General features: G+C 63.8%; 110 protein-coding genes, 1 tRNA gene, 1 pseudogene and 1 riboswitch (2 of these 113 running past the window's edge). Of the genes and pseudogenes, 57 read left to right on the top strand and 55 right to left on the bottom strand.

The genetic code is table 11. The features are described 5' to 3' along the window. From E4K09_RS23215 to thiB, 4 genes are all read right to left on the bottom strand, one after another. Positions 1–846, bottom strand: the 5' portion of a protein-coding gene (locus E4K09_RS23215) for a glucosamine kinase nucleotide-binding domain-containing protein (protein ID WP_134500057.1). It extends 36 nt beyond the left edge of the window; 846 of the gene's 882 nt are visible here — the first part of the coding sequence; its start codon is at positions 844–846; its stop codon lies off the left edge, out of view. Positions 847–997: 151 nt separating this feature from the next. Then, on the bottom strand, positions 998–1,699 hold the full coding sequence (locus tag E4K09_RS23210; RefSeq protein ID WP_134500056.1) for a thiamine ABC transporter ATP-binding protein: 702 nt from the start codon (positions 1,697–1,699) through the stop codon (positions 998–1,000). Further along, positions 1,686–3,260: an ABC transporter permease subunit gene (locus E4K09_RS23205; protein WP_134500055.1), complete on the bottom strand. Its 1,575-nt coding sequence runs from the start codon at positions 3,258–3,260 to the stop codon at positions 1,686–1,688. The genes E4K09_RS23210 and E4K09_RS23205 overlap by 14 nt, the downstream gene beginning before the upstream one ends. Before the next feature lie 10 nt (positions 3,261–3,270). Beyond that, positions 3,271–4,275, bottom strand: a complete 1,005-nt coding sequence (thiB, locus tag E4K09_RS23200; RefSeq protein WP_134500054.1) for a thiamine ABC transporter substrate binding subunit — start codon at positions 4,273–4,275, stop codon at positions 3,271–3,273. Positions 4,276–4,343: 68 nt separating this feature from the next. Further along, positions 4,344–4,450, bottom strand: a riboswitch (TPP riboswitch). A gap of 128 nt (positions 4,451–4,578) precedes the next feature. On the opposite strand from thiB, the gene solA reads away from it, so the two are divergent. Then, a complete protein-coding gene (gene solA / locus E4K09_RS23195; RefSeq protein ID WP_134500053.1) occupies positions 4,579–5,757 on the top strand; it encodes an N-methyl-L-tryptophan oxidase in 1,179 nt (392 codons plus the stop codon). 95 nt (positions 5,758–5,852) lie between these two features. Here the strand turns inward: solA and E4K09_RS23190 are convergent, their stop codons facing one another. Beyond that, positions 5,853–8,201, bottom strand: a complete 2,349-nt coding sequence (locus E4K09_RS23190) for a Tex family protein (RefSeq protein WP_134500052.1) — start codon at positions 8,199–8,201, stop codon at positions 5,853–5,855. A 192-nt stretch (positions 8,202–8,393) separates the two neighbouring features. On the opposite strand from E4K09_RS23190, the gene E4K09_RS23185 reads away from it, so the two are divergent. From E4K09_RS23185 to E4K09_RS29380, 3 genes are all read left to right on the top strand, one after another. Next, positions 8,394–9,698 (top strand): Hsp70 family protein, encoded by a 1,305-nt coding sequence (locus E4K09_RS23185; protein WP_134500051.1) that lies wholly within the window; start codon positions 8,394–8,396, stop codon positions 9,696–9,698. A gap of 100 nt (positions 9,699–9,798) precedes the next feature. After that, positions 9,799–12,585 (top strand): phosphoenolpyruvate carboxylase, encoded by a 2,787-nt coding sequence (ppc, locus tag E4K09_RS23180; RefSeq protein ID WP_134500050.1) that lies wholly within the window; start codon positions 9,799–9,801, stop codon positions 12,583–12,585. A gap of 108 nt (positions 12,586–12,693) precedes the next feature. Beyond that, positions 12,694–12,867 (top strand): hypothetical protein, encoded by a 174-nt coding sequence (locus E4K09_RS29380; protein ID WP_166802463.1) that lies wholly within the window; start codon positions 12,694–12,696, stop codon positions 12,865–12,867. Between the two features lie 122 nt (positions 12,868–12,989). On the opposite strand, the gene E4K09_RS23175 is transcribed toward E4K09_RS29380, so the two are convergent. Next, positions 12,990–13,925: a DUF817 domain-containing protein gene (locus E4K09_RS23175; RefSeq protein WP_134500049.1), complete on the bottom strand. Its 936-nt coding sequence runs from the start codon at positions 13,923–13,925 to the stop codon at positions 12,990–12,992. Positions 13,926–14,041: 116 nt separating this feature from the next. Between E4K09_RS23175 and E4K09_RS23170 the strand changes: the two genes are divergently transcribed. Next, the gene (locus E4K09_RS23170; RefSeq protein WP_134500048.1) at positions 14,042–14,956 is read left to right on the top strand and encodes a dihydrodipicolinate synthase family protein; all 915 of its coding nucleotides are present in this window, start codon (positions 14,042–14,044) and stop codon (positions 14,954–14,956) included. A 17-nt stretch (positions 14,957–14,973) separates the two neighbouring features. Further along, positions 14,974–15,753: an SDR family oxidoreductase gene (locus E4K09_RS23165; protein WP_134500047.1), complete on the top strand. Its 780-nt coding sequence runs from the start codon at positions 14,974–14,976 to the stop codon at positions 15,751–15,753. 86 nt (positions 15,754–15,839) lie between these two features. On the opposite strand, the gene E4K09_RS23160 is transcribed toward E4K09_RS23165, so the two are convergent. Both E4K09_RS23160 and E4K09_RS23155 read right to left on the bottom strand, forming a co-directional pair. Then, positions 15,840–16,607: an LOG family protein gene (locus E4K09_RS23160; RefSeq protein ID WP_134500046.1), complete on the bottom strand. Its 768-nt coding sequence runs from the start codon at positions 16,605–16,607 to the stop codon at positions 15,840–15,842. A gap of 52 nt (positions 16,608–16,659) precedes the next feature. Continuing rightward, complete coding sequence (locus E4K09_RS23155) at positions 16,660–16,878, bottom strand: hypothetical protein (protein ID WP_134500045.1); 219 nt, start codon at positions 16,876–16,878, stop codon at positions 16,660–16,662. Between the two features lie 207 nt (positions 16,879–17,085). Here E4K09_RS23155 and E4K09_RS23150 point away from each other — a divergent pair, with 207 nt between their 5' ends. Both E4K09_RS23150 and E4K09_RS23145 read left to right on the top strand, forming a co-directional pair. Then, positions 17,086–18,258: a fumarylacetoacetate hydrolase family protein gene (locus E4K09_RS23150; protein WP_166802470.1), complete on the top strand. Its 1,173-nt coding sequence runs from the start codon at positions 17,086–17,088 to the stop codon at positions 18,256–18,258. Between the two features lie 347 nt (positions 18,259–18,605). Further along, on the top strand, positions 18,606–19,388 hold the full coding sequence (locus E4K09_RS23145) for a CYTH domain-containing protein (protein WP_166802462.1): 783 nt from the start codon (positions 18,606–18,608) through the stop codon (positions 19,386–19,388). Between the two features lie 40 nt (positions 19,389–19,428). Here the strand turns inward: E4K09_RS23145 and E4K09_RS23140 are convergent, their stop codons facing one another. The 3 genes from E4K09_RS23140 to E4K09_RS23130 all read right to left on the bottom strand — a co-directional run bounded on the left by E4K09_RS23140 (position 19,429) and on the right by E4K09_RS23130 (position 21,270). Then, the gene (locus E4K09_RS23140) at positions 19,429–20,271 is read right to left on the bottom strand and encodes a lytic transglycosylase domain-containing protein (RefSeq protein ID WP_134500042.1); all 843 of its coding nucleotides are present in this window, start codon (positions 20,269–20,271) and stop codon (positions 19,429–19,431) included. Positions 20,272–20,444: 173 nt separating this feature from the next. Continuing rightward, positions 20,445–20,912 (bottom strand): hypothetical protein, encoded by a 468-nt coding sequence (locus tag E4K09_RS23135; protein ID WP_134500041.1) that lies wholly within the window; start codon positions 20,910–20,912, stop codon positions 20,445–20,447. 4 nt (positions 20,913–20,916) lie between these two features. Next, entirely contained in the window at positions 20,917–21,270 is a 354-nt protein-coding gene (locus E4K09_RS23130; protein ID WP_134500040.1) for a DUF6152 family protein, read from the bottom strand. 149 nt (positions 21,271–21,419) lie between these two features. Here E4K09_RS23130 and E4K09_RS23125 point away from each other — a divergent pair, with 149 nt between their 5' ends. Both E4K09_RS23125 and E4K09_RS23120 read left to right on the top strand, forming a co-directional pair. After that, positions 21,420–21,773 (top strand): HlyU family transcriptional regulator, encoded by a 354-nt coding sequence (locus E4K09_RS23125; protein WP_244610647.1) that lies wholly within the window; start codon positions 21,420–21,422, stop codon positions 21,771–21,773. A 155-nt stretch (positions 21,774–21,928) separates the two neighbouring features. After that, a complete protein-coding gene (locus E4K09_RS23120; protein ID WP_134500039.1) occupies positions 21,929–23,665 on the top strand; it encodes a catalase in 1,737 nt (578 codons plus the stop codon). A 42-nt stretch (positions 23,666–23,707) separates the two neighbouring features. Here E4K09_RS23120 and E4K09_RS23115 read toward each other — a convergent pair whose 3' ends face one another. From E4K09_RS23115 to E4K09_RS23105, 3 genes are read right to left on the bottom strand one after another with little or no spacing between them, the layout of a single operon-like run. Continuing rightward, on the bottom strand, positions 23,708–24,571 hold the full coding sequence (locus E4K09_RS23115; protein WP_134500038.1) for a YihY/virulence factor BrkB family protein: 864 nt from the start codon (positions 24,569–24,571) through the stop codon (positions 23,708–23,710). 54 nt (positions 24,572–24,625) lie between these two features. Beyond that, positions 24,626–26,419, bottom strand: a complete 1,794-nt coding sequence (locus tag E4K09_RS23110) for a hypothetical protein (RefSeq protein WP_134500037.1) — start codon at positions 26,417–26,419, stop codon at positions 24,626–24,628. A gap of 25 nt (positions 26,420–26,444) precedes the next feature. Continuing rightward, positions 26,445–27,509 carry an NAD(P)-dependent alcohol dehydrogenase gene (locus E4K09_RS23105; protein ID WP_134500036.1) on the bottom strand — a complete coding sequence of 355 codons (1,065 nt, stop codon included), beginning with the start codon at positions 27,507–27,509 and terminating at the stop codon, positions 26,445–26,447. 547 nt (positions 27,510–28,056) lie between these two features. On the opposite strand from E4K09_RS23105, the gene E4K09_RS23100 reads away from it, so the two are divergent. From E4K09_RS23100 to E4K09_RS23070, 7 genes are all read left to right on the top strand, one after another. Then, the gene (locus tag E4K09_RS23100) at positions 28,057–30,003 is read left to right on the top strand and encodes a PrkA family serine protein kinase (protein ID WP_134500035.1); all 1,947 of its coding nucleotides are present in this window, start codon (positions 28,057–28,059) and stop codon (positions 30,001–30,003) included. Between the two features lie 29 nt (positions 30,004–30,032). Next, entirely contained in the window at positions 30,033–31,331 is a 1,299-nt protein-coding gene (locus E4K09_RS23095) for a YeaH/YhbH family protein (protein WP_134500034.1), read from the top strand. Further along, positions 31,328–32,872: a SpoVR family protein gene (locus E4K09_RS23090; protein ID WP_134500033.1), complete on the top strand. Its 1,545-nt coding sequence runs from the start codon at positions 31,328–31,330 to the stop codon at positions 32,870–32,872. Before E4K09_RS23095 ends, E4K09_RS23090 begins: the two co-directional genes overlap by 4 nt. Before the next feature lie 97 nt (positions 32,873–32,969). Next, on the top strand, positions 32,970–33,431 hold the full coding sequence (locus tag E4K09_RS23085) for a hypothetical protein (RefSeq protein WP_134500032.1): 462 nt from the start codon (positions 32,970–32,972) through the stop codon (positions 33,429–33,431). Positions 33,432–33,481: 50 nt separating this feature from the next. After that, on the top strand, positions 33,482–33,799 hold the full coding sequence (locus E4K09_RS23080) for a hypothetical protein (RefSeq protein ID WP_244610646.1): 318 nt from the start codon (positions 33,482–33,484) through the stop codon (positions 33,797–33,799). Positions 33,800–33,949: 150 nt separating this feature from the next. After that, a complete protein-coding gene (locus E4K09_RS23075) occupies positions 33,950–34,906 on the top strand; it encodes an MDR/zinc-dependent alcohol dehydrogenase-like family protein (protein ID WP_134500137.1) in 957 nt (318 codons plus the stop codon). Beyond that, positions 34,903–35,931: a Gfo/Idh/MocA family protein gene (locus E4K09_RS23070; protein WP_134500031.1), complete on the top strand. Its 1,029-nt coding sequence runs from the start codon at positions 34,903–34,905 to the stop codon at positions 35,929–35,931. The genes E4K09_RS23075 and E4K09_RS23070 overlap by 4 nt, the downstream gene beginning before the upstream one ends. 103 nt (positions 35,932–36,034) lie before the next feature. Here E4K09_RS23070 and E4K09_RS23065 read toward each other — a convergent pair whose 3' ends face one another. Genes E4K09_RS23065 through E4K09_RS23040 form a run of 6 tightly spaced genes read right to left on the bottom strand, consistent with a single transcriptional unit; the run spans position 36,035 to position 41,368 of the window. Continuing rightward, entirely contained in the window at positions 36,035–36,967 is a 933-nt protein-coding gene (locus tag E4K09_RS23065) for a glycoside hydrolase 5 family protein (RefSeq protein ID WP_134500030.1), read from the bottom strand. Then, positions 36,964–37,737, bottom strand: a complete 774-nt coding sequence (locus E4K09_RS23060; protein ID WP_134500029.1) for a TIGR04290 family methyltransferase — start codon at positions 37,735–37,737, stop codon at positions 36,964–36,966. The genes E4K09_RS23065 and E4K09_RS23060 overlap by 4 nt, the downstream gene beginning before the upstream one ends. Before the next feature lie 7 nt (positions 37,738–37,744). Continuing rightward, a complete protein-coding gene (locus E4K09_RS23055; RefSeq protein ID WP_134500028.1) occupies positions 37,745–38,557 on the bottom strand; it encodes a nucleotidyltransferase family protein in 813 nt (270 codons plus the stop codon). A 3-nt stretch (positions 38,558–38,560) separates the two neighbouring features. Further along, positions 38,561–39,670: a CgeB family protein gene (locus E4K09_RS23050; RefSeq protein WP_134500027.1), complete on the bottom strand. Its 1,110-nt coding sequence runs from the start codon at positions 39,668–39,670 to the stop codon at positions 38,561–38,563. Continuing rightward, a complete protein-coding gene (locus E4K09_RS23045; protein WP_134500026.1) occupies positions 39,667–40,266 on the bottom strand; it encodes a histidine phosphatase family protein in 600 nt (199 codons plus the stop codon). The genes E4K09_RS23050 and E4K09_RS23045 overlap by 4 nt, the downstream gene beginning before the upstream one ends. Positions 40,267–40,279: 13 nt before the next feature. Further along, the gene (locus E4K09_RS23040; RefSeq protein WP_134500025.1) at positions 40,280–41,368 is read right to left on the bottom strand and encodes an inositol-3-phosphate synthase; all 1,089 of its coding nucleotides are present in this window, start codon (positions 41,366–41,368) and stop codon (positions 40,280–40,282) included. 422 nt (positions 41,369–41,790) lie between these two features. On the opposite strand from E4K09_RS23040, the gene E4K09_RS23035 reads away from it, so the two are divergent. The 7 genes from E4K09_RS23035 to E4K09_RS23005 all read left to right on the top strand — a co-directional run bounded on the left by E4K09_RS23035 (position 41,791) and on the right by E4K09_RS23005 (position 49,681). After that, entirely contained in the window at positions 41,791–42,903 is a 1,113-nt protein-coding gene (locus tag E4K09_RS23035) for an NAD-dependent epimerase/dehydratase family protein (protein ID WP_134500024.1), read from the top strand. Next, the gene (locus E4K09_RS23030; RefSeq protein WP_134500023.1) at positions 42,900–44,018 is read left to right on the top strand and encodes an NAD-dependent epimerase/dehydratase family protein; all 1,119 of its coding nucleotides are present in this window, start codon (positions 42,900–42,902) and stop codon (positions 44,016–44,018) included. Before E4K09_RS23035 ends, E4K09_RS23030 begins: the two co-directional genes overlap by 4 nt. 69 nt (positions 44,019–44,087) lie before the next feature. After that, a complete protein-coding gene (locus E4K09_RS23025) occupies positions 44,088–45,224 on the top strand; it encodes a glycosyltransferase family 4 protein (RefSeq protein WP_204985775.1) in 1,137 nt (378 codons plus the stop codon). After that, positions 45,221–46,333, top strand: coding sequence for a CgeB family protein (locus E4K09_RS23020; protein WP_134500022.1), 1,113 nt, complete (start codon positions 45,221–45,223; stop codon positions 46,331–46,333). Before E4K09_RS23025 ends, E4K09_RS23020 begins: the two co-directional genes overlap by 4 nt. Then, positions 46,330–47,424, top strand: a complete 1,095-nt coding sequence (locus E4K09_RS23015) for a CgeB family protein (RefSeq protein ID WP_134500021.1) — start codon at positions 46,330–46,332, stop codon at positions 47,422–47,424. Before E4K09_RS23020 ends, E4K09_RS23015 begins: the two co-directional genes overlap by 4 nt. After that, a complete protein-coding gene (locus tag E4K09_RS23010; protein ID WP_204985774.1) occupies positions 47,421–48,530 on the top strand; it encodes a CgeB family protein in 1,110 nt (369 codons plus the stop codon). Before E4K09_RS23015 ends, E4K09_RS23010 begins: the two co-directional genes overlap by 4 nt. A gap of 116 nt (positions 48,531–48,646) precedes the next feature. Continuing rightward, positions 48,647–49,681 carry a UDP-glucuronic acid decarboxylase family protein gene (locus E4K09_RS23005; protein ID WP_134500020.1) on the top strand — a complete coding sequence of 345 codons (1,035 nt, stop codon included), beginning with the start codon at positions 48,647–48,649 and terminating at the stop codon, positions 49,679–49,681. A gap of 71 nt (positions 49,682–49,752) precedes the next feature. Here E4K09_RS23005 and E4K09_RS23000 read toward each other — a convergent pair whose 3' ends face one another. Next, positions 49,753–50,931, bottom strand: a complete 1,179-nt coding sequence (locus E4K09_RS23000) for a YihY/virulence factor BrkB family protein (protein WP_134500019.1) — start codon at positions 50,929–50,931, stop codon at positions 49,753–49,755. Positions 50,932–51,119: 188 nt separating this feature from the next. On the opposite strand from E4K09_RS23000, the gene E4K09_RS22995 reads away from it, so the two are divergent. Beyond that, positions 51,120–52,286, top strand: coding sequence for a glycosyltransferase family 87 protein (locus E4K09_RS22995; protein WP_134500018.1), 1,167 nt, complete (start codon positions 51,120–51,122; stop codon positions 52,284–52,286). An 8-nt stretch (positions 52,287–52,294) separates the two neighbouring features. Here E4K09_RS22995 and E4K09_RS22990 read toward each other — a convergent pair whose 3' ends face one another. From E4K09_RS22990 to E4K09_RS22960, 7 genes are read right to left on the bottom strand one after another with little or no spacing between them, the layout of a single operon-like run. After that, positions 52,295–53,926 (bottom strand): hypothetical protein, encoded by a 1,632-nt coding sequence (locus E4K09_RS22990; protein ID WP_134500017.1) that lies wholly within the window; start codon positions 53,924–53,926, stop codon positions 52,295–52,297. Next, positions 53,923–55,548 carry a hypothetical protein gene (locus tag E4K09_RS22985; protein ID WP_134500016.1) on the bottom strand — a complete coding sequence of 542 codons (1,626 nt, stop codon included), beginning with the start codon at positions 55,546–55,548 and terminating at the stop codon, positions 53,923–53,925. The genes E4K09_RS22990 and E4K09_RS22985 overlap by 4 nt, the downstream gene beginning before the upstream one ends. Beyond that, complete coding sequence (locus E4K09_RS22980; protein ID WP_134500015.1) at positions 55,545–57,161, bottom strand: hypothetical protein; 1,617 nt, start codon at positions 57,159–57,161, stop codon at positions 55,545–55,547. The genes E4K09_RS22985 and E4K09_RS22980 overlap by 4 nt, the downstream gene beginning before the upstream one ends. Positions 57,162–57,179: 18 nt before the next feature. Further along, positions 57,180–57,923 (bottom strand): SDR family oxidoreductase, encoded by a 744-nt coding sequence (locus tag E4K09_RS22975; protein ID WP_134500014.1) that lies wholly within the window; start codon positions 57,921–57,923, stop codon positions 57,180–57,182. Beyond that, entirely contained in the window at positions 57,923–59,257 is a 1,335-nt protein-coding gene (locus E4K09_RS22970; protein WP_134500013.1) for an FAD-binding oxidoreductase, read from the bottom strand. The genes E4K09_RS22975 and E4K09_RS22970 overlap by 1 nt, the downstream gene beginning before the upstream one ends. After that, a complete protein-coding gene (locus E4K09_RS22965) occupies positions 59,254–59,694 on the bottom strand; it encodes a GtrA family protein (RefSeq protein ID WP_342211369.1) in 441 nt (146 codons plus the stop codon). Before E4K09_RS22965 ends, E4K09_RS22970 begins: the two co-directional genes overlap by 4 nt. 20 nt (positions 59,695–59,714) lie before the next feature. Continuing rightward, positions 59,715–61,265, bottom strand: a complete 1,551-nt coding sequence (locus tag E4K09_RS22960) for a UbiA family prenyltransferase (protein ID WP_425293874.1) — start codon at positions 61,263–61,265, stop codon at positions 59,715–59,717. Positions 61,266–61,984: 719 nt separating this feature from the next. Between E4K09_RS22960 and E4K09_RS22955 the strand changes: the two genes are divergently transcribed. The 6 genes from E4K09_RS22955 (at position 61,985) to E4K09_RS22930 (ending at position 67,596) form a co-directional block, all read left to right on the top strand. Next, positions 61,985–63,064, top strand: a complete 1,080-nt coding sequence (locus tag E4K09_RS22955; RefSeq protein ID WP_134500012.1) for an ABC transporter ATP-binding protein — start codon at positions 61,985–61,987, stop codon at positions 63,062–63,064. Between the two features lie 65 nt (positions 63,065–63,129). Continuing rightward, positions 63,130–64,269 (top strand): ABC transporter substrate-binding protein, encoded by a 1,140-nt coding sequence (locus E4K09_RS22950; protein ID WP_134500011.1) that lies wholly within the window; start codon positions 63,130–63,132, stop codon positions 64,267–64,269. Between the two features lie 106 nt (positions 64,270–64,375). Further along, positions 64,376–65,200: an ABC transporter permease gene (locus E4K09_RS22945; RefSeq protein ID WP_134500132.1), complete on the top strand. Its 825-nt coding sequence runs from the start codon at positions 64,376–64,378 to the stop codon at positions 65,198–65,200. Next, positions 65,197–66,009, top strand: coding sequence for an ABC transporter permease (locus tag E4K09_RS22940; RefSeq protein WP_134500010.1), 813 nt, complete (start codon positions 65,197–65,199; stop codon positions 66,007–66,009). The genes E4K09_RS22945 and E4K09_RS22940 overlap by 4 nt, the downstream gene beginning before the upstream one ends. A gap of 7 nt (positions 66,010–66,016) precedes the next feature. Then, positions 66,017–67,060 (top strand): LacI family DNA-binding transcriptional regulator, encoded by a 1,044-nt coding sequence (locus tag E4K09_RS22935; protein WP_134500009.1) that lies wholly within the window; start codon positions 66,017–66,019, stop codon positions 67,058–67,060. 11 nt (positions 67,061–67,071) lie between these two features. Continuing rightward, the gene (locus tag E4K09_RS22930) at positions 67,072–67,596 is read left to right on the top strand and encodes a 2'-5' RNA ligase family protein (RefSeq protein ID WP_134500008.1); all 525 of its coding nucleotides are present in this window, start codon (positions 67,072–67,074) and stop codon (positions 67,594–67,596) included. Positions 67,597–67,625: 29 nt separating this feature from the next. Here the strand turns inward: E4K09_RS22930 and E4K09_RS22925 are convergent, their stop codons facing one another. From E4K09_RS22925 to dctP, 5 genes are all read right to left on the bottom strand, one after another. Further along, positions 67,626–68,501: a shikimate dehydrogenase gene (locus E4K09_RS22925; RefSeq protein WP_134500007.1), complete on the bottom strand. Its 876-nt coding sequence runs from the start codon at positions 68,499–68,501 to the stop codon at positions 67,626–67,628. Further along, positions 68,498–68,956 (bottom strand): type II 3-dehydroquinate dehydratase, encoded by a 459-nt coding sequence (locus E4K09_RS22920; RefSeq protein WP_134500131.1) that lies wholly within the window; start codon positions 68,954–68,956, stop codon positions 68,498–68,500. The genes E4K09_RS22925 and E4K09_RS22920 overlap by 4 nt, the downstream gene beginning before the upstream one ends. 27 nt (positions 68,957–68,983) lie before the next feature. After that, positions 68,984–70,285 carry a TRAP transporter large permease gene (locus tag E4K09_RS22915; RefSeq protein WP_134500006.1) on the bottom strand — a complete coding sequence of 434 codons (1,302 nt, stop codon included), beginning with the start codon at positions 70,283–70,285 and terminating at the stop codon, positions 68,984–68,986. Further along, positions 70,282–70,800, bottom strand: coding sequence for a TRAP transporter small permease (locus tag E4K09_RS22910; protein ID WP_134500005.1), 519 nt, complete (start codon positions 70,798–70,800; stop codon positions 70,282–70,284). The genes E4K09_RS22915 and E4K09_RS22910 overlap by 4 nt, the downstream gene beginning before the upstream one ends. Before the next feature lie 106 nt (positions 70,801–70,906). After that, positions 70,907–71,899, bottom strand: coding sequence for a TRAP transporter substrate-binding protein DctP (gene dctP / locus E4K09_RS22905; RefSeq protein WP_134500004.1), 993 nt, complete (start codon positions 71,897–71,899; stop codon positions 70,907–70,909). A gap of 182 nt (positions 71,900–72,081) precedes the next feature. On the opposite strand from dctP, the gene E4K09_RS22900 reads away from it, so the two are divergent. From E4K09_RS22900 to E4K09_RS22875, 6 genes are all read left to right on the top strand, one after another. Further along, a complete protein-coding gene (locus E4K09_RS22900) occupies positions 72,082–72,750 on the top strand; it encodes a GntR family transcriptional regulator (protein ID WP_134500003.1) in 669 nt (222 codons plus the stop codon). Continuing rightward, positions 72,747–73,424 (top strand): GntR family transcriptional regulator, encoded by a 678-nt coding sequence (locus E4K09_RS22895; protein ID WP_134500002.1) that lies wholly within the window; start codon positions 72,747–72,749, stop codon positions 73,422–73,424. Before E4K09_RS22900 ends, E4K09_RS22895 begins: the two co-directional genes overlap by 4 nt. Before the next feature lie 65 nt (positions 73,425–73,489). Further along, entirely contained in the window at positions 73,490–75,376 is a 1,887-nt protein-coding gene (locus E4K09_RS22890; protein ID WP_134500001.1) for a bifunctional sugar phosphate isomerase/epimerase/4-hydroxyphenylpyruvate dioxygenase family protein, read from the top strand. A gap of 194 nt (positions 75,377–75,570) precedes the next feature. Next, complete coding sequence (locus tag E4K09_RS22885; RefSeq protein ID WP_166802461.1) at positions 75,571–76,140, top strand: PadR family transcriptional regulator; 570 nt, start codon at positions 75,571–75,573, stop codon at positions 76,138–76,140. 10 nt (positions 76,141–76,150) lie between these two features. After that, complete coding sequence (locus tag E4K09_RS22880) at positions 76,151–77,263, top strand: efflux RND transporter periplasmic adaptor subunit (protein ID WP_166802460.1); 1,113 nt, start codon at positions 76,151–76,153, stop codon at positions 77,261–77,263. 1 nt (position 77,264) lies between these two features. Then, positions 77,265–80,399: an efflux RND transporter permease subunit gene (locus E4K09_RS22875; RefSeq protein ID WP_134499998.1), complete on the top strand. Its 3,135-nt coding sequence runs from the start codon at positions 77,265–77,267 to the stop codon at positions 80,397–80,399. Between the two features lie 108 nt (positions 80,400–80,507). Here E4K09_RS22875 and pepT read toward each other — a convergent pair whose 3' ends face one another. Further along, entirely contained in the window at positions 80,508–81,743 is a 1,236-nt protein-coding gene (gene pepT / locus E4K09_RS22870; RefSeq protein ID WP_134499997.1) for a peptidase T, read from the bottom strand. Between the two features lie 162 nt (positions 81,744–81,905). Between pepT and E4K09_RS22865 the strand changes: the two genes are divergently transcribed. The 5 genes from E4K09_RS22865 (at position 81,906) to E4K09_RS22845 (ending at position 86,720) form a co-directional block, all read left to right on the top strand. Beyond that, complete coding sequence (locus E4K09_RS22865; RefSeq protein ID WP_134499996.1) at positions 81,906–82,493, top strand: IMPACT family protein; 588 nt, start codon at positions 81,906–81,908, stop codon at positions 82,491–82,493. Positions 82,494–82,805: 312 nt separating this feature from the next. After that, positions 82,806–85,190 carry a bifunctional diguanylate cyclase/phosphodiesterase gene (locus tag E4K09_RS22860; protein ID WP_134499995.1) on the top strand — a complete coding sequence of 795 codons (2,385 nt, stop codon included), beginning with the start codon at positions 82,806–82,808 and terminating at the stop codon, positions 85,188–85,190. Between the two features lie 231 nt (positions 85,191–85,421). After that, complete coding sequence (locus E4K09_RS22855) at positions 85,422–85,859, top strand: hypothetical protein (RefSeq protein ID WP_134499994.1); 438 nt, start codon at positions 85,422–85,424, stop codon at positions 85,857–85,859. Positions 85,860–85,875: 16 nt separating this feature from the next. Continuing rightward, entirely contained in the window at positions 85,876–86,154 is a 279-nt protein-coding gene (locus E4K09_RS22850; RefSeq protein WP_244610645.1) for a DUF6894 family protein, read from the top strand. 182 nt (positions 86,155–86,336) lie between these two features. Then, complete coding sequence (locus E4K09_RS22845) at positions 86,337–86,720, top strand: helix-turn-helix domain-containing protein (RefSeq protein WP_134499993.1); 384 nt, start codon at positions 86,337–86,339, stop codon at positions 86,718–86,720. A 37-nt stretch (positions 86,721–86,757) separates the two neighbouring features. Here E4K09_RS22845 and E4K09_RS22840 read toward each other — a convergent pair whose 3' ends face one another. From E4K09_RS22840 to E4K09_RS22800, 9 genes are all read right to left on the bottom strand, one after another. Further along, entirely contained in the window at positions 86,758–87,552 is a 795-nt protein-coding gene (locus E4K09_RS22840) for a putative hydro-lyase (RefSeq protein ID WP_134499992.1), read from the bottom strand. Positions 87,553–87,580: 28 nt separating this feature from the next. Beyond that, positions 87,581–88,936, bottom strand: a complete 1,356-nt coding sequence (locus E4K09_RS22835) for an amidase (protein ID WP_134499991.1) — start codon at positions 88,934–88,936, stop codon at positions 87,581–87,583. 40 nt (positions 88,937–88,976) lie between these two features. After that, positions 88,977–89,660 (bottom strand): DUF2848 domain-containing protein, encoded by a 684-nt coding sequence (locus tag E4K09_RS22830; protein ID WP_134499990.1) that lies wholly within the window; start codon positions 89,658–89,660, stop codon positions 88,977–88,979. A 43-nt stretch (positions 89,661–89,703) separates the two neighbouring features. Next, positions 89,704–90,987, bottom strand: coding sequence for a TRAP transporter large permease (locus E4K09_RS22825; RefSeq protein ID WP_134499989.1), 1,284 nt, complete (start codon positions 90,985–90,987; stop codon positions 89,704–89,706). Positions 90,988–90,993: 6 nt separating this feature from the next. Beyond that, the gene (locus E4K09_RS22820) at positions 90,994–91,548 is read right to left on the bottom strand and encodes a TRAP transporter small permease subunit (RefSeq protein ID WP_244610644.1); all 555 of its coding nucleotides are present in this window, start codon (positions 91,546–91,548) and stop codon (positions 90,994–90,996) included. Positions 91,549–91,726: 178 nt separating this feature from the next. Beyond that, on the bottom strand, positions 91,727–92,776 hold the full coding sequence (locus E4K09_RS22815) for a TRAP transporter substrate-binding protein (RefSeq protein WP_134499987.1): 1,050 nt from the start codon (positions 92,774–92,776) through the stop codon (positions 91,727–91,729). Positions 92,777–93,007: 231 nt separating this feature from the next. Further along, the gene (locus tag E4K09_RS22810) at positions 93,008–93,922 is read right to left on the bottom strand and encodes a LysR family transcriptional regulator (RefSeq protein ID WP_134499986.1); all 915 of its coding nucleotides are present in this window, start codon (positions 93,920–93,922) and stop codon (positions 93,008–93,010) included. A 94-nt stretch (positions 93,923–94,016) separates the two neighbouring features. Continuing rightward, on the bottom strand, positions 94,017–94,820 hold the full coding sequence (locus E4K09_RS22805; RefSeq protein ID WP_134499985.1) for a hypothetical protein: 804 nt from the start codon (positions 94,818–94,820) through the stop codon (positions 94,017–94,019). A 155-nt stretch (positions 94,821–94,975) separates the two neighbouring features. Next, complete coding sequence (locus tag E4K09_RS22800; protein WP_134499984.1) at positions 94,976–95,431, bottom strand: hypothetical protein; 456 nt, start codon at positions 95,429–95,431, stop codon at positions 94,976–94,978. A gap of 199 nt (positions 95,432–95,630) precedes the next feature. On the opposite strand from E4K09_RS22800, the gene E4K09_RS22795 reads away from it, so the two are divergent. After that, positions 95,631–95,873 carry a BrnA antitoxin family protein gene (locus E4K09_RS22795; RefSeq protein WP_134499983.1) on the top strand — a complete coding sequence of 81 codons (243 nt, stop codon included), beginning with the start codon at positions 95,631–95,633 and terminating at the stop codon, positions 95,871–95,873. An 88-nt stretch (positions 95,874–95,961) separates the two neighbouring features. Next, complete coding sequence (locus E4K09_RS22790; RefSeq protein ID WP_134499982.1) at positions 95,962–96,363, top strand: MAPEG family protein; 402 nt, start codon at positions 95,962–95,964, stop codon at positions 96,361–96,363. 78 nt (positions 96,364–96,441) lie between these two features. Here the strand turns inward: E4K09_RS22790 and E4K09_RS22785 are convergent, their stop codons facing one another. After that, a complete protein-coding gene (locus E4K09_RS22785) occupies positions 96,442–96,732 on the bottom strand; it encodes a hypothetical protein (protein WP_134499981.1) in 291 nt (96 codons plus the stop codon). Positions 96,733–96,985: 253 nt separating this feature from the next. Here E4K09_RS22785 and E4K09_RS30890 point away from each other — a divergent pair, with 253 nt between their 5' ends. From E4K09_RS30890 to E4K09_RS22775, 3 genes are read left to right on the top strand one after another with little or no spacing between them, the layout of a single operon-like run. Further along, positions 96,986–97,324 carry a Crp/Fnr family transcriptional regulator gene (locus tag E4K09_RS30890; protein ID WP_342211368.1) on the top strand — a complete coding sequence of 113 codons (339 nt, stop codon included), beginning with the start codon at positions 96,986–96,988 and terminating at the stop codon, positions 97,322–97,324. Further along, positions 97,325–97,633 (top strand): helix-turn-helix domain-containing protein, encoded by a 309-nt coding sequence (locus tag E4K09_RS30885; protein WP_342211370.1) that lies wholly within the window; start codon positions 97,325–97,327, stop codon positions 97,631–97,633. Continuing rightward, complete coding sequence (locus E4K09_RS22775; RefSeq protein ID WP_134499980.1) at positions 97,630–97,884, top strand: hypothetical protein; 255 nt, start codon at positions 97,630–97,632, stop codon at positions 97,882–97,884. The genes E4K09_RS30885 and E4K09_RS22775 overlap by 4 nt, the downstream gene beginning before the upstream one ends. Positions 97,885–97,993: 109 nt before the next feature. On the opposite strand, the gene E4K09_RS30880 is transcribed toward E4K09_RS22775, so the two are convergent. The 3 genes from E4K09_RS30880 to E4K09_RS29375 all read right to left on the bottom strand — a co-directional run bounded on the left by E4K09_RS30880 (position 97,994) and on the right by E4K09_RS29375 (position 99,156). After that, positions 97,994–98,353, bottom strand: coding sequence for a Crp/Fnr family transcriptional regulator (locus E4K09_RS30880; protein ID WP_342211367.1), 360 nt, complete (start codon positions 98,351–98,353; stop codon positions 97,994–97,996). A 42-nt stretch (positions 98,354–98,395) separates the two neighbouring features. After that, positions 98,396–98,734, bottom strand: a complete 339-nt coding sequence (locus E4K09_RS30875; protein ID WP_342211366.1) for a Crp/Fnr family transcriptional regulator — start codon at positions 98,732–98,734, stop codon at positions 98,396–98,398. Positions 98,735–99,009: 275 nt separating this feature from the next. Continuing rightward, a complete protein-coding gene (locus tag E4K09_RS29375) occupies positions 99,010–99,156 on the bottom strand; it encodes a hypothetical protein (protein ID WP_166802459.1) in 147 nt (48 codons plus the stop codon). Between the two features lie 398 nt (positions 99,157–99,554). Here E4K09_RS29375 and E4K09_RS22765 point away from each other — a divergent pair, with 398 nt between their 5' ends. Further along, entirely contained in the window at positions 99,555–99,851 is a 297-nt protein-coding gene (locus E4K09_RS22765; protein ID WP_134499979.1) for a response regulator, read from the top strand. A gap of 72 nt (positions 99,852–99,923) precedes the next feature. Here E4K09_RS22765 and E4K09_RS22760 read toward each other — a convergent pair whose 3' ends face one another. From E4K09_RS22760 to E4K09_RS30780, 5 genes are all read right to left on the bottom strand, one after another. Continuing rightward, positions 99,924–100,163: a hypothetical protein gene (locus tag E4K09_RS22760; protein ID WP_134499978.1), complete on the bottom strand. Its 240-nt coding sequence runs from the start codon at positions 100,161–100,163 to the stop codon at positions 99,924–99,926. A 60-nt stretch (positions 100,164–100,223) separates the two neighbouring features. Then, positions 100,224–100,442 carry a hypothetical protein gene (locus E4K09_RS22755; protein WP_134499977.1) on the bottom strand — a complete coding sequence of 73 codons (219 nt, stop codon included), beginning with the start codon at positions 100,440–100,442 and terminating at the stop codon, positions 100,224–100,226. A gap of 103 nt (positions 100,443–100,545) precedes the next feature. Next, positions 100,546–100,983, bottom strand: a complete 438-nt coding sequence (locus E4K09_RS22750; RefSeq protein WP_134499976.1) for a hypothetical protein — start codon at positions 100,981–100,983, stop codon at positions 100,546–100,548. A 124-nt stretch (positions 100,984–101,107) separates the two neighbouring features. Next, a complete protein-coding gene (locus tag E4K09_RS22745; RefSeq protein WP_134499975.1) occupies positions 101,108–101,347 on the bottom strand; it encodes a hypothetical protein in 240 nt (79 codons plus the stop codon). Between the two features lie 233 nt (positions 101,348–101,580). Next, positions 101,581–101,709 (bottom strand): hypothetical protein, encoded by a 129-nt coding sequence (locus E4K09_RS30780; protein WP_280177488.1) that lies wholly within the window; start codon positions 101,707–101,709, stop codon positions 101,581–101,583. On the opposite strand from E4K09_RS30780, the gene E4K09_RS29370 reads away from it, so the two are divergent. Beyond that, complete coding sequence (locus E4K09_RS29370; protein ID WP_166802458.1) at positions 101,708–101,878, top strand: hypothetical protein; 171 nt, start codon at positions 101,708–101,710, stop codon at positions 101,876–101,878. The two genes, E4K09_RS30780 and E4K09_RS29370, sit on opposite strands and share 2 nt — an antisense overlap. 39 nt (positions 101,879–101,917) lie before the next feature. Here the strand turns inward: E4K09_RS29370 and E4K09_RS22740 are convergent, their stop codons facing one another. Continuing rightward, positions 101,918–102,235 (bottom strand): DUF1330 domain-containing protein, encoded by a 318-nt coding sequence (locus tag E4K09_RS22740; RefSeq protein ID WP_134499974.1) that lies wholly within the window; start codon positions 102,233–102,235, stop codon positions 101,918–101,920. A 213-nt stretch (positions 102,236–102,448) separates the two neighbouring features. On the opposite strand from E4K09_RS22740, the gene E4K09_RS22735 reads away from it, so the two are divergent. The 8 genes and pseudogenes from E4K09_RS22735 (at position 102,449) to E4K09_RS29365 (ending at position 112,352) form a co-directional block, all read left to right on the top strand. After that, positions 102,449–103,012, top strand: coding sequence for a DUF2478 domain-containing protein (locus tag E4K09_RS22735; RefSeq protein WP_134499973.1), 564 nt, complete (start codon positions 102,449–102,451; stop codon positions 103,010–103,012). 195 nt (positions 103,013–103,207) lie between these two features. Next, the gene (gene fdnG, locus E4K09_RS22730) at positions 103,208–106,291 is read left to right on the top strand and encodes a formate dehydrogenase-N subunit alpha (protein WP_204985773.1); all 3,084 of its coding nucleotides are present in this window, start codon (positions 103,208–103,210) and stop codon (positions 106,289–106,291) included. 11 nt (positions 106,292–106,302) lie between these two features. Next, the gene (gene fdxH, locus E4K09_RS22725; RefSeq protein WP_134499972.1) at positions 106,303–107,253 is read left to right on the top strand and encodes a formate dehydrogenase subunit beta; all 951 of its coding nucleotides are present in this window, start codon (positions 106,303–106,305) and stop codon (positions 107,251–107,253) included. After that, entirely contained in the window at positions 107,253–107,948 is a 696-nt protein-coding gene (locus E4K09_RS22720; RefSeq protein WP_134499971.1) for a formate dehydrogenase subunit gamma, read from the top strand. The genes fdxH and E4K09_RS22720 overlap by 1 nt, the downstream gene beginning before the upstream one ends. 41 nt (positions 107,949–107,989) lie before the next feature. Beyond that, on the top strand, positions 107,990–108,907 hold the full coding sequence (gene fdhE / locus E4K09_RS22715; RefSeq protein WP_134499970.1) for a formate dehydrogenase accessory protein FdhE: 918 nt from the start codon (positions 107,990–107,992) through the stop codon (positions 108,905–108,907). Between the two features lie 2 nt (positions 108,908–108,909). Further along, positions 108,910–110,310, top strand: a complete 1,401-nt coding sequence (gene selA, locus E4K09_RS22710) for an L-seryl-tRNA(Sec) selenium transferase (RefSeq protein ID WP_134499969.1) — start codon at positions 108,910–108,912, stop codon at positions 110,308–110,310. Beyond that, positions 110,310–112,145 (top strand): annotated as a pseudogene (gene selB / locus E4K09_RS22705) (selenocysteine-specific translation elongation factor); the annotation flags it as partial. The gene selA and the pseudogene selB, both read left to right, overlap by 1 nt. A gap of 111 nt (positions 112,146–112,256) precedes the next feature. After that, positions 112,257–112,352, top strand: a tRNA-Sec gene (locus tag E4K09_RS29365). Positions 112,353–112,406: 54 nt separating this feature from the next. Here the strand turns inward: E4K09_RS29365 and E4K09_RS22700 are convergent. Beyond that, the gene (locus E4K09_RS22700; protein WP_134499967.1) at positions 112,407–112,736 is read right to left on the bottom strand and encodes a hypothetical protein; all 330 of its coding nucleotides are present in this window, start codon (positions 112,734–112,736) and stop codon (positions 112,407–112,409) included. Between the two features lie 68 nt (positions 112,737–112,804). Further along, positions 112,805–113,183: the final stretch of a selenide, water dikinase SelD gene (selD, locus tag E4K09_RS22695; protein ID WP_134499966.1), read on the bottom strand. 668 nt of this gene lie beyond the right edge of the window; 379 of the gene's 1,047 nt are visible here — the last part of the coding sequence; the start codon falls outside the window, past its right edge; the stop codon is at positions 112,805–112,807.

Genomic DNA, 113,183 nt, shown 5'->3' with positions numbered 1-113,183 from the left:
AAGAATGGCTCCGTCCAGGGCATCCGCTGCCGGCGGCACGATGGTCTGCTGAATCGGCGGCGGCATCCATGGGAGCAGGGGCTCCGCGAGGCCGCCGAACAGGCACAGATTCGGCGCGCCCAGTTCCAGGAGACGCATGGCGATGCGTGTCGCCCCGGCGGCGGCATCCTCGACCAGCGCGATGCCGAGCGGATCGCGCCGGTTGGCATAGTCGAGCACGAGCGGCGCATATCGGGCATAATCGCTGGGGCGCGCAGCGCCGACCCAGTCGATCAGCTTTTCCAGATCATGGCTGAACTCGGCGAGGAGGGCCTCCGAGAGCGGCGTGGAGGGAATCCGCCCGTCGTGCGCCCAGACGCAGCGTCGCAGAAGCTCCCGCCCCATGGCGGCGCCGCTGCCTTCGTCGGAAATTTCGAAGCCCCAGCCGCCGACATAGCGGCATTGCCCGCCAACCCCGCCATAGCCGCAGGACCCCGTGCCCAGGATGAGGATGGCACCGTCGCCGCCGTTGAAGGCGCCGAGCCACGCCGTGTGCGCATCCGTGTCGATGGCAAAGGACGCGAAGGGGTGCGGGCGGGACAGGAGCCGCTCGACGGCGCTCGCCTGCCCCGCGCCGGCGGCTCCCATGCCCGCATGCACGGCTCCAAGATCGCTGTCCGAGAGCCCGGCTTGGCTCAGGGCCTCGCGGCAGGCCGTCAGAATGGAGTTCCAGACCAGATCGGGGTCGAGGCGAATGTTCGAAGGGCCGCCGGAGCCCTCCCCGAGCAATGCTCCATCCGCATCGCGCAGCCGCGCCCGACATTTCGTGCCGCCGCCGTCGATGCCGAGGAAAAAGGACTTGCGCATAAGGAAGGGGAGCTCTCGAGAGGGCCGAAGATCAGGCCGGCATGATGCCACTTAATGTCCAGTTCTGGAAGAGGCACGGCAATGCCGTGCCCGGACCTTTCAGGCCTGGAACCCTTGATGAATGCTCGAAGCGGCAGGCGGTTCAAGGGAATCAGCCATCCGAGACGGCAGCGGCGATCCTGGACGCGAGGGTGCCTCCCAGGATGGCCGAGGGGCTATCCGATGCCAGGACCCTGCCGTCGGCCACGAACACCATCTGGTCGGCCAGAGAGGCCACATCTTCGGGTGTATGGATCGTCATGAGGATCGTGACAGGACGTCGGCGGCGCAGATCGCCGACGAGCTGGACCATATCGCGCCGAAGGCCTGGGTCGAGACTGCTGAAGGGCTCGTCGAGGAGGATCATCGGACGACCCGAGACAAGGGCGCGTGCCAGCGCCACCCGCTGGCGCTGGCCGCCGGACATCTCGCCGGGCTTGCGCCCTCCGAAGCCCTTCAGGCCGACCGCCTCCAGCATCTCGTCGATGAGCCGGATCTCATCCTCGGACATGCGCAGCGATGGGCGAATCCCCAAGGCGACATTCTGCGCCGCGCTCAGGTGCGGAAAGAGGTTGTGATCCTGAAAGACGATGGCCACGGGGCGCTTGGCCGGTTCGAGGGGCAGGAGATCGACCCCGTCGAAAGTGAGCCGTCCGCTCTCAGGGATCTCGAACCCGGCGATCATGTGCAGCAAGGTGGTCTTTCCGCCGCCCGACGGCCCGATGATGGCGCAGAGGGCGCCCGTTTGCACCGTCATGGAGTAATCGGCCGTGAAATCCGGCCATGTGAGACGGCAGTCTTCAATCACCAGCATGAGACAAACGGCCCGACATGTGAGCGAGGGTAAAGGCGACGAGCACGATGAAGAGACCGATCGCCGCGGCTTCATCGAGCCTGTATGACCCCAGGCGCTCGAAGAGGAGATAGGGAAGGGTGACGAGATCCTGCCCGCCGAAGAGGGCGATGATCCCGAAATCGCCGAACGAGAGCGCCATGGCCAAGGCGAAGGCAGCGCCGAGCGGGCGCCTGATCAGGGGCCAATCCATGATCATGAGCTTGTTCGCGCCGATGACGCCCAACGACGCGGCAACGCGGCCGTAGCGCTCCTCTGCCGTCAGGAGACGGGGGGCGAGGGAGCGATAGGCGAAAGGCATGGCGGCCAGACCGTTGATCAGCGGCAGAAGGATGATGCCTGCGGCTGAAGGATCGACAAAGCGCCGCAGGATGAGGAACAGGCCGGCCGTCAACGCGAAGGGCGGCACGGCCAGCAGGGTATTGGGGAGGAAATCGTAGAAGGCTGCGACGCGCGGCGAACGCAGGGTGACGCGCCACCGGCGCGCGGCGGACGCAAGAGCAAGGGCGAGAAGGCAGGCGATCATGGCCGCGATGACGGCGATCGTCATGCTCGTCGCGAAGGCCCGCAGGAGGTCCGCATCGACGACATCGGGAATATCGTTCAATCCGCTCAGCAGGCTGAACGCCAAGGGCGCGATGAAAAGCGCAGCCGCCGTGAGAATGACGGCATCCAGGAGTTGCAGGGCACCGCTTCGCGCATCGGGACGCCGGATCAGGCCTCGGACCGTGTGTGCGGTCGGAGGCCGCGTGAAGGCCCAGTTGAGAACGCCCGTCAGCGTCAGGCAGATGGCGAGCTGGATGAGCGAAAGCCAGGCCGCGCGCCCGAAGTCGAGATCGATCTTGAGGGCTTCGTAGATGGCGACTTCGAGGGTGGAGCGGCTCGGTCCCCCGCCGAGCGCCAGCACGATGGCGAAGCTCTTGAAGCAGAGCAGGAACACGAGTCCCGCGAGGCCCGGCAGTTCCGCGCGCAATACGGGCCAATCGAGATGGCGGAAAACATGCGCGGGCGAAAATCCGAAGGCCGAGGCGAGCCGCCAGTGCTCGGCCGGCACGAGGCTCAAGGCATCGAGAAGAATGCGCGCCACGAAGGGTCCGTTGAGGAACACATGCGCGATCAGGATTCCGGGATAGCCGAAGATGCTGAAACTGTTGTTCCAGCCGAGAAGGGCGGCAATCTCGGCGGCCCATCCGCTCCGCCCATAGACGGCGAAGACGGCGAAGACCGCCACGATGGTGGGGATGACCATCGTGGTGCCCAGAAGCGCCAGAACCATGCCGCGTCCCGGGAAACGGCGGCGCGCCAGGGCCAGCGCCAGCGCAAGTCCGAGAGCCAGCGACAGGAGAGTGGAAAGAGCGGCCTGAACGATCGAGAAGGCCAGCACGCGCCAGAGATAGGGACCGATGGAGAGAAGCGTCGGCCTCTCTCCGCCGATTGCCGCGAGTGCGACGAAGCCGCCCGCAACCAGGGCCAGGAGGGCAAAGGCCACCAGGCTTCCGGGATGCGGCAGCTTTCCCCTCATGACGACACGCTCAACGCGCCGTGGCGTTGAGCCAGACGTCCGTGAAGGCGCGGCGGTTCTGCTGCACGTCCTCGGGCGTGAAGAGCAGCGCTTTCTGAGGCTGCGCCAGATCCTTGAAGGCTGTGGGCAGTCCGGCAGCCGGTGCCTTGGCCGGCATCATCCAGTTGCCTTCCGGCATGGCCGACTGGAAGGGCTCGCTGAGCACGAAGGCCATGAACTTCCTTGCGAGCTCAGGCTGCTTCGTCGTGCGCGTCATGCCGGCGATCTCGACGTGAAGGTAGTGCCCTTCCTGGAAGATGGCGGCCTTGTAGTTGTTCTTCTTTTCAACGGCGATGTGGTACGCGGGCGACGTGGTGTAGGACATCACCATGTCGGCTTCGCCTTTCAGGAACAGGCCATAGGCTTCCGACCAACCCTTGGTGAAGGTGACGATCCGTGGTTTCATCTGGGCCCATGCCTCGCCCGCCTTGTCGCCGTAGACCTTCTGCATCCAGAGCAGGAGGCCGAGACCCGGCGCGCTCGTGCGGGGATCCTGCAGCACCACCTTCGGACCGTTGGGGCTCTCGACGAGTTCTTTCAGGCTCTTCGGCGGATTGGGCAGCTTGTCGGCGTCGTACACAAAGGCGTAGTAACCCCAGTCGAAAGGCACGAAGGTGTCGTCGCTCCACGCGATCGGCAGCGACAGGTCCTTCACCTCCACGCCATGGCGCGCGAAGACGTTGAGCGCCCTGGCTTCCGCCGCGAGGTTCACGTCGAGCCCCAGGACCACGTCGGCCTTCGTGTCCGCTCCCTCGAGGCGCAGGCGCCCGACGAGGCTCCCGGCGTCCTCGGCGGTCACCCAGCTCAGTTCGCAGCCGCAGGTTGCCTCGAAGCGCTCCTTGACGGTCTTTCCAGGACCGTATTTTCCGGCGAACGAGCCGTAGGTGTAGACCGTGAGAGTGGGTTTGCCCTGCGCGACGGCGGCATTCGCCGCCAGGCAGAGAGAGGCAAGGGTGAGAAGAAGTCGGCGTAACATCAAGATTGCTCCCATGCATGATGCAAGCCGGGTTGGCGGCACAACTCGCACGGGGCGCAGCGTGATCTGCGATGTCGCATGCTCATTCCCTCCGCCGGCATGACCCGGATCAGGTTCGACGGGTCGGCGGCCCTTCCGCCTCTCAGCCTTGTACGAGGCTCCCCGTGAGACGAAAGCGGTTCTAGGGCAGATCGCCGGTCAGCACAAGACAAGGCCTGAGGACCTATTCCTGTGTCCCTCGCGTCAGCCTTGCGACGGAGGATCGATTCTGGTTGGAATGGGACAAACAGGGACCTTCCTCAAATGAGCTTTCCTCACTCGTGCGATGTCGTCGTTATCGGTCTTGGCGCCATGGGCTCCGCTGCGCTCTACCAGCTGGCGAAGCGAGGCGTGAAGGCTGTTGGAATCGACCGGTTCTCTCCACCTCACGACCGGGGCTCGACCCATGGCGAGACGCGGATCACCCGCCAGGCCATCGGCGAGGGCGAGGTCTATGTGCCGCTGGCCCTGCGCTCCCACGAGATCTGGAAGGAGCTGGAGGCCGCGACCGGGGAGCGGCTGCTGGTGCAGAACGGGTGTCTTGTCGTGGACTCGGCGATCCCCGCATCCGGCGGCGTCATCCGCACGGCCTTTCTCGAGCGCACGCGCAGGGCCGCCATGGCCTACAAGATCCCCCATGAGATGCTGGATGCGGACGAGATCCGCCGGCGCTACCCGCAATTCACGCCGGGGGAGAACGAGATCGGCTATTTCGAGCCGGGCGGCGGCTATCTCAACCCGGAGCGCTGCGTCGCCGTTCAGCTTGAGCGCGCCCGCGCCATGGGCGCCGTGACGCAGCTCGGCACGCGTGTGATCTCCGTGTCACCGGATGGTGACGGCGTGCGGATCGTCACCGATCAGGGGGAGCTTTCGGCCGGGCAGGCGATCGTCTCCGCCGGATCCTGGGCTCCGTCGCTTCTGGGGGCGCCATTCGGGCAGCTCCTGTCTCCCACCCGCCAGGTGATGCACTGGTTCCAGGTCGATCCGGATCATGCCCGGCACTGGTCGACGAGCCCCGTCTTCATCTGGTGCCATGGAGCCAATCCCAGTGATTTCTTCTATGGCTTCCCGTCCTTGAGCGGCAGCGACGCCGTGAAGACGGCCGGGGAGCAATATGACGCCTCCGTTCATCCCGACGAGGTCGAGCGCGCCGTCACGCCGGACGAATCCGCCGCCATGCGCGAGGCGCATCTCGCCGGGCGGGTAAGGGGGCTTCGCCCCCATGCCGCGCGCGCGGTGACCTGTCTTTATACCGTTACGCCGGATTCCCATTTCCTGATCGACCGGCATCCGGAGAGCGACCGCATTCTCGTCGTGTCGCCGTGCTCCGGGCACGGCTTCAAACATTCTGCAGCCATCGGCGAGGTGGCGGCGCAATGCATGGTCGATGGGGCCAGCGAGATCGACATATCCGCCTTCGCCCTGTCGCGGTTCTCGCGCTGACGCCATCATTCATCGCGGTTCATAGGAAAGGCCCGCGCAGGCTTCATACCTGCGCGGGCCCGCCCGGAAACGGCCATCTCGGCCGGCATGCGCCATCAGCGGCGGGCGTTCTTGTCCTTGCCCGGGGGCGAAGCCATTCCCGCACGCCGCAAGGCATCCGCCAAGGCGCCTCCGGATGCAGCCGGAGCGGACGCTTTCTTGTCGTTCTGGGCGCGATGCTTCTGGACGGCGCCGCGATTGTCGTCGGAGCGGCCGGATGAACGCTTCTCGGCCGGATCGCTCATGCGCATGCTGAGAGAGATGCGCTTGCGGGGAATATCCACCTCGAGCACCTTCACCTTCACGATGTCGCCTGGCTTCACCACGTCGCGCGGGTCCTTCACGAAGGTGTCCGACAGCGCGGAGATGTGAACGAGGCCGTCCTGGTGCACGCCGACATCGACGAAGGCGCCGAAGGCCGCCACGTTCGTCACGACCCCTTCGAGCATCATGCCCGGCTTGAGGTCGCTGATCTTCTCGACGCCGTCCATGAAGGTTGCCGTCTTGAACTCAGGACGGGGATCGCGGCCCGGCTTTTCCAGCTCGCTCAAGATGTCCTTCACGGTGGGGACGCCGAATTTCTCGTCCGTGAAGCTCTCGGGCTTCAGTTTCCTCAACGCCCCGCCGTTGCCGATCAGGACCTTGATGTCGCTCTTGGTGGCCTCGAGAATGCGGCGCACGACCGGATAGGCCTCAGGGTGCACGCCGGAGGCGTCCAGCGGGTCGTCCCCGTTCGGGATGCGGAGGAAGCCCGCAGCCTGTTCGAAGGTTTTCGGACCAAGGCCCGAGACCTGCGTGAGCGCCTTGCGCGTCTTGAAGGGGCCCTTGGCGTTGCGGTGCTCGACGATGTTCTTCGCCACCCATTCGCCGAGGCCCGACACACGGGCCAGAAGCGGCGCGGAGGCGGTGTTGAGGTCGACGCCCACCGCGTTCACGCAATCCTCCACCACGGCATCGAGCGAGCGCGAGAGCTTGTACTCGGCGAGATCGTGCTGATACTGGCCGACGCCGATGGATTTGGGATCGATCTTCACCAGTTCCGCCAGCGGATCCTGCAGGCGCCGCGCGATGGACACGGCGCCGCGCAGGGACACGTCGAGGTCAGGCAGCTCCTGGCTCGCATAGGCCGAGGCCGAATACACGGAGGCGCCCGCTTCCGAGACCATGATCTTCGTAAGCTTCAGATCCGGATGCTTCGACACGAGTTCGCCTGCGAGCTTGTCGGTCTCGCGCGAGGCCGTGCCGTTGCCGATGGCGATGAGCTCCACCCTGTGCACGCGGCACAGGCGCGCGAGGGTGGCGAGGGATTCGTCCCATTGGCGCTTCGGCTCGTGCGGATAGATCGTGTCGGTCGCCACCACCTTGCCGGTGGCATCCACCACCGCCACCTTGACGCCGGTGCGATAACCGGGATCCAGACCGAGGGTCGGGCGCGTGCCCGCAGGCGCGGCGAGGAGAAGATCGCGCAGGTTTCCGGCGAACACCTTCACGGCCTCGTCCTCGGCGATCTGCCAGAGCTTCATCTTCATGTCGAGTTCGATGGAGAAGCGCAGCTTCGTGCGCCATGCCCAGCGGACGGTTTCCAGAAGCCACCTGTCGCCGGGGCGGCCCTGATCGGCGATCCCGAAGGCGAGGGCGGTGCGGCCTTCGTAACGGCTCACATAGCCGGGCTCCGCTGCGTCCTTGTCTTCTTCCATCCGCAGATCGAGGATCTCCTCCTTCTCGCCGCGGAAGAGCGCGAGAATGCGGTGGGACGGGAGCTTGGGCAGAGGCTCGGCGAAATCGAAGTAGTCGGCGAACTTCGCGCCGTCCGTCTGCTTGCCGTCGCGCACCTTCGAGGTGAGGCTTCCGCGCTCCCAATAGATCTCGCGCAGCGCAGCCAGGAGTTCCGCGTTCTCCGCGAAGCGCTCGACGAGAATGGAGCGTGCACCTTCGAGGGCCGCGTCTGGGGTTGCCACCGCCTTGTCTGGATCCACGAAACCGGCGGCCGCTTCCTTGGGATCGCGCTGCGGCTCGGCGAGGATGAGGTCGGCCAGCGGCTCGAGGCCCGCTTCCTTGGCGATCTGGGCCTTTGTGCGCCGCTTGGGCTTGTAGGGAAGATAGAGGTCTTCGAGGCGGGCCTTGGTATCCGCATTGCTGATCTGAAGAGCCAGCTCGTCCGTGAGCTTGCCCTGTTCGCGGATGCTGTCGAGGATCGTCTTGCGGCGGTCCTCCATCTCGCGAAGATAGCGAAGGCGCTCTTCCAGGGTGCGCAGCTGCGCGTCGTCGAGGGTGCCGGTGACTTCCTTGCGGTAGCGCGCGATGAAGGGCACGGTTGCGCCGCCGTCGAGCAGATCGATGGCCGCCTTGACCTGCCATTCCTGGACGTTCAGTTCGCTGGCGATGCGCTGGCCGATGGATAGCATGGACCTCTCCGAATTCAGGTAAGGTGCGGCTTCTACGGGGTGCGGGCCCCTGGGGTCAACGGCCTATCCCCAGCCCCGGGGTCGCAGTGTCCCATGGGAAAGCGTGGGCCGGATTCCTCGAAAAACCGCTTGGCTCCAAGGGTTCAGCCGTATAGACCGTCCGGCCCTTCCACTGAAATCTGCCAGGTTCCCATGTCCCTCTCCCACGACCTGTCCATCGGCATCGACTTCGGGACCAGCAACACCGTGGTGGCCGTTGCCGATTCGCGCGGGAACGTGGAGGCGTTGACCTTCGATCACGGTGGGGAAAGCCTCAAGGTCTTTGTGACGGCGCTCTGCTTCTGGGACGAGCGCCACGGAAACGGTCTGCGGACCCAGGTCGAGGGCGGCCCCTGGGCCATCGAGCAGTTTCTCGAGGGGCTCGACCCGCACCGCTTCATCCAGTCGTTCAAGACCTTTGCGGCCAGCGCGACATTCCAGGAAACGCGGATCTTCCGGGACCGCTACCGCTTCGAGGATCTTCTGAGCGCCTTCCTGCGCACGCTCGTGCGCCACGGCGGAGCGCAGCTGGACTGGGGCGCCCGCCATGTGGTGATCGGCCGGCCGGTGCAGTTCGCCGGCTACAACCCGAACGACGACCTCGCCATGCAGCGCTACCGCGCCGCCTTCGGCAAGCTCGGCGCCGACCATGCGCGCTATGTCTATGAGCCTGTCGGCGCCGCCTTCTTCTATGCGCGCCAGCTCAATCGCGACTCCACCGTGCTGGTGGCGGATTTCGGCGGCGGCACCAGTGACTTTTCCGTCATGCGGTTCTCGCGCGCGAGTGGCGATCTGCGGGCGGAGCCGCTGGGGCATTCGGGAATCGGCATCGCGGGCGACGCCTTCGATTATCGCATCGTGGATCACGTCGTCTCGCCCCGGCTCGGCAAGGGCGGGTTCTACCGCTCCATGGGCAAGACGCTGTCGATCCCCAATCACTACTACGCCAACTTCGCGCGCTGGAACCAGCTCGCCATGATGAAGAGCAGCGGCGATCTCAAGGAGCTGCGCGAATTGGCCAAGGCGGCGCTCGAGCCCGAGCCGCTCGAAAAGTTCATCGACATCATCGAGTACGATCTGGGCTTCGCGCTCTACCGCGCCGTGTCCGCCGCGAAAGTGGCCTTGTCGAGCGAGGAGGAGACGGAGTTCCGGTTCAAGGCCGAGAGTCTCGACATCAAGGCGCGCATCTCGCGCGCCGATTTCGAGAGCTGGATCGCCGACGACGTGAGACGGATCGCGGAAACGGTCGACGAGGCTCTCTCGAAAGCCGGAATCCCGGCGTCGGAGATCGACAAGGTCTTCCTGACCGGCGGCACGTCCTTCGTGCCGGCCATCCGCCGCCTGTTCGTGGAGCGCTTCGGAGAGGAGCGGCTGACCTCGGCCGACCAGTTCGAGTCCATCGCCTACGGTCTGGCGCTGATCGGCCAGACCGACGATCCCGGCCGGTGGGCGGTATGAAGCGGCGCCGTGGCCGCAACATAAGATTGCGCTTGCGGCCTGACGGGAGAGGGAGTTTATTTTGCGGTGCAGCATGAAGGCTTGAACCGGGAGCCGACCCTTGTCCCTCATCAATCCCGACGTCACTCCTGAAAAGGATTTTCCCCTCCGCGACGATATCCGGCTCCTGGGTCGGCTTCTCGGCGATACCATTCGCGAACAGGAGGGCGAGGCGGTTTTCGAGATCGTGGAGCGCATCCGCCAAACGTCGATCCGCTTCCATCGGGACGAGGACGAGGCGGCGCGCAGGGAGCTGGAGACGATTCTCGACAGCCTGTCCCGGGGACGCACCAACCAGATCATCCGCGCCTACAGCTATTTCTCTCACCTGGCGAACATCGCGGAAGACCAGCATCACGTGCGCCGCTCCCGGGCCCATGCCATGGCGGGTGCTCATGCGATGGCGGCTCCGGAGCCGCGCGAGGGCACGCTCGCCCGCGCCTTGAAGCTCGCCCGGGAAGCCGGTGTCGGTCAGGAGGCTCTCCAGGCCTTTTTCGCCTCGGCCCTGGTCTGTCCGGTGCTGACGGCGCATCCGACCGAAGTTCGCCGCAAGAGCACCATCGACCGGGAGATGGAAATCTCTCAGGTGTTGGCGCAGCGCGATCGCTATGCACTGACCCCGGAGGAGGAGGCCGCCTCGGAGGAGGCTATCCGGCGCGCCATCCTCACCCTGTGGCAGACGAGCATCCTGCGCCGCAATCGCCTGAAGGTGATCGACGAGGTCGTGAACGGATTGTCGTACTACGATTATACCTTCTTCAGGGAGCTGCCGCGCGTCTATGCGTTGCTGGAGGATCAGCTCGCCGAGATGGATCCCGTCTGGCAGACCATAGAGATCCCATCCTTCCTGCGCATGGGGAGCTGGATCGGCGGAGACCGCGATGGCAACCCCTTCGTGACCGCGGACGCGCTCAGGCAGGCGCTCCTCCTGCAGAGCAAGCATGCCCTCGGCTTCTATCTCGAGGAGCTGCATTGCCTCGGGGCCGAGCTGTCGCTGGACGAGCGATACGTGAATGCGTCCGAGCAGCTTCACGAGCTGGCCAAGGCTTCGCCCGACCCGTCGCCGCACAGGAAGGGCGAGCCCTATCGCCGGGCGATCACGGGCATGTATGCGCGACTGGCCGCAACGGCCGCCAGCTTCGGCCACGAGGATGTGGCGCGCCATGCCGTGGGCGATGCACCGCCTTATGAGAGCGTCGAGGAGTTTGGCGGCGATCTGTCGGTCCTGCACCGTTCCCTGGTGTCCAATGGATCGGGCGCTCTCGCGCGCGGACGCCTGCGTCGCCTGCGCCGCGCGGTCGACGTGTTCGGCTTCCATCTCGCAAGCCTCGACTTGCGCCAGAACTCCGATGTTCACCAGCGGGTTGTCGGAGAGCTGTTGGAGAAGGCCATTCCGGGCACGGCCTACGAGACGCTTCCGGAAGAGCAGCGTGTCGCTCTTCTGTTGGAAGAGCTCAGGACACCTCGGCTTTTGACCTCGCCCTACCTGGATTACTCGCCGGAGACCGCATCCGAACTTGCCATCGCGCACGAGGCCGCCCGGGCGCATCGGCGCTATGGGCGGGCGGCGGTTCCGAATTATGTGATCTCGAAGGCGAGCGATCCGTCCGATATCCTGGAGGTTGCGCTTCTTCTGAAGGAAGCGGGCCTCCTGCGCCCGCGTGAAGGGGAGATGGCGGTCAACATCATCCCGCTCTTCGAGACGATCGCGGACCTGCGCAATTGCGGCCGCGTCATGGACGATCTCTTCGGGCTGCCCGACTACATGCGCCTCCTGCGCAGCAGGGGGCAGGCGCAGGAGGTCATGCTCGGTTATTCCGACAGCAACAAGGACGGTGGGTTCCTGACGTCGGGTTGGGAGCTCTACAAGGCCGAGATCGAACTCATCGAGGTGTTCAAGCGTCACGGCGTTGCGCTTCGTCTCTTCCATGGCCGCGGTGGTTCCGTCGGTCGCGGCGGCGGGCCGAGCTATCAGGCCATTCTCGCGCAGCCGGGCGGCGCGGTGCAGGGCGCCATCCGCATCACCGAGCAGGGCGAGGTGATCGCCGGCAAATACTCGAACCCTGATCTCGGACGGCGCAATCTCGAAATCCTGGCCGCCGCCACCCTGGAGGCGTCCCTGTTGCATTCGGGGCAATCCGCGCCGCGGGACGAGTATCTCGAGGCCATGGAGGAGCTTTCGGAGAGCGCCTACAACGCCTACCGTGCCCTCGTCTACGAGACCGAGGGTTTCGAGCGCTATTTCTGGGAATCCACCGTGATCGGCGAGATCGCCAATCTCAACATCGGCAGCCGTCCGGCCTCGCGCACGAACTCGCGGCGCATCGAGGACCTGCGTGCCATCCCCTGGGTGTTCGGCTGGGCGCAGTGCCGCCTCATGCTGCCCGGCTGGTATGGCTTCGGATCCGCCGTCAACGCCTTCCTGGACAAGCATCCGGAAACGGGGCTCGGATTGCTGCGGGAGATGTATCGCGAATGGCCGTTCTTCCGGGCGCTGCTGTCGAACATGGACATGGTGCTGGCCAAGAGCAACATCGCCATCGCGTCGCGCTATTCCATGCTGGTGGAGGATGAGGCCCTGCGGCAAGCCATCTTCCCCCGGCTCCGACGCGAGTGGGAGTCCTCCATCGAGACATTGCTTGCCATCATGGAGCAGCAATCCCTTCTCGACAAAAATCCGCTTCTCGCGCGTTCCATCCGCAACCGCTTTCCCTATCTCGATCCGCTGAACCATCTGCAGATCGAACTCCTGAAGCGCCACCGTTCCGGAGACGCGGACGAGCAGGTGGTGCAGGGCATTCACCTCTCCATCAACGGCATCGCTGCGGGCCTGCGCAACAGCGGCTGACCGGCGCACCCGGGAACCCTCCCGCCGTGCTCGGGTTGAAACAATGGAGCGCCGCCAGCTTTCGGAGAGGACGGTGGCGGCCGAGAGATTTCAATTGAGGAGAGCACCATGTCCCGTGGCGACAAGTCGGCCTATACCGATAAGCAGAAGCGCAAGGCCGAGCACATCGAGGAATCGTACGAAAGCCGTGGCTTATCGGAAAAGGAAGCCGAGCGGCGTGCCTGGGCGACGGTCAACAAGCAGGACGGCGGCGGAAAGAAGAGCGGCTCCGGGCGGCACTGACAGGGTCGGCTGCCTGCCGCCTCGCCGTGTCCTAACGGCATTGTCGCCCCAGGGTGCGACGAAGACGATAGCGCTCATATGAAAGACAGCGTTAAGCGCAGATACGCTGCTTGGGAGCTGTTTTAGGCCTGTGCCGGAGCCGGTATGACGGCAGAGGGAGCCTTCTTCTCCTGAACGTACGGTTCCGGCCGGTTCAGCGCTGCGATCATCACGTATGAGATGATCATCAGCAGGAACCAGGCGCCAAGCTTGGTGAGCGGCACCATCGACCATTCCTTCATCTGATGCGGATAGAGCCACGCGCCCGTGACCGTGCCGATATTCTCGGCAAACCAGATGAAGAGCGAAACCAGCAGGAAGCCGAGCAGAAGCGGCATCCGGCGATGCTGGCGCCAGACCTTGAAGTAGACCACCGTGCGGCCGAAGAGCAGAGCCGTGAGGGCGAACAGCACGAGCCGGACATCCGTGATGTAGTGGTGCGTGAAGAAGTTGATGTAGATCCCCACCGACAGGAGGATCGTGGTCCAGACCGGCGGGTGATGGGTGAAGCGGAAATCGAAGAGGCGCCACACGCGAGCAAGGTAACTGCCCACGGCCGCATACATGAAGCCTGCAAAGAGCGGTGCCGCGCCGATCCTTAGCAGGCTCGCCTCGGGATAGGCCCAGGAGCCGACGGAGGTCTTGAAGATCTCCATGGCGGTGCCGACGGCATGAAAGAGCAGGATGACCTTGGCCTCTTCCAGGGTTTCCAGGCGGGTTGCGATCAAGGACGCCTGGATCAGGATGGCTGCGATGAACAGGAAATCGTAGCGCTCGAGCGGTGAACCTGCCGGATACCAGAGCTTCGTGGCGATCAGCAGGGCCACCATGAGACCGCCGAACAGGCACGCCCATCCTTGCTTGATGCCGAAGCGCAGGAACTCGTAGAGCCCGGCCATCCAGGGGCCTTTGCTCTCGAACGATCGAGCGAGCCTGTCCTCCGCGGCGATGAACCGGGCAGTGAACGGCCAGAGCTTGGCGGAGCTGGGTCGGAGGCTGGCTGGCTTTTGAAACAACATTTCTTTCCTGTGCCATGGACCAGGATCATTGCCAAGCCTAGGGCCCGTATTGCCCCTGGAGAAGCCCCCCAAGGGCGTGTAAGGAGGGAGCCCGTTGTTCTGCCAGGGAGGAAGCCTTGCTCACGAGTTCTGCCGCCGGGGTTTATGTCATCTGCCCCACCCCCTTCGAAAGCGACGGGCGGCTCGATATGGCCTCCACCGACAGGATGGTCGAGGCCTATCTCAAGGCTGGCGCGACGGGCCTGACGATCCTCGGCATCATGGGCGAGGCGCCGAAGCTTACGGCCGATGAGTCGCAGGCCTTCGTCCGCCAAGTCATGAAGGCCGCGTCAGGCCGCGTTCCGGTGATCGTGGGCGTCTCGGCCGCGGGCTTCGCCGCCATGTCGGCTTTGTCCGCAAAGGCGATGGATGCGGGCGCGGCCGGCGTCATGATCGCGCCGCCTTCGACGCTCAGGACCGATGATCAGATCGTGTCCTATTATGCCGATGCGGTGGAGGCGATCGGCGCGGATGTGCCTTTCGTGATCCAGGATTACCCGCTGACCACCAATGTGGTGATGACGCCCAAGGTGATCATGCGCATCATCGAGCAGAATCCTTCCTGCGTCATGCTCAAGCACGAGGACTGGCCGGGCCTCGACAAGATCACGACCCTGCGGCGCGCGAGCGATGCAGGGCAGGTACGCCGCGTTTCCATCCTCTGCGGCAACGGCGGTCTCTTCCTCCCCTTCGAGGTGGAGCGCGGGGCCGACGGCGCGATGACGGGTTATGCCTACCCCGAGATGCTGGTGGGTGTCGTCAATCTCATCAAAGAGGGCAAGCGCAAGGAGGCGCACGATCTCTTCGACCGCCATCTGCCGCTGGTGCGCTACGAAACCCAGCCCGGTGTCGGGCTCGCCGTCCGCAAATACGTGCTCAAGAAGCGTGGGATCATCGCTCACGATACGCTTCGCAAGCCCGGGCCGAAGCTGAGCCCGGAGACCATCTCAGAAATCGACTGGCTGATGCAGCGCATCGAGCGCCCGGAATAAACAAGGAGTCCAAGGGCATGAAGACAGGATTGGAAGGAAAGCGCGCGCTGGTGCTCGGCGCCAGCAAGGGGCTGGGCTTCGGCATCGCCCAGGGCTTGGCGGAGGAGGGCGCGTGCGTCGCCATCGCAAGCCGCACCATGGAGGGTTCCAAGGCGGCCGCCGAGAGGATCGGCCGGAACGTGCTGCCCCTCGTCTGCGATACGGGCAAGGCGGATCAGGTCGACGCCCTCGCCAAGGACGTGACGGACGCCTTCGGGGGCGTCGACATCCTCGTGCTCAACAGCGGCGGCCCGCCTCCCGGAAAGGCGCAGGGCGTATCGTCCGATCAGTGGCGGCAATCGTTCGACGCCATGTTCGTCAATCTGGTACGCATCGCGGATCATCTGCTGCCCGGCATGATCGAGCGCAGGTTCGGCCGCATCATCTCGGTGATCTCGTCCGGCGTCATTCAGCCGATCCCGAATCTCGCGATCTCGAATGCCATCCGCCCCGCGCTGGTCGGCTGGGGCAAGACGCTGTCGAGCGAGGTGGCCTCCTCCGGGGTGACCGTCAACGCCATTGCGCCGGGACGCATTGCGACGGATCGCCTGAAGCAGCTCGATGCGGCGAATGCCGAGCGGACAGGCCGGTCCGTCGAAGACGTGGCCGCCGCCGCTCGGGCCGGGATTCCTGCGGGCCGCTATGGAGAAATCGAGGAGTTCGCTGCCGCCGCCGTGTTCCTGGCGAGCGAGAAGGCTTCCTTCATGACAGGATCGATCCTGCGCGTGGATGGCGGGCAGATCTCGTCCGTGACCTGATCCCACTTAGGGAGAGGCGGGCCCGTGCCTCTCCCGCGGGCCGCCAGGGATAAACGTCCGGCGGTGCCGGTCTGCCTGACCAAGGCCTACTCGGACGTGGGGACGATGAGGCCATTTTCCACCAGCGTGGTCCATGTCTCTTCGGCGCTTTCCGCGAACTGAACCAGCTTTCGATCGTCGGCGCTCACCATGCCGTGATCGAGCAGGGCGTCGAACTTGATGACGGATTGCCAATAGGCCTTGTCGAACAGAACGATCGGCAGAGGCGGCGCCTTGCCGGTTTGGCGGAGGGTCAGGATTTCGAAGAGTTCGTCCAGGGTGCCGAAGCCGCCCGGGAACACGACGAGCGCATTGGCGCGCATCGCCAGGTGCATTTTGCGCATGGCGAAGTAGTGGAAGCGAAAGGTGAGGTCGGGCGTCGAATAGGGATTGGGCTCCTGCTCGTGCGGCAGGGTGATGTTGAAGCCGATGGATGGAGCCCCGACATCGGATGCGCCGCGATTGGCCGCTTCCATGATGCCGGGGCCGCCGCCCGTCGCGATCACGTTGTCACGCACGCCGCCGTTCGCCGTCAAGGCGCCGCCCCGCTTCGAGGCGATGGCTCCGAAGGCGCGGGCCTCTCCGTACCAGTAAGGATGCCGTCCCGGCCCATTCTCTCGCACACGGGCACTCCCGAACACCACGATGGTGGAGCGCACGCCCCAGATGCGCAGGCTCTCCTCGGCTTTCGCATATTCGAGCTGGAACCGGACGCCCCGCATGGAATCCCCCAACAGGAAATCCTGATCGAGGGCTGCCATCCGATAGGAGGCAGAGGCGAGATGGGCCGCGTTGGAGGGCCTTCCGTTATCCATGGGCAGGAGCTCCTGTGTCATGGTCCGCAGAAAGCACATCTCTGTGCTGCGGTTAAGAGCCCAGAGGTCCGGTGGGGATTTCCTGAGGGCTGGACGGAGGAATGCCGACAGGCTCGCCCGGGCTGGGCGCTTCGCTGGGCGTTCCGGGCGGAACGCCCAAGGGCTCGCCGGGGCTCGGAATGCCGGCAGGCCCCGGATCCGGATGGACAGGCTGAGGGGCAGGATTGGGCACGTCGGGCTGCGGCGGCGTCGGATTTGGCGTGTCTGACATGGCCGACCTTCCTTTCAAGATTGGGCAATGCTCCGGTTCGCAACGGAGGATAAAAGGCGTTTGTTCCGGCCGCGTCTTTCACAAGACGTGAGTCGATCCGGCATTGCGTTTTTGTCCCTGGGCTCTACCGTCCCGTTCGCTATATTCACCGCTAGGAAGAGCGAGAAAGCTCTTCGAGGAATCAAGGAGCGCCCGCCTGTGAACCGTCTGTCTTCATTGAATGCCGCGGAGATCCTTCCCATCGACGGCTATCGGGGAGCCCTCGCGGGGCGAGTCTGGCGCCCGGGCATCGGACCCTGTGTAGTGGCCGTGCGGGAGGAGGGGGTGTTCGACATCTCCGGGACCTTCGCGACGATGAGCGAATTGTCCGCGACGGAGAACCCCGCACAGGCGCTGAAGGCGGCACAGGGCGAGAAGATTGCTTCGCTCGACGAGCTCCTGGCCAACACGCCTTCCGGGCGCGATGCCTCGAAGCCTTGGCTGCTGGCTCCGATCGACCTTCAGGTGATCAAGGCGGCCGGCGTCACTTTCGCCGTCTCCATGCTGGAGCGCGTCATCGAGGAGCGGGCGCGGGGCGATGCGAGCGCCGCGGCCGCCATCCGCGCGGAGGTTCTGCGTCTCGTGGGGGATGATCTCAGCCGCCTCAAACCGGGCTCGCCGGAGGCGATGACCCTGAAGGACGTGCTCGTCGCCCAGGGAGCATGGAGCCAGTATCTTGAAGTGGGCATCGGACCCGATGCGGAGGTCTTCACAAAGGCGCCGACGCTTTCGGCTGTAGGCGCTTTCATGGATGCGGGTCTGCACCCCAAATCCACTTGGAACAATCCGGAGCCTGAGGTGGTGATCGTCGTCACGGCCGATGGCAGAATCGTCGGGGCGAGCTTGGGCAACGATGTAAACCTTCGCGATTTCGAGGGCCGATCCGCGTTGCTCTTGTCGAAGGCGAAGGACAACAATGCCTCCTGTGCGATAGGACCGTTCGTACGCTTCTTCGATGAGAGCTTCTCTCTGGACGACGTGCGCAGCACGACGGTGACGTTGACCGTGGAGGGCGAGGATGGCTTCAGGCTCGAAGGCTCGTCGTCCATCATGAAGATCAGCCGCGATCCCGAGGACCTCGTTGCGCAGACGCTCGGGCCTCATCATCAGTATCCCGATGGCTTCGTGCTGTTTCTTGGAACAATGTTCGCGCCGACACAGGATCGTGACCAACCGGGAATGGGATTCACGCACAAGGCAGGCGATATCGTTACGATCGCGGCGCCACAGTTTGGGAGGCTCGTGAACCGGATGAGGCCGAGTTCAGAATGTGAGCCGTGGACATTCGGCCTCGTCGCTTTGATGCGAAATCTCGCAGCGCGTGGTCTGCTGCGGTCTTGATGTTCTTCCTGCGGGTGCGCACGCACGTGAGTATCGTGTGCACCCCATGGATATGTATCCGCGAAATGTTCTGAAATACCTTTACGGTGGGTGTTAACCCCGTTCGCAATTCCTTAGAACCTTCTGATGTATTCCATTGAAGTTTGATTCCCGAGCGCCAACATAAGCGAACACAGGATGTTGTCGGTCTGAAAAGATCCGCTTGTCATCACGCCGGAATGTTTCCGTCTTGCAAGGTATGCCTGCCCGGCATGCATGATATGAACGGAACCTCATTCTGTTGAATGTTGATCAGGCGCGTTCTAAACGCAGACAGAGACCTCGCGCATTGTATCAGAGAGCTTAAAATGGTTGCTTACAGACGTTATCTCATTGCCTCGTCTCTTGCGCGCCTGATCAGGAAAGAGAGAGGCGGCAACCGGGTCACGGAAGGTCATTTCCCGAACCAAGCCGACCGGAGCTCTTTCGTGATCGTAGATGGAGACAAGGGAAGTCTCGTTCTCGTTCACACGGGAGCGAACGGTCCTGTCGAGGAGCGTACGGATGTGCCGCGGGCACATGCGGAGGCCCTTCTCGATGTAACGCCGGGAAAGATCGATTACCTGCTGACGCATCTGACCGTCGGTACGCGTGACGTTCAGATCGCTCGCTTCGTGACGCCGGGACCGCTCGACATGATCTCCGTCTCGTTCGAGAGCGAGGAAGAGGCCCGCGACTTCCGCCCGCTCTCCTGGTTCGGGCCCGACATCACGTCAGATGCCGCTTACCAGAATCGCTCGATCGCCCTCAACGGCCCGCCGCAAGTGCCGGAGGTTCCGCTGACGAACGCATCGCTCAACAGCCTGCTCGACACGCTGGAGAACCGCTACAGCGGTGGACGTGCCTATCCCCAGCAGCCGCCGCAGACCAGGCTCCCGGCTGAGGTCGAACCCGTCCAAGCCCCTGCATCCCCCGCTGGGCCGGCCGACAGAGCGGCGCCCGCCGCGCAAGGCAGGCCCCAGGCGCAACCGGTGCCCCAGCCCTCGACCGACGTGGAGATTGCCGAGGATGAGAGCGACGATCTCAATCTCAGCATCGAGGACAACGTTATCCGCGAGCTGGCACGGTCCCTGCGGCCTCAGAGGCGATAAGAGTTTCAGAAAAAGCCCGGATCGAGAGATCCGGGCTTTTTCAACTTGGCAGAACTACGCAGCTGCCGCCTAGGGACCGGATCTTCTGGCAGAGCTCCTCTCCGCTCTTGCGGGACTCGGCAGGGATGCGGACGCGATAGAACGCTCTTGTTCCGCGATAACGCAGCCTCGTTCCGATGATCATCGGCCGCATATCCTTCAGTACGGATGCATAGGTCGTGCTGGCACGCCTATATGAAGATAGAGCCCGCGCTTTCGAAAAGTTGCCGGCCAACTGAACGCCCCAAGGGGCGAGCGGAGCCTCGATCTCGTCGCCACGTCCGGGCTGACGCAGGACCGCGACGATCTGCAGGCAACCTTCCGGCTGCCTCTCTTCCGGCTCCTGCGCACGGGATTTCTTCAGATCCTCCGCCCATTCCTCTGCCGACCGCCCCGTGATGGAGGCCACATAGTTTCTCGTCTCGGCGGGCAGCTCGCCCCGTCCTTCCAGCCACGAGGAGACCCGTGCGGGCCCGCCGTTATAGGCCGCTGCCGCCAAGCCGAGATTGCCGAAGCGCTTCGAAAGCTCGGCGATCAGCTCCGCGGCTGCGGGGATTGCCTGCTCCGGGTCGAACGGGTCGGCCAGTCCGCGCTCCCTCGCGGTGCCGGGCATGAATTGCGCGACGCCTTGAGCCCCGGCCGGGCTCACGACGCTCGTGCGGAATGAGCTTTCCTGCCAGATCAGCCGGGTCAGGAAGCCGCGTGGAAGGTCCTGGCGTTGCGCCGCTCCCTCGATGAGACGGCACAACGCCTGCTCGACGGTTTCCCCCGCATTCGACGTGGCGGCCCAACCCGTCTCGCAGACAGCGAGAACTCCACAGAGTGGCAACAGCCAGACACGCATGTCACATCCCGTAAGAACAAGTCTTGCCGTAAGAACAAGTCTTGCAGCTTGAGAAGAGTCGAAGCCTAGAGCATCGGACCCAAAAGTGGATTCTACCTTTGGGATCTCATCCGATTCTCCACCTTTAGAGGAGAGCATCGTCCGGCGCCCTCCGGGTCCGCACGAACGATGCTTTAGAGATAGGCGATCATTCTTCCGGCCAAGAGGGTGGCGATCCACGCGATCAAGGAAGTGAGAGCATAAAAGCGTGCGTCCGGCGGCAACACGCCTGTGCGCAGCGCAGCGCCGAAGCGGAAATGGAAGAGGGCGACGTTGGCGAGTCCGACGGCGATGAATGCCAGCTTCGCATAGAAGGCCGGATTGGTGCCGAGGGCCCGCGCCTCGACGGCCAGAAGAAGAATGCCCGAGGGAACTTGCAGCGCGAGCCCCGAGGCCGCAAGCGGGATGGCATAACGGCCTACCTGCTGCGCATTCTTTCCGTGCTCCGCCAGGACCTTGAGATCGAAGACCGCGATGCCCCCCACGACAAAGGCGGCTCCGAGGACGTGAAGCAGGTTAGCGGCCGTATAGAGCCATGCCGAATGGCGACCGGCATGGCCCAGCCAGGATGTCTCCAACGCGGCCAGTATCTCGAGATACATGACGCTAGCGCAGTTCGAACGTCTTGCCGCCGACGACAATTCTCTCTGCTCGCATTTCGCCCTCGACCCGGGTCGAGGGATAGCCTTCGAGGGTGACCCGAGTACCGGGCTTGATCATGTCGGGGTCCAGCCCGCGGGCGTTCATGCGGAAGGGGGGCGCCAGAACCGCCTCCCAGTTCTCGTTCCCATGCCTGACGGCGACGGTCACATGCGGGTTCTGCCAATTGGCCTGTTGAACTGCGCTCGTGATGGAAATCGGTCTGGCTGCGTCGTAGCTGCCCCAGCCATGGTGGGCGAGGGCGAAGCCGCCGGTCAACAGGCCGCCGGTCAACGATAAGACGAACAGAGGACGCTTCATGGTGGAATCCCTGTGCTCTGTCGGGCCCGAACGAGCCCTCCTCCTGCACAAGCGTTCCCGTGAAGAGCGGCGCCGTCAAGACGCGACGCCGGAATTCCGGCTCGGATCAGTGACTTGTGATCGAATGCAACAGGGTTGACCCTTTGAGCATGTCCGGGGATATGCTGGCTCCAGCGAATCACAACTCTGTTTCCGGTGGTGTCATGGCTTCCTTCTTGAAAGATCTTTGGGCGCGTTTTTCGGGGGCGGGTGAACGGGACAGGGCCAGCGAGGTCGTTGCTGACGCGGTCGAGTACAAGGGGTTTCGCATCCGGCCCGCGCCTTATGCATCGAAGGGGCAGTATCAGACCGCCGGAGTGATCGAGAAAGACTCCGAAGCGGGCGTGAAGGAGCATCGTTTCGTGCGCGCCGAGACGCATGCAAGCAAGGATGACGCGGTGGCCTTCGCCATCGTCAAGGGCAAGCAGATCATCGACGAGCAGGGCGAACGCATTTTCACCTGACGGAGATTGTTGCAATTGCTTCCGGTCTATTCCCTTTCGTGAGGCCTGCATCAGGTAATCCCTTTCGCCGCATCTGAACAACGCCGCGAACCTCGTGGTGTCGTCGAGTGTTGGCTCGGAGCCGGCCAATCGCCGCATCAGGAAGGGAGCACCAGATGGCTAAAAGCCCCAAAGAACCCACACCCGGCAAATCCTCGGCATCGGAGGCATCCGACCAGGTTCTCACGAACCGGCAGGGTCATCCCATCACCAACAACCAATCGCAGCGTACGGTCGGCTCACGTGGTCCGGCGACGTTGGAAAATTACCAGTTCCTCGAGAAGATCACGCATTTCGACCGCGAGCGGATTCCGGAGCGTGTGGTCCATGCCCGGGGCTTCGTATGCTACGGAGAGTTCGAAGCCACCGGCAAGATCGGCGATGAGCCTGCGTCCAAATACACTCGCGCCAAGCTGTTTCAGGAGGCCGGCAAGAAGACGCCGCTCGCGATCCGCTTCTCGACCGTGATCGGCGGCCGCGATTCCTCCGAGGTGGCGCGCGATCCGCGCGGCTTTGCCGTGAAGTTCTACACGGAGGACGGCAACTGGGACCTGGTGGGCAACAACTTGGCCGTTTTCTTCATCCGCGATGCGATCAAGTTCCCGGATGTCATTCATTCCCTCAAGCCCGATCCCGTCACATTCCGCCAGGAGCCGAACCGGATCTTCGACTTCATGAGTCAGACGCCGGAATCCATGCACATGCTGACGCACCTGTTCAGTCCGCGCGGCATTCCGGCGAGCTATCGGCACATGGAGGGCTTCGGCGTCAACACTTACAAGATGGTCAACGCGCAGGGCGACACGGTGCTGGTGAAGTACCATTTCCATCCGCGTTGCGGCCTGGCGAGCCTGACCGCCGAAGAGGCTGCCAAGGTTCAGGGGCAGGATCTCGGCTCCGCTTCCAAGGATCTCTACGAGGCCATCGAGCGTGGCGAGTATCCGCAATGGGACGTCTATGTGCAGATCATGGAAGATCATGATCACCCGGAGCTGGATTGGGATCCGCTGGACGATACCAAGATCTGGCCGGAAAAGGATTTTCCGCTCCGACACGTCGGCGTGATGACGCTCAACCGCAACGTCCAGGATCACTTCAACGAGAACGAGCAGATCGCCATGGGGACGGGTGTCCTGGTGGACGGTCTCGACTTCTCGGACGACAAGATGCTGGTCGGGCGCACCTTCTCCTACTCGGACACCCAGCGCTACCGCGTCGGCACCAATTATCTCCAGCTGCCTGTCAACCAAGCCAAGAACGCCAAGGTTGCCACGAACCTGAATGGCGGCCAGATGTCGTTCGGTCGTGATCTCGCACCGGGCCAGAACCCGCATGTGAACTTCGAGCCTTCGATTCACAACGGCCTGCACGAGTCGCCGCGCGAGGAGCCGAACAATCCTCCCGAGATCCGCGGACGCCTGACCCGCAGCGTGATCGAGCGCCGCAATGACTATATTCATGCACGCGGGCGCTACTGCACCATGATGGATTGGGAGCGCGACGACCTGGTGCTCAACATGGGCACGCTGCTCGGCCAGTGCGAGCGGGACGTGCAGGAGCGGATGGTGTGGCACCTGCTGCTGGTGCATGACGATTACGGGACCCGTGTCGGGCAGATGATCGGCATCACGGCCGACGACGTTCGCCACCTTCCGCCGTTGCCGAAGCAGGTGCTGACCGACGAGGACAAGCGCCGGCTCCAGAACCTCGGCAACAACGGCGACAAGATCGACCCGACCGTCTGGGGTCAGTGGACGAGCTCCGTCAAGAACTACAAGGCCTCCGCCGAGGAGGTCCTGGGCGGCATGCGCAATGTGCCGACCGAGCCGGCGACCCGTCAGGCGGCGGAGTAGGGAACGTTCGACGGAAACGAGCCGGATCGGACCGGCTCGTTTTCAGGCGTGATGTCTGCCCTCGGCGCTTTGGCTTCCGTGCCTTTCCGCATACACCTTCGTGAATTCGGCGCCGAACAGCAGGATGAGCGACGAGTAGTAGATCCAGAGCAGAATCGTGATGATGGAGGCCGCTGCCCCATAGCTCGAGGCGATATTGCTCTTGCCGAGATAGTACCCGATCAGGAACTTGCCGAATGTGAACAGCAGAGCCGTGACCAGAGACCCGGTCCATACGTCGCCCCAGGTGATGTCCACGTTCGGCAGCAATTTGAAGATCATGGCGAAGAGCAGGACGGCGATCACGAAGGCGACGAGGCTGTTGAGAAAGCGCAGGATCATCGTCGCGCCGGAGAAGCTGGGCTCGATATAGACGCTGACCGCGGACAGTCCGGCGTCGATGATCAAAGAGACGAGGAGGAGAAAGCCGATCCCAAGGACGAGGGTGAGGCTGATGAGCCGGGTCTGCAGGAAATTGATTAGGCCGGAGCCTTCCGGCATCTTCGCCTTCCAGATGATGTTCAAATTGTCCTGCAACTCGATGACGGCACCCGTGACCAGCAGCAGGAAGGTGACGATGCCGACGGCTGAGCCGATAATGCCTGATCCCACGTTGCTGGCGCTGGCGATCATCGCCTCCAGGGTGGAGGCCTCGTTCTGTCCGATCATCCCGCCGAGCTCGGACACGATGGCGCCCTGCGCGGCCTCCCGGCCAAAGGCCAGTCCCGCCACGGCGATGGCCGCGAGCAGCATCGGCGCCAGGGAAAAGACCGTGAAGAAAGCAATCGAAGCCCCAAGGCTCATGGCGCGGTCGTTCCACCATCCCTCGAACGCCGCCTTGAGAAGTCGCCCTGTTTCGGAAAGCATGCCTGCGCCGTCTACTGCCGCTAAGGCGGGGATGTGAGCCGTCTGCCTTGGCCGTTAACTGGCAGGATCCTTGTCTTGTTCCTCGTCGAAGCCGAGTCGATGCGGATGGTCGAGATAGCTCTGCAGCAGGGCACCATAGTTATGAGCGGCAAGGCGCAGCCGATCTTCCTCTTCGGTCCCCTTGAGGGCATCCGCCGCCATGTCATGGGCGCCAAGCTGGAAGGCGAGATAGCAGGGGAGCATGAACGAGAGGAGAGCAAGGGAAACTGGGCGGGCGCTCTCTTCCTGAACGACTGCGCAGAGGTCTCTGGTCCGCCGATCCGACAGGCCGAACTCGACGGCCGCTCCGGCAATGTCCCACGTGATGTCCTGGCAGCCGACCAGATCATGCGCGGCGCAATGATCGAGCGCGTCGGTTTTGATCATCTTACCATCGACCAGGATCCATTCCCGGGCCTGCATGCGGTTGTCGGTCAGAACCCGGTTCACGGTGCCGGAAAGGGTGGTCGCATTCTGCAGGAGGGGAGCCAGAGCGGCGCGGGCCGGCTCTCCCAAGGCTTGCTTGACGTTATGGAGGGCCATGTCGCGAAGCCCGATCAGCGATGCTCCCTGACGCGACCGGGCCGGCAAATGCCGCGCCCGGAAACCGAGATAGGCTCCAATGCGTCTCACGAGCCGATCCCGGGCGATCGGGTGCCGGTCGAGGGAATGCGCTTGCTCGTGCCAGCGCTCGACAAGGAAGCCGTGGCAACGGCCCGCGACTTCGGGTGTGAAGCCCGCTTCATACAATCGCCGGGCCAGCGCATGCTTCTCCAGGCCGATGTCGCCGAGTCCGGCAAACTTGACGAGCCAGATTCCACCCTCGGTGCGTGCCAGAAACTTCCGGCGCTCCTGCTGGATATTCGCGGCAGGCCAAGTCGAACGGTTCCGGTACCGCAGTTCACGCCACGCCCCGCCGGAGATGTCCCGGAAACTCCCCTTCAAAGGACCGACAAGCCCCTCTACCCAGCGTCTGAGATGCGGGTGATCTTCATGGCAGAGCAGCTGGTCCATGCCGACCACATGGCGCGGCGCGCCGTCCCAGCGTTCGCGATGTTCGGGCCTCGCCTGCGGGCCCAGCGGTCCCGCGTGGCTCGGGAAGAAATGGATACGCTGCCGGGAGACCCCGGCCGCCTCAAGCCAGTCCGCAACCGCGCCGAACGAGCTGCCGGACAGGCCGGGGCCCTCATCCACGACGGCGAAGGCTGCGTCCGGATCCTGCGTCAGCATCGCGGTGACCTCGGAGTCGACGTCGACCTCCCGCCGGAAAGGATGGCCGACCGGACGCAGGGTCAAGGCGGCGCGGGCGCCCAGGGCCGCGGCGACGAGGGCGCTCAGGCCCGCGCCGATGCTGCGAATGCCGATGACCTGCGTATTCGTGCCGAGGCCGGAGCGTACGGCTGCCTCCACATAGCTTTCCGGGTACAGGGCGTAGAACGCGTAACCCTCCGCCTGTTTGGTCCGTATCGTCAGGCTGGAATCGAAGCTCAGCAGTTCGTCCCTGAAGACTTCCGGCAGGGCGGCCTGCGAAAAGCCGCTCTGCCAGGATTGCACGATGCCGTGCGCCAGAAGGGACAGGCACTCGATGCCCTTGGCGTGGACGGCTGAAAGGGTGTCGAGCCCACGTGCCTCGAAGTCGGCATCGATGACGGCCTGGACCAGCTCGCTCGTGCCGATGAAGGCGGCGACCAGGGCCGCATGCCGCTCGCCGCCGGGCGGCAAGGCGCTCATCCTGTCGAGATGGGCCAGGATCGAGTCCTGCTTGTCGCGCACCGTCTCGATGCATTCCACATCGCCAAAGACCAACATCGGATGCCGTCCGGGCGCCGGTCGATCAAGCCGCCGCTTCCTGCTTCAGCGAGGCCATGTCGATCACGAAGCGGTATTTGACATCGCTCTTGAGCATGCGCTCATAGGCCTGGTTGATGGACTGGATCGGGATCATCTCGATCTCCGACGTGATCCCGTGCTGGGCGCAGAAGTCGAGCATCTCCTGCGTCTCGGCGATGCCGCCGATCAGCGACCCGGCCAGTTGGCGGCGCTTCATGATGAGGTTGAACACCGTCGTCGCGGGATGCGGCTCGGCAGGTGCGCCAACCAGCACCATCGCGCCGTCGCGGGCGAGAAGCACAAGGTAGGAATCGAGGTCGTGCGGCGCCGCGACCGTATCGAGGATGAAATTGAAGCTGTTGCGGTGGGCCGCCATCGCCTCCTTGTCCCGAGAGACCACGACTTCATGCGCGCCCAAGGCCAGCGCGTCGTCGCGCTTGTTGGGCGAGGTGGTGAAGAGCACCACGTGCGCCCCCATGGCGCGGGCGAGCTTGACGGCCATATGGCCCAACCCTCCGAGCCCGACGATGCCGACCTTTTGGCCCGCTTGAACCCGCCAGCGGCGCAGGGGGGAATAGGTGGTGATCCCGGCGCAGAGCAGAGGGGCCGCCGCCGCAGGATCGAGGCCGTCAGGAATGCGGAGGACGAAGCCCTCGTCAACGACGATCACATCGGAGTATCCGCCATAAGTGTTGGCTCCGGTGCCCTGCTCAGGGCCGTTATAGGTTCCCGTGAAACCGGCCTCACAATACTGCTCCAGGCCCTCGCGGCAGCTGCTGCAGGTGCGGCAGGAATCCACCATGCATCCGACACCGACAAGATCGCCTTCCTTGAACTTGCGAACGCCACTTCCGACCCGGGTGACACGACCAACGATTTCGTGACCGGGAAGGCTGGGATAGAGCGTGCCTCCCCACTCGGCACGAACGGTATGGAGGTCCGAGTGGCAGACGCCGCAATAGAGAATGTCGATCTGAACATCGCGCTCCCGCGGTTCCCGGCGTTCGAAGCTGAACGGAGCAAGCGGTGTTGTGGCGTCCTGAGCGGCGTAGCCGAAAGCTTTGAGCACGGGAATCTCCGTTTTTGGGATGAGCCTGAGAGAGGCGGCAGCGGGGGCAGGTCACAGCCTTCTGCTGCACCAAACGATAGGTTAGGCGGCGGTGACGTCAATGAGCCTAGGTCCCATTCCAGCCTGCTCCTGTGCCGAGACTGCGCTGGATCCCGTTGACAGTGACACTATAACATGAAAAATCGGGTGTGTGCTTCTAGTATTCGCCGGCTTGCGATCTACCTCCATAAGAAGAGGGTCTTTCCAGGCCGAGCGGATACAGCTGCTTTAGATCCGGCGGCAAAGCGGCACATCAGAATTCGGTGTTTGATAAAAACTTTAACTTGCCGTGCCAGCATCAATCCGCGAGGCTAGGTGGGAAAGACGGCTCGCTATCATCACGGGCGCTCCTTCGCAGATCCGAGCGCCGTGATCATATCGCGGAAGCTGCCAGCAAAGAGGGGAAGCTGCCATAGGCACGTTCTGACGCATCATCGCACCGCCGGTCTGGGCAACCTTAGCGGTGCAGAATCGTTATCTCTGAGAGGGATCTGAATTCGGTGGCGCCATGCATCACTCCGACGACCTGTTCTCGAGTTTCCTGAAGTCCTACGAAAACCGCCGCGAGGCGGACATGTCCCTTGCGGAGTACCTGAACGGGTGCCGCGACAACCCCATGATGTATGCCAGCGCTCCGGAGCGAATTCTGGCGGCCATCGGCGAGCCCGAACTCGTCGACACGTCCAAGGACGCGCGCCTCGGCCGCATCTTCATGAACCGGACCATTCGCGTTTATCCGGCCTTCTCCGAGTTCTACGGCATGGAAGAGACGATCGAGATGATCGTGAGCTTCTTCCGTCACGCCGCTCAGGGGCTGGAGGAGCGCAAGCAGATCCTTTACCTCCTTGGCCCCGTCGGCGGCGGCAAATCCTCTCTCGCCGAGCGCCTCAAGGCGCTGATGGAGGTGCATCCGATCTACGTTCTCAAGGCCGGCGACGAGATCAGCCCCGTCTTCGAGAGCCCGTTGGCTCTGTTCGATCCGGAGCAGATGGGGCCGGGGCTGGAAGAGCGGTACGGCATTCCGAGGCGGCGCCTGACCAACCTGCTGAGCCCTTGGGCCATCAAGCGGCTCGACGAGTTTCGCGGGGACATCTCCAAATTCCGGGTGGTGAAGATCAACCCGTCGCGGCTACGCCAGATCGCAATCGCAAAGACGGAGCCGGGCGACGAGAACAATCAGGATATCTCCTCCCTCGTCGGCAAGGTCGATATCCGCAAGCTCGAGACTCTCTCCCAGGCGGATCCGGATGCGTACAGCTATTCGGGCGGTCTCAACCGCGCTAATCAGGGCATCCTCGAATTTGTCGAGATGTTCAAGGCGCCGATCAAGATGCTCCACCCCCTCCTGACAGCGACTCAGGAAGGGAACTATGTCGGGACGGAAAATATCGGCTCCATTCCGTTCACGGGCATCATCCTGGCGCATTCCAACGAAGCGGAGTGGCAGAGCTTCAAGTCCAACAAGAACAACGAGGCGTTCATCGATCGCATTTATGTGATCAAGGTGCCGTACTGCCTGCGGGTCACCGAGGAGCAGAAGATCTATGAAAAATTGATCCGGAGCTCCGAGCTGGCGGAGGCCCCGTGTGCTCCTGCCACGCTGCAAATGCTCGCCCGATTTTCGGTTCTGTCGCGGCTGCGGCCTCACGAGAACTCGAACTTCTATTCCAAGATGCGGGTCTATGACGGCGAGAGCTTGCGCGAGGTCGACCCGCGCGCGCGCAGCCTTCAGGAGTACAAGGATGCGGCCGGCGTCGACGAGGGCATGGACGGGATCTCCACCCGCTTCGCCTTCAAAGTTCTGGCGGCGACCTTCAACCACGATACCATCGAGGTGGCGGCCGATCCGGTCCATCTCATGTACGTTCTCGAGCAATCGCTCCGTCGCGAGCAGCTGCCGCAGGATGTGGAAAGGCGCTATCTCGAATTCATCAAAGGCGAGCTCGCCCCGCGCTATGCCGACTTCATCGGCCACGAGATTCAGAAGGCCTACCTGGAATCCTACCATGATTACGGCCAGAATCTCTTCGACCGCTATGTTGCCTATGCGGATGCCTGGATCGAGGATCAGGACTTCAAGGATCCGGATACCGGCCAGCTTCTCAACCGTGAACTCCTGAACCAGGAGCTCACCAAGATCGAAAAGCCGGCAGGAATCGCCAACCCGAAGGATTTCCGCAACGAGGTGGTGAAGTTCTCGCTGCGGGCGCGGGCTGGCAACAACGGGCGCAATCCTTCCTGGACGAGCTACGAAAAGATCCGTGACGTCATCGAGCGGCGCATGTTCTCGCAGGTCGAGGAGCTTCTGCCGGTCATCAGCTTCGGATCGAAGAAGGACAGCGAAACCGAGAAGAAGCACGGCGAGTTCGTGCAGCGCATGATGGAGCGTGGCTATACCGAGCGGCAGGTGAGACGCTTGGTGGAATGGTACATGCGTGTGAAGCAGGCGGGCTGACAGAAAGCGGAGGCAGAGCAGGCGTTCCTATGTACATCATCGACAGACGCCTCAATCCCGGCGGCAAGAGTCTTGCCAATCGCCAACGCTTTCTCCGTCGCGCCAAGGCGCAAATCCAGCGAGCCGTGCGCCAGACGGCCGGCGACCGCGACATCACCGATCTGGAAAGAGGCGGAGAGGTCTCGATTCCGGCCGATGGGGTGCGCGAGCCCAGTTTCCGGCGCTCGGGCGAGGGCGGCATCAACGACCACATCCTCCCGGGCAACAAGCGCTTTGTGGAAGGCGATACCATCGATCGTCCTCCGGGCGGAGGCGGTGGGGGCTCCTCCGCCGGCAACAGTGGGGAGGGAGAGGACGACTTTCGCTTCGCCTTGAGCCGCGAGGAGTTCCTGGACCTCTTCCTCGAGGATCTGGAGCTTCCCGATCTCGCCAAGCGTCGTCTGGCAACCGTCGAGGTTCAAGGCATGCGGCGTGCGGGCTATTCCGTGACCGGGTCACCCGTCAACCTCGCGCTGCTGCGCTCCATGCGTAACGCTCTTTCCCGGCGCATCGCCATGCGGCGGCCGAAACCGAGCGAGATTGCCAAGCTCAAGGAGGAGATTGCGCTCCTCGAACAGGAGGGGGAGAGCGAGAGGATTCTGGAGCTGCGCCAGGAGTTGGAGAAACTGAACCTGCGGGCGCGGCGCTTTCCTTACATCGATCCGGTCGATCTCCGATATCGCCGGTTCGAGCCGGTCTCGCGGCCTGTGGCCCAGGCCGTCATGTTCTGCCTCATGGACGTGTCCGGTTCCATGACCGAGCACATGAAGGATCTGGCCAAGCGGTTCTACATGCTGCTCTACATCTTCCTGACCCGGCGCTACAAACATGTGGAGATCGTCTTCATCCGGCACACCCATGAAGCGAAGGAGGTGGACGAGGACACGTTCTTTCACAGTCCCGAGACAGGCGGCACCGTCGTCTCTTCAGCCTTGCGCGAGATGCAGCGGATCGTGACCGAACGCTATCCGCCGGAGAACTGGAACATCTACGCCGCCCAGGCTTCGGACGGCGACAACTCGCCCAACGACGGCGCAACCAGTGCCGCCCTGCTGAGGGATGTGATTCTGCCCGCCTGCCAGTACTATGCCTATCTTGAGGTCGGAAGCGACCATGACCGCATGCAGGCTGGCTTCATCAATCACAAGACGGCCCTGTGGCAAACCTACGAGTCGCTCCAGGACGACGGCCTGAATATCGCCATGCGCAAGGTCAACCACCGCCGCGAGATCTATCCTGTCTTCCGCGAGCTGTTCCGGCGTCGCGATGCCGAGGCACGGGCGCCATGAGCCTGATCGAGAAAGACACTCTGCTGTTCCATGGCGCCGATTGGGATTTCGGTGCCATCCAGCGCGTCTACGACGCCATCCAACAGATCGCGATCGATGAGCTGGGGCTCGATGTTTATCCCAATCAGATCGAAGTGATCACGGCCGAACAGATGCTCGATGCCTATGCGTCGATCGGCATGCCGCTGTTCTACAAGCACTGGTCCTTCGGCAAGCGTTTCGCGACGCATGAGGCAGGGTACCGGCAGGGACTCATGGGCTTGGCCTATGAGATCGTCATCAACTCGAACCCGTGCATCTCCTATATCATGGAGGAGAACACGGCGACGATGCAGACCCTGGTGATCGCTCATGCTGCCTTCGGGCACAACCATTTCTTCAAGAATAATTACCTCTTCAAGGAATGGACGGACGCGGACGGCATCCTCGACTACCTGCAATTCGCCAAGAGCTACATCGCCCGGTGTGAGGAGCGCCACGGACAGAACGCGGTGGAGAAGGTGCTCGATGCTGCCCATGCGCTCATGTCGCACGGGGTTCACCGGTATCCGCGCAAGAAGCGTCCGGATCTGCGCTCGGAGGAGCGCCGTGAGCGGGAGCGGCAGATCCACCGGGAGCAGACCTTCAACGACTTGTGGCGCACAGTTCCTTCGAAGGGCGGCGCCCCGAAGGTTGCCCTAAGCGACGAGCGCCGGCGTGCGCTCTTGGAGCTGCCTCAGGAGAATATCCTGTACTTCCTGGAAAAATCAGCGCCCCGCCTCCAGCCTTGGCAGCGCGAAATCCTGCGCATCGTCCGTCAGATCGCGCAGTACTTTTATCCGCAGCGTCAGACGAAGGTCATGAACGAGGGGTGCGCCACCTATTGCCACTACCGCATCATGACCCGGCTCCACGAAACGGGGCAAATCAGCGACGGCGCCTTCTTCGAGTTCCTGCAATCACATACCAACGTCACCCGCCAACCGGAATACGACGATCCTCATTACGGCGGCATCAACCCTTACGCTCTGGGATTTGGGATGATGCAGGACATCGAGCGCATCTGCACGCGCCCGACCGCCGAGGATCGTGATTGGTTCCCGGACATCGCAGGCTGCGACGATGCTATGGGGGTGCTTCGCAATGTGTGGGCGAACTACCGGGACGAGAGCTTCATCTCGCAATACTTAAGTCCGCACCTGATGCGGCAATGGCGTTTGTTCCACCTTGTGGACGACCCCGATCATCCGGAGCTCGTCATCGAAGCCATTCACGACGAGCGCGGCTACCGTCGCCTGCGCCGCTCGCTGTCGCGCCAATACGATGTCGGGTGGACCGATCCCGACATCCAGGTCGTGGATGTGGACCTCGCCGGCGATCGGCGCCTCATCCTTCATCACCACGTTCTCAATCGCACCCTTCTGCACAAGGACGATGCGCAGCGCGTTCTGCAGATGATCGCCAATCTCTGGGGCTATGACGTCGTTCTCAAGGAGGTAGAGGCCGCGACCGGAGCTATCTTCCAGGAGCATGTCGCTCATCCTCATGAGACGCTCTTTTGATCGCCATTGACGTAAAAAAGCCTATGACTCATTTCAAGCTCTCTTCTCCAGGGCTAGGCCTTGGCTTCAGGGCCGGCTCCCATTGCGGAGAATACCGATGGAACACAAGCCTGTAGAGACACTGCGTGGCGTTGCTGAGGTACATGAGTTCAAGCAAGGTTTCCTGTCCCGGCGCGAGCGCCTTGAGCGCTGGGCGGAACTCCTGGAGCGCCAGCCGAAGCGGCGGCTGCGCTCGCTCGGCGAGATCGAGTTCACGCCTGAAGAGAAAAGGCCTGAGCTGAGATCCGACGAATCTCCCATCACGGTTGCTTTCGAAGACCCCATTCTCCGCGCGGACGGCCTGAAGGGCGACAGATTGGGCGACGCCATGGAGTATTTCGATCTCTCCGAACGCTCGGCCCATCGGCTCCTTTGCTCCTGCATGAATGGCTGGAGCATGGAGGCAAGCGTCACAGCCCGCAAGGTGCGCCGCCTGGCCAATCCCGATCATCGTCTGGCATTGTTCACGTCGGCCGGCATCCTGGCCACGGTTCCGGCGGTGCTCTACCTTTTCAGTTGACGATCCGAGACTGCATCGAGCCCTCGCGCGCTAAAGGCTGCGAGGGTTCGGTGCCCCTTGACGTGTGGAAGAACCTGGTGCCGGAGCCAAAACGAAAGATCGGACTGCCGTGGTACAATCGCGAGGATTACCCGGACATCCGCAGCATGATGGCCGACCGCCATAACCTCGCCCCGACCTATGAGCAATGGCTTGCGGCCGCAGAAAACAACGAGAACGTCGGGAAGCAGGCGGGTCTCGACATCGAGCGGATCCTGATCGAGCCTTCCCGGTTCGCCCGCTGGTGCGACGCCGAGGGATTGGCGCCCGACAGCGCGGCACGCATGCGCTATGTCGCGCACGTGCAGGAGACAACAGCCAAGCCTTGAAGTCTCTCACCCTGTCCCTAATTGCTCGGGAACAGAGGTGGAGATGAAGACTTGTTGAACGATAAGCTATTGGACAACGACGCATTTGCCGCTTCCGCGGAAGCTGGCACGGACGCCGCAGGCGGTCTGTCGAGCGAGCCGGCAGCCAGGATGCGAGCAGCCGTTCTCACCGGTCCGGGGCAGATCGAAATCAAGGAGATCGGGCTTCCTGCGCCTGGCGCGAGGCAGGTGCGTCTTCGTCTCGAAGGATGCGGCGTGTGCGCGTCCAATCTGACGCCCTGGGCCGGGCCGGACTGGATGCAGTTCCCTACAGAGCCAGGCTCCCTCGGGCATGAGGCCTGGGGTGTCGTGGACGCCGTCGGCGAAGGCGTGGAAGGACTGGTGGTCGGCGACCGGGTCGCGGCTCTCACATACAAGTCCTATGCGGAATACGACATTGCCGACGTGGATTCCGTGGCTCGCCTGCCCGACGCTCTTGCGGGGCAGCCGTTTCCCGGCGAGCCTCTCGGCTGTGCCATGAACATCTTTCGCCGCAGCGATATTCAGGCCGGGCAGACGATCGCCGTCATCGGGATCGGCTTTCTGGGCGCGATCCTCACCAAGCTCGCAACCGATGCCGGAGCACGGGTGATCGCCATCTCACGGCGCCCCTTCTCACTCGACCTCGCCCGGCGGATGGGCGCTGCCGAAGTGATCCCGATGGAGGATCACCACGCCATCATCGAGACGGTGAAGGATCTGACGGGCGGCATCTTCTGCGATCGCGTGATCGAGGCCGTCGGGAAGCAATGGCCTCTCGATCTTGCCGGCGAGCTCACCCGCGAGCGTGGCAAGCTGATCGTCGCCGGTTATCATCAGGACGGACCGCGGCAGGTCAATATGTGGCTCTGGAATTGGCGCGGGATCGACGTGATCAATGCTCACGAGCGTGATCCCAAGCTCTATATGCAGGGCATCCGCGAGGCCATCGATGCCATCGCGTTAGGGCGGCTCGATCCGCGTTCGCTCTATACCCATACCTACCCGCTGGACCGTCTCGACGAAGCGCTCGACGCCACCCGTGATCGGCCGGACGGCTTCCTCAAGGCTCTGGTGACGTTCCAATGACACGGCAGGCTCTGATCAAGACGTCCACGAAGACCGTTCCGGCTCGCCCGCGCCTCGGATTTCTTGGCGTGGGCTGGATCGGCCGGCACCGCATGCGGGCGATCCTCGGAACGGAGGCGGTCGACGTGGCGGCCATTGCCGACCCGTCGCCGGAGATGGCCGCGGAGGCAGGAAAGCTCGCGCCAGGGGCGACGCTCGTGTCGACCCTGGACGACATCCTGGATCTTGGCGTGGATGGCGTGGTGATCGCTACGCCCAGCGCGATGCATGCGGAGCAATCGATCCATGCCCTCGAACGCGGCACCGCCGTATTCTGCCAGAAGCCTCTTGGACGCAACGTCGCGGAGGTGAAGGCCGTCGTGGACGCGGCCCGGCGGGCCGACCGGCTGCTGTGCGTCGACCTTTCCTATCGGTTCACGCAAGGCATGCGCCGCATCCGCGAGATCGTGGCTTCCGGTGAACTGGGCCACATCTATGCGGTCGACCTCGTGTTCCACAACGCTTATGGACCGGACAAGCCCTGGTTCTACGATCCCGTGCTTTCGGGCGGTGGATGCGTCATGGACCTCGGCGTTCACCTGGTCGATCTCGCCTTGTGGGTGCTCGACAATCCCGGAATCGGTTCGGTTTCCGGAAAGCTCTTCGCGGCCGGCAAGCCGCTCCAGGACAGCGCTGCTCAGGTGGAGGATTACGCGGTCGCGACCGTGGAGCTCGACACCGGCGCGGTCGTTCAGCTCGCCTGTTCGTGGAAACTTCAGGCGGGCTGCGACGCCGTCATCTCTGCGACCTTCTACGGAACGCAAGGTGGCGTATCGCTGCGCAATGTGAGCGGCTCGTTCTATGATTTCACGGCCGAGCAGTATCGGGGCACGTCACGGGAAACGCTCACCACGCCACCCGACGAATGGGGCGGGCGCGCCGCCGCCGATTGGGCGTCCCGTCTGGCGGCCGGAGAGCGGTTCGATCCCGCCGCCGACGAACTCGTGACGGTCGCCCGCGTGCTGGATCGCATCTACGGCAGGTGACCCAGGATCGAGGAGGTCCTCACGAACAAAGGCGGCTGATTGTTCAGCCGCCTTTTCCTTGGCCCGCATTCCCGTTGCGATTGGCCTCAGAGATGAAGAATCGTCACAGGATCTCCAGCACCTTCTTCTCGTTCGGGCTTGCGCTGTCATGGGGCGCATAGCGGCGAATCATGCTGGCGCAGAATTCGGCGAATTCCTCGTTCACCTGCGGTGGGCTGGTGTGGTGCGGGGCAATCCCGCGATGTTCCGGCGTGAAGCAGAAGGTGACCGTGACGTCGAAATCCGCGAGCGCTTCCATCTGGCGGTCGAACCAATCGAGTGCGTTGGGGCGGAAGCTGTCCGCCCAGGAAAGACCTGTGCGCAGATACTTCACGCCGAGACGCTTCATCCAGGCAACCGCATCGTCGAGGCGGTGGTCCTCGAAGTGGAACCACTGGCAAAGACCCATCTCGGCGGCGTATTTCTCATATTCCTTGAGGGCGGGTTTCGGCGTTCCGTCCTCCCGCAAAAGGCCCATGTAGAAGTGCCTGTAGTAGGACGAGCCTTCCGCTTCCCGGTGGCGGGTGGTGGCTTCCCACGCTCGGGGCAGATCGTAGAGACTGTACCAATGGATCTTCGGAACGTGCCCGATGAGCAGTTCCGCCGTGCGGTTCAGGCCCCAGGCCTGCACCTCCTCCGCGCCGAAGGTCGAGATGCCCACCTCCGTAACCCAGATCGGCTTGTCGGTGACCGCACGGATCTCGTCGACCTTCGCAGGCCACTCATGGATCTGCCACAGGTTCCAGTCGAGCGGGAAACCATGGACCGCGACCACGTCGATGTGGTCGAGCACGCCGCGTTCCTTCAGGTTTCGGATGAAGCCGGGGTCGATGGGCGAGATGCCTCCGAGAACCCGCGGCAAAGTGGGATTGACCTCTTTGATGGCCCGCCCGGCGGCGATCGCCATTTCCGAGAAGAGCCGCCAATCCGGATCGATTTCCGGGTCCCAATGGGATTTGTTGTTGGGCTCGTTCCAGATCATTGCAGCTTCAATCATGCGGTTCTCCCCTGGGCCGGATAGACCGCTCCCGCGCCAGGCGGGGCGTCGACACGGCGGCAAATGTAGACTTCGGATTCCGGATGCTCGACGATCTCGAAGCCGGCGCTGCGGAGCATGGCTTCCACGCAGGCCGCATTCGGCGCCCACCAATTTGTCGGATCATCCGCGTAGCGATGCTCGATGAAGTGCATCTTCGGGTAGCGCGGATCATCGAAATGATCGGTCTGCCAGAAGGTATAGTTCTCCTCGACCGGCATCGTCTCGCTCGAGCCGCGCTGCATGGATTGGAACACCAGCATGTCCTTGGCTACATGCTGGTGGATCAGGTCGAGAGCGAGGAGCGGGTGACGCAGATGATAAAGAACGCCCATGAAGATCACGACGTCGAACGTCTCGCCGAGCTGGCCGAGGTCGTAGACGGAGAGCTTGCGAAACTCGATGTCGTAACCCATCACCTCGGCCGCGAAGCGGGCCTGTGCGAGATAGGCATCGTCGAAATCGACCCCGAGCACGCGTTCAGCGCCGCGCTTCTTCATCTCGATCGAGTAGAAGCCGCCATTGCAGCCGATGTCGAGCACGCTCTTGCCGGTGAGATCCTGCGGGATCGCAGCGGAGAAACTCTTCCACTTGATGGCCGGGTAATTTCCGAGGAAGTGATCGGGGGCCGTCCACACGCCCTCCCTGATTTCCATGTTGTGGAACCAGGGTCCGAGAGCTTCGGCCTTTCTTCTGATTTCGTCGGGAGACATAGGGTCCATGGCATTCATCGGAAAGTTACTCCCTGCTCAAGTCGTGGAGCCCGCGGGGCAGGCGCCCTGCGGGCCAGCCAAGGGCGACGCGTGCGCCGGTGATCGTGTCGTGCTCGGCGGCTTCGCTCAGGAGGCCGATGGCCGATCGATAGCCGTGAAGCGTTCCAACGTCGACATAGGCCTCTCCGGCCTTGACGCCGACAGCCTGGCCGCCTTGCGCCAGATAGGCATTGACGAGAGTGCCGAAGTATTCGTCCTGGCGATCCCGCGAGAGCCAGAGCTGCCGCAAGGCTTCCAGGATGTGTCCGGGCATCTTGAAGGCGCCCCAGATCCACTGCGATGAGGCATCCTCCCGCTTCACCTGGATTTCCTGGACCTGCATGGCTTCGTCGAGAACGACAGCGTCGAAGACCTGCGGATTGTCGACGGGAAAGAGAAGGAACGAAAGCTGGCCTTCGGGAAGCTCCGCCAAAGCCTTCTCGGGGAACCACACCGTGTCCGGCAGTCCGACGATCACGCTTTCGTCGGATGGGATGAGCGGAGCCGCCTGGAAGATCGCGTCGCACAATCCACGGGCCTGTGGCTGAACGACATAGGCTATGGAGGCGCTGCCATAGCTTGCTCCATAATATTCCATGATGTCCGACTTGCCCGGGGAGATGACGAAGCAGATCTTGTCCGCGCCCCCATGGATCATGCGCTCCACGAGGTATTCGCTCACCGCGCATGGCCGCTCGACACCGTTGTCGAGGCGACTTCCGACAGGCAGGAGTTCCTTTGAGAAAGCCAATGGCTGGATGCGGCTGCCGAGCCCGGCTGCGGGTATGATTCCCCACATGGTTCACGCCTCCATCATGATGCTGGAATGCCCCGGCCGACATGGTGTTGAACTCGCGCCTGCAAGGAGGGATTCGAGCTCTCTCGCGCGATGCTCGGATGTGTGCTCGGCCAGTGTTCGTTCCCGGCTGGCCCGGGCGATGCGGTTCAATTCGGCATCGGACAGGTCGAGCGCCGCGACGGCATCCTCGGTCGTTCTTGCAATGAGAATTTCGCTGCCAGGATCGAAGAAACTGTCGAGACCCTCCCAATCGTCCGACAGGATGGGCACGCCGCACGCCGATGCCTCGAAGAGGCGCCCAGACGGGCACCAGCCCATGTCCGCCATGGCCTGGCGCGTCACGTTGAGGGTGAGCCGCGAGGACGAGAAGAAGGCCGGGTGCTCTGGCGGCGGCAGATGCCGAACAAAATGGATGTTCGACTGCCATGGGAAGTCGTCCGGGTATTGCGCGCCTCCGATCAGGAAGCGCCGCTTGGGACGAAGCCCGGACGGATCGATGAAGAGCCGCTGGAGAGTGGCCTGCCGATCGGCGGCGTAAGTCCCGAGGTATGAGAGATCGGAGGCGTAATGCGCCACAGGCGCCACAGGGTGGTGAACTTGCGGATCGACATGCCCGTAAAGTGGCACCACGCGTTGCGCGCCAAGTTCCGATTGAAGCCTTGTGAGGGCACCGCCACCCGTGTAGCTGAGAACGAGATCGAACTCCTGCAGCCCGCGCTGACCGATATAGCTGAGCGCCTCCCTGGCCTGGAGCTTCGACAGGGTGACGGGAGTATCGAGATCGTAGAACGTGCGAACGATCCCCGATGTGTCGAGCACCAGGTCCGTCGCCTGCAATCCGTCCGGGCAATAGGATGTCACCATGGCCGCATCGGCGTCGGCCAGCTCCGCCTTCGCGCGCGCTGCGATGGAATCCCAGGTTTCGTACAGGACGAGGTCCCCGTTTGGAATTTCGAAGACATCCCTGTTGGCGGCGTAATAGGGAGCGTCCTTTTCGAAGAAGACGACCCTGTGCCCGTGACGGGCGAGAGCGCGGCACAGGCCGCGCCAGAGGGTGGCATGGCCATTGCCCCAGGACGACGAGATGGTGAGACCGAATACGACCAGCTTCATGCGGCGATCACCTCGTTGATCCGAAGAACCTTGGAGCCCCAATCGCCGACCACGAGCGTGCTGATGGAAGCGGGTGAAATTTCAAGCCGTCCATAGGAATCGATCGGCATGCCGAGGTGATAGAGCAGGGCAGCCTTGATCACGTCGCTGTGGCTGACCAGAATGACGGAGCCTTCGGCATGGAGGCTTCGCAGCCGCTCCATGCCGTGGATGATGCGTGCCTGCGCCTCCAGCATTGTCTCGCCGCCGGGCGGACGGCTGGTGCTGCGGCTGCTGTTCCAGGCGCGCCACCGCTCATCGTCGGACAGCATGTCGAAGGTTTTCCCCGACCATGCGCCGAAATCGATCTCGATGATGTCGTCGGAGGGTTCGGCGACCCTGCCGAGACTGGCCGCGATCGGCGAGGCCGTCTCGACGGCCCTCTCAAGCGGAGAGGTGTGGATGCTGACCACGTTCTCGCTCTCGAATCGTTGCGCCAGGACACGGGCCTGCGCCCGACCTAGCTCGCCGAGCCGGACGCCCGGCATGCGCCCGCACAGTACCGTGCCGACCCGGTCATGGGCCGCATGGCGCACGAGGAAGAAGGTGGTGCTCACGGCCGACGCCTCCTCACGCGTCTTCGTCATCACCTGCGATGAAGCGGAGCGTTCTCTCGCGGGCCTCATTGTCGGTGAATTGCTGCGGCGGCGACTTCATGAAGTAGCTCGAGGGTCCCGTCAGGGCTCCGCCGATCTTGCGGTCCATGGCGAGCTTGGCACAACGCACCGCATCGATGACGATACCGGCGGAGTTGGGCGAGTCCCAGACCTCGAGCTTCAGTTCCACGTTCAGCGGAACGCCGCCGAAGGAGGTTCCCTCCATGCGGATATAGGCCCACTTGCGGTCCGTGAGCCATGGCACGTGGTCGCTCGGCCCCACATGCACATCCTCGGCCGGAAGAGGGATGTCGAGCTGGCTCGTCACGGCCTGGGTCTTGGAGATTTTCTTGGATTCCAGCCGCTCGCGCTCGAGCATGTTCTGGAAATCGGTGTTGCCGCCGAAATTGAGCTGGTATGTCCTGTCGAGACGCACGCCTCGCTCACGGAACAGATTGGCCAGGACGCGATGAACGATGGTGGCGCCGACCTGGCTCTTGATGTCGTCGCCGACGATGGGAAGGCCGCGCTCCTCGAAGCGCCGCCGCCATTCAGGGTTGGACGCGATGAAGACGGGAATGCAGTTCACGAAGGCGCAGCCTGCCTCCAGGGCCTGCTCGGCATACCATTCGGTCGCCTTCTGGGATCCGACCGGAAGATAGGACACGAGCACGTCCGTCTTGGACTGGCGCAGGACTTCTGCGACGTCTGCCTCGTCCTCCGGCGATTCCTCGATCTCGTCACGCAGATACTTGCCCAAGCCGTCGAGGGTCCTGCCGCGATTGACGATGATGCCGCTCGGGGGGACGGCGGAGAAGCGCTGCGTGTTGTTGGGCTGTGCGAAGATTGCCTCGGAGACGTCACGGCCGACTTTCGAGGCGTTCACGTCGAAGGCTGCGGAAATCTCGACGTCGCTGATGTGGTAGCCGCCGAGCTCGGCGTTCATCAGGCCCGGGATCGGCTCGTTGCTCTTCGCGCCCCGATAATAGGAAAGGCCCTGTACGAAGGATGAGGCGCAGTTGCCGACGCCGACGATTCCGACGCGGACCTTTCGTGAACTCATGACAGATCTCCCTGATGGGGCCTTCCCTGGCGCCGAGCGCCGGGCTTCCGATACAGAATGCAGGCATCAGGCCCGGGCGAGTCTCCCGAAGCTTGGCCGTCAACGCAGCTAAAGTGTTTGTTGTTCCCTGGAGGATTCCGGACTGAGACTCTTGTCTTCATGGAAGAGTGCCTAAGCTAGAGCTAGGGCCGAACGCTCGAGTTCAAGTCCAAGGAACAATGATGATGATGGAGCGTTTGTTCGGTGAAATGCCAAGCTTTGAGAGGGAGGAATAGGGCGGCCGCCACGGGTCGTGCCTTGCCCTGACGCCCCGTATCCGCCTGGAAAATGCGCATGTCCCGCGTCGCTTCTCCAGCCGGAGGAGGCGGATTCTCTTGTCTCGATCGTGGCATGGTGACCACCAACTGATCCGGAGACCTCTCGTGACGGATACCATCCTCATTACTGGCGGCGCTGGCTTCATCGGCCGGTATGTTGCGCGTGCGTGCCTGGAGCGCGGACATCGCGTCCGTGTGCTCGACAGCCTGATCGAGCAGGTTCACGGCGATAAGACACAGGCCGACGGTCTCGATCGGGATGTGGAGGTCGTTGTCGGCGACGTACGCGACGAGACGGCGGTCCTGAAGGCCCTGAAGGGGGTCACGAAGGTCGTCCACCTCGCCGCGGAAGTTGGCGTCGGGCAGAGCATGTATGCGGTGGACCGCTATGTCTCCGTCAATGACTACGGCACTGCGGTGCTGTTCCAGCAGCTCATCGACAATCCGGTGGAGCGGGTGGTCGTCGCTTCGTCCATGAGCATCTACGGCGAAGGTCTCTACCGTGACGCCGACGGGCGCGTCATGGAGGATGTCGTGCGCGTTCCCCGCACGAGCGAGAACGATCCCTGGGATCCCCTGGATGCGCAGGGTCGCCCGCTCCTTCCGGTTCCGACGCCGGAGTGGAAGAAGCCGGCGCTCGCATCGGTTTACGCGCTGTCGAAATATGTGCAGGAGCGCCTGACGCTCACCCTCTGCCCCGCCTATGGCATGAAGGGCGTGGCCCTGCGGCTTTGGAACGCCTATGGTCCGGGTCAGGCCTTGTCCAATCCCTATACCGGTGTTCTCGCCATCTTCGCCTCGCGGCTCCACAATGGGCAGCCGCCGATGATCTTCGAGGATGGCCAGCAACGCCGCGATTTCGTCCATGTCGAGGATGTCGCGCAGGCCTTCGTCCTCGCTCTGGAGCATGAGAAGGCGCCCGGTGGCGTCTTCAATGTCGGCAGTGGCGTCGACCGCACGGTCTCGGAGGTGGCGGAGCTTCTGGCGAAGGCCATGAACCGCCCGATTGCTCCCGAAATCGCCGGCAAGGCGCGCATCGGCGACATTCGGCATTGCATTGCGGATATTTCGAAGATCCAGCACGAGCTTGGCTACAAGCCGCAGAAGGACTTCTCGGAAGGGCTGGCGGAGCTTGCCGAATGGGTGGCCCATCAGGAGGCCAAAGACCTCGTCCAGGAAGCCCGCAAGGAACTCGAAGCGCGAGGCCTTGTCGCATGACAGAAGCGGATTCAAAGACTGGCGCACCCGCCATTCTTCGCCGTCGGCCCATCCTGGTGACAGGCGGTGCGGGTTTCATCGGCTCCAATCTGGCGGATCGGTTCGCCAGCGAAGGTCATGACGTTCTGGTTTATGATGCATTGGCACGCCCTGGCGTCGACCGGAACCTTGAATGGCTGAAGAAACGCCATCCCTCGAAGATCTCCGCCGCCATTGCCGATATCCGCGACGAGGCGGCAATCGCCGATGCAGCCTCCGATGCTCAGGCTGTCTTTCACATGGCCGCGCAGGTTGCGGTGACGACGAGCCTCGCCGACCCGCGCGAGGACTTCGAGATCAACATCCGCGGCACCCTGAACGTGCTCGATGCTTTGCGCAAGCGCGGCGCCCCCGTTCCCCTCGTCTTCGCGTCCACGAACAAGGTCTATGGCGACCTTGCGGACGTGGAACTCGACATGACGAACGATGCCTATGTGCCGCGCGATCCCTCCATTCGCGACAATGGGATCGGCGAAGCGCGTCCCCTCGACTTCCACACGCCATATGGTTGCTCGAAGGGAGCCGCTGACCAGTACGTCCTCGACTATGCGCGGTCCTACGGCATTCCCACCTGCGTCCTGCGGATGAGCTGCATCTACGGACAGCGTCAGATGGGAACGGAGGATCAGGGCTGGGTTGCTCATTTCCTGATCCGTGCGCTCGAAGGTCAGCCGATCACCATCTATGGCGATGGCTGCCAGGTGCGCGACATCCTCGACATTTCCGATGCGGTGGATGCTTATGCAGGCGCCTGGAAGCGGATCGAAGCTGTTCAAGGACGTGCATTCAATCTGGGCGGCGGACCATCGAACGCGATCAGCCTGCGGCAGCTTCTCGTTCACATCGAGGATGTGATCGGGCGCCCCGTCGACACGGTTTACTCCGAATGGCGCGCGGGAGATCAGCGCTACTACGTGTCCGACACCCGTCAGATCTCACGCGAGCTCGGGTTGAAGTCTCCGACGCCATGGCGCAGGGGCGTCGCTGCTCTGGCTCACTGGCTGCAGGAGGAGAGGGGCCTTTCCGGTGCCGTTCGCCAAAGTCCGCGGCTTCGCGAAGCAGCGGCCTTGTCGTGAGGAGCGGATCGATCGCCGACGCGCAGCGCTTTCGCCGAACCCGCTCGCTGTGAAGGAGCTGGAAAACACATGTCTGCATTGAAACAGGCCGCAGCCCCTCTTCGTGTTCTGATGACGGCCGACGCTGTGGGCGGAGTTTGGCAATACGCTCTGGACGTGGCTGAGGGGATGCGTGCGCACGGCATCGAGACGGTTCTCGCCGTGCTCGGCCCGGCACCCTCCGAGGACCAGATGAGCCAGGCGAGGCATGCCGGCATCGAGGTGATCGAGACCGGTCTCCCCCTTGACTGGACGGCGGACGGACCTGCCGAGATGAGGCAAGCCACGCGCGCCGTCCTGCGCCTCGCAAGCGACATCCGGCCGGACATCGTGCATCTCAATAGCCCGGCGCTCTTGGCGGATGCAAAGTTTCCCTGCCCGGTCGTGGTGGTCTGCCATTCCTGTGTCGCCACGTGGTGGGAGGCCGTGCGCGGCGGTTCTCTTCCGCAGGAATTCGTTTGGCGTACGGAACTCGTGCGCAAGGGCTACCACAAGGCGGACAGGCTTTTGGCGCCGACGGCCGCCTTCGCCGGCGCGACGGCTCGCGTCTATGATCTTCCCATACCGCCAGCCGTCGTTCGGAACGGGCGGCGGGTGACCCAGGTGAGAGACCCGGAAAACCGCGAACTCTTCGCCTTCACGGCTGGACGTCTGTGGGATGAGGGCAAGAATTTCGCCGCCATCGATCGGGCCGCGGCTCGCCTGCCCGTTCCTGTCTTGGCTGCAGGCCCGCTCGACGGGCCCAACGGCGCGCGGATCGCCGCCCATCATGCGGCCCCGCTGGGACGCCTGAGCGATGATGAGGTTGCTGGTTATCTGAGTGCGCGGCCGATCTTCGTCTCGGCTGCGAAATACGAGCCTTTCGGGCTCGCGGTTCTCGAGGCGGCGCAGGCCGGCTGTGCATTGGTCCTGTCCGATATCCCAACCCTTCGCGAGCTGTGGGGAGACGCGGCCCTGTTCGTGGCCCCGGACGACGATGCGGGCCTTGCACGAGCCATCGACCGTCTTGCGGAGGATGAAGATGCGCGCTGGGCCATGGGAGAGGCCGCGAAGCTCCGCGCTTCGACCTACAGCCTGGAATCCATGAGCATGGGTCTCCTGTCTGCCTATCGGTCTCTGCTTCCGTCGAAGTTCAATTCCATCTCCCTCAAAGGGGCCGCCGCATGAAATTTGCCTATTTCACGCATTCCCTCGCGTCCTGCTGGAACCACGGTAACGCGCATTTCCTGAGGGGGGTCTTGCGGGAACTCGTCCATCGCGGGCATGAGGTCGTGGTCTACGAGCCCCAGGGTGCCTGGAGCCTCGACAATCTCTTGAAAGACCACGGCGAGGCTGGGCTTGAGGCCTATCACCGCCATTATCCCGAACTGTCCTCGGTTGTCTTCGAGGCTGACGCCGATCCGTCCGGGCTGGTGACGGATGCCGATGTGGTGATCGTTCACGAATGGAACGATCCCGCGCTGGTCGCCGCTGTCGGACGGTTGCGGCATGAGGGTGCGCGTTTCACGCTTCTTTTTCACGACACGCACCATCGTGCGGTCAGCGACCCGAACGCCATTCGTCAATTCGACCTCAGCGGATACGACGGCGTCCTCGCATTCGGCGAGACGCTGGCCGAGGTCTACCGCCGCTGGGGCTGGGGCGACCGCGTGCATGTCTGGCATGAGGCGGCCGATACGCGGCTCTTCCGGCCGCCGGTCGAGGAGGTCGAGCGCAGCGGCCTCGTGTGGATCGGGAACTGGGGCGACGACGAGCGCAGCGCCGAGCTTGAAACCTATCTCTTCCGTCCGGCTCGAACCGTTGGACTCCCACTTGAGATCTACGGCGTGCGTTATCCGGAGCATGCGCTAGAGACCCTGGCACGCTATGGCGTGACATACCGTGGATGGCTGCCGAACGCCCGGGCTCCGGACGTTTTCGCGCGGCACCTGGCGACCGTGCATGTGCCCCGCCGCTTCTACGTGGACATGCTCCCGGGCATTCCAACGATCCGCGTCTTCGAGGCGCTCGCCTGCGGGATCCCGCTGGTGTCCGCTCCTTGGAGCGACTCGGAAGGCCTCTTCAGGCCCGGCACGGATTACCTGGTGGCACGCGATGAAAGCGAGATGGAGCGTCATCTCACGGCGATCGTCAACGACCTCGATTTGCGCCGCTCATTGGTGGAAAATGGCTTGGCGGCCATCCGCAACCGGCATTCCTGCGCGCATCGTGTCGACCAGTTGCTCGCAATCTTGAAGAACGACGGCGCCGAAGCGCCGATGGAGATGACCGCATGAAGATTGCCTTTTACGGCTCAAGCCTTCTCTCCTCTTACTGGAACGGAGCGGCGACCTATTACAGGGGCATGCTGAGCGAGCTCTCTCGGCGCGGCTACAGCATCACGTTCTATGAGCCTGATGCATTCGATCGCCAGAAGCACCGCGATATCGAGCCGCCGGAATGGGCCGAGGTCAAAGTCTATCCCGCCACCGAGGAGGCCATGCGTGCCGTCGTGGCAGAGGCGGCGAGGGCCGACGTGGTGGTGAAGGCCTCGGGTGTCGGCGTGTTCGACAACGAATTGCTGGAAGGAGTCATGGCCGCGTCCCGGCCCGATGCGATCAGGATCTTCTGGGATGTGGATGCGCCGGCGACACTCGCGGAACTGCGTGACAGCACTGATCATCCGCTGCGCCGCACGCTACCGGTTCTCGATTTCGTACTCACCTATGGCGGAGGTCCGCCGGTGATCGAAGCCTATGAGGGATTCGGGGCGCGCCGTTGCATTCCGATCTACAATGCCCTCGATCCTTCGACACATCATCCGGTTCCCGCCGACGAACGCTTCAGGGCGGACCTCTCCTTCCTCGGGAACCGCCTGCCGGATCGCGAAGCGCGCGTGGAGCAATTCTTCCTTGAACCGGCCGCACGCCTGCCGAACCGGAGCTTCCTGATCGGCGGAAACGGCTGGGAAACGAAAGGCATGCCCTCGAACGTGCGCCATATCGGGCATGTCTATACGCGCGATCACAACGCCTTCAACACGAGCCCGCTCGCAGTGCTCAACATTGCGCGGGATTCCATGGCGACGACCGGCTACTCACCGGCAACGCGCGTGTTCGAGGCGGCCGGCGCGGGGGCATGCCTCATCACCGATGCCTGGATCGGCCTTGAGCTCTTCCTGAAGGAAGGCGAGGAGGTTCTCGTGGCTCGCGACGGCAAGGATGTGGCCGATCATGTGGAGGTTCTGAACCCCGAGCGTGCGAAGGCCATCGGCGATGCCGCGCGTCGGCGCATCATGGCGGAACATACCTATGCCCGCAGAGGAGCCGAAGTGGATGTGATCCTCCGCGAGGCGGCATCCCGGAAACGCGAGAGGAGCGTGGCGTGAGCGGGTTGCGCGTTGTCGTTCTCGGCTTAAGTCTATCCTCCTCCTGGGGCAACGGCCATGCCACGACGTTTCGTGCCCTGCTGAAGGCCTTTGCTGCGCGGGGACACGATGTGCTGTTCCTGGAGCGCGATGTGCCCTGGTATGCCGCGCATCGGGATCTGACCAATCCCGATTTCTGCCGGCTGGAATTCTACACCGGCCTTGAGGATCTCGAACGGTACAAGGATGTGATCGCGGCTGCCGATTCCGTGATCGTGGGATCCTATGTACCGGAAGGCGTTGCCGTCGGGCGCTGGGTGCAGGAGGCAGCGGGTGGCGTCGCGGCCTTCTACGACATCGATACGCCGGTGACCCTCGCGAAGCTCGAGAGAGGAGATCACGAATATCTCTCGCCGCAGCTGATCCCGCACTACGACGTCTATTTTTCCTTTACGGGAGGCCCGACGCTCGACTGTCTCATGAATCGATACGGCTCGCCTGCGGCGCGGGCACTCTATTGCTCGGTCGATCCCGAGCTTTATCCCGTGCTGGACCGGGAGAAACGCTGGGACCTGAGCTATCTCGGAACCTACAGCCCGGACCGTCAGCCGACCCTCGAGCGGCTTCTCATCGAGCCCGCACGTCGTGCGTCGCACCTGCGCTTCGTCGTGGCAGGACCGCAATATCCATCGGATATTGTGTGGCCTGACAATGTGGAGCGCATCGATCACGTTCCGCCCCGTGAGCACCCGGCTTTCTATGCGGCGAGCCGCTTCACCCTGAATGTCACCCGGGCGGACATGATCCGCGCCGGCTACAGTCCGAGTGTTCGCCTGTTCGAAGCCGCGGCCTGCGGAACGCCCATCATCTCCGACAAATGGGACGGCATCGGCACGCTTCTGGAGCCCGACCGGGAGATTGTGCTCGCCGAGCGTGCCGACGATGTGATCCACGTTTTGCAAGGCTGGGACGAGGCTCGGCGAGACGGGATGGGACAGGCATCCCGCAAGCGCATCCTGTCCGAGCACACCGCCGCCCACCGGGCCGCTTCCATGGAGCGGGACCTGTTGGAAGCCATGGAGCGCCGGAAACAGGAACATCGTCTTGCAATGGAAGTTGGCGCCTGAGGGGGGCTGAATAGATTCTGAAGCCGGCATTGAACCAATGCCAAGCTTCGACGTTGGACCGGTAAAGGTATGTTCCTCGGGATCGTTGTTGTTGGTCCCATACGGAGATGGTCTTCATGAAGAATGGCAAGAGCAAGCTCGTCCTTGTCGCGGGTGGAGCCGGCTTCCTCGGATCGCATCTGTGCGATGCATTGTTGAGTGAAGGCGCGCATGTGGTGGCTCTCGACAACTTCCAGACAGGCCGAAAGCAGAATCTCCGGCATTTGGAACGCGAACCCCGCTTCGACCTGGTCGACAGCGACATCATCAAGCCGCTTCCGGCGCGCCTGCGCTCCAAGAAGGTGAAGTTCGACGAGATCTTCAATCTCGCCTGCGCGGCATCGCCACCTCATTATCAAGCCGACCCCGAGCACACGATGCTGACCAGCGTCGTCGGCACCCATAATCTCCTGACCTTTGCCGAGGCCACGGGAGCGCGCTTCTTCCTGGCTTCAACAAGCGAAATCTACGGCGATCCGGAGGTGCATCCGCAGAAGGAAAGCTATTGGGGAAACGTGAATCCGACCGGACCTCGGGCCTGCTACGACGAAGGCAAGCGGGCTGCGGAAACGCTGACCTTCGATTTCGATCGCGCCGGCCGCGCGGATGTGCGCGTCGCGCGGATCTTCAACACGTACGGCCCCCGCATGCGCGCCGACGACGGGCGTGTGGTCTCCAACGTGATCTGCCAAGCGCTGGCGGGCGATGACATTACGGTCTACGGCGATGGTAGTCAGACACGTTCGTTCTGCTACGTCTCCGATCTCGTCGACGGCTTCATGAGGCTCATGGCCTACGAGGGCGCATTTCCGGGCGCCGTGAACCTCGGCAACCCGAACGAGCTTACCGTCGGCGACCTGGCGCAGAAGGTGCTGGCGATGACCGGATCCGCCTCCCGTGTGGTCTCGCGGCCGCTGCCGGTCGACGATCCGCGACGGCGCCGTCCGGACATCACGCTCGCCAAGCAAATTCTCGGCTGGTCGCCGAGGACATCGCTGGATGTCGGGCTGAGGGCGACCATCGCCTGGTTTTCCGACGAGCGCTCTGATGCCAGCAAGGCTCCTCGTGCTCCGACCATGCTCCACGGTGCCGTTGCGGCAAGGCAGTCCTAAAACGATTCTTCTTTCCCGTCAGACCAAGGGCGCCGGGATCACCCGGCGCCCTTTCCTGTTGTGTGTGTGGCTCAGGCCTTGGCGACGCCAACCGTGTCGGCCATCTTGGCCCCACGTGTGCCCAGAGGTTGCTGCGCCCCTTCCGTGGTATCCTTGACCGTCTGATGTTCCATCTCGGCATTGATCTCGGCGCCCAGCAGAACGATGATGCTCGACAGCCATATCCAGGTCATGAAGCCGATGACCGCGCCCAGGGACCCGTAGGTTTCGTTGTAGTTGCCGAAGTTGGAGACATACCACGAGAAGAGCATCGACGCGGCAACCCACAGCACGGCGGCCACGATTCCGCCCGGCGTCACCCATTTCCACTCCGCCTTGTCACGGCTTGGTCCAAACCGATAGATCAGCGACAGGCCGAAGATGACGCCGGCGAGCAGAATGGGCCAGCGCACAAGTGAAATCAGCCATTCCATGCCTTGACCAATGCCGATGAAGTTGAGAACGATCGGCAGGACCACGATGCCGCCCAGGGCGACGAGGATGAACAGAATGGCGCCCAAGGTGAAGGTGAGGGAGGTCAGGTTCAGGCGGATGAAGCTGCGCTTTTCCTCCTCGTCGTTGACGATGTTGAGAGCATCGAAAACCGCTTTTATCCCGGCATTGGCGCTCCAAAGCGACACCGCGAGGCCGAAGATGAAGCCGAAGCCGAGTGCGCCGCCCCCCTTCGAGGCGATGCGCTGTACCTGTTCTCCGATGATCTCGAGCGCACCCCCCGGAAGGACGCCGGACATGGCATTGAGATGATCCTGAATCGTGGCGGGATCCGCAAAGAGGCCGTAGATGGACACAAGCGCGGCAATAGCCGGGAAAACGGCAAGCAGAGCATAGTACGTGACGCCGGCCGCCACCGATGTGACCCGGTCCTTGCCGAATTCCTCATAAGTTCGCCAGAGAATATCCTTCCAGCCCTTGGCCGGAATGTCCGTCGGAGTGTCGGCTTCGCGTCCGCGACCTCGTTCGCCCGCGGCTGCGCGGGGATCGGCATGTTGCTTCTCGGTGAAGCCGGTATCCTTTTCCGATGAGGCCTGACCGGTGCGCCGCGCCGGTGCGCGCGCTCCAGGGGGCGCGGGACCGCGCTCTCCTCCGGCGACCAGTCTGACCAGAGCCCAGCCGACCACGACGGCGGCCATTGTTGCAATCGCTGAGGGAGGTCGGGCTGGACCCTGCTGAGCTGCCGGATTGTTTGCCATCGACGGACTGAACCTTTTTTTCACCACAAGCCAAGCGGAATGGCTTGGCTCATGCGTAAACCTCATTACAGACTCGACGGTTCCAAGTTCCCTACGGGCCAGGCTTCGTGAGGGGGCTGTGCCCGCATGAGCAACGCCCTAGTTCTATCCTGCGTAACCTCAAGCTTCTTTTGATTGGAATATTGCGGATGGCGGCATCGACGCGCTGGCTCATCAATCTTATCGTGTTGGTTCTGTCCTTTCTTGCAATTTCGGCAGAGTTCCCTCGCATCGCCCATGATGACGGCCTGTGGGATTTCGGCTCCTTTGTTGCCTCGGGCCGGGCTGCGGCTGAAGGGTTGAACCCTTACGGGATCTATCCGCTCACTCTGCATGTCGAACTGCCAGGCTTCGAATCCTGGAATCCCAATCTCAACCCGCCCATCTCGGCGCTTCTGTTTCAGCTCTTCGACGGGCCGGAGCCGCGCGCAGCCTTCGAGACATGGCGCTGGATCTCGATCGCGTTCTATAGCGCGGCGGTTCTTCTCCTCGTTTGGCGTTTCTGGAGTCCGCAGGCTCCGATCATGGCCCTCTGGACCTTCGCCCTCGCCGGGTTCTGGGACACCCTGTTTCTGGGCCAGATCTACCTGCCGCTCGCCTTCGTGGCCATCGCAGGATGGCTTCTTCTCGAGCGCGGGCAGGTTTGGGCAGCCGGAATCATGATCGGACTGCTGGTCTCGATGAAGCCCAATTTCCTGGTGTGGCCCGTCCTGCTGTTGCTCGCGGGCTCCTGGCGGCCGGCGCTCGCCGCGCTGGCCACCGCTGCCCTTGTCAGCGCCATTCCTCTGTTGGTTTACGGATTCGAGGTCTATCGGCAGTGGTTCGAGCTGATTGCGTCGGACAAGGAGCGGGCGTTCTTCCTTACCAATACCTCTCTGGCAGGTTTCGCGGCTCGCGCCGGCATGCCGCTCATCGGGGTGATCGCGAGTCTTGCGCTCCTTGGGGGGCTTGCGGCATGGGCGTTCTGGCGTCGGCCGAATGCCATGGCGGTAAGCGCCCTTGGACTGGTTGCGTCGCTTCTCGCTTCGCCGCTGGGCTGGGTTCACTACACCCTGTTTCTCCTGCCGGTTTTCCTGAGCCACTGGCATAAGCCTGCCATGCGCATCGTCACCTTGCTGCTCATCGTGCCGGTTCCCATGATCATCGACCAGTTCACGAAGCCAGCCTGGAACCAGCTCACCTTCGGCTCCGTCTACGGGTGGGCCATGGTGCTTTGCCTCGCCCTCCTTGCCGCCATGGAGATACGTCGGCGAAACGAGACATCGTCTGTCAGTGTTGCCCTATCGGGGCTGGGTGATGTCCGGGGAGCCTCCTGAAGGAAACGTCAGCCGCCGCTCGGGAGAATGTCATCTTCCCGATCGTCGGGGTCCGAGCCATGCGAGCGACTGACCGTCTCGGCTGGAGCTTCGCGGAGCCCATAGATCTTCCAGTCAGCCGTCTCTCCGACCAGTTCGAATTTGTCGCCGATGTATTCAGCATAGATCGCCTTGAGGCCCTCGGTCGTCGAGCCGTCCACGGGCCATTTGGGCTCCATGACGATCCGCACATCGCGAAACAATGTCTTTGCCGGAAGGAAGCTGTGTTCGTTGACCGTGCGGCCCCAATGATGCCAGGTGCTGTCTCCGGTTGGAGCTTCGATGCCGAGACCTGCGGAGAAGGGGCTGACGAAGTCCAGAACGAGCACGCGGTCCGTTTCCTGTTCCAGGCCCGACAGAGCACGCGCGCCATCGGCAATGCTGTCGAAATAGCGGGCGAACGCAGGATAATCCCCATCGTTCCAGAGCCGGACGAGCTTGACCTCTTCGAAATTCGGCAGGGGGGCGGCTTGTCCGCGATCCAGGCTCGCCAATCCTGCATGCAGTCCAAGGGCTGCCGCGTGCTGGAGGCTTCCCGGCAGCACGAAGGCGAAGAGCAGAAGCTGTGCGCCGGCGGTGAGGGAGCGGCGGTGCCCTTCGGAGGCCGGCCGATCGCTGCGGGCCAGGCGTTCGACCGCTACGGCCGCCCCCGCCACAAGGGTGACGATGCCTGACGTCTGGAAGTTCTGCATGATCAGCAGAAAGCCCGATCCCCCGCAAAAGCCGAAGAACAGAAGGTCCCGGGCGCTCCTGGTGCGCCAGAGAGCCAAGCCCGCGAAGGCGACGAAAATCGTGAAATCGGGAAGATTTCCGAAGAGGACCTGCGCGATCTGATCGATAGGTTTCAGGCTGCCGCTGACCTCGCCGGCGAGAAGGAGATCGGCGATATGGGCCTTCGTGCCACCCCAGAAGAGTTCGACGACGAGGCCGCCGATGGCGACGAGGCCGAGAGCGGTCAAGGACCAGAGGCGCTGGCGGGAGTCGAGGAGCAAGAGGATCAGAAAGCCGATACCGACGATCCCGTAACTGATCTTGATGTAGAGCATTAGGATCACCAGGAAGGTGGCACATGCCGCGTCGAGCCCATGCTGGAGCCGGCCGAACCCCTCCGGGCGCAGATGCATCACCAGCAGAAGGCCGAGCCCGGCCCACCCGATGCGGTTGTAGAACATCGCAAATGACAGGGCGCTGACGCTCTCGCCCAGATTGATGGGCACGGCGGCCACAAGGATGAGATAGACGCCGAGAGGCAAGGCGATCGCCGGCCGCAGGCGCGAGCTGAGGATATGCGCTGCCGGGAGTGCCAATGCGGCAACGATCACCGCCATTCCGACCGGCATCGCACCGCCGAACGTGCCGGACAGCCAGTATCCCAGGGCAGGGGCATAATACACGAGCGGGCCTAGGGCGGTGTGAAAGTCCCGATTGGGAACCTGGCCCGTGTTGATCCGGTGGATTCCATCGAGGAAGATGAAGAGATCATTGACGTACTTGGTCGTCACCGTCTGGCCGGGCCAGGCGAGCACGAGGGCGCAGATTGCGGCCACGATGATGACGGGCAGCGCGACAGGTGCTGCTGGGCGTTGCGTCCAAAATGTCATGGTCGAGATCCATCCCCCAGCCTCAACCATGAATGGGGATCCGTGTTCCCTGGAGGCGGAGCCTTGGCGGCAACTTCCTGGTTCTTGCGACGATAGACGGTCCAGCCGTCGCTCTCCTGAATCAACTCGAAGGCCGCATCGATATAGGACTGATACAAGGTTCTCAGCGGGATGTTGTTGATACCCCATTTGGGAAGCATCAGCACCTCCACGTCGGCAAACAGTTTTCCCGGAGGGGTGAAATGGGTCTCGTCGATGTTGCGCCCCCAGTGGAGCCATGCGCTGTCGCCGCGTGGGGGCGGAAGATCAAGACCTGCCGAGAAGGGATTCGAAAAGTCCAGCACGGACACTTTCGCAGGGCTCTGCGGCAGGCTCGTCAGGGCACGGGCACCATCCTCGATGGTCGAAAGATAGGTGTGCATCATGGTCTTTTCATCGCCCAGCCATGGTGAGATGAGCCGTATCTCTCCGAACCGGGGTAGATCGAAGGCTTGGCCGGCCCGCGACAGAGCCAGGGCGGTGTGGAATCCCAGGGCCAGGAAGCAGTGGAGAAGCGTCGGCAGGATCAGCGCCATGAGCAGGAGAGGGGATCCCGAGCCGAGCGACGGCTGTGTCCCGCTGCTGTCGGCCGGAGATGCCGGGAACCGCAGGAGCATCTGTGCCGCGACAGCAGCGCCGGCATGGATCGTCAGAATGCCCCACGGCTGCGAGTTCTGGCTCTGGATCATGAGACCCGGGAGAGTGCAGAACCCGAAGAACACGAGATCCCGCAGGCTGCGGGTTCGCCAGAGCACCAGAATCGCGAGAATGGCCAGAAGAGAATAGTCGGCCAGGTGCCGGAGGAAGGCGGACGCGAGATCAGCGATTCCGCGCGACCCACTCACTCGGCCTGTCAGAAAGAGATCATCGAAATAGGCCGCCGTGGATTGCCAGAAAGCCTCGATGACGAGGCCGCCGATCAGGATCGAGCCAAGAGCGGTTGCCGCCCAGCGGCGCTGCCGTGAGTCGAGCAGGAGAAAGACCAGGAAGGCGAGCGCCACGAGACCATAGGTGATCTTCGTATAGAGCATCACCACGATCAGCACCGTCGCGCAAAGGGCATCGAGGGAGTTCTGCCCTTGCATCGGCCGCACCGGCCGCAGGTACATGACCAGAAGGGCACCGAGAGCCGCCCATCCGATCCGATTGTAGAACATGGCGAAGGACAGCTCCGTGACGCTCTCGCCGAAATTCGTGGGAACGGCCAGGACAAGAATCAGGAAGAGCCCGTAAGGAATGGCGATGACCGGTTGCAGGCGCGAGCCGATCACATGGGCGATGGGTAGGGCCAGGAACAGCGTGATCAGGGCCATGCCGTACGGCATGGCTCCGCCCATGGTGCCGGATATCCAGTAGCCGAGTGCGGGAATGTAGAAGGAGAGCGGACCCAGGGCGGTATGAAAGTCCCGGTTCGGAACCTGCCCCCAGGCGATCCGGTGGGCGCCGTCCAGGAAAATGAAAAGGTCGTTCACATAGGACGTCGTGATCGTCAGGCCCGGGCCCGCCAACAGGCATGCAAAGAGAGTGGCGCCAGCCAGAATGATTCCCGCGGACAACCGCATTCCATCCGCGTGCGCGCTCATGAGGGATCCGCGGAGTTCATGCCGATCTTCGGCTGAATTCCCGGACGGCGGCGGTGGATCGTCCAGTCATCCGTCTCACGCACGCCTTCATAACGATCGGCGATGTATGAGCCGTAGAGCGTGATCAGACCCTCGCTTTCCGATCTTGCAGCGGAGTTATCCGCGGGAGGCTTGGGCACCATGACGACCTCGGCATCCGCCAGCAGGGTCTCGGCGGGAACGAAGGTCGATGCGTCGAGCGTCCGCCCCCATTGCAGCCAAGGCATGTCGCCTTCGGGAGGAGCCGCTCCGAGGAGCATGGGGAAGGGGTTGCTCCTGTCAAGGACGAGGACTTTGCGGCTTCCCAGACCCATCTCCGAGAGAGTCGCCACGCCCCCACGCAAGGTGGTGAGATACAGGTTGGCGGCATCGTAGTCACCCCATGTCCACAGGTTGGCAAGGCGGATGCGGTCGAGATGGGGCAGGTCGAGAGATTGGCCGGCCCGCGTGCTCGCCGAGATCATGTGCAATCCCAACGCGGCCGAGCAATGCACGATGGTCGGCAGAACAAGAGCCAGGAAGAGCAGCCGGGCGCCGGCTGCGGTGGACCATGCATTGCTCCCGGATCCCGGCGCGGCTTCCTCCTCTCGCCGCAGGATGGTTTCGGCCGCCACTGCGGCTGCGGCATGCAGAGCGATGATTCCCCAGGCCTGAAAGTTCTGATTGATGATGAGAAATCCCGCGACGGCGCAGAAGAGATAAAAGAGCCCTTCGCGAGGAGAGCGGGTCCGCTTGAGCGACAGGCCGGCGAACAATGCGAGGAGCACATAGTCGGTCAGGTTCACCAGGATGTGATCCGCGATCTGTCCCCATGAGCCGCGCAGGCTCCCTCCGACGTCGTGAGCCAGACGGAGATCGTTGAGGTAGGACAGGGACGATTGCCAGAGCAACTCGACCGCCAAGGAGGCGAAGACGATCAGCCCGAGAGCATAAAGGACCCAGCGTCTCTGCTGTCGATCCGTCAGCATGAACATGAGGAATGCGAGGGCGACGATGCCGTAGGTCGCCTTGGTGTAGAGCATCACCAGCGTCAGGGCCGTGGCGCAGAAAGCATCCGCAAGATCCTGCTTCACGCGCGACTGCCGCGGGCGCAGGTACATGATAAGCAGGATGCCAAGCGCCGCCCATCCGATCCGATTGTAGAACTTCGCGAATGACAGAGCCGTGATGCCCTCGCCCAGATTGATGGGCACGGCGAGAATCAGAAGCAGAAATGCACCGAAGAGAATGGCGATGATCGCATGCAGCCGCGAGCCGAGGACGTGAAGCATCGGTATCGACAGAGCAAGCGTGACGAGTGCCATCGTGACCGGCATGGCGCCGCCCAGGCTACCCGACAGAACGTATCCCGCGGCCGGAAGAAGATAGGTCAGCGGGCCGAGCGGCGTGTGGAAGTCATGGCCCGGAATCTGACCGGCCGTGATGCGATAGGCTCCGTCGAGAATGAGGAGCAGGTCGTTCAGATAGCGCGTCGTGACGGTCTGGCCCGGAAAGGCGAGAAGGATTGCGCAGGTTGCCGCCACCACGAGGAGGAAAGCCCGAACGGGGATGCGGCGATCCGACAAGGCTCTCATCGGCTGCTCTCCCGAATGCTAGAGGCGAAGGCGTTTGAAGATGCGCTCGGGAATGGAGCCGATGATCATCATCACGGGCCGCCAGACCGGGCGCACATAAACGACGTCGCTGCTGCCTTTCTCGGCCGCCGTGAAGATGGCGCGCCCGACCTCCTCGGCCTCCGCCGTGAGGACGGGAGGGAGTTTCATGCCGGCGGTCATTTGCGTTCGCACGAAGCCCGGCTTGACCGTGACCACACGCAGGCCCGCCGGAGCGAGGCGGTTTCGCAGGCCCGACAGGAACGCCGTGAAGCCCGCCTTCGCGGCGCCGTACAGGTAATTGGAGCCGCGCCCACGGTCGCCCGCCACCGAGCTCACGCCGACCAGGGTGCCCGACCCGCGCGCGGCAAAGCGTTCCGCGAACACGCCGAGCAGCAGCGCCGGGCCTTCGAAATTCGTGCGCAGGATCTGCGTTGCATGGGCGAGATCCTTCTGGCCACGCTGCTGGTCGCCCAGTTCGCCGACCACGCACACCACCGTATCGGGAAGCTGCGGGAGCCCGTCGACGAGGGCTTCGAAACCGCTGGTTTCGAGAATGTCGAGATGCAGAACGGCCACGTCGGCACCCGTGCGGGCCGCGATGTCGTCGGCGTTGCGCCGCGCTTCGTCATCCCGGCGGGCGGCCAGCAGCACGCGCCAGCCGGCCTGGGCATAGCAGAGCGCGGTGGCGCGTCCGATGTCGGACGTGCCGCCGACGAGAAGGAGAGTTCGAGGTGCGTTCATCAGATGCCGAGCCGTGCCGATAAGCGGGAGGAGATCCGGCCGGTCGCTCCGATGGCCCGCCGCAGGTCGCGGAAGCGGGGCAGTCCGGAGTAGCCGGCTTCGAAAGTCGCGGGTGATTGCCGCGCGTCCTTGGCGAGATAGAGCCGCCCCCCCGCTTCGACCACTGTCCTGTCGAGCTCGTCGAGCAACGGGAAGGCGGCGTCGCTGACGGGGAGATCGAGCGCAAGGGTGAAGCCTTCCATCGGGAAGGACAGGTCACCCTGGCTGGGGCCCATCTGCTTGAGGACCGCCAGGAAGGAGGCCAGACCCCGTTGTGCGATCCGCTCCAGAATGCGGCTCAAGGCTGGGCCCGCCTGAGCCGTCGGGATGACGCACTGGTACTGCAGGAAGCCGCGCCGGCCATAGATGCGGTTCCAGTCTCCGATGCCGTCGAGCGGGAAGAAGTACGGGTTCCAATGGACGAGAAAGGGATATCCGGCCTTCATCGCTCCGGCCCGGAAATACATCTCGTTGAAGGCCCCCACCGAAAGCCGGTTCAGGGCGAAAGCGGGAAGATCCAGGGGAACCGAGAGCCGCCCGGATCGCGCTGAGGGAAAGGCGTCCGCTGCTGGTTGCAGTGCCTCCAGGTCCCGGCGCGTCGCGTGCTCGGCTGCGAAAATCAGGGAGCGGCCGAGGGACCGGCCCTTGGCCAGGCAGTCGATCCAGGCCACCGAATAGGTGGCTTCGCCGCTCGCCCGCAAGGCATCGAGCGCCTTGTCGAGATCGGTCGCGACGATCGTCTGCTGGCGCATCCATCCGGTCTCGACGGGCCGCATGCGAAAGGTCGCCTCGAGGATCGTTCCGGTCAGCCCCATGCCGCCGATCGTCGCCCGGAAGAGATCGCCGTTCTCCGTCGATGAGCAGGTGGCGATGCCGCCGTCGGGTGACGCGAGGGTCAAGGATTCCACGTGATCGCCGAAGCCACCGTCCCGGTGGTGGTTCTTGCCATGCACGTCGGACGCGATCATCCCGCCGACGGTGACGAATTTCGTGCCCGGCACCACGGGCGGGAAGAAACCCTTCGGCACCATCACGTCGAGGAGATCCGCGAGCAGCAGGCCCGCCTCCACACGGATCCGGCCCGTCGAGGGATCGAATGCCCGGATCCGGTCGAGCCGGCGGGTGACGAGCGTCACCTGCTCGCCGATGGCGGCATCGCCATAGGCGCGCCCGTTCCCTCGTGCGACCAAACCGGTATGGGAGGTCATGAGAGGCGGCACTGCGGAGGGCGATGGAGGGGAAAGCACATCTGACGGATGCCGAGGGTATCGTCCCCACCCGGAAAGCTCCGTCATGCCTGCCGCTCCTTGAACACGAAACTCCGATCGAGCAGGAACTTGGCGGCATACCCCACCGCAAGGCCCAGCACGGCCCCAGTATACTTGGCGAAATCGGTCTGCCAAATCGTCCAGAAGGCGATCTCGAAGCCCCAGAAAACCAGCGTGGTCAACACGCTGAAGGCGCCGTAAAGACCGATCTTCTGCAGCTCCTGGCGGTGGCCGGCATAGCTGTCCTCGAAGACCCACTTCTTGTCGAGCACATACTTGAGAATGAAGCCGGCGGCCGTGCCCAGGAGAATCGAGACGCTCAAGGGGGTTCCCGGAACGAGGCGGATGCTCGCCTCCTGGGTGAGCAGGTTGGCGAGAGTCGCAAGGATCGCGAACACCACATACCGGACGAACATCGCCGGAGCCGTCGAGTCGGAACGGTGCACAGGGCCCGGGTCGCGCAAGTCTCGCCTCCGCGACATGATCATATGGCGGCGAGGACGAGGAGAGCCGTCGCGCCAACCGTCATCAGGCTGACCTTGTCCTTGACCGCGAACACGACCGGATCATCATCCATGAGACGGCGGCTGGCCAGCATCAGCGCGCGCGCGATCCAATACATCAGCAACGGCCCGACCAGCCAGAGGATCTGCGGGCGCGTATACAGCTCGTTGACGGCATCGCTGGAGATGTACAGGGTGAAGATCGTCACCGCATTGAAGCCGGCTCCCGCCGCGAGCGCTGCAACGATCTCGAGATCACTGTTCTTGTAGTCGCGGCTGGTCGGGTCGGGCAGGTTGGCGTCGCGACGGGCAGCAAGCTCCACATAGCGCTTGATCAGCGCAAGCGACATGAAGATCATCATGCAGAAGGCCAGGAGCCATTCCGACACCATGATGCCTGTCGCCACGGCGCCGCCGATCACCCGCACCGAATACAGCCCTGCGAGCGTGATGACATCGACGATCATCATACGCTTGAGGACGAAGGAATAGGCCGTCGTCAAGGCGAAGTAACCCAGCAGAACGCCTAGGAATCCAAAGGAGAGAGTGGCCGCTATCGCGACAGCGCCCAGGAACAGGATCGGGATCGCGATGACGCCGTGCATCAATGGAATGGCGCCGCAGGCCAGGGGACGGGTGCATTTGCTGCGGTGTCGCCGATCGTCTTGAAGATCGACGAGATCGTTGAGGATATAGATGCTGGAAGCGCACAGGGAGAAGGCGACGAAGGCCAGGAGCGCCTGCGCCACGGCCTCGACCGTAAAGAGATGGGAGGCGAGAAGCGGAATGAAGATCAGGGTATTCTTTGCATATTGATGAACTCTGAGCATTCTGGCCCAGGTCCGCCAATCAGGGCGAGAGCAGGAAAGATGCTCGACCTCCGATCGCTTCAGGGACAATTGCTTGCGGACTCGGGTCGGAGCCCGGATCGCAAAGACACGATCGGCTTTCTCCCAGACCGGCAAATCCGCTGCATCGTTGCCGACATAGTCGAAGCCTCCCTCGCCGAAAGCCTCGACAAGCTGCGCCGCCTTCCTCTCGCCGGCGAGGTTCGTGGTTTCGTTGGTGGCAAACCAACCCGTGAACAGGCCAAGGTGGCTAGCGACCTTGCTGACGAGCTTCTCATGGCTGGCGGAGGCGAGATAAACCGGCCGACCCTGCGCCCTTGCCGAACGGATGAGAGCAAGGACCTCCGGATCGTAGGGAAGCGTGCGGGGATCGAAATCGACCGGCTCCGCGAGCCGGTGCTTGAGGGCCGCCTTGCCGGACGCGAGGGCGCGCAGCATCCCGATGAGGGAGTGCGGGCGCCGGCCCAGCTCGGAAAACGCGGTCTCGATCAGGAGGTCCGATGCGATCAGTGTTCCGTCGAGATCGACCACGAGCGGGCGGCCTTCCGCCCGGTCTGGCGTTTCGACTTCGATGGTGTCCCAGCGATCCTCAGAATCCTCGTACGGCCTCTCGATCGAGTCACCATAACGGGCACGTTGGGCTGTATGGTGCAAGACCTGCGGCTTGAATTCATATTGCGCCAAGAGCCCGTGCTCCCTTCGAACGAACCTAAGAACGGTCGCCGGAATTCCGACGAGGTGTGGTGATGCGACCCCAAAAATAGTTAGGGCGCGGGTGCGCCACTTCCACTCTGCGATCCTCCCGGGCTCGGTGCCCGTGCAGCCAAAGAAGTCCGGCCGCTACGATCTTTCATCGCACATGTGGTGGCTGGACAGCGCATCGCGCCCCGGCGCAGTCCGATGAGCTGCGACTTGACCGCTCTTCAACAAGCGGGGCCGGCAAAAGTTGCAGAGGCTCGGCCGAATGACAGAAGGATCAAACATCTCGCCCCGGTGCGTAACAACGTTGGCGTGCGCTCCGATGCTTCCGGAGCTGCAAGCTGACGTTGCGTTTGTCGCCTTCGAAGATCCTGGGTGCCGGTTCGGACGCTCGTCGGCGGGCAGGGGCAAAGGCATTGTCTGAGCGGACGCGCGGTGCGTCACGGCTAAGCCTGAGCGTCTTCGTGTTTTGAAGCCCCGAGGAGGGCCTGCGCCTTGAGGACTTTGCTGCTGTCGTGACCGGGGGATTGCACAGGTTTGCTGCGGATCGTCCCGTCCGGATCGGCCCTCGCCCGGTCTGTCGTCACAAAACTGTATCAGACCTTAGTCTAAACCCCCTTGAGTGCTGCTCGTTGAACGGATCATAATCTTTGCACGCCTGTGCAAAAGGGTCCGAAGTGGCCTGGCCGGGGAGGAGAAAAATCGTGAGCGCCTTCCTTGAAGTCGTGAATGCCCGTGTTCTCTATGGGCAGAACGAGGTTCTCAAAGGAGTGAATCTCGCTGTCGAGAAGGGGGAGTTCGTGGCCCTCCTCGGTTCGTCAGGCTGCGGAAAGACAACTCTTTTGCGCAGCATTGCAGGCTTCAACACCCCGGCGTCCGGGGCCATCCGCGTCAATGGACATGACGTAACGCGATTGCCGCCCGACAAGCGGGGAATGGCCCTTGTCTTCCAATCCTATGCGCTCTGGCCGCATATGACCGTCGACCAGAATATCGGCTACGGGCTCAAGCTCCGGAAGATGCCGAAAGTCGCGATCGATGCACGGGTTACCGAGATCAAGAGGCTTCTGGGATTGGACGCGTTCGGCGCACGCAAGCCCGCGAACCTCTCCGGCGGACAGCGGCAGCGCGTGGCGCTCGGGCGGGCACTGGCGATCCAGCCGGACATCCTTCTGCTCGACGAGCCGTTGTCCAACCTCGATGCACGGATACGCTTGACCGTGCGTCATGAAATCAGCGCGCTGCAGCGGCGCCTCGGGATCACGGCCGTGCATGTCACGCACGACCGCGAGGAAGCCATGGTGATGGCCGACCGCATCGTCATTCTCAACAATGGCGAAATCGCGCAGGTCGGCACTCCCGAGGAGGTGTACAACCGCCCGGCATCCGATTTCGTGGCGGCCTTCATGGGGGCTGAGAACCTCGTCGAACTTTCGGCGGTGCTGCATGGCGACCGGATCGAGATCGCCGCAGGGGCGTTCAACACGGCCGCTGTGGTCTCCGCACGGGGGCGGGCTCTTTCCGGCCCGCTCAATGCCCGGTTCCGCGGGGAATCCGCCGAGCTGAGCGATGCCGAGAGCGCAATCCCGTCCCTCCGGGAGGAGGGGGCTCTGCGATTGACCGGCACCGTCGAGCAGACGAGTTATCCGGGTGGTCTCTGGCGTCACGTGATCGCTGTCGGTTCGGCGCATGTGATCGTCGATTCTCCCCGCAGTTTCGAGATCGGCAAGCGCGTCTCGGTTCGGATCCCGGAGGAGGCGCTCTTCCTGTACTCAAAACAATAGACCGGCGGATTTCAACCGCCGGCGAAGAGGACATGTGGGCACCTGGTGGCCCAAGGAGCATAATCATGAAGACTCAATTGATCGCTTCGATGCTGGCGGCCGGCATGCTCTGCACGCCGCTCTCCGCTGCGGAGCTGACCGTTCTCACGGCGGGCGACAAGAACATGGTCGACTATGTGAACGAGTATCTGGGGCCGCTCTTCGAGAAGGAGAACCCGGGCACCAAGGTTCGCGTGGTCGGCACAGGGCCGGGCGACGCCGGATCGCAGAAGATCCTCGAGCGTTTCGAGGCCCAAGGCAAGGCGGGCGTCGAGAAGTGGGATGCCGACGTTGCCGTGGTGCACGAGAAGTTCGTCGGACCCATGGTCGAGCAGAAGTTCCTCGAAGCCTATCGCAGCAGGATCCCGACGGGCTCCCTCGTGACGCGCGCGAACGCCAAGATCGCCCTCGGCACGAACGTGGACGGCTATGTCATGCCCATGTTCAACAGCCAGACGGCCCTTGCCTACAACCCGGCACTGGTTCCCAACCCGCCGAAAACCTACGACGAGATCGTGGAATTCGCCAAGAAGAACCCGAAGCAGTTCGGCTATAACGGGATCAAGGGCGGAGCCTCCGGCGTCAGCTTCGTCATGGGCTGGATCTATGCCTATGGCGGAGGCGATGCGCAGAAGCTCATGAATGGTCCCTTCGATCCGAACGAGGCCAAGAACTGGGACAAGGCCTTTGCGTCCCTCAAGGAATTCACCCGCAACGCCACCCTCACCCCGGGCAATGCCGGCACGCTGGACATGCTCAGCCGCGGCGAGATCGCCGTCGGTCCGGTCTGGGTCGACATGTTCTATTCCTGGAAGGCGAACGGCCAGCTCCCGCCGGAGATGAAGCTCGTTCTGCCCGCTCCCGGCATGCCCGGCCAGCCGATGCACTACGTCGTGCCGGCCAAGAGCGCGAACAAGGAGCTCGCCGAGAAATTCGTGGCCCTCGCCACGAGCCCGAAGGTGCAGGCCGAGGGAATCGTCAAGCGCTTCAACTGGTATCCGGGCATCGATGCCCAGCATGTTCAGGCGAATCTCGACAAGGAGACCTGGGCCAAGCTCTTCACGGATATCTCGCCCGAGGAGCTGGCCAAGTACGGCAAGCCGTTCCCGATCTCTCCCTACAACAGCGCGATCCTGGAAGCCTATGAGCGCCAAGTTGGAAACTAAGGTCAGTGACGCCTGGGGAAGCGAAACGCCTCCCCAGGCCCGCTCCGCCGATACATCGGGCATGGTGCAAGCCACCGGCTCGGCCGCGGAGAGCGGAGGATGGGCCATGCCCGTTCAGGCGATCGGCCTCCTGCTGGTTGCTCCGGCGCTGGCAGTCGTCGTTTTTCTTTTCATCGTTCCGCTCATCAGCTCCGTCACGGGCGCATTCGATGTCGGCGGAGCCCTCAGCCTCGGAAATTTCGCGAAGGCTTTCGAGCTGTACAGCGGCGACATGCTGTTCACGCTGGCCATCGTACTGCTGTCCTCGGCCCTGATCGCCCTTTTCTCCATCATGATCGGCGGCTACCTGACGCTCGGCTCCAATCCGCGCGCCGTCGCGATCCTGCGATGGATTTATCGATGGCCCCTGTTCATTCCGTTCATCGTCGTCGGTCAGATCCTGCGGACCTTCCTGGCCAAGAACGGACTGATGAACAACATCTTCATCGAACTCGGCCTGATGACGCCCCTGTCGGCCATGTCCTTCCTCGACTGGAGAGGCATCGTCATCGCCTTCGTGTGGAAGCAGACCCCGTTCGTCGCCCTGCTGCTCTCCGGAGCCATGGCCTCCATCGACCGCAGCACCATCGAGGCAGCGCGCAACCTGGGCGCCAATCGCCTGCGGATCCTCGTCGAGATCGTGCTGCCCCAGGTTCGCACGACGCTCCTGGTCGGTCTCATTCTCAGCTTCGTGACCATGATGTCGGTGCTGTCGGTTCCGCTCATGATCAATGCCCAGTCTCCCACCATGATCACTGCCAACATGGCTTTCCGCATCAATGCCTACAGGGATTACGGCGTGGCCAACGCGCTCGGGCTGATCTCGCTTCTGATGACGAGCGCCGTGGCGTGGATTTATCTGCGCCAGACCATGAGGGAGCATAGCCGATGAGCGCTTACCTCGACTGGAAATGGATTCCCCGGGGGATTGCGCTCGGTATCCTGGCCTTCATCATCTTCGGCCCGCTGGTCAATCTGCTCCTCTGGACCGTGACGGAACGCTGGTACTTCCCGCATGTTCTGCCGCTGAAATACGGGTTTTCCTTCTGGGCCAACGTGTTCTCGCCCCGCGGCAATGCGATGTCTTCGCTGGGAACGAGCATCTTCATCGCAATCCTCACGGTCGTCCTGTCGCTTGGGCTCGCCATTCCGGCGGGGTATGCCCTCGCGCGGCTCCGCCTGCCGTTCCGCGGCTTGATCCTGCTTGCCCTGCTCATCCCGCAAGCCTTTCCGAACCTGCCGGTCTACGTGAACATCGCGCGCATCTTCTATGAGTACAATCTCAACGGCACGATTCTCGGCGTGGTTCTCGTTCACGTGACCCATGGACTTGTCTATGCGGTCTGGATCGCGACGGCAGCGTTCTCGGCCATCGACAGGGAGCTGGAGGAGGCTGCCCGCTCCATGGGCGCAAGCGCCCTGCGCGGGTTCTGGGACGTCACGTTGCCGATCGCGGCGCCAGGGCTTCTGGCCAGCGCGATCTTCGTGTTCCTGGAATCCCTCGACGAGTTCACGGGAACCTATTTCGTGGGGGCTCCCGACGTCTCGACCCTGCCGCTTCTGCTCTACACCGCCGGCTCCGGCGGCAATTACCAGATCGCCTCCATCACGGCCTTGATCCTGCTGATCCCCTCGATCGCCTTCATGTTCGTCGTCGAGCGCTTCCTCCGGTCGGACGTGCTCTCCAAGGTTGGACACTGAGCGGGCCATGCGGGATTCGGACACGGAACCGGACGAGATCGAGCCGCGCTTCATCAGCGCCCACATGGTGGCGGAGCGCGCGGGCGTTTCACGCTCGGCCGTTTCCCGCGCCTTCACCCCGGGCGCGAGCATTGCGCCAGAAACCCGCAGGAAGGTGATGCGGGCGGCGGCGGAGCTGGGCTATCAGGTCAACGATCTGGCACGGGGGCTTCTCGCGAACCGCAGCCGCCTGGTCGGTCTCGTTGCCGCAGACCCCGCCAGTCCCTTCCGGACACTGCAGATCGCGGCCTTGTCCCGACGCCTGGTGGAGCGGGGAAGCGTTCCCGTTCTCATCCCCACGGGGCCCGGGGAGGATCAGGTGAAGGCTGCCCATTCGACGCTTCTGCGCTACAGGGCGGAGGCGACGATCGTTCTGTCCGGTATGCCGTCCTCGTCCCTTGTCGACCTGGCCCAGCGCAACGGTCAGCCCCTCATCATGATGGGCCGTACGGAGGACGGTCCCGATCACGTGCGGATCGACAATGCCGGCGCAGCCCGGATGGCCGTCGACGTGTTTCTTGCTCGCGGGTTGACGAAACTCGGCTTCGTGACGTCGGCGGTCGGCAGTCCCAACCTGATCGAGCGAGAGGAGGCGTTCGTCGAAGCGGCCCGGAAGCACGGCCTCGAGGTCAAAGTGCGGAGAGCCGCCTATACCGACTACGATGGTGGCCAAGCGGCCGCGTCATTGCTCCTGGGATCAGGCGATTGTGTCGAGGCGGTCTTCTGCGTCAACGATCTCATGGCTCTCGGGGTCATGGATTATGCCCGCGACGTGCTCAATCTATCTATCCCTGAGGATCTCTCGATCATCGGTTTCGACGGGATCCCACAAACCCGGTGGAGCGCCTATCGTCTGACCACGTTCCATCAGGACGAGGAAGCGCTGGCTGCCGAGACCATCAGGATCCTGGATCAGCGGCAGGCCGATCCCAAGGCCCCGCCCATCGTGTCGGTGCTCGAGGTGCCGCTGGTGTACCGGGGAAGCGTTCGATCGCTCAAAGGCAGCCTTTAACGAGGAGCTCCATGAAGACTGAGTATCATTCCATTTGGCTAATGCCCCGCCTTGAGCAGGAGAAGATGTTCTCGGAAATCGTTCAAGACTTGGCGAGACGTTTCGCCAGTCCGGTCTTCCAGCCTCACCTAACGCTGGTCGAGGACATGCCGAGAACCTGCGAGGAGCTCGAGCCGCTCCTGACGCAAGTGGCAGAGGGCGCAGCGTCCTTCGAGGCTGGCATCGAGACGATTGAGGAGAGCCCGCTCTATTACCGCTCGTTCTATGCTCGCTTTCCCGTCGTCGCGCCTCTCAGGACCATGAAGGAAAAGGCGGTGGCTGTCTTCGGGGTGGGGGATGTCGAAGCCTTCATGCCGCACATTTCCCTCGCCTATGGCGTTCCGGAGAGCAGCGAGAAGTCTCAGGCCATGGCGGTTCTCCACGGCAGAATGGCGGGCATGAACGTGCATTTCGATCGCGTTTGCATGGTTTCCTCTTCGCAGCATACCCCGATCGAGGAGTGGGGCATCCAACGCAGCATTGCCTTGCGCGGCTGAGCTACGGTCGTCGGGGATGCGGGCGCGCCTCACATCTCGCCGAAGTGACGGAGCATGCGGGCTGCGTCCGGCTCCCTGCCCGTGAAGAGGCGGAAGGCGTCGACAGCCTGGAAGACCGCCATGCCGCCGCCGGACATGGTGCGGCAGCCCCGTGCTCTCGCCTGGCGCAGCAGTTCCGTCTCCAGGGGGAAGTAAACGATATCCGCCACCCACAGGTCGGGACGCAGCAACTCCGCAGAAACGGCCATGCCGGGATATTTCGCCATTCCGAGCGGCGTCGTGTTGACCACGCCGTCGGCCCTCGCCAGAGCGGATGGGAGGCTTGCACGCGCGCAGGCGCGATCCGCGCCGAAGCGCCTGTTGAGGGCGGCTGCGAGATCCCGGGCGCGCTCCACATGGGTATCGATGAGAACAACCTCGCCAACGCCGAGGGTCAGCAGGGCATGCGCCACGGCCGCACCGGCACCGCCCGCGCCGAACTGAACCACGCGGTTCCTGCCGACATCGGATAGCTCGCGCTGGAAGCTCTCCGCAAATCCCGACCAGTCGGTGTTGTATCCGACGCGCCGGCCGCCCTTGAGCACGACGGTGTTCACCGCCCCGAGAGCCGCCGCATCGGGCGAGAGCTCGTCGAGAAGCGGGAGCACGGCCTGCTTGCAGGGATGGGTGATGTTGAGGCCCGCGAAGCCGAGACGCTCCGCCGCCGCGAGAATGTCCGCAAGCGCGCTCGTCCCGAGACCCAATGCCTCCAGATCGATCAGCTTGTAGACATAGCGCAGCCCTTGACGGGCTCCCTCGCGCTCATGAAGCCGGGGCGTCCGGGAGGCCTGAATGCCGGCGCCCACCAATCCGACGAGAACGGAAGGCCAAGACGACGGGTCGTCTTCGGAAGGCGCGCCCGTCATCGGGGTCGCTCATTCGCGGATGCTCCGGCGATCATGCCGAGCAGCGCGCTTACAGCAAGCGGATAGCCTTGCGGGCCGAGCCCGGCGATGACCGCTGTCGCGACCGGAGACACATAGGATCTGTGATAGATCGGCTCGCGCCGGTGAATGTTCGAGATGTGCAGCTCGATGATGGGACCAGGGAACATCTTGAGAGCATCCATGATCGCCATGGACGTGAACGTGAACGCCGCGGGATTGATGATGATCCCGCTGCCATCATCGATGGCCTCGTGAACCCAGTCGATGATCTCGTACTCGCGGTTCGACTGCCGGAAGATCAAATCCTGCTCCGGCGCGGCATCGCGGCACAGACCTTCGATCTCGGCCAGGGTCGTCCGCCCGTATATGGCGGGTTCGCGTGTTCCGAGCCGGTTCAGGTTGGGTCCGTTGAGAATGTAGATCGGCTTGTTCATCGGCATGGATCTTCCGAAATGGGGCGATTATCCCTGGTATCCGAACAGCCTCGGCAGCCACAGGACGGTCTCGGGCACGAAGGTGAGGATCGCAAGGGCAAGAAGCATGGCGCCCAGGAACGGGAGCGTATCGCGGACGATGTCGCGCAGCGGCGCTCCGGAGATGTTCGCCATGATGAACAACAGCAGTCCATAGGGAGGCGTGATCAGCCCGATCATGATGTTGACGACGACCACGACCCCGAAATGGACCAGATCGATGCCGAGCGCCTGAGCGGTCGGGATGAAGACCGGAACGACGATGAGGAGGATCGCCGTTCCCTCGAGCACGCAGCCGAGCGCCAGCAGGAGGAGGTTGACCAGGATCAGGAACCCGGTCGGGGAAAGATCCCAGGTGGAGAGAAGGGCCTTCACGCCATCGGGGATGTTCTCGACCGTGACCACATAGTTGAACACGAGCGATCCCGCGATCAGCATGCCGATCGAGGTCGTGGTCCGGGCGCTGACCGCGAGCGCGTTGTAGAAATCGCTCCAGCTCACGCTGCGATAGAGACCGGCCGAGATGACGAGCGCGTAGGCGGCGGCGACGGCCGCCGCTTCGGTCGGCGTCATGACGCCGCTGTAGATGCCGCCGAGCAGCACCACCGGCATCATCAGGGACGGGAAGGCGTCCCAGGTGATCCTCGGGATCTTGCGCAAGGGGACGGGCTTCTCGACGGGAAAGTTCCTGCGCTTGGCCGTCATGGCCACAATGGCCATCTGGCTGGCCGCCATCAGCAGACCCGGAACGACGCCGCCCAGGAAGAGGAAGCCGATGGAGGCGTCGGAGACCAGCGCATAGAGCACCATCGGAATGGACGGGGGAATGATCGGTCCGATCACCGAGGACACGGCCGTGACGGCGGCGGCATAGCTTGGCGTGTACCGGCCGCCGCGGGTCATCATCACCTGCATCATGCGTCCGGTGCCCGCAGCGTCCGCGATGGCGGAACCGGACATGCCGGCGAAGATGATGCTCTGCAGGATGTTGACATGGGCCAGTCCGCCCCGGAAGCGTCCGACCAGGGCGTTGCAGAACGTCATGAGCCGGTCGGTCATGCTGCCGATGTTCATGAATTCGGCGGCCAGGATGAACAGCGGCACAGAGAGGATGACGTAGTTGGAATACATGCCGTTCAGAAGCTGTTCGGCCGCCGTCCCCATATCCTGACCCGCGAGAAGCAGATACAGGATCGACCCGGCGATCATCGAATGGCCGATCGGCAGTCCCAGGAACGCGAGAATCGTGATCGCGACCAGCGCGAGCGAGAAGGGGCTTGCAAGGTTCATACGCCGGAACTCGCTCTCGTCGGATCGAACTCATCCGGCGCGACGCCGCGCATCGCCTGCCACGCGAGCCAGATGTAGCGGATGATCGTGGCCACCACGAAAAGGATGTAGATCGAGAACAGGAGGTCGAACCGGATCTTCAGATAGGCGGTCTTCTCGACCTTCATGAAGGCGACATAGTCCAGGACGGCCGGAAACGAGACGGCATAAAGTGCGATCAATGCCACGGCGGTGACGATGCACATGACCCGGCGGGGCCTCGGGCCAACAGCTCCGTAGATGATGTCGAAGCGAATCTCTTCACGCTCGGTGATGACGAAGGCCGCGCCCCACAGAACGAGCCAGACCCACAGGATGACGCTCACCTCGTGCGTCCATCCGATCGGCAGTCCGAAGACATAGCGGAAGACGATTTGGAGAATGAAAGCCAGGAACATCGCGGCCAGCATCGCGCAGGCCACGTTCTCGGCGCGACGCGCCAGCCAGGGGCCGATGGCTCGAAGGTGCGCGGGCATGACGAAGGTTCCCTTGTTGAGGCTTCCGGCCGCTGTTTGGACAATGGTGAAACGTCAACGGGATGCCGTCGGAACGCGGCGTTCCGACGGTCCCTGACGACGGGCGTCACATGGCGTTGATCTTGTCCAGCATCCCCGGTTCCCAGCTCTTGGCCAAGTCGGAGGAAAGGTACTTCTTCTGAGCGAACTCGCGGAAGGCCTTCTGGTCGGGCGTGTAAACGTCGAGGCCCTTCTCCTTGAAGAAGGTCGCAAGCTCGGCTTCCTTTTTCCGGTGCTCCTGCGTGCTCCACTCGATGGCCTTGTCGGCGGCCGCCTGAAACGCGGCCTGCTTCTCGGGGGACATGGCGTTCCAGACTTTGTTCGAAACGGCCAGGAGGTCGAAGCCGACGAGGTGCGATGTCAGCGCGATCTGCGACATCACCTCGTAGAACTTCATGTTCTCGACATTCGGCAGCGGATTGTCCTGTCCGTCGATGGCTCCGGTCTGGAGACCGGTATAGACCTCCGCATAGGCCATGGGCGTGGGATTCGCGCCGATCGACTGCCCCAGGAACTGCCAGGCATCGCCGCCCGGCATGCGCAGCTTGATGCCGGCGAGATCCTCGGGGGTGTTGATCTTCTTCTTCGGCTTCAGGCCCACGTGACGGGCGCCGAAATAAGTCGGCCCCAGGATGTGAATGCCCAGCTGGTCGGATGCCATCTTCTTGAGCTGCTGGCCGACATCGCTGGCGAACACCTTCTTCAGGTGGTCGGCATCCCGAAACAGGTAGGCGGAGGTCACGATGGACCAGGCCGGGATCTGATTGGAGATGTCCTGCGGGGCGATGTTGCCCATCTCCAGGTTGCCGCGCTGCATGGCGACGAGTTCGGTGCCCTGCTTGAACAGGGTGCCGCCGTAATAGGGCTGGAGGGTGAAGCCCTGCGCTTTGATGTCCTCCGCGAAGCGCTTCATCATCCCGGCCCGGATGTCCTGCTCCGAGAAGACGGCCGAGAAGCGTAGGTTCTGCGTGGTCTGGGCAGCGGCCGGTCCGCTCATGCTCCAAGCCAGGAAGGCCGCGCCGGCCGCGACGAGCAGGCGGCGATTGATCCTCTGTGACATGTGTTCCTCTCCTGAATGTGGCGCGCGTTTTTCATGCGTCTTATCGGGACTATCTTCTCTGATGATCGTCAAATCAATAGCTTTTTTCAAAATCATCTGATAATTTGACGATCATCATGTCACCAGGACGGGGTTCCATGGGGTGACAGGCGGGAACCTGAGGTGTTCGCGAGCGTGGCGGCATGAAGATCGAGTTGTTGGCAACGTCGATTGCGGACCTGGCCTATGACAGGATCCGGGCGGATATCGTATTCGGCCGCCTCAAACCTGCGAGCCGGCTCCGTCTCGATCGACTGGCGAAGGATTACGGCGCCAGCGTCAGCACCGTCCGGGAAATCCTGAGTCGCCTCTCCTCGGAGGGTCTGGTGATCGCCGAGGACCAGCGCGGCTTTCGGGTTGCCCCGGTTTCCCCTGCGGGACTGCGGGATGTCGCAGCGATGCGGCTCCTCCTCGAAACCTACGCGCTTCCTCTGTCCTTCGCCGCCGGCGACCTGGAATGGGAAAGCCGCGTGGTCGCCGCCCATCACAAGCTCGCCGTGATGGAACGGCGGATGCTGGCGGGCGAAACGGCCGGAACGGAACTCTGGAAGAGATACGATCGGGAGTTCCATCAATCGCTCATCGAGGCCTGCGGATCGCAGACCCTCCTCGATCTCTACGGGGGCGTCTTCGACCAGTATCTCCGCTATCAGATGGTGGCGCTCGTCTTCCGCGGCGAGATCGCCGCCGCAGAGCATAGACTCCTTCTCGAATGCGCCCTGAGCCGAAATGCCGAGCGGGCCTGCGACGTGCTCACCCGGCACGTGAACGGATGTGTGGACGACACATTGAGCAGCGGGGTCCTGCGATGACCACCGTTGTGACGACCCCGCAGCTTCAGGGAATCGGCGAGAATGCCTATCGCAGGATCCGGACGGACATCGTGTTCGGCCGTCTCGCTCCCGGCAGGAAGCTGAAGCTCGAGCAGCTGAAAGCGGATTACGGTGCGAGCGTCAGCACGCTCCGGGAGATCCTGAACCGTCTTTCGTCCGAGCGGCTCGTCGTCGCCGAAGGCCAGAGGGGCTTCGAGGTCGCCCCCGTCTCGATCGCGAACCTCAAGGAGATCGCCGCACTCCGGCAATTGCTGGAATGCCGCGCCCTGGAGCAATCCTTCCGCGTGGGCGACATGGAATGGGAGGGCCGTGTCGTTGCCGCCCACCATCGGTTGGCGCGCATGGAGGCGCGGATGGCCGAGGGGGACCGAAGTCATACGGAGGAGTGGAAGCAGTATGACTGGCAGTTCCATCAGGCGCTGATTTCCGCCTGCGGTTCGAGGATGCTGATCGACACCCATGCGGCGGTGTTCGACAAATACCTTCGCTACCAGATGATCGCCCTGAGCTATCGCGGGGACATCGCGGAGCAGGAGCATGCGCTTCTTCTGGAATGCGCCCTGAAAAGGGACGCGGCAAAGGCCGGCGAAGTCCTGACGCGCCACGTCGCGGGCGGGGTCGAGCACGCGCTCGCCACGGGAACGATCAAATAGCGGAGAAAGAGCGATCCTGACCGGCAACGCTCTTCCGAAACCTTGAGGGAACTGGGTCGACACGCATGCGCACTGCCATCGCCACCGTCTGTCTGAGCGGAACGCTGACCGAAAAGATCGAGGCCATCGCGGCCGCGCAGTTCAAGGGGGTCGAGATCTTCGAGAACGACCTTCTCTCCTTCAACGGCACGCCGGCCGATGCGCGGCGCATGATCGAGGGCCTCGGGCTCAAGACGATCACCTTCCAGCCGTTCCGCGATTTCGAGGGCATGCCCGAGCCGCAGCGGTCCAAGGTTTTCGCCCGTGCCGAGCGCAAGTTCGACGTGATGCAGGAACTCGGCTGCGATCTGTTGATGGTGTGCAGCAACGTCTCGCCTGATTCCCTAGGCGGTATCGAGCGCGCCGCGGCCGATTTTCACGAACTCGGTGAGCGCGCCGCGAAGCGCGGCATGCGCGTAGCCTTCGAGGCTCTCTCCTGGGGGCGCCATATTCACGATTACCGCGACTCCTGGGAGGTCGTGCGGCGGGCGAACCACCCTGCCGTCGGATTGGTGCTCGATTCCTTCCACATCCTCGCACGCGGAACCGATCTGTCGGCGATCCGCTCGATTCCCCCGGACAGGATCTTCCTGGTGCAGATGGCCGACGCGCCCAAGCTCGACATGGATTATCTCTCCTGGAGCCGGCATTATCGCTGCTTCCCGGGCCAGGGCGATCTGCCGGTCGACGACTTCATGCAGGCTCTCGGCGCGACGGGGTTCGACGGGCTGCTGTCTCTGGAGATCTTCAACGATCGCTTCCGCGCAGGCTCAGCCCGCAGCGTTGCCGTCGACGGGCAGCGATCTCTCATGGTCATGCTGGACGAGCTTCGCAGGCGAACCGAAACGTCCGTTCCCGGTCTGCCGGAGCTTCCGCCGAAAGCAACGTGCTCAGGCATCGAGTTCATCGAATTCGCCGTCGACGAGCGAAGTGCGGCCGGGTTCGAGCGCGTGCTGAGCGGGCTTGGATTCCGCAAAGCCGGCATGCACCGTTCGAAGGCAGTGACGCGCTGGCGGCAGGGTGACATCAACATCGTCGTGAACGCCGACAAGGAAGGGTTCGCTCATTCCTTCAACATCACGCACGGGACATCCGTGTGCGCCCTCGCGCTTCGCGTCGATGACGCGCCGGGGACGGTGAAGCGGGCCGTCGCCCTCCTCGATCAGCCCTTCCAGCAGCCGGTCGGCCCGGGGGAGATGAACATCCCGGCGGTCCGCGGACTCGGTGGGAGCCTTCTTTATTTCGTGGATCACGGGAGCGGTCTCGACCGGCTGTGGGATGTGGATTTCGCAGCCGTCGCAACGGAGGATTTCACGGGAGCCGGACTGATAAAGGTCGATCACGTGTCCCAGTCCATGCATTACGAGGAGATGCTGACCTGGCTTCTGTTCTACACGTCCCTTCTCGACGTCCGGAAGACGCCGGTTCAGACGGTGATCGATCCCGGCGGCGTGGTGCAGAGTCAGGCTATCGAAACCGGCGACGGAGCATTGCGCCTGATCCTCAATGCATCGCAAAGCCAACGCACGCTGTCGTCCCGCTTCCTGAGCGAGCTTTTCGGCTCGGGCGTCCAGCATATCGCGCTTGCAACCGACGACATCTTCGCGACCGTCGCCGCCCTCGAGGCCCATGGCGTCGACCTCCTGCCCATCCCGGAGAATTACTATGACGATCTCGAGGTGAGAACCGATCTCTCCGCCGAGGAGGTGGAGCGGCTTCGGGCGTCCCATATTCTCTATGACCGGGAGGGGGGCGCCGAGTACTTTCAGGTCTATACCAAGACCATGGAGGGCGGCTTCTTCTTCGAAATCGTCGAGCGGCGCGCCTACCAGGGCTATGGCGCCGTCAATGCGCCGATCCGACTCGCCTCGCAGACGCGCTTGGCATCCGCTGCAGGTCCCTCCGGGCTGTGAGGGTCTCCCGGGAGGCATGAAGCGATCTGCCACGACGCTCGCCGGGCCTTGCCGTATACAGCCTGGCTCCCGCACCCGAAGATAAAGCCAAGCCAAAGGTCCGGAGCGGCAACAGGGGGCTCCGACCCTGCCGTCAGGCATTGACGGGCCGCAATGTCGTTCTTAAATTATAGTCCAGAATGGAGTATTCCAGTTTGGACACAAAAACGCTGTGCCTGGCTGTCCTGTCGATGGGCGATGCCTCCGGCTACGAGATCAAGAAGCGCGTCGAGGAGGTTTTCTCACGCTTCATGGATGTCGCCCCGAGCGGGATTTATGCCGCCTTGAAGCTCCTTGAGCGGGAAGGCTTCGTGTCCGCACGGGTGGTCGTCCAGGACGGACGGCCCAACAAGACCGTCTATACCCTGCTCGAACGGGGCCGCACCGTGCTGGCCGCTTCGCTCCAGGCTTCCGAGGGGCGGCACAAGATCCGCTCCGAACTCGTCACGCTCCTGATGTTCGCCGATCTGCTTCCCCCCGCGAAACTGCGCGATGTCCTTGCTCATCGGATCGCGGAACTCGAACAAATCAAGGCCGAGACGGAAGCCGCCACGGGGGTCTGCCGCCCGGGGCATCGTTTCCTGGTGCGCATGGGGATGGAGCTGGCCGATGCGGAGCTCGCGTTCCTGCGCAGGAACGTTCCCGGTTTCCTGGACGAGCTCGGCCGCAGCCAGAACCGTCAAGACAGGAAAACATCCGACGATCTCGTCGGGTCTGATCTCTGAGGGCATAGCCGTGAAGAAGAAAGTCACCTTCGCGCTCGCCGCGATCGGCATCGTTGCTCTCGGGGTCGGGGGCGCCCGCACCATGAAGGGCGATACCGCCCAGGCCGTGATCCAGCCGAGCGCGCCTGCCGTCACCGAGCTCGCCGCGAGCGAGACGTTCGCCGTGCGTGCGACCGATCTGCACTTCACCGTGCCGCTTGCCGGAACCTTGCGTCCCATCGACCAGACGACGCTGAAGTCCGAGGTGGCCGCGAAGGTGTCCGACGTTCTGGTGCAGGAGGGTCAACCGGTGAAGAAGGGTGACGTTCTCGTGCGCCTCGACACCGAGGACCTGACCTCGCGCCTGAACGAGCGCGTGGCGAACCTGGAATCCTCCAAGGCCCAGCTCGCGCTGGCGGAGAAGAACCGCTCGATGAAGCTCAGCCTGCAGCAGAAGGGCTATGCGGCGCAGGCTGCGGTGGACGAGGTCGAGAGCGCCTATCGCACCGCGCAGGCGAGCGTGCGTGCCATGCAGGCGCAGGTCGATCTGGCCCGCAAGGCGCTCGAGGATGCTGTCGTCAGGGCTCCCATGGATGGTTTCGTGTCGGAGCGTGCGGTCAATCCGGGCGACAAGGTCCCGGTGGACGGAAAGCTCCTCGTCATCATCGATCTGTCGCGGCTCGAGATCGAGGCTCCGGTGCCCACGAACGAGATCGCGCGCGTGGCTGTCGGGCAGAAGGCGCTGTTCCGTGTGCCGGGTCTCGAAGGGCGCGAGTTCACGGGCCGCGTCGAGCGGATCAATCCCACAACGAAGACGGGCTCGCGCTCGATCCCGGTCTACATTCGGGTCGAGAACGGCGACACGATCCTGCGCGGCGGCATGTTCGCCTCCGGCGACATCGTGGTGCGCGAGGTGCGGGATGCTGTCGCGGTTCCGCCGGAGGCGGTCCGTGGCGACCGAGGCCGCCGCTACGTTCTTAAGATCGACGGCGAGACGATCGCCCGGCAGCCGGTCGAGGTCTCGCAGGACGCCACGGCCAATTTGGTCGCCGTGACGTCGGGCCTTGGGGCGGGCGACATCATCGTGAGCGCCCCGTCCATCACTCTTGAACCGGGCACGCCGGTCCGGATCGGCAGTCGTTGAGATGTTCCTGACTCGCATCAGCATCAACAATCCGGTGTTCGCCACCATGATGATGGTGGCGATCCTCGTGGTCGGGTTGTTCTCCTATCAGCGCCTCGGCGTGGATCAGTTCCCCGACGTGGACATTCCGACCGTGGTGGTGACCGCCACCTATCCAGGAGCGTCGCCGGAGGCGGTGGAAAGCGACGTCACGCGCAAGATCGAGGATGCCGTCAACACGATCAGCGGCCTTGACACGCTCACCTCGCGCTCCGTCGAGGGACGCTCCATCGTGATCGCGCAGTTCACGCTCGACACCCTCGCCGCCGTCGCGGTGCAGGATGTGCGTGAGAAGGTGGCGGGCATCCGCGGCCAGCTGCGCGACGAGGTCGACGACCCGACCGTCACCCGGTTCGATCCCGACAGCGCTCCCATCGTGTCGATCGCCGTGGAATCGCCTTCGCGGTCCCTGCGCGAGCTGACGACGCTCGCCGACGAGATCGTTCTCAAGCGCATCCAGACCGTGCGCGGCGTGGGCAGCGCCACCATTGTGGGCGGCGTGAAGCGCCAGGTCGAGGTGCGGCTGAAGCCCGACCGCATGCAGGCGCTCGCCATCGGAGTGGATCAGGTGGTGGCGACGATCCGCTCCGAGAACCAGGATCTTCCGGCCGGCAACGTGACCCGCGGGCGCGAGGACAAGGTCGTGCAGATCGAGGGATCGGTGAAGGAACCGCGCGAGATCGGCAGCTTCATCGTCGCCCAGCGCGGCGGCTCGCCCGTGCGCCTGTCCGAAGTCGCCGATGTGATCGACGGTCAGGAGGAAAAGACGAGCCTCGCGCTCTACAACGGCAAGCCCGCTCTCGCGGTGGACGTGGTGAAGGTGCAGGGCGCCAACACGATCGAGGTGGCCGACGGTGTGTTCCGCGCCGTGAGCGAACTCAAGAGCTCCCTGCCGTCCGATGTGGCTTTGTCCGTCGTGAAGGACTCGTCGAAGGGCATCCGCAGCTCGGTCGAGAACGTCAGGCACACGATGCTCGAAGGCGCGGCTTTGACCGTGGCCATCGTGTTCCTGTTCCTGCACTCGTGGCGCTCGACGGTGATCACCGGCCTCACGCTGCCGATCTCGGTGATCGGAACCTTCGCGGCGCTGGCCTTTATGGGTTTCACCCTGAACACCATGACCCTGATGGCGCTCTCGCTCGCGATCGGCATCCTGATCGACGATGCCATCGTGGTCCGCGAGAACATTGCCCGTCATCTTGAGATGGGCGCCGGCCATTTCGAGGCGGCTCTCAAGGGCACGCAGGAGATCGGCCTCGCCGTGATGGCCACCACACTTGCCATCGTGGCCGTGTTCGCGCCCGTGGCCTTCATGGGCGGCATCATCGGCAAGTTCTTCTACCAGTTCGGCATCACCGTCTCGGTCGCGGTGCTGATCTCGCTGTTCGTCTCGTTCACGCTCGATCCGATGCTGTCGAGCGTCTGGCACGATCCGTCGATCGGCCGGAAGCCGCGCGGCCTTTTCGGCCGGATCGCGCGCCTGTCCGATACGCTGACGGCGGGAATCCTCGCCGTATACCGCCCGCTGCTGCGGTTCAGCCTACGGCGTCGGTGGGTCGTGATGGTGGCGGCCATCGGCATCTTCGCGGGCAGTTTCGCGCTCGTGCCGCTGATCGGCATCGAGTTCGTGCCCTCCGCCGACATGGGCGAGATGACCGTGAAGGTGACGGCTCCCGTCGGCTCGTCCCTGGATTACACGCAGACCAAAGCCCGCCAGGCGGAAGCCGCCATCAAGGAATTTCCGGAAGTCGACTTCACCTACACGGCGATCAACAGCGGCCAGGCCGCCGGCAGGAACGAGGCGAGCGTGGCGATCGCCCTCAAGCCGATCGCGGAGCGGACCCGTTCAGCGACGCAGCTCGTCGACGTGATGCGCGAACGCCTCAAGGCCATTCCGGGCATCGACCTCGCGGTGAGCCTGCCCGGCGTCGGCGACGGCAAGCCGGTGCAGGTCTCGATCCAGGGCCCGAATCTCGACGAGCTTGCCCGCATCGCACAGGAGACCGCCGCGATCATCGCGAAGGTTCCCGGCGTGGTCGATATGGAGTCGAGCCTCAAGGCGGCCCGCCCGACCATCGCGGTCAGTCTCGACCGCGAGCTGGCGAGCGATCTCGGCATCAGCCTGCAGCAGGTGTCCGACACCCTCCGGCCTCTGCTCTCCGGCGAGGACGCCTCGAGCTACCGTGCGCCCAATGGCGAGAACTACGACGTCAATGTGCGCCTACCCGAGACGGGACGCGAGTCGCGCGAGGACCTGTCGCGACTCTATCTCGCCAGCAAGCTGACGAACGAGGACGGCACGCCGCGCATGGTGGCCCTGCGCGAGGTGGCGAAGCTGGAGCCGGGCGTCGGCCCGTCCCAGATCAACCGCCGTGATCTCGCCCGCGAGGTGCAGATCACCGCCAATGTCAGCGGCCGCGCCGCCGGCGACGTGACGCGGGAGATCGGCGCCGCCCTCAAGGAGATGAAGCTGCCCGCAGGCTATCAATTCGTGTCGGGCGGCTCGGCGAAGAACATCGAGGAGACCTCCGGCTATGCCGGCTCGGCGCTGCTTCTGGCCGTGGTCTTCATCTACATCATCCTGGCGTCGCAGTTCGGCAGCTTCCTTCAGCCGCTCGCGATCATGGCATCCCTGCCGCTGTCGCTCGTCGGCGTGTTCCTGGGCCTCCTGGCCTGGGGCTCCACCCTCAACATGATGTCGGCCATCGGCTTCATCATGCTGATGGGACTGGTAGTGAAAAACGCGATCCTGCTCGTCGATTTCGTCAATCAGGCGCGCGGGCGCGGCATGGAGCGCTCCGCCGCGATCATGAAGGCGGCCGAGGTGCGTCTGCGGCCCATCCTGATGACCACGCTGGCGATGATCTTCGGCATGATTCCCATGGCGCTCGGGCTAGGGGAGGGCGGCGCGCAGCGCGCCGGCATGGCCCATGCGGTGATCGGCGGCCTGATCAGCTCCACCGTGCTGACCCTCGTGGTGGTTCCGGTCGCGCTCACCCTGCTGGAGGACATGGCCGGGAAGATGGGGTTCGGGCGGAAAGCCCCTGCGCCTCATGGCGAGGAGCGCGCCGCGCAGGCGTTGCAGGCGGCCGAATAGCTGAAACCGCAGGACGACAGAATGGGGCGCAGCAGCGCCCCTTTCTCCATGCATTTGAAGATTCGGCTCGCAGAGAGGCAACTTGCGCCGCCTGATCCGGCGAGGATCTTACGCGCGCTCCTCCCAGAGCTTGGCGAGCTCGATGATGGTCTGCACCGCCTTTTCCATGTCCTGGCTGCTGACGAATTCCAGCGGGGAATGGAAGGCATGACCGCCGGCGAAGATATTGGCGCAGGGCAATCCCATGAAGGACAGGCGCGAGCCGTCCGTGCCGCCCCGGATGCTCCCGCGCAGCGGTGTCATGCCGGCCCGTCTGACCGCCTCCAAGGCATGCTCGACGATCTCGGGATGCCGGTCGAGCACCACCTTCATGTTGCGGTACTGCTCCTTCACCGTGAAGGAGCAGCTTGAGCCCGGATAATCGTCCATCACCTCCCGGGTGATCGTTTCGAGCAGTCGTGCCTTCTCCTTCAGGCCGTCCTCCGTGAAGTCGCGGAGGATGAAGCTCAGGTGGGCCTTTTCCATGACGCCCGACACGCCGGTCGGATGGATGAACCCGTCGCGGCCTTTTGTCGTCTCGGGCGCCATATCTTTCGGCAGACGATCGATGATGGCGCCGGCGATCCTGATGGCGTTCTCCATCTTGCCGTAGGCGAAGCCCGGGTGGATCGCCACGCCCTTGATGGCGATCTCCACCGCGTCGGCGGAGAAGGTTTCGTCCTCGACCGTGCCGGCCGTCTCGCCATCCATGGTGTAGCCGAAGGCGGCCCCGAGCTTGGCGAGGTCGACCTTGTCGACGCCGCGGCCGATCTCCTCGTCGGTGGTGAAGAGGATGCGGATCGTGCCGTGCCGGATCTCCGGGTTGTTGATCAGGATCTCGGCCGCCGCCATGATTTCGGCGATGCCCGCCTTGTCGTCGGCACCCAGCAGCGTCGTGCCATCCGACGTGACGATGTCGTGGCCGATCATGGTCTCCAGAACGGGGTGGTCCGCAACCCGAATGATCTGGCTCGGGTCGCCGGGAAGCCGGATGTCGCCGCCCCGGTAGTTCCTCACGATCTGCGGCTTGACATCGGTGCCGCTGAAGTCCGGCGCGGTGTCCATGTGGGCGCAGAAGCAGATGACGGGAACGTTGGGCTTGGGCGTATTCGATGGAATCGTCGCATAGACGTAGCCGTGCTCGTCGAGATGGGCGTCGGAGACGCCGATCGCGAGAAGTTCCTCGACCAGCAGACGGCCGAGGTTCTTCTGCTTCTCGGTCGAGGGCTGGGTCGCGGACGCCGCGTCGGACTGGGTGTCGATGACGACGTAACGGAGAAAACGATCGGTAACGCTAGCGGCCATGGGCTCGATCCAAGTTGCGCAAGAGAATGACGGAAGAGAACGACAGACTTGTATCCGGACGGCGCCGTCTCGGGAATACTCCCCCGCACCCCTTATCCTCCGGACCGCGATCCATGGGCCAGACCGGTTGCTCCGGCGGCGGCTTGGGCGCTATGTGGACCCATGTTCACGCTGGACCGCACCACATCCCTCGAGCAGATCGTCAAGAAGAGCCGGTTCCTCGCCGTCGCCGGGCCGGTTGCGAGCGAGCAGGAGGCGAAGGCCTTCATCGCCGACCATTCCCACGCGGGTGCCAACCACAATTGCTGGGCCTGGCGGGTAGGGCAGAGCTCCCGGTCCAGTGACGACGGCGAGCCTGGCGGCACGGCCGGCAAACCGATCCTGCAGGCCCTCGACCGTCTTCAGGTCGATCGGGTCGCCATCGTCGTGAGCCGCTGGTTCGGAGGCGTTCTCCTCGGGAGCGGCGGCCTCGTCCGGGCCTATGGCGGGACTGCCGCCGCGTGCCTGCGGGCCTCGACTCTGGTGGAGATCCGCGCCGTCGATGAGGCCATCATCGTCACCACGTTTTCCGATCTCGCCCTGGTCAAGGCGCGGCTCGCGGGGTTCGAGGGAGTCCATGTCCGGAACGAGAGCTTCACGGACACGGGCGCTGTCATCACGGCGGCTCTTCCCCAGGAAGCCGTCCGGGAGATCATTCGGACGATCACCGACGTCACGAGCGGACGCGCTCGAATATCGCTGGCTTCTTGACCGGGGCAGCCCATGGACGGAGACCGGCTCGGGCGCTGCTTGTGCCGATGTTAACCTTCGCAGAAGGAAATGCCCGCCGGCAGGAGACCTTTTGTTGACTTGTCGCGTCCGTCGAACAATCCTGAGCAGCCAAAGACTGACAGAGCGATGGCGGATTGAACGTCGCCCCAAGGGCCGTTCAAGGCATGATGCCGCTCCGCCATACCGGTGCGAACCCGGTATGTTCCCCATTTTATCCATTCCGGATCAAGGAATCCGAGTACCTCGCGATGCGCCGCGAATGCTCTGGTCGATGGAGACGTGAGGCCTTCCATGCTGACGGTCTATAACTGCATCGTTTCAGAGCATGACCTGCGACTGGTCGTCCTCGCGGCTGTCGTGTGTGGACTCGCGTCGATCACGGCGATCCATCTTCTCCATCAGGTCCGCCGGTCGGATGCCTCTCGACGCCTTATGTGGCTGAGCATTGCTGCCGTCGCAACCGGCTTCGGGATCTGGTCGACGCATTTCATTGGGATGCTGGCATTCTCGCCGTCTCTGCCGGCGGGATACGATGTTCCTCTGACGATCCTGTCCCTCGTCTTCGCGGTTGCGATGACCGGCATCGGCTTCTCGATCGCTCTCCTGCCGAGGTTTGCCGGTGCGATGTGGCTGGGCGGGACCGTCGTGGGAGCGGGCATAGGCTGCATGCACTACACGGGAATGGCGGCCCTCAATGTCGCCGGCACGATCGCCTGGGATCCGATGTTCGTGGTCGCATCGATCCTGCTCGGAGCGGTGTTCGCTGCCATTGCCCTGCCGGCGGCCTTTGGAGAAGCCGCTGCGCGGAGGAGGCTCGCCGGCGCGGTACTGCTGACGCTCGCAATCTGCATCCATCATTTCACCGCCATGGCGGCTGTTGCCATCACGCCCGACAGCACTGTCGAGCCCTCGGCGCTCGCGGTTCCATCCCATTGGCTGGCGATCGGGGTTGCCGTCGGTTGTCTCGCCATTCTCCTGCTCGCTGGCGTGGCGCTGATCCTGGATTTGAGGGAGCGCCGGCGTATGGCTCTCGAGATGGAGCGGATGCGCGATCTCACCGATGCCGCCGTCGAGGGTCTCGTCCTCTGCGACGGTGAAACCGTCGTTTCGGTCAACCGGAGCTTCACCCGGCTCCTCAATGCTCATCCTGAGGATATCTGCGGACGGGCTTTGAGCTCATGGGTGCCCGATGCTGCCCTTCGTCAGGCGCTTTCCGACACCATGGGAAAGGCTGTCGAAACGGACCTGGGCGACGACCAGGGGACGCGCGTTCCGGTCGAATTGATCGCTCACCAGATCACATATAACGGCCGGCCGCACAACGTGGTGGCTTTCCGGGACCTGCGAGACCGCAGAACCGCCGAAGCGCAGATCAGGTACTTGGCGCATCACGATCCGCTGACCGGACTGGACAACCGGGCGAGCTTCGACGAGCGTTTGGATCGCGAGATAAGATTGCATCAGAGAGCCGGACAGAAATTGGCGCTGCTGTGTCTTGATCTGGATGGCTTCAAGGACGTCAACGATATCTACGGCCATGCGGCCGGAGATCAGCTGCTCCGGGACATCGCCGTCGCGTTCTCGGCGATTATAACGAAAGATTGCGTGCTGGCCCGTCTGGGCGGCGACGAGTTCGCCGTCATAGCTCCCCAGGTCGCAGACCCGGCTCAGGTCGAAGCACTGGCCGAGAAGCTCCTGATGTGCATGAGGACCATAGGTCATCGATCGAGTGCGCCGACCGGTTCCATTTCCGTCAGCATCGGCATTGCGCTGTATCCATCGGATTCTCGGGACCGCACGGGGCTTCTCTCCAACGCCGACACGGCCCTCTACCGCGCCAAGCAGGAAGGGAAGGGCATATACCGGTTCTTCGAACCCGAGATGGGTGTGCAGATCAGGGAGCGCCGCGGGATCGAGCACGATCTTCGCAACGCAATTGACAATGGCGAGTTGAGCCTGGTCTATCAGCCGCAAGCACAGGTCGCGTCCGGCACGGTTCTCGGCTTCGAAGCCCTGCTGCGCTGGAATCATCCGACCCGCGGAAGCGTGCAGCCTTCCGTCTTCATTCCGATTGCCGAACAAAGCGGAATGATCCTAACAATCGGAGAATGGGTCATGCGACAGGCTTGCCGCGAGGCGGCCGGATGGCTGCGGCCGCTGACCATCGCCGTCAATGTCTCACCGCTGCAGCTGGGCAGCGAAGGCTTCGTCGCCTTGGTCCAGGGCATCCTGAGCGAGACCGGTCTTCAACCCGAGCGGCTCGAAATCGAGATTACCGAGTCGGCTTTGATCCGGGATCCCAATCGTGCGCTGCTGGCTCTGCGGGACCTCAAGGCGATCGGCATCAACATCGCCATGGACGATTTCGGAACCGGCTATTCGTCGCTGTCCAATCTTCAGGCATTTCCGTTCGACAAGATCAAGATCGATCGATCCTTCATTCAAGCCGTTCACACGAAACCGCAGGCCGCTGCCATCGTCCGCGCGGTCCTCGGCCTCGGACGGGGACTGGGGCTACCTGTCATCGCCGAAGGAGTGGAGACGTCAGAGGAGCTGAGATTCCTCGGATTGGAAGGATGCGCCGAGGCTCAGGGCTATCTGTTCGGTCGACCGGTCCCTATCACCGAGCTGACCTCGCTCATCTTCGGCAACGTTGCCGCGAGCCAGTCATGCTGACGAGAGCCTATGATCGTATCGAGCGTGGGTCCGGTTCCTTGATCCAAAAGGAGCATACAGGCTTGACCGGCACCTTCTTACACTTAACTACCGCCGTGCCGCCTCCCGGGCGCCGCCATGGTGTTCTTCTTTTGCATCACATCTTCGGGAGGCCAGCGGTGGATGAGTTCCTTATCAACAGCCGGGCAGACTATCGTTGTCGATGAAAGTTGTAGTATTGGATCGCAGCAGATGACGGAAGATGAAATCGAGGCGGTTGCCCTGGAGCTTGCAAAAGTGGGTGGCTCCTCCTGGTATCCGGGGCGCACGAGCGGGCCTCTCTTGAGAGCTGTCAGCGAGCGTTATCGGGACAGGGCGCGTGTGGCGATCGCTGCACTCGAGCGCTTCAGAGCCGCAAAGGATGTGGTCTTGGCGGCGAACGATTCTCCGCCACAGGACAGTCTTCGGACGCGAACGGACTCGGAGCATCAGCTTCGCGCCGGCATGGTGGTCGTCTATCGCCCTCCAGGCGATCAAAGAGCGATTGCCTGCCGGATCGAGAGCATTGAAGCCGATCAGGCCTTTCTGATTCCGCTGCCCCAGCCCAAGATCGGCTGGGTGTCGTTGCAGAGCCTCCAACCTCTCGAGACGCCCGACTCCTCCGCCACAGCCAGAGATTCGGCAGAATAAACTATTCCGATTCCCGATGACCACTGTTACACGCAGCGCTACGGTTCTGAATTTCGTGGACACGCCGATGCGCTGCTATTTCCACCTCGTCAATGGTGCTGACATCATCCCGGACGACACGGGCATCGAAGTGCCGGATCTTGAGAGCGCCAGAGCCTCTGCTTTGCAGGCCATCGGCGAGTTGCGACGGGAGGCTGACGACCGCCCTCAGGATTGGGCCGGGTGGCAGCTGCAGATCGTCTGTCCTCAGGGAAATATCCTGGCTTCGATCCCTCTTCACAATTCTCTCCACTGACCGGGGAGGCGTCGGCGGAGAGAGTGAAGATCTCGGCCGCTGCCGTCTCGCGAAGTTAACCGTCCATTAACCATCGCAGGCCGATGATCGCTGCAGCCGAAAGGCAGGCGGGGAGCGCGCGGATGGACCGCCTCCTCGCCTTTTTGCCTTATGGCATCGTCAGGCCCCAGGGGAGACACGGCGTGAATGAGATCCTCAGACATCGAATTGGCGAACGGGTCGGTGCGCTCAAGATCTCCTGGCGCAAGGCTTCCCTGGATTCGGGCCTCGGACCGGGTTTCATTCAAGATATCGTAACCGGCCGGTTCGACAGGCCGTCCGAGCAGGATCTCGCAAGTCTTGCCGCAACCCTCAAGTGCAGTCCTGCCTTCCTCACGGGCGAGTCCGACGAGATCTCCGGCGCACCGGGCGACATGCCTGCGGCATCCCCCTCGGTCGCGGAAATACCCCAGCGTCCGGATGCGGTCATGGCGCTCCGGATCGTGGAGGAACTGCTCGCCGGAGGTCACGTCGAAGCGGCCCGCCTTGCGGCTCGCCGTGCTCTCAAGGCGATCGCATTGGAATAGAAACGCAGATCAGCGGCCTGGTCGTCTGTGGATTGCGTCAGATCACCGCAATCGAGGAGTTCAGAAGATCGGTCACGAGCATGTGCCCCGGCGCATGGGTGATGCAGAACTCGGGGCGAATATTGGCGATGACCGACTGGGGCGTGACGCCGCAGGCCCAGAAGACCGGAATCTCGCCCTCGCGGATCTCGACCGCATCGCCGTAATCGGGCTTGTTGATGTCGGCGATTCCGATCAGGGACGGATCGCCGAGATGCACGGGAGCGCCGTGAACCGAGGGGAAGCGGGACGTCACCTGCACGGCGCGGATCGCGTCGGCGGCCTTCAGCGGGCGCATGGACACGACGAGCGGCCCCGAGAAGGGGCCGGTCGCCACGGTGGGCACGTTCGTCCGGTACATCGGCACGTTGCAGCCCTGCTCGATGTGGCGCACCGGCAGACCATCCGCCAGCATGGCCTCCTCGAACGAGAACGAGCAGCCGATGAGGAAGGCCACCAGCTTGTCGCTCCACAGGTCGCGGATGTCGGTCGGCTCCGCCACCAGCTCGCCGTCGCGCCAGACACGGTAACGGGGGACATCGGTGCGAATGTCGATGTCCTGCCCCAGCTCCGGCAGCGACGGGTCGCCCGTCTCGGACACCGCGACGAGCGGGCATGGCTTGGGGTTGCGCTGGCAGAAGCGCAGGAAGTCGTGCGCGAGCTCCTCCGGAAGGATGGCGAGGTTGGCCTGAACATGACCCGGAGCGAGGTTCGCGGTCGGGCCGGTCAGGAGACCGGCGCGGGCATCCAGGCGGGCTTTGTAGGCGGCGCTGTTGTCGATCGTTGCGGGCATCGTCCGGTCTTTCTGGGAGGTCGTGGGTTCAAGCCGGCGTTTGCGAGCGCAGGGCTTCGACCGCCAGACCGATGCCGAGGATCCGGCGATCGCTGCCCGCAGGTCCCGCGATCATCAGGCCGACGGGAGCGCCCCCGGACGCGTGGCACGGAACGGACAGGGCGGCGCCATCCAGGAAGTTGATCAGCGTGGGGTTGCGCAGGATCAGGCCGTTGGCGGCGTAATATGCTTCGTCGCTGGCGGCGAGGTCCGCGATGGGCGGTGCGACGACCGGGACCGTCGGAAGCAGCAGCGCATCATAGCCCTCGATCCGGGCCTCCACGCCCGCCCTCCAGGCCCTGCGGGCTGCCTGCAGGTCGAGATAATCGGCCGCGGAGATGTCCTTGCCGCGCCGGATCCGAGAGACGACGCGCGGATCATAGCGGTCGCCCGCACGCTCGATCAGGTCCCGATGCCAGAACCAGGCCTCGGCGGCCGTGAATCCGCCCTTGGCGTTGATGGCCGCGAGGCCTGCGAACTCCGGCACGGCGATCTCGTCGATCCGGGCGCCGGCCGCGGAAAGCCGCGACAGCGCGGCCTCGAAGGCCTGCGCAACGTTCTTGTCCATCCCTTCGAGAGCGAGGGTTGTGGGCACGGCGAAGCGGAGCCTGCCGAGGTCGGCCGGGACCGGAAGCGGCCGCTCGTCGGCGGCCATGACCGCATCGAGAATGGCGCAGCACGCGACCGAGGGGGCGATCGCCCCGATGGAATCGAGGCTGAACGACAGCGGCAGAACGCCGGTCAGCGGAACCCTTTCGGCCGTCGGCTTGAAGCCCACGAGGCCGCACAAAGCGGCCGGGATGCGAACAGAGCCGCCGGTGTCCGATCCGATGCCCGCGACCGCCATGCCGTCGGTGACGGACACCGCCGCGCCCGACGAGGAGCCGCCCGGAATGCGCCCCGTTCCGCGGTCCCAGGGGTTGCGCGGAACGTCGTAATGCGGGTTGAGGCCGAGGCCCGAATAGGCGAACTCGGTCATGTTGGTGCGGCCCACGATCACCGCGCCCGCCGCGCGCAGGCGCTTGACCACCACGGCGTCCTCCGGGGCCGCAGGCTCGCCCGCCCGGGCGACGGATCCGGCCATCGTAACTTCACCCGCCACGTCGAACAGATCCTTGATCGAGATCGGCAGGCCCTCGATGGGCGAGCGGGCCAGGCCCGCCTTCCTCAAGGTGTCGGAGGCCTGAGCGGCGGCGCGGGCCTCATCGGCGTAAAGGCGCGTGAAGACCCGCGAGCCCTCTCCGGCCGGATCGGAGGCGCGCTTCAGCGCCTCCTCCGTCAGGGCCGATGACGTGGTGCGGCCCTCTGCGAGCGCCAGCTTCTGTTCGTTCACGGTCGAAATCATGTCTCATCCACCATCGTGGCAGGGTGCGTCGGTTCGCCGATCAGGCGACTTCCGGCAGAACCTCGATATCATAGCTGTGGCTCAACGTCCGCCCGCGGCGCGGATCGAACAGCTCCATCGTGAAGGATGGGGCTGGCCGGATGCCGCCCTTCGCGCCGACCGTGCCGCAGATCATGGCGACGCCCTCGGGAAGCGTGTCCCCACCGGCAAACCCCGAGATCAGCTCCAGCGGCGGCCGGAGCGAGGCGAGGGTGCCCTCCTGGTAGAGCACGCACTCCCCGTTCTCCTGGATGTACGAACGGATGACGAGTTCGTCCCAGTATTCCGCGACGTCGCTGTAGAGCCACGCCTCGGCCGCCACCGGCTTGGCGCAGACCTGCTTCGACAGGGCGACGCTGTGAGTCTCGAGCTTGCGGTCCGTGTGATCGGAGGCGATGCTCACGTAAAGCTCGCCGCCCGCCCGGAACACGAAGGTCTCCACCTCTCCCGAGGTCTGGTCGCCGACGACCTGGATGCGCGAGGCCTGGGTGAGCTGGTTCTCCGCCACACGGTAGTAGAGCGGGACGGAGCTCGGGCGCGGGACGCCGATGGCGAACAGCTCCTCGATGTGATGCTCGATCGCGTGCTGGTCGCGCCCGGCCCATCCTGCGACGACGAGGGACGAAACCTCGGCGTCGATCGTGCGGGAGCCCGATGGGCTTTCGGCTTTGAAGGACAGTTTCATGGTCAATCCATTGCTTTGAAAAACGGCGGTTGAGTGCGGGCGGCTAGCTGAAGACGCTCGGGAGCCACAGGGCCAAGCCCGGGAAGAACGACAGCAGGGCGAGCAGGATGAACATCGCCAGCACGAAGGGCAGCGCCCCCGTGATGACGGCGCTCATCGAGCCGCTCTTGCGCAGGCTCTGCACGACGAAGAGGTTGAGCCCCACGGGCGGCGTGATCAGGGCAGCCTCCACTAGGACGATGATGATGATGCCGAGCCAGATCGGATCGTAGCCGAGGGCGAACATGATCGGGGCGACGATCGGAATCGTCGTGATCATCATGGAGAGCGTCTCCATGAAGCAGCCGAGCACCAGATAGAAGACGATGATGATCAGCAGCATCCATCCGGGCGAAAGTCCCAGGCCCGTGATCGAGCTGGTGATCGCGTCCGTGAGGCCCGTGGCCGACATGATGAAGTTCAGGAAGGCCGCGCCGATGACGATCAGCATGATCATCGCGGTGGACCGCATCGTCCCCTCGACCGATTCCCGCAGCATCGTCCAGGTCAGGCGGCGGAACCATGCCGCGAGGATGAGGGCGCCCAACACGCCGAGAGCGGCGGCTTCCGTCGGCGTGGCGAGGCCGGCATAGATCGAGCCCACGACGAGGAAGAAGATGCCGAGCGGCGGCGCAAGATGGATCAGGCTCTTGAGCCGCTCGGCCCAGGTGGCGTGAATCTTGTGCCCACCCCAGGACGGCTTGGCGATGCAGCTGACCATGATCACCACCATGAACAGGCCCGCCATCATGAAGCCGGGAATGATGCCCGCGAGATAGAGCTTGGGAACGGAGGAGTTGGTGAGCACGCCGTAGATCACGAGATTGATCGAGGGCGGAATGAGAATGCCGAGCGTGCCGCCGGCCGCGAGGCTGCCGAGGAAGAGCGGCTCGTTGTAGCCGTAGCGCTTGATCTGCGGGATCGCGACGGTGCCGACCGTCGCGGCGGTGGCGACGCTCGACCCGGAGGTTGCGGAGAACAGGGTCGACGCGCCGATATTGGCGTGCATCAGCCCGCCGGGCAGCCAGGAGAGCCACAGGCTCATGGCGCTGTACATCCGCTCGGCGAAGCCGGCGCGCAGCAGAACCTCTCCCAGGAGAATGAAGAGAGGCACGGCCACCATCAGGAATTCGTTGTTCGTGCTCCACGCCAGCTCTCCGACGGCGCGGGTCAGGGGCAGCATGGAATACAGCGGATCCAGAATCAGTCCGAGCACGCCGAGTGCCGCGCCGACAGGAATGCTCAGCCCGATCAGGACGAGCAGGAGGATGAGTGCAGTGGCTACCATGACGCTTTAACCCTTCACCATGCGCTCGCCGGCGGCGGCTTCTTCTTCGGCTTCTTCCTGGCTCGAGCGGACGCCTGCGATCTCCTTGAGATCGTCGATCCGGCCCGTGACCAGGGCGGCGGAGGCGCGCACCAGCATGAGCGCCAGAACCAGGCACATCCAGATCAGGCCCAGAAGCCACAGCCCCTGCGGAATCCAAAGGGGCGTCGCCAGGGGCGTGTTGGCGGCGGAGTTCTGCGCCCAGGAGGTGGCGGCGACGTCGTAGGCATAGAAGGTCAGCACCACAAGGAAGACGCCGAGCGCCACGAGGGAGAGCCAGTCGAGGACGGCCGACACGCGAACGGGCAGATATTGGTAGATCACATCGACGCGAACATTCGCGCGCTGGAGCGTCGCGAAGGCGAGCGCCCAGGACGTGCTGATCGCGAAGGCGTAGCTCGACAGCTCGTCGGCACCGCCGGTGCTGAAGCCGAAGAACTTTCGCACGAGAACGTCGAAGGAGATCAGCAGCACGCTGCCGATCGTCAACGCGCCGCCGAACCATACGGCCCAGCGCGACATGTGTTCGGCTGCACGAAGAAGGCTGCCGAGGAGGGAAGGTCGTATGGTGGGTGCCATGGGAAACCCTTGGGAGATGCCATCGTCGGCGCGCGTCGCGCCGCATTGGATCGGAGTCCGGGCGGCCGGACGGCCGACGAGGGCGCGTCGAACCCATGATGAGTCCGACGCGCCCGTTCGTTTACTTGGAGACCGTGACGTTCAGCGTCTTGCCGATCGTGTCGTTGAAGCTCTTCACGCAATCGGCCGAGCAGCGCGCCGCCCATTTCGGCAGGATGGATTCCTGCAGGGCCTTCTTCAGAAGCGCGCGATCGGCGTCGGACGGCTGAACCAGCTTCATCTTGCCCTTGACCGGCAGGGTGCAGGATTCCGCGCCCGTGTTGCAGTCGTAGCCCTGCTTGGTCTGCTCGTCGGCGGCCTTCCAGATATCGTCCATCAGGGTCTTGACGTTGGTCTGGATGAACTCCTGAACCTTCGGGTCGAGCTTGTCCCATGTGGCCTGATTGACCGCGTGGATCTGCTGGTTCCAGTTGATCGGCAGCGCGTAGAGGTGGGTCGACACCTCGTACCACTTGGCCGAGTAGCCCGACAGCGAGCCGGTGATGGCGCAGTCGACGACCTTGTTCTGCAGGGCCGGCACCACCTCGCCGAAGGCCATCGTCACGCTCGAGCCGCCGAAGGCTTCCACGAACTCGGCCTGGGTGCGGCTGCTGGTGCGCACCTTCTTGCCCTTCAGGTCGGCAAGGCCGTTCACCTCTGCGTTGCAGAACAGCACCTGCGCCGGATAGGTGGAGATGCCCAGAAGCTTGACCTTCGAGCCTTCGCCGTAAAACTTCGCATAGACCGGCTCGAAGGCCGCGGTGACGTCGCGCGCGGTCTTCACGTCGGGCGCCAGGCCCGCGAGGTCGATGGCCTCGTTGATCGGGTTGTCGCTGGCGAAGTAGGACAGCGTCGCCGTGCCGAACGGGATGACGCCCTGCGACATCAGGCGGAGGATTTCAGGCCCTTTCAGGCCCATCTCGTTGAAGCCCTTGATCTCGGCCGTGACCTGCCCGTTCGAGCGCTCGGGGATCGTCTTCGTCCAGAACGGCTTCTCGAAGTCGTTGTAGGCGGTGAGGTTGCTGAGGCCTCCGACGATCTTGAGCTGGGTCTTCGGCAGTTCCTGAGCCAGTGCGGCGCCCGACAGGGTGAGCAGGGCCGCCGCTCCGGCGGCATAAATCATTCTTTTCATGATGTGTCATCCTCTGGTTCGGTTTTGCTGCTGAGTGAAGACACATGCAGGTCGAGCGAAGCGTCTCTCCCGTCTCCGTTTTTCAGAGACTTCGGACGATCACCGAGGGAGCGGTGTCGCGATATCGCGCCTTATCGATTTGGACCTGGCCGTCGTTCCTCAGCCTGAGCGCATTGCATCCTAGGAACCTTTAGCTTGTCTATTCGAATGTTTTGATAAGGGGTATAAACCCTACTTATACCCTCGCGGCGCCCGGCCGCCGGTTCGCGCTGCGACCTCCTGCGCGAGAACGGCGATCGAACGCATCGAGCGACTTTCAAGGCCATCGATCCAGCTCGCAGTAAAGCTCAGATCCGGAAGTGGGTCGCTTTCCACATCGAGGATCTGCAGTGCCCCGGAAGCAAGCTCCCGATCAAGGAACACCGGGGTGATCGCGGCGGTTCCGATCCCGTCGAGCGCCATGCGCACGATCATTGAAACGGATGCGCTGCCATACATCCGGGGCGTCCTCACGCCTGCGCGCATGAGCATGTCGCGCACCACGCGATAGGGACTGCTGCTGGACGGGAACGTGATGATCGGCCACTCCGCAATCTGTTCCAGTGTCACGCGCGACATCCCGAGCTGCAGCGTCGGGCTTGCGACCCATGAGAGGGAATAGGTGCAGAGCGGCAGGTTCCCGACGCGCTCCTCCAGGACGGGCCCCATCAGGAACGCGATGTCGATCTGCCGGGACATCAGATGAGAGCGAAGGACGTGCGTGCTGTCCACTTCGATCTCCAGGACGAGCGCCGGATAGGCCCGATGCACCTCCTCGATGAATGTGGACAGCCAGGTCTGCACGATCGTCTCCGCGACGCCGATCCGGATCGTGCCGCTCATCACGGTCTGGTCCTGGGCGGCTTTCAGCATGTCGCGGCGCGTCTGCATCATGCGCTCGGCATGCGAGAGCATTTCCTGTCCTTTGGCGGTCAGCGTCACGCCGCGCGCGTCCCGCTCGAACAGGCGCACGCCGAGCGCGGCCTCCAGGGAGGCGATCCGCTGGGACACGGCGGGCTGCGTCGTTCCGAGTTTCTCGGAGGCCGCCCTCAGGCTGCCGAGGGCCGCCGCCCAGAAGAATGTTTCAATGTTTCTGAAGTCGATCATCGGCTGTCGGGGTGATCCTGCACCGTGCGGACACCATAGCTGGAGTCACGGCAGGCTGCGATACGCTCGATGTCCGCTGCTCGCCCGGCCGACATCAGGCGCCTACGCGGTTGAGCCGGCGCCAGCGCCGCGCCGCAACCAGCGACGCGTTCCATCCGATACTCACCCCGAGCGCCAGCATCAGCGCCACGGCGGTTCCGAGCGGCACCGCGCACAGGTGCAGCAGGCTCAAGGCGCCCACGAAGCCGATCATGCCCGGCACCCCATTGGCCACGACGGATGCCGCCGCCAGGCCGCCCACCCGCGGGTGCAGGATGAGAGCGAGGCTCACGAGGACGACGGGCGCCAACGCGGCGACGGCCGCAATCGAGGGGCCGAGCGTTCTGCCCGCGACGACCGTCACGCCGACCACGCTCATGACGAGGGCGGCCCGGAAGGGGATGTCCCATGCCCGCTTCTTCGCAGACGCCGGCACCGACACCGCCGAGAATCTTCGCGCGAGCGGGATGGCGAGAGCATAGACGGCCACGTTCAGGGCAAGCGCGCCCCCGAGAGACCAGTCGCTCTTCAGGATGATCCCGATCGAGAGGGCCCAGACCGCCAAGGCGGAGCCGACGCTCGCAAGAACGCCGAGCCTCTGTGCGGCGGCGGCATAGACCATCATGTAGATCACGGTCGCGGCGGAAACCGTCAGGCCCGCCAGGGCGCTCGTCGCGATGAAGCCGGCATCATGGTCGAGGGCCAGGAACGCATAGGCTGGGCCCGCCGAGATGGGCAGCGTCGCGATCATGGCGCCGAGGAACGGACCGCTCCTCTCCACGACCACGGAAGCGGCAACGACAATGGCCGCGCTCGTCAGCATCTTCATGACGAGCGGGCCCCAGAAAGAAACGTCCAAGATTGGCGACCTTTGAAGAACCGACCTGCGAGCGGGAAGATGTCGTTAAACCGGCATGGCCGCCCATGGCAATCGGAACATGACGCGATCGGATCGGTGTTCCCAAGGCAGAGCGCAAAGCGAAGGTGTCTTGCGGCGTGCCGGAGACGGGCGCGTCAGTATGTCCGCCCGGGCCGGTCCGGATTCCACGATGGCGAATCGTCGTAGGGCGGCATCTCCTCGTCGTACCGGCTGCGCGGTGGGCGGCGGAACTCGGAGGAGGGCGGCGACGGCTCGGATGCCCGGGGATCCGCGGCACGGTCGAGCAGGGCCAAGGTCCCGCGCAGCACGGATTGGGCCGCAGCGACAGCGGCATCGGCGATGTCGCGAAGGCGGAGGTCTCCCAAGCGAGGCTCGTCCTCCGGCATGCGGCGATGCTGATCGTAGGGCTGGCCGTGATCCGCACGGGAGGGGCTCGAAAGATCGCCCGGCAGGATGTCCGTGAAGACGCCCGCGCCTGCGAGGATCACGATCAGAACGACCGGGACGACGAGCCGGAACGCGAGGCCGACCACCTTGGTGATGACGACGTAACCGATGATGAGGAGGATTGCAGCGGTGATGATGCCCATGGCCTGAGTCTGTCTGATTCCTGTCGAAGCGTCGGGGAGGACGCATCCACGCCATCGACGGCCATTTTGTGTCCTGCGCGATCCGGAGGGGACGCCGCAATCCTCCGCCGATGCTAGCCTTGGCCCATGATGGGAGTTGATTGTACGATCATGCCGGCGGGATGATGCCGCACAAGCCGTGATGAAAAGGAAGTGAACCATGTCGCGATCGCCAGGAGGGCGCCGCCCGTCCGATCCGTTCAAGGCAGCCGAGGCCGCCTTCAAGAAGGTGACCACGAAGCCGGTCGAGGGTCCCGCCCGGGCACCCGCGATCCCGGGCGTGAAGGAGACCGTCACCCTGCGCATCGACCAGGAGGTGCTCGAATTCTTCCAGCAGGACGGTCCCGGCTGGCAGGACCGCATCAATGCCGCCCTTCGCAAGGCCGCCGGCAAGCCGGAGTGAGCCCTTTCGATTGCGGGTGCCCTGCCGATTGCCGAGCTTCGGCGGTGCTCCATAATGGTCCTTCCCCGTTCCTCCATCCGCTTCCGACATGACCACTGAGCTGACCCTTCTCGCCTGGACCCTCGTCCTTGCCCTTGTTCAGGTTCTCCTGCCCGCGACGCTGCGCACGGGCGAGACGGGCGTGAGCTACAACGCCAGCGCGCGCGACAACGAGGGGCCGCCGGTCGGAAAGGTCACGGGTCGCCTTCGGCGGGCTCAAGCCAATCTCTTCGAGACGCTGCCTGTCATCGCGGCCGCCATCCTCATCGCTCACGTGGCGGGGCGCAACGGGGCGCTGACCTGGTGGGGGGCGATGCTCTATTTCTGGGCGCGCGTCGTCTATGTGCCGCTCTATGCTCTCGGCATTCCCTATGTCAGGTCGCTCGTGTGGCTCGTGTCCCTCACCGGAACGATCCTGATTCTGGTTGCTGTCCTGCTTCCGGCGGCCTGACGCAAGAGGGCGGCGGCAGGCACGGCCGCCGCATCGCGCCGGGCTGCGGCCGGTGGCCTCGCCGGTTCCGATCGGGGCTCAGGCGTCGCCCGCCAGTCTCTGCCTGACCCAGGCCTCGGCGTCCTCGAGGGCGGTGAAGGCCGGGGGTGCAATGCGCGCCTCGCACCGGCCGAACCCCGCCTCCAGGTGCCAGTGGCCCTTGTGCTCAGTTGCATGGGCCTGTCCGTCAAGCCGCACGATCACGGCGGCGAGCTGATCGTCCGCAAAGATCAGGCGGCCCTCGCTCTCATGGCCGTCGATGAGCACCTTGACCGGCTGGAGTGTGATGTCGAACGGCATGAGGCGCTGCACGGCTGCAGGCGGGAGCACATGTCTCTCAGCCGCCAGCGCCTGGGAAACCCGTGCCGACGATCAAAGATAACGGCCAGCCTGCGCATCGGCTCGGCACAATCGCGGCGCGGCGTCGTTATTGCTCTGTCGCCTGTCGGTCAGAGCCGCTCTTGCGGCAACTGTCAGGACCCAAAGAATGGCCGCTGGTCTCCACTCGCCTCAGACCCTGATGATCCGCAAACTGGAGAGCATCTTTCCCCTCTCCGACGCGGAGAAGTAGGCGCTCCAGGGCGTGCCGGTGCAGGTCAGGATCCTCCAGGCCGACGAGGACATCGTGCGCATCGGCGACCGTCCGTCCCAGTGCTGCCTGCTGCTGGAGGGCTTTACCTGCGTGTACAAGATGACCGCCGGGGGCAAGCGCCAGATCATGGCCGTGCATGTGCCCGGCGACATCCCCGATCTGCAAAGCCTGCACCTGAAGGTGCTGGACACCAGCGTCGCCACCCTTTACCCCTGCACGGTCGGATTCATCCCGCACGAGGATCTGCGCCGGGTGTGCGAGCGCCATCCCCGCATCACCGCCGCGTTCTGGCGCGAGACCCTGGTGGACGCGTCGATCTTCCGGGAATAGCTGCTCAACATCGGACGGCGCGAGGCCTACACCTGGCTGGCTCATCTTCTCTGCGAGTTCCTGGCGCGGCTGAAGGCCGTCGGCTTGACCCGGGACAACCGCTTCGAACTGCCCATCACCCAGGCCGAGCTGGCGGACGCCATCGGCACGAGCACGGTTCATGTCAACCGGGTTCTCCAGGTGCTGCGGGCCGACGGCCTGATCCAAACCAAGGGAACGCAGATCACCGTTCCGGATTGGGCGAGGCTGCAGGAGGCGGGCGAGTTCGACCCGCTCCACCTTCACTTGAAGGAGGACGAAGCCGCATGAGCCTGACCCTTCAACCCGTGCGGGTGAACACCGGCTTCGAGGAAGAAGGTGTGCTGGTGTTCGACGAGCAGCAGCGGCTGGTGGCCGTGCTGGTCCGTCTCTCCGACGGGAACGAGGTGGCTCCGGGACAGTGGTTCCTCGAGGTCGCTCTCGGCCCGCTGAGCGGAATGAGCGAAGCCGCCTTTGCCAATCTGGATGCGGCACAGGAATGGATCGGTCAGCGCCTTGCTTGCCGGGTTCGGCGCGAGTGATGAAGCCCCGATGGGCCTTCGATTCCGCTTCTCACGCCGATGCTCTCGTCGCCGCCTTCTTATGCCGCATAGTCGACCGCGAACCGGAGCCCCATCCCCGGAAGGGTCTCTAGGCCGTATCGATGCCGGGCCCGTGGTGCAGGTAGGCAGGATCGAACTCGCCCGCCTGTTTGAGCCCCTCCCAGTTCAGGATCGTCAGGAGATGACCCCGCTCGCTGATCAATCCTTGGGCCCGCAGGTCCTGCAGGGTGCGGTTCACATGGACGTGGGACAGGCCAATAGCATCGGCGAGCTCACTCTGGGTGATCGGGAACTCGAATGAGCGATCCTTGACGAGCCCCACCGCCTTGTTCCGCAGGAACAGCTCGCACAGAAGATGCGCCACCCGGGCCGGCGCCTGACGCGTCCCGATGTTGACCACCCACTCGCGGAAGATCGCGGCCTCGATCAGCGTCTCGCGCCAGAACACGCCGCAGAGGCGAGGATGTCTCTCGAACAGCTCGCAGAGGACCTAGTGCGGGATGCAGGCGAGCGTGCACGGGGTGAGCGTGCTCAGGCTGCAATCCATCGTCCGCAGGTGGAGGCTTTTGAGATCGGGAATGTCACCGGCGAAATGGAAGGACAGGATCTGCCGCTTGCCGCTGTCGGTCATCTGATAACGGAAGGCCATGCCATCGAGGATGAGACAGCCCGATGAAGAGCGGTCGCCCTCCCGCACGATGTCTTCGTCGGCCGATGCCTCCCGGATGGTCAGGGGCAGGTGGGCCAGAGCGTCCTTCTCCTGCTCCGACAGATCAGCGATGGCCTCCAGCCTGTGGATCAAAGGGTGAGGTTCGCGAGCCAGGTTCATGATGCAGCCTCCCGAACCGAGCCGGAACGGTTCATCGGCTCCGGTTGAACTCAATCGTAGTCCTGATCCGGCCAAAGCTGCGGCCACCATGCTACCATATTGAGAATCGTACGGTATCGTACTTTCCCGGATCCTCCCCAGGTGTCCACCGGCAGCCCATGCGGCGGCCCATGCGGCGGTGCAGGGCTGCCGTGACTGACCGATCAGGAATTTTACGTGTGGAATGCAGCTGGCGTGCGGCAGATCCGACAGGGGCCGGACGCATCGGCGTCGCTTCAGCGGGAGGGGCCGATCAGACGCTCGCGTTCGGCCCCATGCCGCAGTTCCGCATCGCCCAGCGCGGCCAGGGTATGCTGCAAGTCACTCAACAGGTGGTCGCCTTGAGTGTCCGTCAGGATGATGCTCGCCGGGCTTCGGCGCATGGAGCGCTCCTGTCCCGCGGGAATCGGTCGGGGCAGAAGGGGCGGGTCACGGATCGCGGCGCGCCGGCTGACCATCTCCGGCCCTGCCGTCGGCAAGCGACCGCATGACGTTGCAAACAGACAGGTCCGACCGCTGCAGCAGGCGCTTGCCAGGACCGGCGCTCCGTCGAGACCGTCTCGGATCCGGAACTCGTACGGGAGCCATCGGACTGCGCACCATGTCCGCCCGGCTCATGATGTCCTGCTCGATCATAAGCATGTCCTGGTTGTTCCCGGATCTTCGGATGGTTCCAGGCTCCGGCGTCAACGGCCGGTTGCCTGTACGGTTCCGTACGAACGGAGCTGTTGCCGTGTATGGGAAAGAACGAAACAGACGCGAAATTGTACGTCACCGGACAATGAGCCTCCAGGATCTCCAGCACCGTCCCGTCATCCTCCTGGTCGAGGATGAGCCGCTGCTGCGCTTCATCGTGTCCGACCTGCTCGACGATGCGGGCTTCGAAGTCATCGAGACCGGCGCCGCCGACGAGGCGCTCACCTGGCTTGAGGTGCGCGACGACGTTCGCGTGATCGTCACCGATATGCAGATGCCGAGCGCGGCGGAGCTCCCGGCGGGTGGACGCTTCGTCGCCAAGCCTTGCGAGGGGAGTCTGGTTCTCCATCATCTGCGGGAGATGATCGCCTCCACGCCCTGATGCCCCTGGAGGAGCTTCGGCCGCAATCTGATCCGTCTCTCCTGCGGCCAGGCGAGACGGCTGGTCAGCCGGTCATCCGGTCACGTCCGTCTCTGGCCGATCCTTTCCCGGAGAGACCTCTTCGTGCCAATCCCCGGCTTCGTCCTGGTACTCGATGTCTTCGGTCTCGCCCGGCAGCATCTGTTCGGCGGCGGCACGCTCCGCGGCCTCGCGTGCCTCGTCATGGGTCGCGTAGCGTTCCGAGAACACGTCGCCGACTTTGTAGGCCCATCCGCCCTCGTGCTCGACGATCCTGTAGTGAACATTGGCCATCGCCCTCTCCCGTTGTGGCCCCTTGAGGTGAACTGCATGCGAGAGGAGACAAGGGCTCCCTCAGGTGCCGAGGTGCCGTCGACTCCAGAAGAACACCTCTTCTCCGCTCTCACCAAGGATCCGCAGGGCGTCCGGCTTTTGCGGCAGGTCCAAGGTCTCGAAGAGAGACTGCGCTCTTATCTTGGCGTCCTCCAGATCGGTCGTGTCATGTTCAACGCGGCCGAGCGTGGCATGGGCCTGGTCGGAGGCCCGGATCCGAAAGAATTCAATGATGAACATGGCAGGAGCATCGCCTTGCTAGAGGAACCCATGGGCCGCCTCTCCCTTGGAGACTGCCTGGAAGCCCGCCCCGGGCCGCCGGAATCTTCCTGGAATCGGGACCTCATGGTGCGCCCAATTCCGCTTCCGGCAGAGCCGCCGCATCGGCATCGCTTCGCGCGAGGAGCGCCTGCAGGATAGCCAGAGCGGCCTCATCCGCTGCTGCGGCCGCAAGTTCAAAGACCGCAATGGCGTACTCCTCCGCATCGTCGGCCCTCGCTTCCAGCCGATGAGCCTTGTGGCGTTCCGTCCATGGCTCCCTGCCTGCAACGGAGCCTGCCTTCCTCTCCGCGAGCCACGTCTTGACCCTGACGTTGGCAGCCTCGACGACGACGCGGTTGTCGTAGATACGCTGCTCGACTCGGTCGAGTTGGCTTTCAAGGAGGTCTTGAGACTGGTCGAAGGTCGCCGCGCCGTTCGATTTCAGAGCCTCGAGACGGCGGTCCATTCCGTGAAGCTTGATCCGCAACTCGTCACAAAGGCGACCGATCCGCTGGCTCATCCCCGTCTCCTGTCAGATCGCGCTGGGGCGATGGCCAGAATGCTCCGGGATCGTCTCTCGAGAGCGGATTGGCAATTCCCATGCTGAAGACCTCGGTCCCTGGCCCCGTCCGGCAGCGACCGTCTCAAAGCTGCTTGTCCAGGGCCCAGAACTCAACGTCCCTGGTCGCCTGCTCGTGAGAGAGGGCATAACTCTCTTCCACCTTCTCGATGAGTTCCGACGTGGTTCGGATGCCCGTCATCTCGACAATCGTGAACCGGTCCCACCGGGCCTGCACCGTCGACAATGCGTGAAGCGTCAGCCCGGGACCGTCGTCGGCTTGATAATGCCGAAGATCAAGCATGAAGCGACTGTTCAAACACATGGGCAGCCTCCGCAATCGCTCTCAGATGTCAACCTTGGCCGATCGCGAAAGCCGCGACACCGAAAGTTCATCCCAGCATTATATGGAGGAGCAGGGTCCATTTACATCGGATAACATAAATAAAATCCAAATAAACCTGATTTGCGTATATAAGATCTACATGGTCGACTATGATGTAGTCCGTCGAATGATGCGGCAGGCAAGGTCATCGACTTGGCATGCTCGCCTGGCTTTCAGTCGAGGAACAGGACGAGGTTCATTCGAGCGACTGTCTCGGTTCTGCTCGTCGTGCGCGGCCGGTCCTGCTGACGGATCTGCAGGATCAACGCCTTCGCCCGAGTGCCGGAAAGGGAGCCAACCATGAGCAAGAGCTCTGTCAGTCTCACCCAGAGACTTGTGAACTCGGTTTGGAAAGCCGTGAGGATGCTCGAGGATCGCCCCGAGCCGCCTCCGAAGGCGAAGCTCGACGGCCGGCGTGGTTATGGCGACGGCGACATTCCTGCGCCGGACCGGACGCGCGACCGCGAATGATCCGAAGCCGGTGTCAGCATGGAACGTGCCGTGCCGCCGTTATGCCGGTATCGGCTCAGGCGTGAACGGCGAGCGCTCCACCAGGAGAACCTTGACGGTCACGCCGAGCGACCGCAGGCCGTCCAGAACCGCCCGCAACTGCTCGGAGGCCTGCGCCCTGCGCGTGTCCTCCACCGTTCGGAACTCCAGCATCGTGATCGTGTCCGGGCTCGTCCCATCGAACGTGCGATAGGCCATGAACGACACGGCACCCGGGACCTCAAGAAGCTGCGCGATCCAGTCCCGAACCCGCTGGTTATAGTCGTTCCAGCGATGCGACTCGGTTGGACGGTCATATTGAAACATGACATAGGCCATGGGATGACTCCCTCATGGGCTCGCGCCATCACACCACATGAGAGCGGCCATTCATAGCGCTCGGAGGGATGCGCCCCGCTTCCTCCCGCCCGCGTGCGGCGGACGAAGTCCCGAAGTTCAGCGATGAGCGGACCTTTGTTTCGAACCGACTGGTGCGATTCAGGTGGCGATCGGTTGATTCTTTCTGCAATCTGATGGGGCCCAGATGAAGCTATGCTGCTGGAGTTCACTTTGACGGGAAGCCGGATCGGTGTCGTTGTGTTTGATCGGGAGGGTCGTCCCGATGCGGTTCTGCGCCACGTCGTCCATGGCTTGAAGTCCGTGGGCTTGCGCGTGGGCGGGCTTCTCCAGGACGGGCAGCCCGGCGATGCCAGCCGCTGCGGGACCTTGTTCCTGGAGGACATCGGAACCGGGCGCAGGATCCAGGCCTTCGAAATGCGGGGGAGCGGCACGCGAGGATGCCGCCTCGACTTTTCCAGCCTGGCTCAGGCCGCAGGATGGCTGCGGGATGCCATGGAGGGGACGCCCGATATCCTGTTGATCAACCGCTTCGGTCGCCAGGAGGCGGCCGGCCGAGGCTTGCGGGATGAGATCGCCACCGCCATCGCGACAGGTCTTCCCGTGCTGATCGCCGTCGGTCGCGAATTCCTGCCGGAATGGCGTGAATTCGCAGGTCCGGACTTCGTGCCGCTCGATGTGGATCCGGAGCGGATCGAAGCCTGGTGCCTCGCCTGCATGGAGCCTGCTCCATCCGCTTCGGACGAGATCATTTCATGACAGGGCCTGAGGCTATGCCGCCCCCCGAGAGGGATCGTGGGTGTTGCTCCGCCCGCGTCGAGCCGAGAAGAAAGCCAATAGCCTACGGACGAGGCTTCCGTTGAGGAGCGTCAAGGTTTGACACTAGAATTGTTCGAAACTACTCTAGTTGCCTAAGAAGACGTTGCTGCAATGCAAACCATAGGGAGGGTTACCATGAACATGGAACTCTCACGACGCGGCTTCCTCAAAGCCGCCGGCGTGGGTGTTGCCGGTACCACGTTGGGAGCCTTCGGGTTCTCGGAGCTTGAGGCGGCGCAGGCCGCGGCCGTGAGGCCCTTCAAGCTGACGAACACGATGGAGACGCGCAACACCTGTCCCTACTGCTCGGTCGCCTGCGGCATCATCATGTATTCGAAGGGCGACCTTCGGAAGGGCGAGACGGCCGAGATCATCCATATTGAAGGCGATGCCGACCATCCGACCAACCGTGGAACGCTCTGCCCGAAGGGCGCGGCGCTGAAGGACTTCGTGAAGGCCGAGACGCGCCTGAAGTACCCGATGATCCGCAAGCCCGGTTCCGACAAGTTCGAGCGGGTCTCCTGGGACCAGGCGCTCGACCGCATCGCGCGGCTGATGAAGGATGATCGCGACGCGAACTTCATCGCCGCCAACGCGGCCGGCGTTCCCGTCAACCGCTGGACCACGGTCGGCTTCCTGGCCGCCTCCGCAACCACCAACGAAACCGCCTGGCTGACCTACAAGGTCGTCCGCAGCACGGGAATCGTCGCATTCGATAATCAGGCGCGCGTTTGACACGGCCCCACGGTGTCCAGTCTGGGCCCAACTTTCGGTCGTGGCGCGATGACCAACTCTTGGACGGATATCCGGAACACGGATCTCGTCGTCATCATGGGCGGCAACGCCGCTGAAGCGCATCCGTGCGGATTCAAATGGGTCACGGAGGCGAAGGCCAATCGCGGCGCCAAGCTGATCGTCGTCGATCCGCGCTTCACGCGCTCGGCATCGGTCGCCGACTTCTATGCTCCCATCCGGCAGGGCACCGATATCGCGTTCCTGCTCGGCGTGATCAATTACTGCATCCAGAACGACAAAATTCAGTGGGAGTACGTCAAGGCCTTCACCAATGCCAGTTATGTCGTGAAGGAGGGGTTTGCGTATAACGACGGCCTGTTCACGGGCTATGACGAGAACAAGCGCGATTACGACCGCTCGAGCTGGGAATACGAGATCGGGCCGGACGGCTTCGCGGTCGTCGACGAGACGCTGCAGAATCCGCGCTGCGTCTGGAACCTGCTCAAGGCTCACGTCGCGACCTATACGCCCGAGATGGTCGAGCGCATCTGCGGCACACCGAAGGACAAGTTCCTGAAGGTGGCGGAGATGATCTCGGAATGCTCGTCGCCCACGAAGACCATGACGTCGATGTATGCGCTCGGATGGACGCAGCATTCCAAGGGATCGCAGAACATCCGGTCCATGGCAATCCTGCAGCTCATCCTCGGCAACATCGGCGTGCGTGGCGGCGGCATGAATGCCCTGCGCGGGCATTCGAACATCCAGGGCCTCACCGATATCGGCCTGATGTCGAACCTCATCCCGGGCTACCTGAACATTCCGGTGGAACGGGAGACCGACTTCACGACCTATATGTCGAGCCGGACGTTCAAGCCGCTGCGGCCGAACCAGACCAGCTACTGGCAGAACTACCGGAAGTTCTTCGTCAGCTTCCAGAAGGTGATGTGGGGCGATGCGGCGACGCCGCAGAACGAATTCGCCTATCAGTTCCTGCCCAAGCTCGACGTGCCGGCCTACGACGTGCTGCGCTATTTCGAGATGATGCACCAGGGCAAGGTGAACGGGTACTTCTGCCAGGGCTTCAACCCGCTGCTCGCCTTCCCGAACCGGCAGAAGATCACGGAATCGCTGTCGCGGCTGAAATGGCTCGTGACCATGGATCCCCTGGAGACGGAAACGTCCCGCTTCTGGGAGAACCACGGCGAGTACAACAACGTGAACCCCGCCTCGATCCAGACGGAGGTGATCCAGCTTCCAACCACGTGCTTTGCGGAGGACGAAGGCGCGCTCGTCAATTCGGGCCGCTGGCTGCAATGGCACTGGGCAGGCGGCAGCCCTCCGGGGGAGGCGAAGCACGACACCTGGATCATGGCGCAGATCCATCTCCGCTTACGCGCGCTCTACGAGAAGGAGGGTGGTCCATTCCCGGACCCGATCCTCAACCTCACCTGGAACTACCGGGACCGGAACGAGCCGTCGCCGGAAGAGCTCGCCCGGGAGCTCAACGGCTACGTGGTCGAGACGGTCTACGACCAGGCGGACCCGACCAAGGTGGTGCTGGAGAAGGGCAAGCAGGTCGTCAATTTCTCCGCCCTGCGCGACGACGGCACGACCGCGTGCGGCTGCTGGATCTATTCCGGCTGCTTCAACGAGGCCGGCAACAACATGGCGCGCCGGGACAACACGGATCCGGACGACACCGGCGCCTATCCCAACTGGTCGTTCTCCTGGCCGCTCAACCGGCGCATTCTCTACAATCGCGCCTCCGCGGACCTGCAGGGCAATCCGTGGGATCCGTCCCGAAAGCTGATCGCCTGGGACGGCACGAAATGGTCGGGCTACGATGTTCCGGACATCGCGCCGACCTCGCCCCCCAACGTGGTGGGTCCCTTCATCATGAACCAGGAGGGCGTCTCGCGTCTCTTCGCCCGCGGGCTCATGCGCGAAGGGCCGTTCCCCGTGCATTACGAGCCGTTCGAGGCTCCGATCGCCAACGTGGTCGCGCCGAAGGTCCGGGGCAATCCGGTAGCGCGGATCTTCCAGAACGACGTGGCGCAATTCGCCACGTCCGAGGAGTTCCCTTATGCGGCGACCTCCTACCGGCTGACCGAGCATTTCCACTACTGGACGAAGCACAACAGCGTGAACGCGACGCTTCAGCCGGAGTTCTTCGTGGAGATCTCGGAACAGCTCGCGGCCGAGAAGGGCATCGCGCAGGGCTCATGGGTGCGCGTGTGGTCCAAGCGCGGCGAGGTGAAGGCGAAAGCCGTCGTGACGAAGCGCATCAAGCCTCTCATCTGCGACGGCAAGCCCGTTCACGTGGTCGGCATTCCGCTGCATTGGGGCTTCACGGGCCAGGCGCGGAAGGGCTGGGGGCCGAACTCCCTCACGCCCTTCGTGGGCGACGCCAATATCGAGACGCCTGAATACAAAGCGTTCCTGGTCAATATCGAGCCCACGACGGCGCCAGCGACGGTCTGAGGAGAAGTGGAATGGAACCAAGTCCCCATACCGCAACCAGCAACCCGCCGGTCGCCGCCACGGCCGCGAACCTGACGGAGCGGGATCTCGTACGCCGCTCCGCCTCGACGGTGCCGCCACCCGCAAGGCAGCTGGAGCCGGTGGCGAAGCTCATTGACGTGTCGAAATGCATCGGCTGCAAGGCCTGTCAGTCCGCCTGCGTGGAGTGGAACGACACCAAGCCGGCTCTCGAGGCCAATACGGGCATCTACGAGAACCCGCACGATCTGACACCCGACATGTTCACCCTGATGCGGTTCACCGAATGGGACAATCCGCAGACGGGCAATCTCGAGTGGCTGATCCGCAAGGACGGCTGCATGCACTGCGAGGACCCGGGCTGCCTGAAGGCCTGCCCGGCGCCCGGAGCGATCGTTCAGTACTCGAACGGCATCGTGGATTTTGTCCACGAGAACTGCATCGGCTGCGGCTATTGCATCAAGGGATGTCCCTTCAACATCCCGCGTATCTCGAAGGTCGACCACACGGCCTATAAATGCACCCTCTGCTCCGACCGTGTCGCCGTGGGGCAGGGACCGGCCTGCGCCAAGGCCTGCCCGACTCATGCGATCACCTTCGGGACCAAGGAGGACATGAAGAAGCTGGCCGATAGCCGGATCGAGGATCTCAAGTCCCGCGGCTACGAGAACGCCGGCCTCTACGATCCGCCGGGCGTAGGCGGCACGCACGTGATGTATGTTCTCCACCACAACGACCAGCCCGAGATCTATTCGGGACTGCCGAAGGACCCGAAGGTCAGCCCCGTCGTGAATGCCTGGAAGGGCATGACCAAGTATATCGGCTTCGCCGCCATGGGTCTGGCGGCGGCGGCCGGCGTTCTTCACTCGGCGTTCGTCAGCCCCAACCGCGTCACGCGGGAGGATGAGGAGAAGGCCGAGGAGCTGGTGAAGGAGAAGACCTGATGGCAACGACGAGCATCGCGAAGGAAGATGCCATTCATCCGGGCAAGCCGGTCGTCGTCGGCCGGTACAATCTGGGCGCGCGGATCAACCACTGGATCACCGCCATCTCGCTCATACTTCTGGCCCTGTCGGGGCTCGCCTTCTTCCATCCGTCCCTGTTCTTCCTCACGGGATTGTTCGGGGGCGGGCAGGAGGCGCGGGCGTTCCATCCCTGGATCGGTGTTCTTCTGTTCTTCAGCTTCGCGGGCCTGTTCATCCGCTTCTGGCGCGCCAACCTGCCGGAGAAAGCCGATCGGGAATGGCTCGCGCATGCCGGCGACATGATCAAGGGAGACGAGGCGAACGTGCCCGAAGCCGGGCGCTACAACCCAATCCAGAAGTTCAATTTCTGGTGCATGTCGCTCCTGATCATCGCACTCATCGTCACGGGACTCGTGATCTGGGATCAGTACTTCTACGACTGGACCACCATCCCGCAGAAGCGCGTCGCGGTGCTCGTTCATTCGCTGGCGGCCGTCGCGCTCATCTGCATCTGGATCGCCCATGTCTATGCGGTGATCTGGTCGCGGGGCACGCTGCGCGCTATGACGCACGGCTCGGTCACGGGGGGCTGGGCCTGGAGGCATCATCGCCTCTGGTTGAAGGACCTGGCGGAGCGCCATAGAATCAAGAAGCCGGCAGCGCCCGCGGAATAGGGCGCTCCATCACACGTGACCCGTGCGGTTCGTGAGGTTGCATGACACATTCAGGTTCCGTCGAACCCAACCTAGCGTCCATCGGCCGTGTTCCGGCGCCGGCGTTCGTCCGGCTGCCGGATCCCCGCAGGCTCTTCGAGGCCCGCCGCGCGCGGCTCGAGTTTCTGGCGCAGACGAGCGACCTTGCTCCCTACCTGCGGCTCGTCGCAGGCATCGCGGCGGCGCAGACCAGCATTCAGGACGGTCTGCCCGAGCCCGAAATTCCGCCGCCGGATGCGCTCGACCGCGCCCGCGACTTCGGCATGCCGCCTCTCGACCGGAACCGGATCGAGCTGGACGATCCGGTGAGCGAAACCCTGAGCCGAATGTTCGATGCGGTAGCGGCTCTCGAAAAGCCGGCGCAAGCGCAGGCGGCCCTCGAGCGCGTGAAGGCGGCCTCGCCGGAGCAGATGCGCGGCATGGTGCGTGACGTCCTCTCGGATGCGATCCCGGCCGATGCCATTGCCGAGCATGTTTACGTGGCCGCGGGATTGCAGGTTCATTTCGCCCGGCTGGCAGGCAGACTCGACAAGGACAAGCTCACCCGGATCGGCGACGGCGCATGCCCCTGCTGCGGCGGTCCTCCGGTCTCGTCCGTCGTGGTCGGGTGGATGGAGGCCGAGGGCACGCGGTACTGCTCCTGCTCCCTGTGCGGCACGCTGTGGAACGTGGTGCGCGTGAAATGCATCCTGTGCAGCTCGGGAAAAGGGATCGGCTACCAGGAGGTCGAGGGCGGTCCGGGAACGATCAAGGCGGAATGCTGCGAGAACTGCCGGGGCTACGTCAAAATCCTCTACCAGCAGAAGGATCCGGCCCTCGATCCGGTCGCGGACGATATCGCCAGCCTCGGGCTCGACCTTCTGCTCCAGAATGGAGCGTACCGGCGCGGCAGCTTCAATCCCTTCCTGCTCGGGGTTTGAGCATGGCCGAAGCGGCTGTGTCGCCCCTGCGCCATCTTCCGTCCGTCGATCGGTTCTTGCGCCACCCGGATATCCTGGTTCTGGTGGAACGATACGGTCGTGCGGAAACAACGCAGGCTGTCCGCGAGACTCTTGCCGCCGTGCGCGAGGAGGCGCGATCGGGTGTCGGCATCGACGAAGCGATGATCACGGCCTCCGTGCTGTCCCGTCTCGCCGCGCGCGCGGGCCCGCGGCTGAGGCCGCTCTTCAATCTGACCGGCACCGTGCTCCACACCAATCTCGGGCGCGCGATCCTCGCGGAGGAGGCGATCGCGGCCGCAACGGACGCCATGCGGCAGGCCGTATCTCTGGAATTCGATCTTGCCGGCGGGAAGCGCGGCGAGCGCGACGACCACGTCAGAGCCCTCGTCTGCGAGCTGACGGGCGCGGAGGACGCGACCCTCGTCAACAACAATGCGGCTGCGGTGCTCCTCGTCCTCAACACGCTCTCCCAGGACAAGGAGGCCATCGTCTCCAGGGGAGAGCTGATCGAGATCGGCGGCGCGTTCCGCATGCCGGAGATCATGGCGAGAGCCGGAGCGCGCCTGCGCGAGATCGGCACCACGAACCGCACCCATGCGCGCGACTACGCCGATGCGCTGTGCCCCGAGACCGGGCTGATCCTGAAGGTCCACACGTCGAATTATCGCATCGAAGGTTTCACGGCGGAGGTCGGCGCCCGCGATCTCGCGGCGATCGCGCATCGTCACAACGTGCCTCTGGTCAACGATCTCGGTTCGGGAACGCTCGTCGATCTCTCGCGCTTCGGATTGCGCAAGGAGCCGACCGTCCGCGAGGCGGTGGAGGAGGGGGCGGATCTCGTCACCTTCTCCGGAGACAAGCTCCTCGGCGGACCGCAGGCGGGCTTCATCGTCGGACGCAAGGATCTCATCGCCGCCATCAACCGCAATCCCATGAAGCGTGCTCTGCGCGTGGACAAGGTGCGGCTCGCCGCCTGCGAGGCGACCCTGAAGCTCTACCGCGATCCCGACCGGCTCGCGCACCGCCTTCCCACCATGCGCTTCCTGGCGCGGCCCGCGGAGGAGATCCGGCAGCAGGCGGAGCATCTTCTGCCGGTGCTGGCGGATGCCCTGGGAGGCGATGTCGTGGCCGACGTCGTGCCATGCCGCAGCCAGATCGGCTCGGGAGCGCTTCCGCTCGATACGATTGCAAGCTTCGGGCTCTCCCTGAAACCCGAAGGAGGAGGGCGGGCGGTCGAGGAACTGAGCGCTGCCTTCCGGCGTCTGCCGCAACCCGTGATCGGCCGCGTGGCCGAGGGCGCGCTCGTCTTCGATCTCCGGTGCCTGGACGACGAGGCCTGCTTCCGGCAGACGCTGCTGTCTCTCCGGTACGGGGGGAGCTGATGATCGTCGGCACGGCCGGTCATATCGACCATGGCAAGACGGCCCTCGTCAAAGCGCTGACCGGCATCGACGCGGATCGCCTCAAGGAGGAGAAGGCGCGCGGCATCACCATCGATCTCGGCTTCGCCTACTGGCCCCAGGACAACGGCGACGTGATCGGCTTCGTCGATGTGCCCGGTCACGAGCGGTTCGTTCACACGATGGTCGCCGGCGCCAGCGGCGTCGACTTCGTCATGCTCGTGGTGGCGGCCGACGACGCCGTGAAGCCGCAGACCCTCGAGCATCTGGCGATCATCGACATTCTCGGGATCGATCAGGGCGTCGTGGTTCTCAGCAAGGCCGATCTCGCGGACAAGGAGCGCCGGGCGCAAGCATCGGCGCAGATCCGTGATGTTCTGGCGGGCACGACCTTGGCGGCGTGTCCGATCATTCCCGTCTCGTCCGTCACCGGGGAGGGGATCGACGACCTCAAGCAGCACTTGCGGGCGGCGGCTTCCGCCCAGCGGGAGCAGGATGCCGCCGGGCCTTTCCGCCTGTCGGTCGACCGCAGCTTCGTCCTGTCCGGCGCCGGCACCGTGGTGACGGGAACCGTTTTGTCCGGCACCGTTTCCGTCGGCGATCAGGTGGTCGTCAGTCCGTCGGGGCGTTCGGCCAGGGTGCGGTCGATCCACGCCCAGAACCGCGCCGCGGAGCGCGGCGTCGCGGGGGAGCGCTGCGCGCTCAATCTCGCGGGCGAGGGGGTCTCCAAGGACAGCGTCGTCCGCGGCGACATGGTGCTGGATCCCGGGCTTCACGCGCCAACCGACCGGATCGATGCGAGCCTGCGCATCCTCTCCGGCGAGAAGAAGCCGGTCGGCCAGTGGTTTCCCGTGCGCCTGCATCATGCGGCAGCGGAGGTCGGGGGGCGGATCGTTCTGCTCGAAGACGATCCCATCCAGCCCGGCGAGAGAAAGATGGTCCAACTCGTCCTCGACAATCCCATCGCGGCGGCGGCCCACGATCCATTCGTCCTGCGGGACACGTCCGCCCAGCGGACCATCGGCGGCGGCTTCTTCATCGATCTGCGCGCGCCCGCGCGCCACAGGCGCGGGGACGAGCGCCGCGCACAGATCGCGGCCCTGGCGCAGGCCGATCCCGCCGCTGCCATGAAACGCCTCGCCGGCGCGCGCCCGCATTACTTCGACCTCTCGGCCTTCGCCCGCGACAGGGCCATGCCTGTTGCGGCCGCGATGGACATGGCTGCGGACCTTCGTCTGGTGCGTCTCTCCGCCGGTCGTGCGATTCTTGCGCTGGACGAGGAGCGCTGGCACGCCTTCGAGGCCGGCCTGATCGGCACTCTCGACTCGTTCCACAGGGACAACCCCGATCTCCAGGGCATGGGCTTGGAGCGCCTGCGTCTCCAATGCGAGCCGCGCCTGCCGGCGCCGGCCTTCCGGGCCGCCCTGCAGTCTCTCGTCGATGCGGGTCGGGTCAAGGTCGACGGGTCATGGGTCCGGCTTCCGGAGCATGAGGTGCGCCTCGATGCCGACGAGGAGCGTCTGTGGCAGGCAATCCGGCCGCTTCTGGGCGGCGAGGAGCGCTTCCGTCCTCCGCGCGTGCGCGACATCGCCGGCCTCATCGGCGTGGACGAAGACGAGATCCGTCATCTGTGCAAGCTGCTCGGCCGTCTGGGGCAGCTCGACGAGGTGGCGCACGATCATTTCTTCCTGCGCGACACCGTGGCCGAGATGGTGCGCATCGTCCTGGATCTCGGCGAGCATGCTCCCGACCGGCAGTTCACGGCCGCGCAGTTCCGCGACCGGGTGCAGAACGGGCGGAAGGTCGCGATCCAGATCCTCGAATTCTTCGATCGCCACGGCGTCACCTTGCGTCGCGGCGATCTTCGTCGCATCAATCCGCATCGGCTGGATCTGTTTCGCGCGATTCAGCCGGCCGAGGCGGATCATGGAGGAGAATCGTCCCTGGTGGGGCGTCCGGACTTCAAATCCGGGTGGGGCCGCGAGCCGGTCCTAGGTGGGTTCGACTCCCACTCTCTTCCGCCATCGTCACCGGCTTAGCCCTGTGCCGGGCTAAGTCCCTGTCGGTCCGCGCCGCCGTCACCGGGACGGCGTGCAGCTGCTCGACGAGCCGGCTGCCGCCGCGCTTTTCATGGGATCGACGCCGCTCGCGGTTTTGGGATGATCCGACGGCGATTCCGGCGTCGGCCCTTTCGGAGCCGTGCCGATATAGGAACCGCCGAGTCCGCCCGTCCAGCCGGATGATCCCGCCGTTCCCGGCGAGGTGCCGGAGGCCTGGCTGTTCGGGTCGGGCGCCGTGGCGGCGGTGGTCGCCGGCTCCTGCGGGCAGGGACCCGGTGCCGCCGTTTGCGCCCAGCCGGGGGTCGACAGGCCGATGGCTGCGACGGCAAGGATCATAGGAACACGCATGGCATCCGGCTCCTCCTAAGCTAAGCTCTCGGAGCAACGTCGCGGGGCGCGGCGGGTTCCAACGACCGTCAGATCACCCTGACCTGCGCGGGACCCTCCTCCGCATGGCCGACGATCCTGGCGGACGGATATCCTGCCGCGACGATGCGCCCGAGAATGTGCTCCGCTCGATCCGGCGCGCAGGCCACGAGGAGCCCGCCCGAGGTCTGGGGATCGGTGAGAAGCTGTCTCTGCCAGAGCTCGATTCCCTCAGGCAGACGCACGCTGTCTCCATAACTGTCCCAGTTGCGGGTCGAAGCCCCCGTCACGTAGCCGCTCCGGGCCAGGGACGCGGCCTCCCGGAACAGGGGCAGGCGGGCGCGGTCGAGGATCAGGGCCAGTTCCGACCCGCGCGCCATTTCGAGGCCGTGTCCGAGAATGCCGAAGCCGGTCACGTCGGTGATGGCA

Source organism: Microvirga pakistanensis (assembly GCF_004458765.1).
Taxonomy (GTDB): Bacteria; Pseudomonadota; Alphaproteobacteria; order Rhizobiales; family Beijerinckiaceae; genus Microvirga; species Microvirga pakistanensis.
Note: the sequence above shows the minus strand (reverse complement) of the source record. Positions and strands in the feature narration are given on the sequence as shown.

Bases quoted from the DNA above. Each gene is read 5' to 3' on its own strand.
- E4K09_RS23210 (WP_134500056.1), bottom strand. From the start codon at position 1,699: ATGCTGGTGATTGAAGACTGCCGTCTCACATGGCCGGATTTCACGGCC.
- E4K09_RS23205 (WP_134500055.1), bottom strand. From the start codon at position 3,260: ATGAGGGGAAAGCTGCCGCATCCCGGAAGCCTGGTGGCCTTTGCCCTC.
- thiB (WP_134500054.1), bottom strand. From the start codon at position 4,275: ATGTTACGCCGACTTCTTCTCACCCTTGCCTCTCTCTGCCTGGCGGCG.
- solA (WP_134500053.1), top strand. From the start codon at position 4,579: ATGAGCTTTCCTCACTCGTGCGATGTCGTCGTTATCGGTCTTGGCGCC.
- E4K09_RS23190 (WP_134500052.1), bottom strand. From the start codon at position 8,201: ATGCTATCCATCGGCCAGCGCATCGCCAGCGAACTGAACGTCCAGGAA.
- E4K09_RS23185 (WP_134500051.1), top strand. From the start codon at position 8,394: ATGTCCCTCTCCCACGACCTGTCCATCGGCATCGACTTCGGGACCAGC.
- E4K09_RS29380 (WP_166802463.1), top strand. From the start codon at position 12,694: ATGTCCCGTGGCGACAAGTCGGCCTATACCGATAAGCAGAAGCGCAAG.
- E4K09_RS23175 (WP_134500049.1), bottom strand. From the start codon at position 13,925: ATGTTGTTTCAAAAGCCAGCCAGCCTCCGACCCAGCTCCGCCAAGCTC.
- E4K09_RS23165 (WP_134500047.1), top strand. From the start codon at position 14,974: ATGAAGACAGGATTGGAAGGAAAGCGCGCGCTGGTGCTCGGCGCCAGC.
- E4K09_RS23160 (WP_134500046.1), bottom strand. From the start codon at position 16,607: ATGGATAACGGAAGGCCCTCCAACGCGGCCCATCTCGCCTCTGCCTCC.
- E4K09_RS23155 (WP_134500045.1), bottom strand. From the start codon at position 16,878: ATGTCAGACACGCCAAATCCGACGCCGCCGCAGCCCGACGTGCCCAAT.
- E4K09_RS23145 (WP_166802462.1), top strand. From the start codon at position 18,606: ATGGTTGCTTACAGACGTTATCTCATTGCCTCGTCTCTTGCGCGCCTG.
- E4K09_RS23140 (WP_134500042.1), bottom strand. From the start codon at position 20,271: ATGCGTGTCTGGCTGTTGCCACTCTGTGGAGTTCTCGCTGTCTGCGAG.
- E4K09_RS23135 (WP_134500041.1), bottom strand. From the start codon at position 20,912: ATGTATCTCGAGATACTGGCCGCGTTGGAGACATCCTGGCTGGGCCAT.
- E4K09_RS23130 (WP_134500040.1), bottom strand. From the start codon at position 21,270: ATGAAGCGTCCTCTGTTCGTCTTATCGTTGACCGGCGGCCTGTTGACC.
- E4K09_RS23125 (WP_244610647.1), top strand. From the start codon at position 21,420: ATGTCCGGGGATATGCTGGCTCCAGCGAATCACAACTCTGTTTCCGGT.
- E4K09_RS23120 (WP_134500039.1), top strand. From the start codon at position 21,929: ATGGCTAAAAGCCCCAAAGAACCCACACCCGGCAAATCCTCGGCATCG.
- E4K09_RS23115 (WP_134500038.1), bottom strand. From the start codon at position 24,571: ATGCTTTCCGAAACAGGGCGACTTCTCAAGGCGGCGTTCGAGGGATGG.
- E4K09_RS23110 (WP_134500037.1), bottom strand. From the start codon at position 26,419: ATGTTGGTCTTTGGCGATGTGGAATGCATCGAGACGGTGCGCGACAAG.
- E4K09_RS23100 (WP_134500035.1), top strand. From the start codon at position 28,057: ATGCATCACTCCGACGACCTGTTCTCGAGTTTCCTGAAGTCCTACGAA.
- E4K09_RS23095 (WP_134500034.1), top strand. From the start codon at position 30,033: ATGTACATCATCGACAGACGCCTCAATCCCGGCGGCAAGAGTCTTGCC.
- E4K09_RS23090 (WP_134500033.1), top strand. From the start codon at position 31,328: ATGAGCCTGATCGAGAAAGACACTCTGCTGTTCCATGGCGCCGATTGG.
- E4K09_RS23085 (WP_134500032.1), top strand. From the start codon at position 32,970: ATGGAACACAAGCCTGTAGAGACACTGCGTGGCGTTGCTGAGGTACAT.
- E4K09_RS23075 (WP_134500137.1), top strand. From the start codon at position 33,950: ATGCGAGCAGCCGTTCTCACCGGTCCGGGGCAGATCGAAATCAAGGAG.
- E4K09_RS23070 (WP_134500031.1), top strand. From the start codon at position 34,903: ATGACACGGCAGGCTCTGATCAAGACGTCCACGAAGACCGTTCCGGCT.
- E4K09_RS23065 (WP_134500030.1), bottom strand. From the start codon at position 36,967: ATGATTGAAGCTGCAATGATCTGGAACGAGCCCAACAACAAATCCCAT.
- E4K09_RS23060 (WP_134500029.1), bottom strand. From the start codon at position 37,737: ATGAATGCCATGGACCCTATGTCTCCCGACGAAATCAGAAGAAAGGCC.
- E4K09_RS23055 (WP_134500028.1), bottom strand. From the start codon at position 38,557: ATGTGGGGAATCATACCCGCAGCCGGGCTCGGCAGCCGCATCCAGCCA.
- E4K09_RS23050 (WP_134500027.1), bottom strand. From the start codon at position 39,670: ATGAAGCTGGTCGTATTCGGTCTCACCATCTCGTCGTCCTGGGGCAAT.
- E4K09_RS23040 (WP_134500025.1), bottom strand. From the start codon at position 41,368: ATGAGTTCACGAAAGGTCCGCGTCGGAATCGTCGGCGTCGGCAACTGC.
- E4K09_RS23030 (WP_134500023.1), top strand. From the start codon at position 42,900: ATGACAGAAGCGGATTCAAAGACTGGCGCACCCGCCATTCTTCGCCGT.
- E4K09_RS23025 (WP_204985775.1), top strand. From the start codon at position 44,088: ATGTCTGCATTGAAACAGGCCGCAGCCCCTCTTCGTGTTCTGATGACG.
- E4K09_RS23020 (WP_134500022.1), top strand. From the start codon at position 45,221: ATGAAATTTGCCTATTTCACGCATTCCCTCGCGTCCTGCTGGAACCAC.
- E4K09_RS23015 (WP_134500021.1), top strand. From the start codon at position 46,330: ATGAAGATTGCCTTTTACGGCTCAAGCCTTCTCTCCTCTTACTGGAAC.
- E4K09_RS23005 (WP_134500020.1), top strand. From the start codon at position 48,647: ATGAAGAATGGCAAGAGCAAGCTCGTCCTTGTCGCGGGTGGAGCCGGC.
- E4K09_RS23000 (WP_134500019.1), bottom strand. From the start codon at position 50,931: ATGGCAAACAATCCGGCAGCTCAGCAGGGTCCAGCCCGACCTCCCTCA.
- E4K09_RS22995 (WP_134500018.1), top strand. From the start codon at position 51,120: ATGGCGGCATCGACGCGCTGGCTCATCAATCTTATCGTGTTGGTTCTG.
- E4K09_RS22990 (WP_134500017.1), bottom strand. From the start codon at position 53,926: ATGACATTTTGGACGCAACGCCCAGCAGCACCTGTCGCGCTGCCCGTC.
- E4K09_RS22985 (WP_134500016.1), bottom strand. From the start codon at position 55,548: ATGAGCGCGCACGCGGATGGAATGCGGTTGTCCGCGGGAATCATTCTG.
- E4K09_RS22980 (WP_134500015.1), bottom strand. From the start codon at position 57,161: ATGAGAGCCTTGTCGGATCGCCGCATCCCCGTTCGGGCTTTCCTCCTC.
- E4K09_RS22975 (WP_134500014.1), bottom strand. From the start codon at position 57,923: ATGAACGCACCTCGAACTCTCCTTCTCGTCGGCGGCACGTCCGACATC.
- E4K09_RS22970 (WP_134500013.1), bottom strand. From the start codon at position 59,257: ATGACGGAGCTTTCCGGGTGGGGACGATACCCTCGGCATCCGTCAGAT.
- E4K09_RS22950 (WP_134500011.1), top strand. From the start codon at position 63,130: ATGAAGACTCAATTGATCGCTTCGATGCTGGCGGCCGGCATGCTCTGC.
- E4K09_RS22945 (WP_134500132.1), top strand. From the start codon at position 64,376: ATGCCCGTTCAGGCGATCGGCCTCCTGCTGGTTGCTCCGGCGCTGGCA.
- E4K09_RS22940 (WP_134500010.1), top strand. From the start codon at position 65,197: ATGAGCGCTTACCTCGACTGGAAATGGATTCCCCGGGGGATTGCGCTC.
- E4K09_RS22935 (WP_134500009.1), top strand. From the start codon at position 66,017: ATGCGGGATTCGGACACGGAACCGGACGAGATCGAGCCGCGCTTCATC.
- E4K09_RS22930 (WP_134500008.1), top strand. From the start codon at position 67,072: ATGAAGACTGAGTATCATTCCATTTGGCTAATGCCCCGCCTTGAGCAG.
- E4K09_RS22925 (WP_134500007.1), bottom strand. From the start codon at position 68,501: ATGACGGGCGCGCCTTCCGAAGACGACCCGTCGTCTTGGCCTTCCGTT.
- E4K09_RS22920 (WP_134500131.1), bottom strand. From the start codon at position 68,956: ATGAACAAGCCGATCTACATTCTCAACGGACCCAACCTGAACCGGCTC.
- E4K09_RS22915 (WP_134500006.1), bottom strand. From the start codon at position 70,285: ATGAACCTTGCAAGCCCCTTCTCGCTCGCGCTGGTCGCGATCACGATT.
- E4K09_RS22910 (WP_134500005.1), bottom strand. From the start codon at position 70,800: ATGCCCGCGCACCTTCGAGCCATCGGCCCCTGGCTGGCGCGTCGCGCC.
- dctP (WP_134500004.1), bottom strand. From the start codon at position 71,899: ATGTCACAGAGGATCAATCGCCGCCTGCTCGTCGCGGCCGGCGCGGCC.
- E4K09_RS22900 (WP_134500003.1), top strand. From the start codon at position 72,082: ATGAAGATCGAGTTGTTGGCAACGTCGATTGCGGACCTGGCCTATGAC.
- E4K09_RS22895 (WP_134500002.1), top strand. From the start codon at position 72,747: ATGACCACCGTTGTGACGACCCCGCAGCTTCAGGGAATCGGCGAGAAT.
- E4K09_RS22890 (WP_134500001.1), top strand. From the start codon at position 73,490: ATGCGCACTGCCATCGCCACCGTCTGTCTGAGCGGAACGCTGACCGAA.
- E4K09_RS22875 (WP_134499998.1), top strand. From the start codon at position 77,265: ATGTTCCTGACTCGCATCAGCATCAACAATCCGGTGTTCGCCACCATG.
- pepT (WP_134499997.1), bottom strand. From the start codon at position 81,743: ATGGCCGCTAGCGTTACCGATCGTTTTCTCCGTTACGTCGTCATCGAC.
- E4K09_RS22865 (WP_134499996.1), top strand. From the start codon at position 81,906: ATGTTCACGCTGGACCGCACCACATCCCTCGAGCAGATCGTCAAGAAG.
- E4K09_RS22860 (WP_134499995.1), top strand. From the start codon at position 82,806: ATGCTGACGGTCTATAACTGCATCGTTTCAGAGCATGACCTGCGACTG.
- E4K09_RS22855 (WP_134499994.1), top strand. From the start codon at position 85,422: ATGACGGAAGATGAAATCGAGGCGGTTGCCCTGGAGCTTGCAAAAGTG.
- E4K09_RS22850 (WP_244610645.1), top strand. From the start codon at position 85,876: ATGACCACTGTTACACGCAGCGCTACGGTTCTGAATTTCGTGGACACG.
- E4K09_RS22840 (WP_134499992.1), bottom strand. From the start codon at position 87,552: ATGCCCGCAACGATCGACAACAGCGCCGCCTACAAAGCCCGCCTGGAT.
- E4K09_RS22835 (WP_134499991.1), bottom strand. From the start codon at position 88,936: ATGATTTCGACCGTGAACGAACAGAAGCTGGCGCTCGCAGAGGGCCGC.
- E4K09_RS22830 (WP_134499990.1), bottom strand. From the start codon at position 89,660: ATGAAACTGTCCTTCAAAGCCGAAAGCCCATCGGGCTCCCGCACGATC.
- E4K09_RS22825 (WP_134499989.1), bottom strand. From the start codon at position 90,987: ATGGTAGCCACTGCACTCATCCTCCTGCTCGTCCTGATCGGGCTGAGC.
- E4K09_RS22820 (WP_244610644.1), bottom strand. From the start codon at position 91,548: ATGTCGCGCTGGGCCGTATGGTTCGGCGGCGCGTTGACGATCGGCAGC.
- E4K09_RS22815 (WP_134499987.1), bottom strand. From the start codon at position 92,776: ATGAAAAGAATGATTTATGCCGCCGGAGCGGCGGCCCTGCTCACCCTG.
- E4K09_RS22810 (WP_134499986.1), bottom strand. From the start codon at position 93,922: ATGATCGACTTCAGAAACATTGAAACATTCTTCTGGGCGGCGGCCCTC.
- E4K09_RS22800 (WP_134499984.1), bottom strand. From the start codon at position 95,431: ATGGGCATCATCACCGCTGCAATCCTCCTCATCATCGGTTACGTCGTC.
- E4K09_RS22795 (WP_134499983.1), top strand. From the start codon at position 95,631: ATGTCGCGATCGCCAGGAGGGCGCCGCCCGTCCGATCCGTTCAAGGCA.
- E4K09_RS22790 (WP_134499982.1), top strand. From the start codon at position 95,962: ATGACCACTGAGCTGACCCTTCTCGCCTGGACCCTCGTCCTTGCCCTT.
- E4K09_RS22775 (WP_134499980.1), top strand. From the start codon at position 97,630: ATGAGCCTGACCCTTCAACCCGTGCGGGTGAACACCGGCTTCGAGGAA.
- E4K09_RS30875 (WP_342211366.1), bottom strand. From the start codon at position 98,734: ATGAACCTGGCTCGCGAACCTCACCCTTTGATCCACAGGCTGGAGGCC.
- E4K09_RS29375 (WP_166802459.1), bottom strand. From the start codon at position 99,156: ATGCGCCGAAGCCCGGCGAGCATCATCCTGACGGACACTCAAGGCGAC.
- E4K09_RS22765 (WP_134499979.1), top strand. From the start codon at position 99,555: ATGAGCCTCCAGGATCTCCAGCACCGTCCCGTCATCCTCCTGGTCGAG.
- E4K09_RS22760 (WP_134499978.1), bottom strand. From the start codon at position 100,163: ATGGCCAATGTTCACTACAGGATCGTCGAGCACGAGGGCGGATGGGCC.
- E4K09_RS22755 (WP_134499977.1), bottom strand. From the start codon at position 100,442: ATGTTCATCATTGAATTCTTTCGGATCCGGGCCTCCGACCAGGCCCAT.
- E4K09_RS22750 (WP_134499976.1), bottom strand. From the start codon at position 100,983: ATGAGCCAGCGGATCGGTCGCCTTTGTGACGAGTTGCGGATCAAGCTT.
- E4K09_RS22745 (WP_134499975.1), bottom strand. From the start codon at position 101,347: ATGTGTTTGAACAGTCGCTTCATGCTTGATCTTCGGCATTATCAAGCC.
- E4K09_RS29370 (WP_166802458.1), top strand. From the start codon at position 101,708: ATGAGCAAGAGCTCTGTCAGTCTCACCCAGAGACTTGTGAACTCGGTT.
- E4K09_RS30780 (WP_280177488.1), bottom strand. From the start codon at position 101,709: ATGGTTGGCTCCCTTTCCGGCACTCGGGCGAAGGCGTTGATCCTGCAG.
- E4K09_RS22740 (WP_134499974.1), bottom strand. From the start codon at position 102,235: ATGGCCTATGTCATGTTTCAATATGACCGTCCAACCGAGTCGCATCGC.
- E4K09_RS22735 (WP_134499973.1), top strand. From the start codon at position 102,449: ATGCTGCTGGAGTTCACTTTGACGGGAAGCCGGATCGGTGTCGTTGTG.
- fdxH (WP_134499972.1), top strand. From the start codon at position 106,303: ATGGAACCAAGTCCCCATACCGCAACCAGCAACCCGCCGGTCGCCGCC.
- E4K09_RS22720 (WP_134499971.1), top strand. From the start codon at position 107,253: ATGGCAACGACGAGCATCGCGAAGGAAGATGCCATTCATCCGGGCAAG.
- fdhE (WP_134499970.1), top strand. From the start codon at position 107,990: ATGACACATTCAGGTTCCGTCGAACCCAACCTAGCGTCCATCGGCCGT.
- selA (WP_134499969.1), top strand. From the start codon at position 108,910: ATGGCCGAAGCGGCTGTGTCGCCCCTGCGCCATCTTCCGTCCGTCGAT.
- E4K09_RS22700 (WP_134499967.1), bottom strand. From the start codon at position 112,736: ATGCGTGTTCCTATGATCCTTGCCGTCGCAGCCATCGGCCTGTCGACC.